The sequence below is a fragment of the Undibacterium sp. TC4M20W genome, assembly GCF_049340245.1.
Classification (GTDB): domain Bacteria; phylum Pseudomonadota; class Gammaproteobacteria; order Burkholderiales; family Burkholderiaceae_D; genus Undibacterium.
Genome location: NZ_JBMPPI010000002.1, coordinates 288358 through 403700, shown reverse-complemented (window position 1 = coordinate 403700; position 115343 = coordinate 288358). Strand labels below are relative to the sequence as shown.

The window sequence follows — 115343 nt, the reverse complement described above, 5'->3', positions numbered from 1 at the left end:
CCTTCCGCGCACCGGTACTCGGCACAGGCGTGGCAACTGGTGCAACTGCCGGTACGACTTTCTTTGAAGATGAATCTGTCCGTATCTGGCATCAGAATGACGACGTACTGGTCCTGTCACTGAAAACCAAGATGCATGTGATTGGCCCAGGCGTTATCGAAGGCATGGAAAAAGCCATCGCTGAAGCCGAGAAAAACTTCAAGGGTCTGGTCATCTGGAGTGCAGATGCGGCTGACGGCGGTGCCTTCTCTGCCGGTGCTGACTTGCAAGCCATGCTGCCTTTGTTCATGTCCGGTGGCGTGAAAGCCATTGAACCAGCGATCTCGCGCCTGCAAGATGCGCATCAGGCCTTGAAATACGCCAACATCCCTGTAGTTGCTGCCGTTTCCGGCCTGGCACTCGGTGGTGGTTGCGAATTGATGATGCACGCTGCAAAACGCGTGGCATCCATAGAGTCTTACATCGGTCTGGTAGAAGTGGGTGTAGGCCTGGTTCCTGGCGGTGGTGGTTTGAAAGAAGCAGCAGTACGTGCAGCGGCAGATGCCAAAGGCACAGATTTGCTGCAGTTCCTGAAAAACTACTTCACCAATGCAGCGACGGCCGCAGTCTCCAAATCTGCGCTGGAAGCACAGAAGATGGGCTATTTGTCTGCGGATGACGTCATCGTCTTCAACCCTTACGAATTGCTGCACGTTGCGAAAGTTGAAGCACGCGCTATGTTTGACGCCGGTTACCGCGCCCCTATGCGCAAACTGGTACCAGTCACTGGCCGCCATGGCATCGCCACAATTGCGGCACAACTGATCAATATGCGTGATGGCGGTTTCATCTCTGCACATGATTTCAAACTGGGCAAAATGATTGCTGAAGTGGTCAGCGGTGGCGACATCGATAATGGCAGCCTGGTCAGCGAACAGTGGTTGCTCGACATGGAGCGCAAAGCGTTTATGGAATTGCTGAATCATCCAAAAACACAAGAGCGCATTATGGGCATGATGCAAACTGGCAAGCCAGTCCGTAACTAATCGAGGTACATTAACATGACTAAACAACTCCAAGACGCCTATATCGTCTCTGCTACCCGTACCCCGATCGGCAAATCTGGTCGTGGCATGTTCCGTAATACCCGCCCTGATGACTTGCTGGTGCGCGTACTGCAATCTGCTTTTGCACAAGTACCCAATCTTGATCCCAAGCTGGCTGAAGATGCGATCATCGGTTGCTCTTTCCCTGAAGGCCCGCAAGGCCTGAACCTGGCGCGCATGGGCATCTTGCTGGCAGGTTTGCCTAATAGCATCGGTGGCGTCACCATCAACCGCTATTGCGCATCTGGTATCACTGCCGTTGCGATGGCGGCAGACCGCATCCGCGTTGGCCAAGCTGACGTGATGATTGCTGGTGGAGTCGAATCCATGTCCATGGTGCCTATGATGGGTAATAATCCATCGATGAACATGGATATCCTGAAAGATGAAAATGTCGGCATGGCTTACGGCATGGGTCTGACAGCAGAAAAAGTGGCCCAGCAATGGAAAGTATCCCGTGAAGCGCAAGATGCATTTGCCCTGCAATCGCACCAACGTGCCATCGCTGCGCAAAACGCTGGCTACTTTGATGCTGAGACAACTTCTGTCGATATCATCGACCGCGTGCCTAACCTGGCAACTGGCGAAATCGAACTGAAAACCCGCACCGTCAGCCGTGACGAAGGCGCACGTCCAGATACCTCCATCGAAGGCCTGGCAAAACTGAAACCCGTATTCGCCGCCAAAGGCAGCGTCACTGCAGGCAACAGCTCGCAAACTTCCGACGGTGCTGGTGCCCTGATCCTGGTCAGCGAAAAAATCCTGAGGGAATTCAACCTGACACCACTGGCCCGTTTCGCTTCCTTCGCAGTACGCGGCGTACCACCAGAAATCATGGGTATCGGTCCTAAAGAAGCTATCCCGGCAGCATGCCGTGCCGCCGGTATCACGCAAGACCAGATCGACTGGTTTGAATTGAATGAAGCCTTTGCAGCACAATCCCTGGCCGTGGTACAAGACCTGGGTCTGGATCCAGCCAAGGTCAACCCTATGGGCGGCGCGATTGCCCTGGGTCACCCACTGGGTGCGACTGGTGCGATCCGTTCTGCAACGACTATCCATGCCCTGCATCGCAACAACCTCAAATACGGCATGGTCACCATGTGCGTAGGTACAGGTATGGGCGCTGCCGGTATTTTTGAACGCATGTAAGCTGCTTGCCTGAACAAAAACAACCGCGCAGACTGTATTTTCTGCGCGGTTTTTTTTAATGAGTTGAGTTTGAAGGAGCCATGATGGAGACGGTACAAATTATCACTGCTGACGGCACGGCGCTGACAGCAAAAAAATTCACCCCCGCAAGCACAATAAAATCAGTCGTCGTCATGCCGGCGGCCATGGGTGTGAAGCAGAATTTCTACGAACCCTTTGCCGAATTTCTGGCGGAGAATGGCATTGCCGTACTGAGTTTTGATTACCGCGGCATGGGCGAATCCATCCCCGAGCAATACCGCAATTCATTACGTGGTTTTGATGCCGACATCCTGGTCTGGGCAGAGCGTGACTACAATGCCGCCCTGAAAACTGCCAAGGAATGGCAACCGGATGTACCTCTGCTCATCGTCGGTCACTCGCTCGGCGGGCAATTGCCAGGCCTGGTGCCTGACAACCATCTCATCGATGGCATGCTGACTGTAGGTTGTGGCAGCGGCTACTGGCGCGACAATTCACCTCAGCTGAAACGTTTTGTCTGGCTCATGTGGTATTTCCTCGTGCCTTTATATACCCGCATCTGGGGCTATTTCCCCGGTAAAAAAATGCGCAAGGTCGGTGACTTGCCTAAGGGTGTGATTTATCAATGGTCACGCTGGTGCCGTAGCCCAGAATATTTCGTGGAGAAAGATGGCAGCCCCATGCAAACCGGCCACCATAAAATCCACAAGCCCATACTCTGCATGAGCTTTACTGACGATGAAATGATGAGCCGCCGCAGCATAGACAGCATGCATGATTACTACAGCAATGCTAAGGTTGAACGCCGTTATATCAATCCTAAAGACGTCGATGCAAGACGCATAGGACATTTTGGCTTTTTCCGCCCACAGTTCCGCAATACACTTTGGCAGCAAGCCTTACAATGGCTGACTACTGCACCACAATCTACCTGATCAATAACAAGAGACTACAACAATGGATATACTGACCCACAAAGAAAATGGAATTTTGACGATCAACTTCAATCGTCCAGAAAAGAAAAATGCCATCACCCAGGCCATGTACCAGGCCATGGCAGATGCACTGCGCGATGCAGAAACAGACGTGGCCGTACGCGCCATCCTCATCACCGGCAAGCCAGAAATTTTTACCGCCGGTAATGACCTTGAAGATTTCATGAAAAACGCCCGCAGCCTGGCCGAGCCAGACGCCGTGCCACCCGTTTATCAATTCATGCAAGCCTTGAACGAATCAGGCAAGCCAGTAATAGCCGCCGTCTCCGGCGCCGCAGTCGGCATAGGCACCACGCTACTCATGCATTGCGACATGATTTACCTGGCAGAAAATGCCAAACTGTCGATGCCATTCACCCAGCTTGGCCTGTGCCCCGAGTTTGCCTCCAGCATGATATTCCAGCAAATCGTCGGCTATCAACGCGCCGCAGAAAAACTCATGCTGGGCGAAGCCTTCACCGCTGCAGAAGCGTTTGAAATCGGCTTCGTCAATAAAGTCTTGCCACTGGAAGCATTGCTCCCCTATGCCCAGCAACAAGCTGCCAAACTGGTCGCACTTCCAGCCGCTTCCATACGCGCCACCAAACGCCTGATGAAAGGCAACCAACCCGCTGCAATCAGCGCCAAGATGACTGAAGAAAATAAATATTTCTCGGCCATGCTGAATGCACCAGAAGCGAAAGAGGCATTCACGGCTTTCTTTCAAAAACGTAAGCCTGATTTTAGTCAGTTTAATTAAGCTTGCCGTTGAGCGCCGGGCGCACTAATTCTTGTCTTTGAACTGGAATTGACTGAAACCTGAGTTGAGATGACGTAGTGACGAAGGTCGGCTAGTAAGCCGACCAGGCTCAAGTTTTGCCTCAAAAAATTGTTATATAAGTGCGATAGCGCACAGACCTTGCGAGATTGGCCAACTAATATTATAAGATGCGTCAATATGTATTGATGTAAATCCCCAAAACGGCAGCACTTGTCGCAGGCCTTCAATTGACAGGCATGGGAAACCTATGAGGTCTTCCATGATGCACGATTTTTTAATCGCCAATCGAGCGGAACTTGAGCGACGATGCCGCGAAAAAGTTGCAAGCCGCCCTAATAGAACACCACCAAACACGCAGCAAATGGAACAAGGTGTCCCCATGTTCCTCAACCAGTTGATACGAACCCTGCAAGCTGAAAGCAAAGGGGAGGCAGCCATAGCCATGGCTGTGTCCGGCCCTTCCTCTGGTGATCCTGATCGTCATGCGGAAATTGGTGTATCTGCGGCAATTCATGGCGTAGATCTCTTGACGCTTGGTTATACGATTAATGAAGTTGTCCATAATTATGGCGATGTCTGCCAGGCGGTATCTGATCTCTCTATGGATCTTGGGCAGAAATTTGAAATCAGCGAATTCCGTACACTCAATCGTTGTCTGGATAATGGCATTGCTGATGCGGTGACTTCATTCAGTGAGCATCGCGACCTGGTCATCGCTGATGAACAAGCGTTGCAGACAAATGAACGCCTCGGTTTCTTCGCACATGAATTACGTAATCATTTGAACACGGCAATGCTTGCACTGGCTGCTATCAAGACTGGTCATGTTGGTTTGATGGGTTCTACCGGCGGCGTTCTGGACCGCAGCCTGGTTGGGCTTCGCAGGCTGATTGACCGCTCACTTGCAGAGGTCCGTATCGGACCTGGCATGACTTTGCACCGCGCTGTTTTTGGTCTTGCAAATTTTATCGGTGAGGTGAAGTATTCGGCTTCACTGGAAGCTGAAATGCTGCATTGCAGATTTCACGTTGAGCAAACTTCTTCAATACTGCTGGTTGATGTTGACAAGGACTTGCTGTTTTCGGCGCTTGGCAATTTGTTGCAGAATGCTTTTAAATTCAGTGGCAAAGATGGGCTTGTCACGCTCAGTGTTGATGCAACTGCTGAACGCATACAGATCAAGGTTCAGGACAGCGGCCCTGGTATGAGCGAAGAGGCTGCGCGCGAAATTTTCCTGCCATTCACCCAAAGTGGCGCGAACAAGAGCGGGCTGGGTTTAGGGCTATCCATTGCCAGACGTAGTGTAGAAGCAAACGGAGGCTTGCTCACAGTCGAGAGTGCGCCAGGTCATGGTTGCCTGTTCATCATAGATTTGCCGCGCCGTTCAATTCAGTCTGGTGAATATATATCTTAAAGTCGGTTTTTTTATATGAGGGAATGGCAAGCCCGCTATAAAGCAATATCGAGCCAATATTGAGCCAATAGTGAGCCAATAGTGAGCCAATACAAAGCCAGGTTAGTTGCTCATGTCCTTCTTGAGAGCATCCATTTTATCGTTAGAAAAGTAGGTTCTATGGAATATCGTATTCTTATCCTTACCAATAATTCTGGCGATGCAAAGATATTGGAGGATGCACTCAGGCACTCAAGAGATGGTCCTTTTCTTACAGAATGCCTGAGCAGGCTTGATGCGGGCTTGTTACGACTGCAAAAAGCTGACATCGATTTGATTTTGGTGGACTTGTCACTGGCTGATAGCCAGGGAATCAATACTTTTAAAGATTTATTTTCAGCTTTCCCCACTATACCAATCATGACCCTGAGTGCACAGGAAGAAGAAGCCGCTGCCATTGAAGCTGTGCAACTTGGCGCGCAAGGATATTTGTCAAAGGGTTATTTTGTCAACAGCCTGGTTCCTCAATCGTTACAAAATATTATTCTCCGCAAGAATGTAGAAAAACAGCTTTACCAGGAACAGGCACGGGCTGAAATCGTATTGAATTCAATCGGTGACGCGATCATATGCACAGATATCAATGGGCAAATTGATTTTCTCAATGGCGCCGCGGAAGAGCTCACCGGATGGGATAAGGCAGATGCACATGGACACCAGATAGAAAAAATTTTTAAAACAATTAATGGCAAAACCCGGCAAGTAGAAATCAATACTGTGGAACTTGTTTTGAAGAAAAATGAAATTGTAGATCTGCCTGCAAATACTCTACTGATACGGAAAGACGGCAGTGAAGTCCACATCGAAGATTCTGCTTCACCTATTCATGACTATGATGGCAAACTTGCTGGCGCGGTCATTGTGTTCCATGATGTCAGTGTCGCCCAGGCTGTGACTGTCAAAATGACCCACCTGGCGCAACATGATGCCCTCACTAATTTACCTAATCGCACTCTGCTCAGTGACCGTATAGCGCAGGCAATTCATCTGGCCAAGAGAAACGATACACGACTTGCTGTATTGTTTCTGGATCTCGATAATTTCAAGCATATCAACGATTCAATGGGACATGCCAGCGGTGACGTATTATTGCAATCTGTGGCCCGGCGTCTCGGTGATTGTGTCCGTAGTTCTGACACTGTTAGCAGGTATGGTGGTGATGAGTTCGTCATTCTTTTAGTCGGGGGCAAGTATGCAGAAGATGCCGCGCTGATTGCAGAAAAAATACGGACAGCATTACTTCTCCCAATTCAGCATGAGCAAAAGAATTTATATGCACAGGCAAGCATCGGTATCAGCCTTTATCCGGGAGACGGCGAGGATGCAGAAACCTTGATAAAAAACGCGGACACTGCTATGTACCGTGCGAAAACTGCAGGCAGGAATAATTACGAATTTTTCCGCAATGATATGAAGCTAGATTCAAACTAGAAAGTTATTAGCGTTTTATCAAAAGGAACCCGCGGCATGGTTCACCAGAGATAATTGAACTCAGTTCTTGATGGCATCCATTGTCATTGCCTATGCATGAAATCTGTATGCCTTTGATCAAAATTAATCTATGCTGTACAAAGGGACAGAAAATCCTTGGAATAACAGGAGTGGATATGCGGCGGCGAACATTATTGCAACTTGTATCTTTGCCAGGGCTTATGTCGTTTAATGTCATGGCGCAAGAAAGCAAGACGCTGCAAATTTCTACCCTCATCGAAAAAGATCCTGCTACGCTCATCGTTGAAAAAATTATTGACACCGCTTATCGCAAACTGGGCTGGCATTTGAATGTCCATTATTTACCAGGCGAGCGTTCCTTGCGCAGTGCAAACAACGGAGAAATGGACGGCGAGTTGTACCGTAAGCTGGGGATGGAAAGAGATTATCCTAATCTGGTTATCGTGCCGGTCCCATTATTGACTTATGAAATTGTCATTTTTACCAACGGCACTCATTTTCTTGTCAACAGTTGGGAGAGCTTGCGGCCCTATACGATAGGTTTTGTCCGGGGCATTAAAATTATCGAACAAAACACGGTAGGAATGAAGCTGGAGGCAGCACCTACTGTACGTCAGGCATTTCAAAAAATGTTGCTGGGCCGTTCAGACATAGTTGTAGCAAACCGCATATCTGGCCTTGCGGCCTTGGCTGAAATGAAACAAACCGATGTCACGATATTGACGCCGCCCCTGGCTACCTTTCCTGTCTTTCATTATCTCAACAAGAAGCATGAGGCGCTAGTGCCGGGGTTGACGGCTGTTCTGCAAAAAATGCAGAGAGACAAAACTATGGAAAATATCCAGAACGCAGTCATGGTGGAACTGCAGCGGGGCGACTAAAGTGCTGTAGCAGAAACTTTGCAGATTGATATATCTTTATCCGCTTTGCAGTTGTGTTTATTTAGGTTCTGGCAAATGGATATCCTTAAATTTCTTCCAGGCTGACCTCAGTTTCTGCTGTTGCAGCTTATCTTGGGAAAACAGGTAGCCAAGGGCAAAATTGCTGCCCGCTATATGATCAGCCTGGCGCTCAGTTATAACTTGCAGTAATTTGCCCGCAACTGCACCGTCATTGATATTACCCAGAATATCCTGCAGTGTGCTTAAAGAATTTATATATGCATTGATATCTTTTGGAAAAAATAAATTCTCAAAAAAATTGCATGGGTAACGCGCATTTTTGATGGCAATTCTAAATTGATGACTTGTACGCGGATCTGCGCCAGCTTCTGCTTTAAATAATTTCTTGCCACGCTTGAGTAAATTCTTATGCTGATGAAATAAAACTTCCTGCGCAAATGAAACTAATTTTTCAGTGGAATGTTTATTCTTCAGAGACTTATCTGTTTCAATTAATGCCGACTTTTCAAGCCACGCAGATAACGCAGACATCAGTCGCTCTGAACGACTGTTCTTCAGTGCGATATAAATTCCTTTTTGCTTTTTTTCTGCGATAAACAAAGCGGCCTGTTGCAAGCGCGATAGCTGTGCCTCTGTCGGAGCGATGACTTCGATTGCGACGAGGGTGGAGCAAGAAAATACCTGCCAATCGCGCGCCTCGCCTAATTTTTTTGAGAGGTAATCCAGCTCTGCTTGTAATTTCTCAGGAACGCTAACTGAATGATCAAAGATTTTTAATGCTGAGTGTAGACGACGCAGGCCTACATGCATTTGGCGAATACAATCAGGATCTGCCCCAGTTTTGATTGCTGCATAGTTGTCCCGGATTTGTTCAAGACAGTTTTCCAGTATTGCACGAGCGGCAGGCTCCAGTTTCATTTGACGACGCAGTTTCAATTTGTACGCCTTAACTGCAACTGTTTGCGGTCTTGGTGATGACATCTTATCCTCTCAATTCCTGGACTGACCAGGACAGTTTATTTCAGTCACGCCAGACACTAATGTCTGAAGTTCAAAAATCGTTCAAAAATCTTTTAACAACTGCGCGACAACTCCTAACCGATTAAAACTGTATTCAATCATTGCTTGCTTGATGTATATCAATGTCTTTGGCTTGCGCATGTATAAGTATGGTGCGTGCATGATTGCCAGATAGAGCCATACTTCTGGTCACAGTGCGCTTATCATGTCGCGTGGTCTGTGTGGCAGCGAACCTAACTCATTTGCATCTATGCGCTGTACCGAACAGTTAAATGTTTACGCTCTTGTAATCATGAGGTGCTTATTAAAGCTCAGGTCCCTTTATCTCGCTGCTGCGTGATCTGCTTTCCAGTAGTCATCAAGTCATTCACTCATCCACTGCATTCACCATTGAAAGATAGCTCATGAAAGCTTTTGTTTATCAGGGCCCGGGAAAAAAATCCCTTGAAAACCGGACAAAGCCAGAAATCATCGCACCGACAGATGCGATAGTAAGACTAAGCAAAACAACGATCTGTGGTACTGATTTGCATATATTAAAAGGCGATGTCGCCAGTTGCCAACCTGGACGCATCCTCGGTCATGAAGGCGTAGGAGTTATTGAATCAACAGGCGCGGCTGTCAGCAATTTTAAAGTTGGCGACCATGTGCTGATATCCTGTATCAGCGCCTGCGGGAAATGTGAATTTTGCCGGAAACAAATGTTCTCGCACTGTACTACGGGCGGCTGGATACTTGGAAACACGATAGACGGTACACAGGCTGAATTTGTCCGCATTCCATACGCCGATACCAGCCTTTATCCTATCCCAGCGGGAGCAGATGAAGAAGCACTGGTCATGCTCAGCGATATCCTGCCTACTGGATTTGAATGCGGGGTCTTGAATGGCAAAGTACAACCCGGTAGCACCATAGCCATAGTCGGTGCCGGGCCGATTGGCCTTGCTGCATTGCTGACGGCGCAGTTTTATTCTCCTGCTGAAATCATCGTACTTGATCTGGACGATAATCGTCTTGCAGTCGCCCGCAAATTTGGTGCGACAAGCACTTTCAATAGCGCCGACGGCAAGGCAGCAGAAGCCGTCATGACACTGACCCATGGTCGGGGAGTGGATACTGCTATTGAAGCCGTGGGTATTCCTGCGACCTTTGAACTTTGCGAGCAGATTATTGGCGCGGGTGGAACGATTGCCAATATCGGTGTGCATGGGACAAAAGTTGATTTACATCTGGAAAGCCTGTGGGATCGCAATATTACGATTACCACCCGCCTGGTCGATGCAGTCAGCACGCCAATGTTACTTAAATCAGTGGCATCTAAAAAAATCGACCCGCAGCTATTGATCACACATCGGTTCAGTCTCGATCATATCCTGGACGCCTATGAGACATTTTCACATGCGGCCGACACCCACGCACTGAAAGTGATTATTGAAGTTTAGGTTTTAAATTCAAAATGTAGTCCAGACATCAATAAATCTGCCAACATACCAGCTTTATCTGGCTGTTGATGTAGCAGATTTTTGTTCAAGTTTTAAGCCTATCGCACTGCGCGCAGGAAAGCCCTTCCAGTAAGTGTGGTCTGGTTTTGGCTCACCACTTTCTTGCGTACTCCATTTACCGTCACGGGCATTTTCTGTCAGATTCAGGTAGGCATCCATGCTGCTGTCATTTTTGAGATATCTGGCGAGGAAGGCAGTCAGAAAATGTTGTGAGATATTGTTCATTCTGGTGTTGTCCCAGACGGCATCTATATAACTTTCTGCGGGTATTTTCTTCAGGCCAGCGATGGCTGCCCACGATTCTTTTGGTGCTGGTATCGGGGCACCGGCGTTGTGGTTGGCATTTTCAAAAGTCAGCAAATAACGCTGGGTATTGACGCTGTTTTCATAGATATTGCGCACACCTGGTGCATAGCCTGAGACATCGTCAGCACTTCCTGCGATAAAGAATATCGGTGTGCGTATGGCGGATAAAGCTGCTGCGTCCCACAAGCCTGCATTCCAGCCCCAGGGGGCAAATGCAACTGCTGCCTTGATGCGTTTGTCCTGGGACGCCAGATAGCTGGCATTGCCTGCCTGGCGTATCGCCAGCGCCTTGTCTGGTACAAAGGCGGCATTCACACTGGCTTCAGTTAGACCCGCGCCTATGGTATTGACCACGCCATAGCCACCCATGGAATAACCAATCAGGCCAGTATTGTCGGCATTGACGAGACCGGTAAACCTGCCTGTGGCATCATGCTTATTTAGAGCTGCCATCTGCTTCAGTACAAACAACTGATCTAGTGAGCGGTTCAGCAAGGTGCTGGAAAAAGCCTTGAGATCACTGTAAGTGCTGTCGGTATGATCAATCGCCACCACGACATAACCTTTGCTGGCCAGGTTTTCTGTCAGATGGCTGAGCAGGAAACGGTTGCCGGGGTAACCGTGCGAGACGATCAGCAGCGGGTAGGGACCATGCTGCGTATCTGGGACCGCATCGCGCACTGCCTGGCCACTGAGGCTGATCTCAGTCTTGCCATCGCGCAGGTAAGTCTGGTACTTGCCACCCACCGCTTGTTGCGCTTTCAATGTGGCGGGATACCAGACCTCTACCGTCAATGGCCTGTCGTAATACACAGGCTCAGCACCAGCCTTGCTATTGATGATATCCAGCTGCCTGGGGTTACTCAGGTTTAGGCTGGTGATGCCGACTTTGTACTGGCCATACGCTGCCAGTTCTGGTGCATCTGGCCGTATCTGATCAATACGATTGTCTTGCGCACTTACCCATAATGGGGATAACAGCGTGCAGGCGGCAAAGAGTACGTACAGTTTTTTTGATGGCATCGCCGGCTTTCACAAAGAATTTTCGATAAAGAAAGATGCTGACTAAGTTGTCAGCATACTCCAGATGATAATCAGGGATGATGTCATTATCTGGTCTCTGGAAAAGCCAGGCCCAGGTTTTCACGCAAGGTATTACCCTCATAGCTGCTTCTGAATAAACCGCGCTTTTGCAATTCAGGTACCACCAGTTCAGCAAAATCATCGAAACCACCTGGTAAATAAGGCGGCATGATATTGAAGCCATCGGCAGCTTCATTTTCAAACCATAGCTGGATCTGGTCGGCGATTGTCTCAGGTGTGCCTATCAGCGTAAAGTGACCGCGGCCACCTGCGATGCGCAAATACAGTTCGCGTATGCTGAGGTTTTCACCCTGTGCCAACTGGGTCAGTAATTTTTGCCGGCTTTGCTGGCCATTGTCTGTCAAGGGCAATTCTGGCAAAGGCTCATCGAGCGGGTAGCCTGATAAATCGAAATTGCCTATCATGCGGCCCAATAACGCCAGGCCATCCTTGGGTAGCACCAGGTCTTGCAATGTCTGGAATTTTTCCTGTACTTCTTCCAGAGTTTTTCCAACTACCGGGAACAGGCCGGGCATGATCTTCAAGCTATCGGCGTCGCGGCCTGCCTGGACTACCCGGCTTTTCAAATCACGGTAAAAAGCCTGGGCAGATGCCAGATTGGGATGGGCGGTAAACACCACATCCGCAGTTTCTGCCGCCAGGTTTTTACCCGCTTCCGAGCCGCCTGCCTGCACGACGATGGGTTGCCCTTGTGGACTGCGGCTGACGTTCAGTGGGCCAGCCACCGAAAAATAATCACCCTTGTGATTCAGCGTATGCAGTTTTTCCCTGTCGAACTGTATGTCTTTCTCTTTATCGTTAACGATTGCATCGTCTTCCCAGCTATTCCACAGGCCTTGCACTACCTGATGAAACTCTCTGGCCCTGGCATAGCGCTCGCTATGTGCTACATGCTCACTGCGGCCAAAATTGGCAGCTTCGCTGGCATTGTCCGAGGTCACCAGGTTCCAGCCTGCACGGCCACCCGAAATGCGGTCTAGCGAGGCAAATTTGCGGGCGACGTGATAAGGCTCGTTATAGGTAGTGGTGGCCGTACCTATGAGGCCGATATGCTCAGTCACGGCGGCAAGTGCTGACAGCAGCGTCAATGGCTCCAGGCCACCGACGCCGCTGCTCAGGGCAACACTGTCGGCAAAGAATACAGTATCGAAGCAGGCACGCTCGGCAGTCTGCGCCAGTTTTTTGTACAGCGCAAACGGCTGGCTGCCATTGTCGGCCTGCGGATGACGCCAGGCCGCCACATGATGCCCGTTATGCAGCAGGAATGCGCCCAGTTTTAATTGACGTGTCGCCATGAGATCAGAAGTCTTTCCTGAGATTGACGCCAAAATAGCGCTGGTCATCTCGTGGTACCGCGCGCGTCACGGTATTGGTGCCATTCACCAGATTGGTCGCATAAGATTTGTCGCCCAGGTTTTTAGCGATCAAGGCCAGGCGCCAGCCATTGTCTGGGGCCGACAATGCCACGCTGGCATTCCATAAACCTACGCTTCCCTGTATGGTCGTTGTCGATTGGAACAAGTCATACTGCACCTTGCTTTGCCAGCTAAAGTCGCTTGCTACATCCACCTGCAAACCATTATTGAGCGGTATGGTGTAACTGGCGCGGGCAAAAGATTTCCACTTAGGCGAAAATGGCAAGGTCTGACCATTCAGGTTGCAGGAAGCTGCTGCGGCGGCAGGGCAATTGAACTGGTCTATGCGTGCATCGATATAGGCCAGCGATGCGCTCAGGTTCAGGCGGGGTATTGGCCTGGCTTCCACTTCCAGTTCCACACCACGGGTAGATACTTCACCTGCATTGATGAGGCGGGTGACAACGGCACCGGCGACAGTGTCATAAAAGTTGGCCTGGTAATTGGAATAGTTAGTCTGGAAAGCTGCAACATTAAAGCTGAGTTTGCGGTCCAGCAGCAAGGCTTTGATGCCTACTTCAAATGAATCTGACAGCTCTGGCTTCAAAGCCAGGGTGTCACGGCTGAGCATATTGAAAAATACGTTGTACGCAGGGCCCTTGTAGCCGCGCGATAAGGTGGCATAACTGCTGATGCTTTTGCTGATATCAAATTGCAAGCCTATGCGCCCTGAGAATGCACTTTCTGTGGTGGAACCAGCATTTGCAGTCGCTGGTTGCACGCCCGGGAAGGCAACAGTCTGGGTAGATATGCGCGCATGTTCATAGGCCACTTCATCGCGCGTCCAGCGCAGGCCAGCCAGGAGTTTCCAGTCCGGGCTGAATTTATAATTACCTTCGCCAAACAGGGAATAGCTATCCGTCTTTACGCTGTAGGGCGCATAGCCGTAATTGATGGCGCTTGGCGAGGTAGTCACGATGCGCTGATAAGTTTCTTCATCCTTGCCATGCAGGTAGTAGGCACCAGCCACATATTCAAAGGCGGCATCTTTTGATGAGGCCAGCCGCAATTCCTGTGAGAACTGGCTGTAGTGCAAAGTGCCTATATCGCGCGTGGCCGGGAAGGCCGCATTGATGCGTGTGACATCTGCACTATTGCCTATCGCAGACGTCGTGGTGCGTTGTTCATTGTCCCATTGTCTTGCCGCTGTAATCGATGTCCAGGTATAGCCCTGATTGCGCCAATCCACCTGTGCCGATAAACCTTTATTGAAATCAGTAATCGCATTTGGCAAATCATAGACAACCTGGCGATTGTCCAGGCCCGGCCTGACCGGTGAAATTGCCTGTAGCAGCGGGGCATTGGTGGATTGCAGTACTACGTAGGTCGGTGAACTGGTCGAACGAAGGTAATCTGCAATCACACTGATGTCCAGGTCATTGTTCGGTGTCAGCAGAAATTTGGCGCGCGCACCCTTGCGGTCATAGCCATTCACCTTCTTTTGCGTACTCAGGTTATCGACATTGCCTTCATAAGAACTATCCAGCGCCGTGAATGATGCACTCAATAAATTGGGAGCCAGTGTGCCGGAGATGCCGGCGCGCAGGCGTTTTTCATTGCCTTCAAAATAAGAGGCATCAATGAAACCTGTGGTTTCTTTAGATGGTTTGCGGCTGAGTATATTGAACACACCTGAAGACGCATTTTTACCAAACAGCGTGCCTTGTGGGCCGCGCAACACTTCTATGCGGTCTATATCCAGCAGGTCCAGTGTCGCCTGGCCGGGGCGGGCATATACCACGCCATCCACCACGGTAGAAACCGTAGGTTCAACACCCGGAGAAGTGGAGATGGTACCGATGCCGCGCACAAAAATCGTCGAGTCTTTATTGCCACCCTGCTGGCGAAAATTCACACTCGGCAATTCAGCAACAATGCTGTCTATGCTGTTGCGATTGGCTTGTTCCAGCAAGTCACCATTCAAGACAGAAATCGCTATTGGTACTGAGCGTAAAGAAGCTTCGCGCCTGGTTGCGGTGACGGTGACCGATGGTAGCGTTGCCTGCTCTTCAGCCGAAGGACGCGGGCTGCTTTCTTCCGCAGCAACCGTACCCATGCTCAGAGCCGCACCTGCCAGCACTATGCCCAATTGCTGATAGCGTCGCTGTTGCGATAATTTGTTTTTTGCATTGACTTTCATACGCTTTCCTTTGATTAAAACTTTTTTTGGTCACTTCGTTGGCTTAGTCGAATTGGTAATAAGCATCGAATTAAATGCAACTTTGTTCATGTAACAGCCGCTGTTAGAATCCGATGGTATCGATACCACTTATTTAGTTTCTGTGATGCCTGTGCATCTCGTCAAAGAATTAAAACAATCATCGATATGTCTTTTAAAAATATGCAGAGATGAATAAAGAAAATAAAGAAAATAAAGTACGTCAGAGTCGCGGCTCTGGCCGGGCGACTATTCATGATGTGGCGCGGGTTGCCGGGGTGGGTTCCATTACGGTGTCACGCTATTTCAAGCAGCCCGCGCTGGTGTCGGCTGCGCTCAGCGAGCGCATTGCGGTGGCAGTGAAAAGCCTGAATTATCTTCCCAACCTGGCTGCAGGCGGGCTCAAGTCTGCGCATGCGCGCATTGTTGGCATGGTTATTCCCAATATCTCGGGGCCAATTTTTGCGCATACCATACAGAGCTTTAGCGATGTACTGACTGCGCATGGCTATCAGTTGTTGCTGGCGTCGAGTTATTTTTCTGTTGAGCAGGAAGAAGCCGCAGTGCGTACTTTCCTGGGCTGGTCACCCGCTGCATTGGTGGTGACGGGGCAATACCATACCAAGGGCACTGTGCAGTTACTCAATGCCGCGAATATCCCGGTGGTAGAAACCTGGGATTACCAGCCGCGCCGCAAATACATGCAGGTGGGTTTTTCACATGAAGAGGTTGGCAAGCAGGCCGCACGTTACTTGCTCAAAAAGGGCTACAAGCGTATCGCCTTTGTACAAAACAGTGTTGCCGGTGATGAGAGTGCCATAGACAGGCGCGATGGCTATGCCAGCATCATGCGCGAAGCAGGGTTGGAACCCTGGTTCTTTTTGCCTACTGCTGCCACACCTTTTGACGCAGGCAAGCAAGCGATGGAAGCATTGGCCACGCGCAAACGCAATGCTGTCGAAGCCATCATTTTTGCCAATGACAATCTGGCAGCCTCGGCCATACTGGCCGGACAAAGAGCAGGCATACGCATGCCTGAACAATGTGCGATTGTGGGTTTTGGTGACTATGCGATGTCGTCCATGCTCTTGCCCAGCCTGACCACCATCCGTCCGCCTGCAAAAGAGATAGGTGAAATCGCTGCTCTGCGCATTTTGCAAAGCCTGGGTGAAATAGAGGCCAGTGACAAGGTGCAAAGGCTAAATCTCTTGCAATGTGAAATGCTGGAGCGCGAGAGCGCTTAGCCTGTATTCAAATGTATTTAAATTTATCAAGTCGTGAATTCGAAAGTGATGTATGAAAAAACTGTCTCTTTTTATTTTGTTCAAAATTATTTTACTAACCAGCCTGTCTGCAATGGCAGCAGACGACAAGCTGATCGCCATAGGTTTTCAAAAAGGCAGTGGCTTACTATCCATCCTGAAAGCCCAGGGCACGCTGGAAAAGACACTTGCTGCGCAAAAGTTGCAGGTAAAGTGGATAGAGTTTCCGGCAGGCCCGCAATTGCTGGAAGCCTTGAATGCAGGCAATGTTGATTTTGGTTTGACAGGTGCGCCACCACCGATATTTGCCCAGGCTGCCGGGGTGGATTTGTTGTATGTCGGTGCAGAACCTTCTTCGCCAGCATGTGAGGCTATCCTGGTGCCTAAAGAGTCACCCATCAAGACGGTTGCTGATCTCAAGGGCAAGAAGGTGGCTTTTCAAAAAGGTTCCAGTTCTAACTTATTGATACTGGCGGCCTTGCGCAAGGCTGGCCTGGGTATGCAAGACATACAGCCCATCCATCTGTCACCGGCAGATGCACGCGCTGCTTTTGTCAGTGGCAATATCGATGCTTGGATAGTCTGGGACCCTTATCTGGCGTCGGTGCAGCATAGTCTGCCTGTCAGGGTGCTGGCAGATCATCAGGGGCTGCTGCCTGCCAATAGTTTTTATGAGGCATCGCGCCGCCTGGTGGAAAAAAATCCGCAGGCATTGAATACCATTCTTGCAGAACTTGCCGCTACTGCCGTGTGGGCCAATCAGCATCCACAACAATTGGCCAGCACTATCGCTGGTCAGTTAGGCATGCCACTGGAAGTAATCACTACCTGGCAGCAGCGTAGCCGCTATGGCGTGATGCCAGTGAACGCCACCGTGGTCAGCCGCCAGCAGGAAATTGCTGACCTGTTTTATCAAAATAAACTGATACCAAAGGCTGTCAGGATCAATGATAAAGCCTGGCTCTGGGTGCCCAGGGCGGGTAACTGACGGGTAACTCACGGGTACTTGAAGTGACCGTCACATCTCAGTTCTTGCATATCCAGTTTGCCTTTGGCAAATCGGAGATGCATCAGGTGAAGAAATCTTAAAAAATGATATCCTGTGCAAGTTACCATTTATGCAGGTCTTCGCCATGCACAGCGATCAAATTGCAGCCGTTCTTAAAGAGCATAAATTTCTCAGTGCCCCAGGTCAGTTAGGTAGCCTGATTGCCTCGCGTGACTGGTCAAAAACATCACTGGGCCCAATTTCTGGCTGGCCGCAGAGCCTTAAGACAGCTGTCAGCCTGATACTGAGTTCCCCCCAGCCTATGTGGATAGGTTGGGGGGAAGATATCGCCTTTCTCTACAATGATGCCTATATCGATGTACTTAGCCTGGCCAAGCATCCACAGGCATTGGGTCTGCCGGCGGCCGAGATTTGGTCAGAAATATGGGATATTTGCGGCCCGTTGGCCAATCGTGTGTTTGCTTTGGGTGAAGCCACCAATGCAGATAGCGTGCGCTTGTTCATGAACCGTGGCGATTTTCTGGAAGAAACTTTTTTCTCTTTTTCATACAGCCCTATCCGCGATGAATCAGGCAATGTCGCTGGCCTTTTTTGCCCTAATCTTGATGTCACCGCAAAGCACTTGAATGCGCGCCGTTTGCGGACGTTGTCAGAAATGGCCGCTAGGTCCTTGCTGGAAAAAACCGTGCGTGCTGCTGCGGACAGCGTTATCGCGGTCCTGGCGGGTAATCCAGACGATATCCCGTTTGCACTGTTATACCTGAATCATCAAGCGGCAGGGCAGCAAGCAGTAGCCACGGGGCTGCAACTTTGGCAGGCAACCGGGATCGCTGTTGAAAATGTTCCTGCCATTATTGCTCCTGATTCAGAGGAGGGTGACGATGCTGCCGTTGGCAAAGTCTCCCTTTCGCTCGTGCTTGAACGCGCTGTTTCGGCCAGCATGGTCGAAGGTGCATCGCATAAGCTTGAGTTCCCTTTAGGGCAGGCTCTGCCAACTGGCCTTGCAGGACAGCCTGTACGTCAGGCATTGATATTGCCGCTGCTTGCTTCAGGTGCGACAGTCGCTGTACTGGTACTTGGTATCAGCCCCGTGCGCAAACTGGATCATGATTACCGCAGTTTCTTTGATCTGGTTGCCACGCAGTGTGGTAATGCACTTCAGAACGCCAGGGCTGCCGAGGAAGAACGCTTGCGACTGGATATGCTGGCAGAGATTGATCAGGCCAAGACACAGTTTTTCAGCAACGTCAGCCATGAATTCCGTACGCCACTGACCTTGATGCTGGCACCGCTTGAAGAAGCGCTGGAAGAAGCAGATACCTTGCCAGCAGCCCAGCGCCAGCGACTTGAACTGATGCAGCGTAATGCGGTCAGGCTGCAAAAGCTGGTGAATACCCTGCTTGAATTTTCACGGGTGCAGGCAGGCCGTGCCCAGGCTGCTTTCGAGCCTACTGATCTGGCAGCACTCACGACCGACCTTGCCAGCAGCTTTCGTTCGACGGTGGAGAGTACCGGCATGCAACTGACCGTAGACTGCGCCCCATTGCCAGCCCCGGTCTATGTCGATGTCGCGATGTGGGAAAAGATTATCCTTAATCTGCTCTCGAACGCTTTCAAATTCACTTTTGAAGGTCAGATCACAGTGAGCATGCGTGCCGCGCCGGATCAGGGCGCAGTTATCGTGACCATCGCCGACACTGGCATAGGCATCGCGGCTGAGCAATTACCCCGCTTGTTTGAACGCTTTCACCGGATACAAAGCGCCCGTTCGCGCACGCATGAAGGTTCGGGCATAGGCCTGGCACTCGTACATGACCTGGTGGCACTACAGGGTGGTGCGATTTGGGTTGATAGTGAGCCTGGTCGCGGTAGCCGCTTCCATATCAGCCTGCCTATGGGCAGCTCTCATCTTGATGCCTCACAGATACGCCAGTCGCGGCAGGGAAGCGCCAACCATGCAACTACCAGGGCTTATGTAGCTGAGGCTGCCGGCTGGATAGGTGTGCCCTTGCAGCCAGTATTACCTGAGCCAGAGGCATTGCCAGTTCCGGTATCGTCCGAGCGCGTATTAATTGTCGATGACAATACTGACATGCGTGATTATCTGAGCCGTTTGTTGAAGCCGCGCTGGCAAATTGAGGTTGTTGCCAACGGCGTAGAAGCATTGGCCGCAATAAAGCAACAGATGCCAGACCTGATTGTATCTGATGTCATGATGCCCCAACTAGATGGTTTTGGTTTGCTGGCAGCTTTGCGCTCTGACCCGGTGACACGTGAATTGCCGGTGCTGCTGCTGTCTGCCCGTGCGGGCGAAGAGGCACGTCTGGAAGGTTTGCAGGCTGGTGCCAATGATTACCTGGTCAAGCCATTCTCTGGCCGTGAATTACTGGCAAGGATAGATGCAATGTTACTGCGTCAGCGCGTGCGCACTATAGAGAAAAGCGCAACGCGGCGCATGCAGACTATTTTCAGCCAGGCACCTGTCGCCATCGCTATTTTGAGAGGGCCGCTGCATGTGTTTGAGCTGGCGAATGAACGCTACCTGGAACTGGTGGGGCACCGCAAATTGACGGGGCTGTCGATACGGCAGGCATTTCCTGAACTGGAAGGGCAGCTAATATTTGGCTTGCTGGATGAAGTCTATTCCACTGGAGTGCCCTATATGGGGCGCTCAGTACGGGTCGATCTGGTGCGCGGCAGCCCGCCGCAACAAGTTGAATGTTATTTTGATTTTGTCTATCAGCCGCTATGCGCTGAAGATGGCAGTATCGAAGGTGTCGCGGTAGTGGTATTCGAGGTCACTGAGCTGACCAGCGCCAAGCGTGCAGCAGAAATTGCCAATCTTGCCAAGGATGAATTCCTGGCCATGCTGGGTCACGAATTGCGTAACCCCCTGGCCCCCATCGTCACCGCCTTGCAATTGATGCGCCTGCGTGGTGTAGAGGCTGCCCAAAAAGAACGCGCCGTGATAGAGCGGCAAGTGCAGCATCTAGTGGCACTGGTCGATGATTTGCTGGATGTTTCGCGCGTCACCCAGGGCAAGATTGAACTACGCAAGAAAGTGATAGAACTGGGCGAGGTGGTGGCGAATGCGATAGAAACCATCAGCCCCCTGATCGAAGGCAAGCTCCATCATCTCAGCGTCGAGGTCGCCGCCAGTGGCCTGCCGGTGCAGGCAGATCCGGTAAGATTGAGGCAGGTCATCGCCAATTTGCTCAGCAATGCGGCCAAATATACCGAGCAGGGAGGCCAGTTGCATATTGCTGCACGGCGCCAGGATAATCAGGTACTGTTGACGGTCAGCGATAATGGCATAGGTATCAGCGCCAGCACCTTGCCGACTATTTTTGATTTGTTCGTGCAGGAACGTCAGGCCCTGAGCCGGTCGCAAGGCGGATTGGGGCTGGGGCTGGCGATTGCGCGCAGCATGATGGCACTCCATGGTGGCAGTGTCGAGGCGCATAGCGATGGCCTGGGCATGGGCAGCACGTTCACACTGCGTTTGCCAGCTTATGAGCAATTGGAATCAAGCGCGACCGAGGTGATATCAGGCCCGGGCGTTGAGACAGAAATCGTCAATCACAAGGGCTTGAGTATCCTGATAGTCGATGATAACGAAGATGCCGCGCGGGTATTGCAGGATATACTGGAAATGCAGGGGCACAGAGTGAAGGTCGTGTTGAACGGCCCGGCTGCCTTGCAACTGGCACCCGTATTTCAGCCAGAAGTGTGTTTGCTCGACATCGGCCTGCCTGGCATGGATGGTTATGAACTCGCTCAACGCCTGCGCCAATTACCCGGCGGCCCATCGTTACGCCTGTTTGCGGTAACTGGCTATGGCCAAAGTGAAGACCGTCGCCGTGCGGCTGAGCATGGTTTTGACGAGCACTTTGTCAAGCCGCTGGATATTGCCAAGCTTAATGCCTTGTTATAGCCGCAGTGAATGAATTTGCAACTCACTTACAACTCACTTGAAACTTATTTGCAAGTGAGTTGCAGCTAAGTTTGCTGCCGCTGCAAAGTAATAGCATTTGGAAACGCCGCCCCCTCTGCCGTATTATCGAACACGCACCAGATATGTTTGCAATGTGCCGATAATGCGGCAACGCGTAGCGACAGCTTGTCCAGATATTCTGGTTCATAACTGGAACGGTACATATGTGGGCTGCCATGCAGCCTCAAATACGCAATGGATGAAGTCAGAGGGAAATCTTCCTGCAGCACTTGATATCCTGCAATCCCGGGAGCGGCTGCCACCAGGCAGATATCATTTTCAAACAACAGATCAAATGCGGCAGCCTGGAACCAGGTGGCATGACGTGGTTCCAGCGCAAGCGGGGCATGACTGAGTTGCTTCAGCAAGCCAAAAAATCTTTGCGCGACCTGGTAATCAAAAGACAGGCTGGGAGGGAGTTGTATTAACAGGCATCCCAATTTCTCTTTGAGGTGTTCAGCTTCCATCACAAATTTCCGCAATTCCACATCGCAATTTTTTAAACGCAGAATATGCGTGACGGCTTTTGGTAGCTTGACTGAAAAGCGAAATTCATCAGGAACACTGGCGCGCCAGCGCGCATAGGTAGCAGCTTGATGCGGGCGGTAAAAAGAAGAGTTGATCTCAACACCACCCAGGGATTGTGCATAGCGTTGCAAATGAGTTAGCGCAGGCCCTTTAGTCTTTGATGCACTCAACTCATCCTCCAGATGGAGCAATGACGGGAATTGTGCCACTAATTCTGCATTGATCTGCCCAGGCACATTCCAGCCTGCACAGGCACAAATAAGCCGGGATGCAATTGCCTGTTTCATGGGGGTAAGCAAGAGAGCTAAAATTAAATCTTAATATGTTGCTCCCACTTTACATACCAGCTTTATCTGAAAATGATGTAAGAGAAAATGAGGTGCGTGGTAACCCTGAGATCTGCCCGCATACAGACGTAAAAAAACCGCAGTGATAGTGGTTCCTGCTTTACCACTATCACCACGGCTTCTTCAAACTCTCAGTAAATTATTAATGCTTACTGCAAATTACGCATGCGTGCACGCATGGGTTTGAGTACGGCCAGCGCCATGATGGCGGCCAGGGCATTTAAGCCTGCGGCTATATAAAACACTTCGTGCCAGCCTTTATAGGCCTCTACAACATACACAGACAGTGGCACCAGCAAGGATGCCGTACCCTTGGCGGTGTATAGCAGACCGGCATTGGTTGCAGCGAATTTACTGCCAAAGGTGTCACCACAAGTGGACGGGAAGAGGCTATAGATTTCACCCCAGCCAAAAAATACCAGACCAGTCAGCAAGACGAAAAGGACAGGGTCCTTACCAAAGATGCTCAATGCGAAGATACCTACTGCTTCCATCGCAAAAGCGATAAACATGGTGTTTTCACGACCGATATTGTCAGATACCCAGCCAAAGAAAGGGCGGGTGATGCCGTTGAAAATACGGTCCAGTGAAAGAGCAAAGGTCAGGGCAGGCAAGGTGAAGCCTATCAGCGATACCGGAATTTCAGCAATTTTGAAATCCTTGGCAATAGGGGCCAGTTGCGCAGTGGCGACCAGGCCGCCAGCAGCCATCATGACAAACATCAGATACATGACCCAGAACACCGGTGTCTTGATCATTTGCTTCCAGGTGAAATCTACTTTGGTCTGGCTGACACGTGCTGCTGGTGCTGCGGTAGTCGGAGCAGTCTTTGGTGTGCTCAACAAGAAGGACAGCAAGAATACCACCAGGCCCTGGCCCAGGCCAAAATACAGGAAGGCTGATTCATAGCCGGTGTTTTTGATCATGGCTGAAATTGGGATGATGGTCAGCGCCGATCCCATGCCAAATCCGGCGGCGGTCAGGCCTGCTGCCAGCCCGCGGCGGTCAGGGAACCATTTGAGCGCATTGCCCACGCAGGTGCCATATACCGCACCTGCGCCAATACCGCCGATTGCTGCAGCGAGATACAGTATCGTCAGGGAATCCGCATAGGAGTTCATGATCCAGGCCACGCCTATCAGCAAACCACCGACCATCACGACAGGGCGGGGACCGAATTTATCAACCAGATAGCCTTCTACCGGCACCAGCCAGGTTTCGGTCAGAACAAAGATGAAGAAGGCAACCTGTATGGCTTTGCGGCCCCAATGGTATTTTTGATCAAGGGGATCGACAAACAAGGTCCAGCCGTATTGCAGATTGGCGATCATCGCCATGCATATGATGCCTAGCAATAATTGCAGCCAGCGGTACTGCGAGGCGGTTGCTACCAGAGGAAGTTCTGGCTTGAGGGATATTTCCGGAGTCATGCGCCTGTCCTTTAATCAAAATCTGAGAGGTGAATAGAAGCAATGCTGGGTCATACTGGAGGTACAGAATCATATGCAAAAAATTTTGTCGAATTTGCTAGCCGATTCGACTAGACTATCATAAGGCATTTAAAGCTATTTAACAAAAATACCTTTAGCATATGCTTATTTGTTAAGAAGTTAAATCTGCTGCAACATCCTTAGATATTCAAACTATCTTTATCGATATGACACATTGGTTACGCTTTGAACATGAAAATCAGTCTGGCTTTGGTAGCCTTGAAGCTGGCATCATCACTGTTTGCGAAGGAGATTTATTCACGAACCCCATACCCACAGGACAGACACTGGCACTGAGTGAAGTGCGCCTGCTCACGCCCAGTCAGGCTTCAAAAATGATAGGCCTGTGGAATAATTACCACGAGCTGGCAGGCAAGCTGGGCCAGGCCATTCCTGCCGAACCTTTGTACTTCATCAAGACTTCCAATTCCTACCTGCCGCACGATGGCATCATCAAACGTCCACCCGCATATGAAGGCAAAATCCTGTACGAAGGCGAGCTGGGCATCGTCATCGGCAAGACCTGTAGCAATGTCAGCGAAGACGAGGCTGCTGCCAGCATTTTCGGCTACACCTGTGTCAACGATGTGACAGCGTTAGAATTATTGCAACGTGATGCCAGCTTCGCTCAATGGTGCAGGGCAAAGAGCTGCGACAGCTTTGGCGTGTTCGGGCCTGTGATCGCTACCGGGCTGGACGCACAAACTTTGACGGTCAAGACATTGTTAAACGGCAAGGAGCGGCAAAATTATTCCTGCCGCGATATGATCTTTAATCCGGCACAGATCGTCAGCATGATTTCACGCGAGATGACATTGTTTGCGGGCGATGTCATTGCCTGCGGTACTTCGACAGGCGCAGGCCCCATGCGTAGCGGCCAGGTGGTAGAAATTGTGATAGATGGCATAGGCAGTTTGCGGAACAGTTTTGACAGTCTTGAGGATAAAAATATATGAAGATAGCGGTAGTGGGTGCAGGTGCAATTGGCGGCTACCTGGCAGTAAAACTTGCGCAGGCCGGGCATGAAGTCAGCGTCGTGATACGCGGTGCCAACTTGCAGGCCGTGCGTGAAAACGGCATGAAACTGATCATGGATGATGGCAGCGAACATGTGGCAAACATCTTCGCTTCTGACCGTATTGCTGATTTGCCGGTACAGGATGTCGTCATCCTTGGCATGAAGGCGCATCAGGTTGCGGCAGTGGCTGCCGACATACCTGCCTTGCTGGGGCCAGAATCCATCGTCGTGACAGCGCAGAATGGTGTGCCCTGGTGGTATTTCCAAAAACATGGCGGTGACTATGAAGGGCGCAGGGTAGAAGCGGTTGATCCTGGTGGTGTGGTTACTGCTCACATAGACATCAACAAAGTCATAGGCTGCATCATTTACCCCGCTTGTGAAATCATTGCGCCGGGTGTCATCAAGCACATAGAAGGTAACCGTTTTTCACTCGGTGAGATTGATGGCAGCGATACGCCACGCATACGCGAGCTGGCGGATGCCTTGCGCCAGGCGGGTTTCAAGACGCCGATCTCGTCTGACATCCGTTCAGAAATCTGGCTCAAGCTCTGGGGTAACCTGAGCTTCAACCCTATCAGTGCATTGACGCATGCGACACTGGTAGATATCTGCGAATTTGCACCTGTACGTGAACTGGTCGCCCGCATGATGCGGGAAGGCCAGGCGATAGGCGAAAAGCTGGGCGTGAATTTCAAAGTCAGCATAGACAAGCGTATCGCCGGTGCTGCTGCTGTCGGCAAACACAAGACTTCCATGTTGCAGGATATTGAAGCTGGCCGCCCCATAGAACTTGAGGCGTTGGTGGGTACTGTCATAGAAATGGGCAGGATCACTGATACGCCTACGCCGAATATAGAAGCAGTGTATGCATTGACTGCACTGCTGGCACGTACGGTGCAAGAACAAAATGGCAAACTGCGTATTCAGTAGTAATTGAGCAGTAGTAATTACGCAGTAAACAGAAGAAGTAAGCGACTGAACTGTACTGCATCACAGGATTTACTTTTTATCATAGAAAGCAATCATGCAAAGATTTTCTACACTCGTCGAATTGCTTGCCGTCGGCGCTGACGATGCCATCGCATTGCAGGCACCTGGTGCCAAACCCCTGACTTACCATGGCCTGCGCGCCAACCAACAAAAGACCCTGGCTGCCCTGAACAGCTTTGGCATAGGCCGCCAGGACAGGGTTGCCATTGTTTTGCCAAATGGTCCGGAAATGGCCAGCGCCTTTGTCAGCATCGCGGCCGCTGCTACTGCCGCTCCGCTGAATCCTGTCTATCGTGCGGATGAATTTGAATTCTACCTGTCTGACCTGCACGCCAAAGCGCTGGTGGTGGAGAAGGGCAGTACTTCACCTGCGCTGGCTATCGCCGACAAGCTGAAGATACAAGTCCTGGAATTGACACCCAGTGACGAGGGCACAGGGGCATTTACGCTGACCCAGGTCAACCCTCAGCCTGCCAGTGCATCCTTTACTCCTGGCCCCGCTGCGCCTGAAGACATAGGCCTGATACTGCATACCTCAGGCACTACCTCACGCCCCAAGATCGTGCCACTGTCGAACATCAACATCTGCGCCTCTGGCTGCAATGTGCGCGACAACCTGCAATTAACTGCGGCTGACCGTGGTCTCAATATCATGCCGCTGTTTCATATCCACGGTCTGATCGCGGGTTTGCTGGCACCCTTGTCCGCTGGCAGCAGTATCTTTTGCACACCAGGTTTTAATGCCCTGAAATTCTTTGGCTGGATGACAGAGGCCAAGCCTACCTGGTACACCGCCGTACCAACCATGCACCAAACCATCGTTGCGCGGGCAGCACAAAATCATGAGGTGATTGCGGCGAATCCCTTGCGCTTCATACGCTCATCATCATCGTCGATGCCGCCGCAAGTTATCAGCGAGCTTGAAGCTGCTTTCAAAACCCCTTTGATTGAAGCCTATGGCATGACCGAGGCAGCACACCAGATGGCCAGTAACCCATTGCCACCCGCCAGGCGCATACCCGGTTCAGTCGGCATTGCCGCTGGCCCTGAAGTCGCGATCATGGATACAGAAGGCAATTTGCTGGAACGTGGCCTGACAGGTGAAATCGTTATCCGTGGCCCGAATGTGACGGCAGGCTATGAAAATAATCCCAAAGCCAATGCAGAAGCCTATACCAATGGCTGGTTCCGTACTGGTGATCAGGGCATCATGGATGTGGATGGCTATCTCAGCATCACTGGCCGCCTTAAAGAAATCATCAGCCGCGGCGGTGAGAAAATTTCTCCGCGTGAAGTGGATGAAATCCTCATGGATCATCCTGCGGTACAACAGGTCGTCACCTTTGGCATCCCCCATGAAAAACTGGGTGAAGAAGTTGGTGCTGCCGTGGTGCTGCGTGAAGGCACAAGCGCCACAGAAAAAGAATTGCGCGAATTCGCAGCTGTGCGCCTGGCGGATTTCAAGATACCGCGCAAGATTTTATTTCTGGAAGAAATACCCAAAGGTGCGACCGGAAAATTACAGCGCATAGGTCTGGCGGCCAAGCTGGGTCTGTAAAACAGTTCATATCCGTATCATGCAAAAGGGACGCAGATTTGATCTGCGCCCCTTTTTTTAACCTGCAAATTTTACAGACTCAAGCGTTTGGTTGCTTCTGTCATGAGTGCATTATCCCAGGGTACAAAGCCCTTCATGTTGATACCTTTAAGTGCAGTTTTGCCAGCTTCAGTTTCACTAAGTTTGAGCAAGAGATTCTGTACCTTGTCACGCTGTTCGGTACTGAGCTTGCGGGATACCAGGAATTGCTTGATAGGTACAGGCTTTGTTTCACCTACCACACGGCCACCTTTGGCAACCCAGTCTTTGATGACTGTACCAGAGGCTGTTACGCCAGCTTCAACAAAGCCATTCTCCACCATGAAGGGCACAGCATCCTGGAAACGGGTAGCGCTAAAACGTGAGGCCGGGTCACGAAAGCCCAGTTCAGTCAGGTTGGCGGTGAACATGACAGTTGTGATGGATTCCAGTGATGGAACCCCAATTTTTTTGTCGCGCAGGTCAGCAATGGTTTTTACCGCAGAATCCTTTTTGACGAATACGCGGGCACGGTAGTCGGTGTAGTCCTTGGCACTGGCCAGCCCTACATATTTGCCACTCTTGACTGCACGCAAGCCTATGTGTGCAGGATGAATAAAGACCAGATCATAGCGCTCGGCGTCGAGCCCGGCTTCGAAGTTACTGTATCTGTCTACCGCCTGTACCTTGACCGGATGCTTGAGTTCTTTTTCCAGTAAATCGACCAGAGGTTTGTAGCGTTCAGCAATAGGGCTGCCATCTTGGTAGGTGACACCTTCATTGACCGCAAATACCCACTCCTGGGCACTGCTGGCCTGTGCTGCGAGCGTGAGTGATGCAAAGATAAGAGCGCGTAGGGAAAACATGGAGGATATCCAAAATAATGATTAGAAGAAAGAAATTGTAAGTATTTTAATGGATTTTACTAAACACGCAACTTTTTCTGGAATTTCACCAGAAGATTGAAGACTACCGATATGCTCTCAAACATATGAATTGGCGAGTATTTGAGTGTGGACAAGACGGAGTGATGTTCTCAATGCTGCTCTCAGGTTTTCGGTTACAGGTATTATTTTGCTTACAGGTATTAATCAGCGGCTTACAGGTTGGATATTGGTCTTGTCTGATTGGTCTTGCCTGAATTCATCCTGCATATTGCTGTCAGACAGCTTGAAGTGGCGATACGGTATCCTGCAATGAAAAAGATGCCAGTGTGTCGTTGTGAAATGGGTAATATGATGCAAGGGCTTTATCGAATGTCAGCATAGTCACGCCAGCTTGTGTCTGCCAAGTCAGTTGCTGCCTTGCAAATAAACCCGACAAAATTAATATCACTCAGGAGAATAAGATGCCCCATCAAAGCTCAGATGATTTCAAGCCAGAAGTATTGCAACTGTTTGACCAGTATGTTCATGGACAAATCGACAGGCGTGGGTTTTTGCAGTCGGCCAGTAAGTTTGCCGTTGGTGCGGTAACGGCAGAAGTATTGTTGCAGCAGTTAAGTCCTAATTTTGCCCAAGCACAACAAGTGCCCAAGACGGATGCGCGCATACAGGCGCGCTATGTTGAATATCCATCGCCACAGGGTTATGGCACTTTGCGCGGTTATCTGGTCACGCCAGCAGATGCGAAAGGCAAATTGCCTACGGTGCTGGTCGTGCATGAAAACCGCGGCTTGAACCCGCACATAGAAGACATCGCTCGCCGTCTGGCACTGGAAGGCTTTATCGCCTTTGCGCCAGATGCTTTGGCACCATTGGGTGGTTACCCCGGTGATGAAGAAAAAGCCCGCGAACTCTTCCCCAAACTTGATCAGACCAAGACCCGCGCTGACTTCCTGGAAGCAGCAGCGATCTTGAAAAAACTGCCAGAAGGGAATGGCAAGGTTGGTGTCGTTGGTTTTTGCTATGGCGGTAGTATTTCCAATTTCCTCGCGACCAGAATTCCCGATCTTGCTGCTGCTGTCCCTTTCTATGGCGGACAACCAACAGAGGAGGATGCCGCTAAAATTAAAGCCCCTCTACTCATCCATTACGCCGGAGTCGATGAACGCGTCAACGCCGGATGGCCAAAGTATGAGGCCGCACTGAACAAGGCTGGCGTCAAATACCAGGCTTTCGTTTATGCCGGTGCCCAACATGGCTTTAATAATGATACGACGCCTCGTTATGACCAGGCTGCAGCAACACTGGCATGGCAGCGCACTCTTGATTTTCTTAAGACCAATTTAAGAGCCTGACGTATCATTTTTGCCAGCGACCACCGATATTTTTCAACAAGATATTAGTGGCTGCAAGCTGGCGGTTGCGTATTGACAGCAAATTGGATTCACTGGACAAGGCAGCATTCTGTGAGGTGACTACATTCAGGTAACTGACTGTACCTGCCTTGTATTGCTCCTGCGTGATTTCAAGGTTGCGCTGGGCTGCCTGCAAGGCTTCTGTCTGTAATTGCAACTCTGCATCCAGCTGTTCCAGCACGACCAGATTGTCTTCCACTTCCTGTAATGAAGTCAGTACCGTCTGGCGATATGTGGAGGCGGCGATATCTGCCGCTGCACGTGCCTGGTCACTGGCCAGCTGGCGTGCACCACCATCAAAAATAGACAGCAATATCGAAGGACCCAAAGACCAGACCAGGTTAGGCGCATCGATTAATTTACTCAGGGAAGAACTGCGGTAACCCGCATTGGCCGACAAGCTGATGTCAGGGAAGAAAGCTGCATCCTTAATGCCTATCTGGGCATAGGCAGCCACCAGCTTGCGTTCAGCTGCTGCTATATCTGGCCTGCGTTCCAGCAAGGTGGCCGGGATCAGCACTGGCACGGCTGGCGCTGCTGGCAAGGTGGCGGTATTGTTGATATTCAGTGCTGCTGGTGTTACGCCCAGCAGCACGGCAATCGCATGTTCGAGTTGGGCTCTTTGTGCTACGGCGTCTTTCAATTGCACCTGACCGGTTGTTACTTGTATTTTGGCTTGCAAGACGTCGCTTTGCCCTGCGACGCCAGACTGATACCTGGCTTCGGTCAATTCCAGGCTGCGCTGATTTGAGGCGGTAGTTCTTTGCAATATGGCTTGCTGGGCCTCGGCAACGCGCATGGCGAAATAGGTTTGTGCCAGCGTTGCATGGGCGGACAGGCGCGCCGCGTCATAGTCATCACGGCTGGCTTGCAGGTTGGCGTTGGCTACATCAGTGGCTTTGGACAACCTGCCCCATAGATCAATTTCCCACGATGTATCGACAGCGAGCGAATAACTATTGCTGGTAGTGCGGCCATTCTGGCCTGAACCAGGATTGCCGCTGCGTGTGCCGCCCGCGTTCAGTGACACTGTTGGCCACAATGCAGACTGGCTGGCTTTGAGCACGGCCTTGGCATTGGCGATCTGGGCGGCGGCTGACTTCAGGTTTTCATTGCCTAGCAATAGCTTTTGTTGCAGATCATTGAGCACGGGGTCATTGAACATTTCCCACCAGGACTCTGGCACTGCAGCTTCAGCACCGGCGCGTGTCGCCCGGGCTGATTTCCAGTAACTGGCTTCCTTGAATTCTGCGGTCAGTGGAACAGTGGCCGGTGGCGGTGCTTTGGTCTGTGCGCAGGCAGATAGCAGCAAGATCAGAGTCAGCACACTCAGACGCGCGGCAGACAGGCGTGGAAAAGCGGAACTTGTAAAAGATGCGGGACGCAAGTCAATATTTTTTTTCATAATCGCTCTCATGCAATATCCAAAGCGCCTGCGCTCGCTATTGCTTTTACTGGTTTTTTCTTGCGGCGTAATCTGTCCATGCAGACAAACACGACAGGCGTGGTATATAGGGTCAGCAACTGGCTCAACAACAAGCCACCGACGATAGCTATGCCCAGCGGCTGGCGTAATTCAGCACCATCACCTGTGCCCAGTGCCAGTGGCACGGCACCAAAGATCGCTGCCAGGGTAGTCATCAGGATAGGGCGCAGGCGCAGCAGGCTGGCGCGGTAAATTGCCGCACCGGCAGTCACACTGCTGCCACGGCTGTTGGCTTCATGTTGCGCAGAAATCGCAAAATCGATCATCATGATGGCGTTCTTCTTGACGATGCCTATCAGCAGCACCACACCGATCAGGGCTATGATGGAAAAATCAGTCTTGAACAACATCAGCGCCAGCAAGGCACCGATGCCTGCCGAGGGAAGAGTTGAGAGTATCGTCAGTGGATGGATGAGGCTTTCATACAGCATGCCCAGCACCAGGTAGATAGTGATAATGGCGGCCAGCACCAGCAGCGGCTGGCTGCTCAGGGAGGACTGGAAAGCCTGCGCCGTACCCTGGAAGCTGCCATGTACGGATATCGGTACCCCCAGTTTGGCGATGGTGTCATTGATTGCATCGACCGCCTGCGACAAGGCGACATCCGGTGCCAGGTTGAAGCTGATGGTGCTGGCCGGCGAGCCACTCTGGTGGTTCACAGCCAGAGGCGTATTGGTGGTCTCCACCTTTGCCACGCTGGCCAGAGGTATGCGCACACCCTTGGAGGTAGTGACATACAGGCTTTTCAAACTCTCAGGGCTTTGCAGATAGGCCGGTGCCAGTTCCATCACTACACGGTATTGATTCAGTGGGTTATAGATGACACCGATCTGGCGCTGCCCAAAGGCATCGTTGAGTGTGCTGTCGATAGCGCTGACTGTCAACCCCAGCCTGGCCACGGCATCGCGGTCTATCACCAGCGAAGTCTGTATGCCCTTGTCCTGCTGGTCACTGTTCAGATCAGCCAGTTCAGGCAATTGCGACAAGGCCTTACGTATGCGTGGCTCCCAGGTGCGCAAATCAGTCAGGTCATCTGCCTGCAAGGCATATTGCCAGGCGGCGTTACTTTGCCGGCCACCGATGCGTATATCCTGTACCGGTGACAAAAAAAGATTGGCCCCTGGCAGATGCGCAAGCTTGCCACGCAGACGGTTGATGACCTGGTCTACACTCTCTTCACGCTCAGTCCTGGGCTTGAGTGAGATAAACATGTTCGCGCTATTGCGCTGGCCGCCACCGGTAAAGCCGGTGGCATTGGCGACTGCAGGGTCGGCCAGCACTATCTTGCTGAAAGCATTCAGTTTTTCCTGCATGGAGGTGAAAGAGCTGGCCTGGTCAGCCTGTACGCCACCCATCATCAAGCCGGTATCCTGTTGCGGGAAAAATCCCTTGGAGATCGTTATGTACAGCGACACATTCAGCGCAATCACGCCTGCCAGCACCAGTAACGTCAATGGCTGATGCCGCAAAGTCCAGCGCAGGCTACGGCGGTAACCACGCATCAGGCCGCGTTGGAAGCGGGAAAGTGCGCGTGAGAATCTACCCGGTGCCTTGGCTTTTTCCACAGGCCGCAACAATGCCGCTGCCATCATGGGTGTGGTGGTCAGCGATACCAGCATGGACACCAGGATAGACACTGACAACACCACCGCAAACTCACGGAACAAGCGCCCGACTATGCCACCCATCGCCAGGATGGGGATGAAGGCCGCAATCAATGACAGACTGATGGAGACGACTGTAAAGCCAATTTCGCGCGCACCCTGCAATGCTGCCTCCATCGGTGTCTTGCCGCGTTCTATATGCCGCGAAATATTTTCCAGCACGACGATCGCATCATCCACCACAAAGCCGGTAGCCACGGTCATCGCCATGAGCGAGAGATTATCTATACTGTAGCCGAGCAAATACATGACACCAAAAGTGCCAGCCAGTGAAACCGGCACCGCCACCGCAGGCAGTAGGGCAGCGCGGAAATTGCGCAAGAACGCGAATACCACCACGATGACCAGGCCAAAGGCAATCGCCAGTGTACGCTGCACTTCAGTGATGGATGCGCGTATGGTCGGCGTCCTGTCCATGACGACATTCACATCGATGGCCGGTGCAATGGAGGCGCGCAATTGTGGTAACAGGGCGCGGATTGTATCGACAGTCTTGATGATGTTGGCACCAGGTGCCTTGTTCAGTATCAGCAAGATCGCGGGTGTGCCGTTCGCCATACCGTAATTGCGTACATCCTGTACGCTATCAACCACTTCAGCAACGTCACGCAGGCGTAGTGCGGCGCCATTGGCATAGCTGATGATCAGCGGTGCATATTGTTCGGCTTTATAAGACTGGTCATTTGCGCTTAGCTGCCAGTAATGCTGCTGGTCTTCGACTGAACCCTTGGGGCGGTTGGCATTGCTGGCAACGACGGTGGCGCGTACATTTTCCAGTGAAATACCATTCGCTGCCAGTTTGTTGGGATCCACCTCTATGCGCACCGCAGGCAATGCACCACCACCTATGGTGACCTGGCCTATGCCATCGACCTGGGACAGGCGCTGTGCCAGCACGGTGGAGGCAGCGTCATACATCTGGCCGCGTGTCAGCGTTGTTGATGTCAGCGCAATGATCATCACCGGCGCATCAGCAGGGTTGACTTTGCGGTAAGTCGGGTTGCTCGGCATGCCTGACGGCAGCATGGCGCGCGCCGCATTGATACCTGCCTGTACATCCCGCGCTGCGCCATCAATATCCCGGCTCATGTCGAACTGCAGGGTAATGCGCGAACTTCCCAATGATGAAGATGAGGTAATTTCATTGACCCCGGCAATGCTGCCCAGCGCACGTTCCAGCGGTGTGGCAACGGTGGCTGCCATGGTATCCGGGCTGGCACCCGGCAATGAGGCATTGACCGAGATGGTAGGAAACTCAACCTGCGGCAAGGGCGCGATAGGCAGCAAAAAGTACGCGATGATACCCGCCAGCGCCACACCCAGGGTAATGAGTGCAGTGCCAACCGGACGTTCTATGAAGGGGCGGGAAAGATTCATCTGCTCACGCCGCAGTTTCTGTTGCAGTTTCTGAACCTGGCTTGCGGGCAAACCTGCTGGCCAGCGCCGTGAAGCCAAGATAAATCACCGGCGTCGTGAACAGCGTCAGCAACTGGCTGACGATCAGGCCACCGACCATGACCACACCCAGAGGATGACGCAATTCACTGCCCACGCCCGAACCCAGCATCAGTGGCAAAGCACCCAGCAAGGCTGCCATGGTGGTCATCAGGATGGGGCGGAAGCGCAGCAGGCAAGCCTTGTGGATGGCTTCACGCGGATTCAGGCCTTCTTCACGCTGCGCATACAAGGCAAAATCGATCATCATGATGGCATTCTTCTTGACGATACCGATCAGCAGCACGATACCGATGATGGCGATGATACCCAGGTCCAGCCTGAATGCCAGCAAGGCCAGCAAGGCTCCCAGACCTGCCGACGGCAAGGTAGAAAGTATGGTCAGCGGATGTATATAGCTTTCATACAAGACACCCAGCACGATATACATGGTGACTATCGCTGCCAGTATCAGCAACAGGGTGCTGGATAGCGATGCCTGGAAAGCCAGCGCCGCACCCTGGAAGCTGGTTTCTACACTGACTGGCAAATGCAAGGCGGCTTCTTCTGCTTTTATCGCATTGACTGCATCACCCAATGCCGCACCCTGGGCGAGGTTGAATGAAATAGTCGCTGCAGGGAATTGCGCTGCATGGTTGACTGCCAGTGGCGCTATCCTCTCCACCACTCTGGCGACGGAAGACAGTGGCACCTGTACGCCGTTCGTACCCGGTACATACAGGTTATTCAGCGCATCCATCCCCACTTTATATTGCGGTGCCACTTCCAGCACCACGCGGTACTGGTTACTTTGGGTGAAAATCGTCGAGATCAGGCGCTGGCCAAAGGCGTTGTACAGCGAGTTATCTATCGCTGCGACACTGACGCCAAAGCGGCCTGCGGCATCTCTGTCTATATCCACATAGGCTTGCAGGCCCAGCTCTTGCTGGTCACTGGCGACATCGGCCAGTTGTGGCAACTTGCGCAAACGTTCGAGCAAGGCGGATGTCGAGCGCGACAGTTCAGCAATATCGGGCGAGCTCAGCATGAACTGGTACTGCGTCTTGGCTATCCTGTCTTCTATGGTCAGATCCTGCACTGCCTGCATATAGATGGCGATGCCTGGTACCTTGCGCGTCAGCTCAGCCAGGCGTCTTGCGATCTGGGTAGCAGAGATCACGCGTACATTCAGCGGCTTCAGCACGATCAGCATGCGGCCTGCATTCAGGGTGGCGTTTGCACCATCCACGCCGATGAAAGAAGATACGCTTTCCACCGCCGGATCAGTCAAAATCACGCTGGTCAGCGCTTGCTGGTGTTCTGCCATGGCGGCAAACGAAGTGGATTGCGCTGCCTCGGTAATTGCCTGTATCTGACCAGTATCCTGGACAGGGAAGAAACCCTTGGGGACAAAGATGTACAGCAAACCAGTCAAAGCCAGCGTCGCTACAAACACCAGCATGGTGGTTTTTTGCCTGTCCAATACCCAGGTCAGCATGCGACCATAGCCTGCAATGGTCTGGTCAAACATGCGGCCCACTGCACGCTTGACCGGGCCAAAGTCTTCTTCTTTTTCATGATGTAAAAGACGGGCGCACATCATTGGTGTCAGGGTCAGGGACACAAAGGCAGAGATCAATATCGACACAGCCAGGGTAATCGCAAATTCATGGAACAGGCGACCGACCACATCGCCCATGAATAACAGCGGTATCAATACCGCAATCAGGGAAACGGTGAGGGAAATGATGGTGAAACCGATTTGCTGCGATCCCTTCAGCGCTGCTGCCATCGGGGTTTCACCTTCTTCTACATAACGGGCGATATTTTCTATCATGACTATCGCATCATCAACCACAAAGCCCGTTGATATGACCAGCGCCATCAGCGTCAGGTTATTGAGTGAAAACCCTACCATATACATGACACCAAAGGTGCCGACCAGCGACAAAGGTACGGCAACACTGGGGATGATGGTCGCAGGCACACTACGCAAGAACACAAAGATCACGAATACCACCAGGCCTATGGCCAGCAGCAATTCGATTTCCACATCATCGACAGAAGCGCGTATGGTAGTAGTTCTGTCGCTCAGTACCCGCACATCGACAGAACCGGGCATGGCAGCCTGCAGACTGGGCAGCAAGGCTTTCACACGATCTACTGTCTGTATCACATTCGCGCCAGGCTGGCGCTGTACATTGAGAATAACAGCCGGGGCCTTGTTAGCCCAGGCTGCCAGACGCATGTTCTCCGCATCATCGACCATCGTGGCAACATCACGCAGGCGTATCGGATTACCGTTCTTGTACGCGAAGATCAGGTTGGCATATTCTGCCGCGCTTTTCATCTGGTCATTGGCATCGATGGTCGAGGCGCGCAGGGGGCCATCAAAACTGCCCTTGGCCTGATTGACGTTGGCGCTGCCTATGGCAGTGCGTAAATCATCCAGCGAGAGACCAAGATTGGCCAGCGCCGTTGGGTTGGCCTGTATCCTGACAGCTGGCCTGCGCCCACCGGCAATACTGACCAGGCCGACGCCACGTACCTGCGAGATTTTTTGCGCCAGACGGCTCTCGACCAGATCATGTATGCGTATCACTGGCAGGGTGGTCGATGAGACGGCGATCGTCAATACCGGTGCATCAGCAGGGTTGACCTTGCTATATACCGGGGGCATAGGCAAATCACTGGGCAGCAGATTGCTGCCAGCATTGATGGCAGCCTGTACTTCTTGCTCGGCTACATCCAGTGACAGGCTCAACTCGAACCGCAGGGTGATCACAGAGGCACCACCAGAACTGGTCGACGACATTTGTGCCAGGCCCGGCATTTGTCCAAACTGGCGTTCCAGCGGCGCGGTGACTGACGAGGTCATCACATCCGGGCTGGCACCGGGATAAAGCGTGGTCACCTGTATGGTGGGGTAATCAACTTCTGGCAAGGCCGCGATAGGTAACAGGCGGTAAGCCAGTAAACCGGCCAGCAAAATCGCCAGCATCATCAGCGAAGTTGCGACCGGTCTTTCAATAAACAGACGTGAGGGGTTCAGGGTAGCCATGATGTAATGAGCTGTGCGCCCTTATTTCCTGGTTTCTGCTGCGGAGGCAGGGGCGGGGGCTGATGCCGCTGCTGGCGCTGAAGCAGGCGCCGGTGCCGACGCAGAACCGGAAGCGCCGCCTCCCTTGCGTCGTTTGCCACCGCCACCGCGAGGTTCATCACCACCGCCAGGTCTGGCCGAAGCAGCTATAACTTCAACCTTGCCACCATCACGCAAACGGTCTGCACCATCGGTCACCAACTGGTCACCTGGCCTGAGTTCAGCCTTGACGGCCACCCAGTCACCATCGGTCGCCAACGTAGTGACAGGCTTCAGTGTAACCACACCGCCTTCACCGACGACATACACAAAATTGCCGACCGTGCCGCGCTGTACCGATGCAACTGGCACCGCCAGCGCGTCTTTCATGGTATCGAGTTGCAAGCGCACATTCACGAACTGATTGGGGAACAGACCATTGTCCTTGTTCGGGAACAGAGCCTTGACCTTGATTGTGCCTGTCGTCAAATCTATGCTGTTATCGGTATTGGCGACACTGCCTTCTGCCAGGATATTTTTTTGCTCCCTGTCCCATGCTTCTACCCGCAAAGGTACATCGTTCTTCATTTGCTGGCGCAATTTATCGAGGCGTACATCGGGGATGGCAAATACGATGGCAACCGGCTGGGTTTGCGTGATTGATACCAGGCCATTGGTGTCCGAGCTATGCACGATATTGCCCAGGTCAGCCTGCTTCAAACCAGCCAGGCCAGAGATAGGGGCAGTCACACGGGTATAACTCAACTGCAGTTTGGCATTATCTACTGAGGCTTGGTCAGACAGGATGGTGCCGTGCAGTTGCTGCACCAGCGCTTCTTGCGTATCCATTTGCTGCTTGGGGGCTGCCTGTTTTTCGACCAGGTCTTTATAACGCTGATAATCGAGCTCGGCATTTTTTAACTGTGCCTGGTCACGCGCCAGGGTACCCTGTGCCAGTGACAAGGCAATCTGAAAAGGCTTGGGGTCTATCTGTGCCAACAACTGCCCGGCCTGCACAGCCTGGCCTTCCTTGAAATAAATCGCCTTGAGTTCGCCATCTGCCTTGGTGCGCACAACAGCGGTATTGGCGGCAGCAATATTGCCTATCGCCGTGACGATGAGGCGTATGTCGCGCTTTTGCGCAGGTACGACGGACACCGGCTGCACTTTATTGCCTGCATCACGTCCACCGCCTCGCTTCCCTGAATTCCCTGAAGGGCCATTGCCTGCATCTGCTGGTGCGCTGGCATCAGTGCGGTGGTAATACCACCAGCCACCTGCTGCGACAGCGATTACGACCAATACGGCAGCTGCCGATTTCCAATTGACGATTCTTGATGTCATCTTCATGCCTTTACACTGTCGGTACTGAAACGAATAGCAAATTAATTGGTATCCAGGTGTATCTTGCAGAGAACTTTACGCGCTTTGTTACCGATGAAAAAAGTGATAGCCTGAGCTGCGCAGTTTATTCCATGAGAGTGATAGTGCAGAACAAGCGCTTGCAGCATTAGCAATATTGCAGGAACGGTGAGGCCATCTCAATAATTGCCTATACGTACAGCAATGTCAACGATAGTCTGGCCCGGGGGATTTATACAAAGTCACATACAATCCCACAAGAAACTGAACAGCGCGTCACCCGCAAATCTTGATCATTCTCTCAAGAAACAAGTTCTAGTTGAAACTATACTATCGGAAAACAGGGATTCAATTCAAGGTGGAATTCAATTCGTTACGAAAGTGAGAGAATACGTTACTTGCAAGGGCATGCATTAGGTTAATAATATTTTCATACACGAGATAATCGTTTGCTTATTATCAGTTTTAAGGATGCATGCTTGGAAAACACTATATTTTCAGAATTGAAGTTTTGGCTCATGATGATAGCTTCGGTGGTCATGCCTTTTGGCATCTACAGCTACCTGATTTTAAAAAAAGCCATCTCCAAAAAAACCACCCTGATTTTTGGTTTTGCCCTGGTTGTCATTGCTGGCATGGACGTTTATTTTCTGAAGGTACTCTCAGCCGCAGCCAAACTGTCTCCCTCACTTGCGGACGACACGATATTTGTCTCGGAGATTTCACTGGCCCTGTATCTCGTGCCTGCCATGTTCGGTGGCATCGGGGTCAATATCATTTCACATGTACTTATCAAGCATCTGGATGAGGCGAACCAGCGCTTTAAAAAAGAACATCCTGATTCCTGAGCTTTGTGAATGTTGAAGGGCCTCAATTTGCAATGCAATGCAGCCCCTCCATGAAAGGCTGCATAGCAGTTGAACGCAGTGCTTATTTAAACGCTTTGACGAGCGCCTCAAACTTCGTCCCCAGCGATTTGTCATGTGCCGTAATCGGCGGTACTTCGCGATTTACACCCAGCAACTGATATACCGCCATCTGGGCGGCACGCACTGAATATTCCACAGTAAAGACCACATCATCCGGTACTTCGACAAACTGGCTGATGAAAGCAAAGTTTTTTGTACCCGGTGGCACAGGCAAAGGCCGGTCGCCAACTGAACGTGGCATGAACATACTGGTGATGTAAGGCATGCGGCAAGGGATGCAATTGGCATTGTCAAACACTTCGGCATCAAAGCGCAGGTGACCCAGCAATTCCTCAAGAATTTCTGCGCCGCTGCATTCGCTCATGGGTTTCGCCACAAAGTCACCGATGCGGTCAGGGTAGAGTGCATAACCCCAGAATACCTGGATACCAGCGGGCTGGTTGATGAAATGCGGCTGATGCGCCAGCACGATAGACATCAGCCAGTTGGAATCCTTGAAGGTCACCAGCCCGCCGGTGCCAGCTTCATTGCCGCTGAATTTTTGCATCAAGTCAAAGAAACGCGGATCCTTGAGCGTGACCGTGAACGATTCCCACCAGGACTGGGCGATGCAGGTATTAAAGGCGGCCGGGTTGCCCATGCCTGGTCTTTCAGCTGCAAGCTGTTCCCACAGGCGCCAGCCGCAACTATCCATCTTGCTGCGCTTTTCCGGCGCACTGCTCATGGAGCCCAGGCTGGACGCATCGGTCATGGAACCGTTTTGCAGGAAAACCAGATCACCATCAGCAACCGTGATGCTTTCTGTCACGCCGTCACGCAGGCATTCCAGGCCAGTAACCTGGAACTGCTCATTGATCACAGTGTGCGTCAGTTTTTGCACCTCGCAATTCGTGATGAACTGCACGCCATTTTGTTTCAACCAGGTTTGCAGAGGCAATACCAGCGAATCATATTGGTTGTAGATAGTGCGCTTGACACCCGCCAGTGTCTCTATGCGCGAAAATTCCATCATGAACCTGTGCAGATAGCGTTTGAACTCAACAGCGCTGTGCCATGGCTGGAAGGCAAACGTAGTCGCCCACATGAACCAGAATTCAGTTTCAAAGAAAGAGAGAGACAGCCAGTCAGTGATAGTGCTGTTGCCCATCTCTGCTTCATCGGCCTGGCTCAGCTTGAGCAGTTCCATACGGTCTTGCATGGAGAAACCCATGGACGATACTGGCACCTTGGCGCGGCGCTTATCTACCAACCTGGCCTTGGAGTTGGATTTGTAATGCTCGTTGAACTCTACCGTTTCTTCAAATACCGATCTTCCCGGATTATGTAGTGAGGGAATGGATTTGAACAAATCCCAGGTGCATTCATAATTGTCGGTCGTCAGCATGCGGCCACCGCGCAGTGAATATCCTTGATCTGGGCTGCCAGCGCCGTCAAGGCTGCCGCCGAGCAGGGAAGTGGCTTCAAGGATGGAGATGTTGTCGCCCTTGATTTTTCCGTCACGTATCATGAATGCGGCCGCCGCCAGGGAACCGATGCCGCCACCGATCAGATATGCTTTTTTGTTGATAGTCATAATTTCCTTAAACTGTATTGATGTGTTTCGTTTTGATTTATTTAGATGCGTGTCGATATATGTTGGTGTATAGCGATGTATTGCCATGCTGACACGCAAGCAGGCACATGTTTTGCGCTATGACAAACAAAGACAAACAAAGTAGACAAACATGCTGGGCAAATCTGGTGAGGGGACAAGCGCTAGCCTGCCCATGACGACAGTAGATGTGCCGTAACAAGTTTTAAGCTTGCCTCAACATTTGCAGACAGTGATTTGTCAGATCAATTCATAGCCAGACCTACATGGATGTGCAACTATCCGCGCAAGTGCGGCAAGCTTTTGCACACTCGCTCATCATGCCGTCGGCATCGCTATGCGCTTCGCAAAATGTGGCGCAAGACAGGCAAATTTCTGCGCATTCACGGGCCAGGTGCATGTGGTGTGGAGAACGGCGTGCCATGAAATCTGCATGCACCAGGCAAATCTGGGCGCAGTCCAGCAGGCTGACCAGGTGCAATACTTCGCTATGATTGCTGTCGCCATGCATGACATGGGCGGCAGCGGTGGTACAGACGCGATGGCATGCCAGACAGTTAGCCAGGCATTGTTCCATTTTCTCATTGAGGGGCGCGAGTTTCATGTTGATTCTCCTGAATGACTGAGTGAGGTCAAGTTAACAAAGGCACGAAGCCAGGGACATGAGAATTTATACGCCGCATTGCCGAAAATGAATGTGCGCTGACGTACATGGCGAGACGTGACCGTGCTTTATAGAATGACTCCCCTAAGAAATCCTTCACGGAAACTGCTTAAAAGAAACTGCAAAGTGTATGTGTGGCAGCGTACAGAACTGGTTTATAAAAAATGGGATGCTATGATTCATGGTGCCCCGGTATGGATATGTCGTTCATGCTGGCTCTCTTGCTAAGTCTGAGTGGCGGGATTGAACCATCCGCCACAGCTTTGTTCAGATTTCAACCTTGGAGAAATAAATGAAACAACAATTAAAATTCATCATCGGTGTGTCAAGCTTGTTACTGGTTGCTCATGCGAGTGCACAAATCGTGTTCTATGAAGGCGAGGGCTTCCGTGGCCGTACCTTTAGCGTCAACGGTCAGCAAAACAATTTCCGCAATAGCGGTTTTAATGACCTGGCATCATCTGTGGTTGTCAATGGTGGCCGTTGGGAAGTCTGTGACGATGCCAATTTCGGTGGCCGTTGCATGATCCTCAGTAAAGGTAGCTACGACACCCTGTCAGGCATGGGCATGAACAACCGCATATCTTCAGTTCGTCCTGTCAGTGGCAGGGGACGTTATGATAATGAGATGCAGGCACCGTTGAGCTCGCCAAATTATGATTACCGCCGTCGTCCAAACGAAGGTGTGTATGACGCACCCGTGACATCTGTACGTGCAGTGGTAGGTCCGCCAAATGAGCGTTGCTGGGTAGAACGTCAGCAAGTTCAATCTGAACGTAGTGAACCAAATGTTGGTGGTGCGATTGCTGGCGCACTGATCGGTGGTATTTTGGGCCATCAAGTCGGTGGCGGTACTGGCCGTGACCTGGCAACTGCAGGTGGTGCTGTGGCTGGTGGCGCACTGGGTGCCAATGCAGGCCGTAATAATGGCGGCACTTACGAACGCGACGTTCGCCGTTGCCAGACAACAGCCAACACAACACCACAATACTGGGATGTGACTTATAACTACCGTGGTGTAGATCATCATGTGCAAATGAGCTATGCTCCAGGTCCTACCATTGCAGTAAACCGCAATGGCGAACCAAGGCAATAAGTAGTTTTGCAGTAGATTAATTAAGTAATTTTAATTAAGGAAAGCCAGATACTGTAAAGTATCTGGCTTTTTTCTTGTCTGCGATGATGAATTCCATAAGTAGCTCTATCTGCATTCATTAGTACATTAGCGCTTAAAAATCATTGCTCTGAATCAGCGACTGTCATTTCGTTGCTTGCTGTTCGATCATTGCGTCAATGATCGTAGGCCCTTGCTCTGTAGGAGCGGCTTCAGCCGCGAATCCTCAATACCGCCCCAGATGTTCGCGGCTAAAGCCGCTCCTACGGAGTCGGGCAAGTTTTGAAATGACTGCGGACACTCAATTAGCGAGGCCGCAGGATTTAAGGGAAGCTTGCGCACTGCTCATAAAAAACCCGCCATTGCTGTTGCGATGGCGGGTTTTCAATTTGATGATCAGCTCTGGAATAAGCAAATTACTGATTGAGTAATTCTTCTCAAGACGTTATCAGATCATTGCTGAACCGGCTTTACATAATTAAGCTCGACAGTATGTTCACGCTGATCATCCAGCAGAGGTATCAACAAATCTCCCATGGCGACTTCATCGATAAACAGCAGGCTTTGTCCGTAAGCGACATCCCTGAGTTTGACCGTGATCAGGTAGGTGCTGCTCAGATGCTGATAACGCAGGCTGAAGTTGGTCCATCCTTCCGGGACGCAGGGCGTCAGGCTCAGGTGCTTGCCTTCACGTTTTAATCCCAGCAAAGATTCCATCATGAAAGTATACATCCAGCCAGCTGATCCTGTGTACCAGCTCCAGCCACCACGGCCAGTATGCGGTGCTACTGCATACACGTCGGCACAGATGACATAAGGTTCCACCTTGTAGCGGGCAACCGACTCTGGCGAATTGCCATGGTGGATAGGATTGATCATGTCAAATGCTTCCCAAGCACGGGCTGCATCTCCCATTTTTGCAAATGCCATGCCGGTCCAGATTGCTGCATGGGTATATTGCCCGCCGTTTTCACGTACACCAGGCACATAACCACGAATATAGCCGGGGTTTTGTCCCGAGCAATCAAAGGCAGGATCCAGCAACTGTATGATCTGCTTGTCGCGCCGCATCAGGCGTTTATCCAGAGACTGCATGGCCTGGTGCGCCCTTTGCGGATTTGTTGCCCCGGACAATATCGCCCAGCTTTGCGAGATCGAGTCTATCTGGCATTCTGCATTTTGTGCCGAACCCAGTGCACCGCCATCATCAAAATAGGCGCGTCTGTACCAGGCGCCATCCCAGGCATTGTCGTCAATGTTTTTTGCTAGCTGACGTGCCTGCTCAAGACAGCGGCTGGAGAATTCATTGTCATTGCGAGCCAGTGCAATCGCAGAGAATTTTGTCAGCACCTGATGCAGGAAGAAAGCCAGCCAGACGCTTTCCCCCTTGCCCAGATGACCGACTTTATCCATGCCATCATTCCAGTCACAGGAACCAATCAGAGGCAAGCCATGACTGCCAAAGCGCAAGCCATTTTCTATGGCCTTGACGCAATGCTGATACAGACTGCCAGTGTGTGGTGACCTGCCAGGCAAGTCGTAATAGGAATCTTCTTCCTGGTTGACTAGACGGCCTTCGAGATAGTGCAACTCTTCATCCAGAATCCCAATGTCACCGCTGCTGTTGACATAACGCGCCACTGCCAGAGGCAGCCACAGATAGTCATCAGAACAATGCGTACGCACACCACGGCCTATCGGTGGATGCCACCAGTGCTGTACATCACCCTCGACGAATTGATGGGCAGCCGACAACAGCAATTGTTCGCGTGCCAGCGTTTGCCGGGTGTGTACCAGTGCCATACTGTCCTGCAACTGATCACGGAAGCCAAATGCACCGCCAGATTGATAGTAACCGCTACGTGCCCACAGACGGCAGGCGATGGTTTGATACAGCAACCAGCCGTTGGCAAGCAGGTTCAATTCCTGGTCAGGCGTATTCACCTGTACTACACCCAGAGTATCGCGCCAGTAATCATGCACTTTATTGAGTGCCTGTTCTGCCGCCGCAATACCACGGTGTTGCTGTATGAATTGCGTGACATTGGTGTGATCGGTCATGACCGTACCCAGCACAAATACCAGTCGTTTTTCCTGCCCGGGGCTTAATTCAAATTCCTGCTGGATTGCTGCACATGGGTCAAGACCGGCCCCGGTTTTGCCAGACAATCTTTGTCTTTCCAGCGCCGCCGGTTTTTGCAGGCTGCCATTGCGGCCTATAAATTCATTACGGTCACCAGTTACACTGCGGTTGCCGCCATCCAGGTCAAAAAATGCCCTGCGGCCCGGGAACTCGGTATTGTAGGGGTTGCGTGCCAGCACACAGCCGCTGGCCGGATCAATTTCTGTTGCGATATGCATCAGTGATTTAGGACGCAGATCACCCAGCACCCATTCCACATAACCTGTGGCGGACAATTTCCTTTGTTCTTCAGAGACATTGGTGACGCGCAGTATGGAATATTTGGCCGCCGTGTCCATGGAGACAAAGACCGTCAATTCGCTTCGTATGCCCTGTTCCTCATGAGTGAACACGCTATAGCCGAAACCATGGCGGGTGACATAGTCACCGCTGCCGCGGCAGGGCAGGGCAGTAGGTGACCAGTAGGCACCGGTATCTTCATCGCGAATGTAGAAAGCTTCACCACTGCTGTCGCTGACAGGATCATTATTCCAGGGCGTCAGGCGGAATTCATGGGCATTTTCACCCCAGGTGTAAGCTTGCCCACTTTCAGAAATGACTGTGCCAAATTGTGGATTCGCCAGTACGTTGACCCATGGTGCAGGTGTGACTTGACCCTCCCGCGTGGTGATGACGTATTCACGGCCATTCTCAGAAAAACCACCTATGCCATTAAAGCTTTGCAGTTTTTCTGGCAGGTTTCCGTTATTCCTGTTATCGCCTGACTTGTTGGTCAGAGACTGATATCCAGATTGTGAATACACTTGGCGCGAAGGCAAGAGCTTGGGCACGCGCAAATCCAGTACATCACGCCGGCTCAGTTGCTCCATCAGGCTGCCGCGGTGATCATTCAGTATCACCCTGGCAACTGCCTGGAACAGGATTTTGTCTTCGACTGAAATCTGTTCCGCCATGCGGACAAAGATACCACCCGGCCTTTCTATGGCGTGGGTACCAATGACAGACGAAATCATGCCCATGATCTGTTCCTGCAAGGCCTGGCGGTAAGTGGCATGGTCTTCATTCCAGATTACCAGATCCACAGCCAGCCCTTTGGAACGCCAGTAGGCGTGGGCCTGCACCAGTTGGCGCACCAGCTCTATATGCTCTTGCTGGTTGATCTGCAACAGCACGATAGGCAAATCACCAGAAATGGCATAGCCCCATAAGCCCGACTGACCGCGGTGGTTGCGGCTCAACACACTCGCATCGGCACGCAGCAAAGGGTTCATGTAGATGACGGAGTTTGCCATGCGGCCATACAGCTGTGCATCGGCTTCGCTGATATTCAACTGACGCAAGACAATCTGGCTATGTGTCCATGACAGGCCTATGACGCGGTCTGCCAGATGCTGATCCTGGTATTTATCGATCAGCGCCAGGCACAGGTCACGGTTTTCTGCGACGCCAGTGACAACATCAAAGGTGGCAATCTGTTCTGGTTCTAGCGTAATTTGATAGCGTATGGCAACTACTGGATCAAGTACCGAGCCTTGGCTGTCTGACAGACGCTCTACGCGCATGGCTGCAGGTGCTTCCAGCGTATTGCCTCGGCCTATGAATTGCGCCCTGTCAGTTTCATAAGAGACATTATCTGCCGTAGCACCATGCAGTGATATCAGGTGGAACATGCTTGGTATTTTCTCGTCCATGGAACGAGGGCGGCGGGTACAGACTATCGCATGCTGGTCATGCAGGATTTCAGTCTGTACAAACAGTTTGCTGAAGGCCGGGTGCATGGCATCTGCCGCTGCAGGCGCGAGCACGACTTCTGCATAGCTGGTGAAGTCTATTGTGCGGCGATGGCGCGAACGGTTGGTAATGCGGGTACGGCGCAATTCGATATCATCTTCAGGCGAAACGACGATTTCGGTATGCATATCGAGATTATTGTCACTGCGGCGGAATTCTGCCCGGCCCTCAGAGAAAATCACTTCATAGCTGGCAGAAGGCACCAGGCAAGGCTGAAATGCAGTGGACCAATATTTGCCGTTGCTGGTGTCGCGCACATAACAGAAAGTACCCCAGTGGTCGCGGGTGCTGTCTTCATTCCAACGGGTGATGGCAAGATCGTTCCAGCGGCTATAACTGCCGCCAACACTGCTGATCATGACATGGTAACGGCCATTCGACAGCAACTGCACTTCCGGCGTGCGGGTATTGACATGGTGCAGTACCCGCAAAGGTGTTTCCTGTCCGGCGCTGGCGCTGCGTATGTCTGCCAGCTCTGTCGTGTTGGAATACACGGCGGTGGCCTTGGGCACGCGCTCATGCAGCAGCGACATGGTGGCCTGGAACAGGGGGTCGGATTCAAAGCGTTTTTGCAAAGGCTTGTCGAGCAACAGGTAAGCCAGAGACAAAAAGCCCATGCCCTGGTGATGAACCATGAATGAACGTATCAAGGCATGTGTCTGTCCACGAGGCAGGCGTGAAGGCGTATAGTCTATCGCCTCAAAGAAGCCATAGACACCTTCAAAGCCCAGTGAAGCCAGCTGCTCGAGATTGCTGCAGGCTTTCTCGGGTTCTACCATCAATGCCATCATCGACGCATATGGTGCAATGACGAGATCATCACCCAGCCCGCGTTTAAAACCCAGGCCAGGTACACCAAAGGCGCGGTATTGATAATTCAATTGCGCATCAAAAGTGTTATAGCCTGATTCAGAAATACCCCAGGGCACATTACGTTGTTCACCATATTCTATCTGGCGCTGCACGACCGAACGGTAAGTCTGCTCCAGCAAGGTATTCTGGAAGTTCGGCATGACCAGCAAAGGCATCAGATACTCAAACATCGAGCCGCTCCAGGACAACAGGATAGGCTCTCCACCTGCAATCGTCAGTTGGCGGCCCAGTGCAAACCAGCTCTCTTGTGGAATCTGGCCTTGCGCAATAGCCACAAAGGTGGCCAGGCGTGCTTCAGATGCCAGCAAATCATAGCAGGCAACATCGCGCCGGCGTTCATTGACGTTATAGCCTATGGTCAGCAAGTGAGTGTTGGCATCGTACAGGAACTCATATTCCATCCTGGCAAATTCGCCAGTTTGCTGCACCAGTTGTCCGATTTGCTGTATGCGGTCTGTGGCGCGTTTGCTGGCCGTTGTCAGCATTGCTGCCAAAGTAGGATTTTTGTTTCCCGCCAGATTGGGCTGATCGAGCGACAAGCTGTCGTCCCTTGGTGAGTTATGTGAATAACCCAATTGCGCCAATATTTTTAAAGTTGGAATCGCATCAAGCTGTGGAAAAGCTTGCAGCCAACTACCCGGCTCTGGCAGTGTCAGCCAAGGTGCCAGATAGACCAGCTCATCGAGTTGTGCATGGGTTTGTCTGCTTAGCGCACTTGCCCACACATGCGATTGATTATCAGCCACCACGGTCTGACTGGCCAGATAACTGTCAGCATGATATGTCAGGCGTTTCAGGCAGTCATAAATGACGATCAGTGAAGTTGGTGCGCTCAGGCACAGCACATCAAGATCAGTTTTAAACTCTGCCAGCCTGCCTGCGGCGTGCTCACCAACGGTGTTGCGCAATATAAGGTAAGTATCGTGCAAGCCGCCAAACAAACGCGGCTGGCAGATTGGCGCATCTGTCAAACCTGCCAGGCCAGGGCGCAGGGTCAGCAAATGACCGGCCAGGTTGCCGCTATCTACTGTTGAAATATACAGGGGTTGCAGCGGTTGTAGCGTCTTGGTGTCGTACCAGTTATAGAAATGATCCTGGTGACGTTCCATCTTGCTCAGGCTGGCAAACGTATCTTGCGTACGCTGCAATAGCTGACCTGCAGGGATGTAGCCAAAATCATAGGCCACCAGATTGGCCAGCAGCGACAAACCTATATTGGTTGGTGAAGTGCGGTGAGCCGTTACGCTGACAGGCTGGAACTGTACATTGTCAGGTGGCAGCCAGTTGTCTTCGGGCCCGACATAGGTTTCAAAAAACAGCCAGGTTTTTCGTGCGGTCGCCTGCAAAAACTCTGTTTGTTCCGTGCTTAATTGAGACACGCGCTGCTGCTTTTCACGGCTCATCAGATAAGCAATGACGGGCGAGATAAGCCACAGCAACAAGATCGGTGCTGCTGCACGCAAGGCAACTGGATTGACATAGTCCAGGAAGAAAAATACGGCAACAGAAAATACCGGCGCTATCCACATGCTGCGGATATTATTCCATACAGTATTCTTGAACTGATGATTGCTGATGGTAGAAGGGTTCCATTCCAGCAAACGCCTATGCGAAATCAATACACGCCATTGCGTACGCAAAATGGCATCGAGATTGATCCAGGCTTCGTAGGGCAGAAATACCAAACTCAGTGAGGCATGAATAAAATGCTGGGTACTGGAACGCAGCAATGACAGCAGATGCTGACGGAAGAAAACATCGTCAGGCTTTTGGGTCAGGTTAAATACGAATCCACTGGCAGCAGGTATCAGTAAAAAACCAAGGGCTGCCGCCGACCATAACCAGGCATGCGGCAAACCGCTCCAGGCGATAACGAGGAAGGCGACAAGCGCCAGCGGCACCAAGCTGCGCCTTAGGTTGTCGAACAGCTTCCAGTGCGATAGTGAAGACAAGGAATTGGCGCGCTTGATGGGTTTGCCAGTAACTTCATCCTTGGGGCCTGGTACTTTGGGTAATAACCAGGACGCGATCTGCCAGTCACCCCGTATCCAGCGATGGCGACGACGTATATCAGCCAGATAGCTTGATGGATATTCTTCATACAACTGCACATCACTCAGCAGGCCTGCACGGGCATAGCAGCCTTCCAGCAAATCATGGCTGAGGATGCGGTTTTCTGGCATGCGATCTTTGAGGGCATGCTCAAATACATCGATATCGTAGATGCCCTTGCCTATGAATGAGCCTTCATCAAAGACATCTTGATACACATCTGACACGCTGCGTGTATAAGGGTCAATACCAGCTTCACCACCACACAGCAATTCATAATAAGAAGCGTCGCTGGCGGGCAGGCTGACTGCGACACGCGGTTGCAGAATTCCATAACCGTCTGTAACCCTGTGCAGCTTGTCATCATAATAGGCACGGTTCAGCGGGTGGGCCATGGTTGCCACGAATTTACGCGCCGCATCGCGTGGTAATTCCGTATCCGTATCCAGGGTAATCACATACTTCATGTTCTCCAGACCAGCGGTATTGCCAATGATACGCATGAAAGCATCAGCGCCCGTGCCGCGCAAGTAGCTGTTCAGCGCGGCGAGTTTGCCTCGCTTGCGCTCATACGCCATCCAAATTTTCTCTTGTGCATTCCAGACCCGTGGCCTGTGCATGATGATGAAGTGGTCGCCATCTGGACGCGGATATTTCGTGTTAAGTGCCTCTGTGATATTGCTGATATGGTCCAGCAGCCCTTCATCTGTTTCCAGGGTCTCAGTCGCTGCATCAGGAAAATCAGTCAACAGGCAAAAACGCAGATTGGCATCGCTATTGGCGAGAAAGCGTACTTCCATGGCTTCTGACAAAGCATCAATATTCTGCACATTGAACAGCATCGTTGGCACTACTACCAGGGTACTTGCTTCCAGCGGTATGCCTTTGGAAAAATCCATGCGTGGCAAAGGCCGTGGCAGAGCAACAAAGGTAGCCAGCCAATTAACCATGGACAGCGCAAATTGGCTGCTGGCAATCAGGCTGGCAGCGATGAAGCCAGCCAGCAAGTAGGGATTGACATCAGCATACCTGACCTGTTTCAGCAGCAAGCCGGTGGTCGCCAGGCTGATGATGACTATGCTGCCCAGATAAATACTCAGGGCAGAATCACGGATAGCGTGTTTGATCGATTCCGGTAAGGCATGTTGCATTGCCGTAGAGCGCTCAAGTTCAACCCGGCCTTTACCGATCAGGAAATAACCTATATGGGCACTGCGTGCATCCTGACCATATTTGTTGGCTGCCTCCCGGGCGAAACGCAAGGCATTGTGGGCGACATCGGCTTCTGAAAAACCGCTGCCTTTGGCAATTTTCTCTACCGCATGGCGGTAAAGATCGCGTGTGGAAAAATCCATACGAGTATAGATGGCTGCGGGATCTTCACGCAGGCAACGATCTACCACGCTCATGCTTTCGACAAAATCACGCCAGTCCATGGACGTCAACAAACGCAAGCTGCCTATGCTGTTGCTGATGGAAATCTGGTCAGCCGCCTGATGTTGCGAATCCAGGTGTACCAGATGTTCTATGGTGTCGCCGGTTTCTGCCAGGCGTTGCGACAACCAGTTCAAAGGCAGGGCAAGAGCTGGACCCTGACCTTGCAGCCTGCGCATCATTTCGGCAACGAAAGAGCTGTCCAAAGGCGGTTTTGAACGTGACATGTCGGCCACCAGCAAGATCAGATTGCTGGGGTCTTTCTCGGCAGTCTCAGTCATTTCCTCTGCCCATTTGGCAGCGAGGTTGCGGTTATTGTGGGTGGTTGTCAGATTGGTGGCCACCCGGCGCAAATTTTCTATCAATGCCAGACGCAGCATGATGGGAATGGCCCACAGTTCACCGAGTTTTAATACCGATACCAATTGATAGGCGCTGATGAAGCGGCTCAGGTTTTCAGGGTCTACCCTGCCGTCGCCATGCGAAATGGTTTCCAGCGCAATGTCATACACGCGAGGGCGCCCGGCTGAATTGCCGCGCAACAGACGTGGCAACTCCTTGCTGTAATTCTTGGGTAAATGACGTTTTGCCGTGCGTATCTGTTCTTCAATCAGATAGTAATTATCCAGCAGCCATGCAGCGGCAGGGGTGACGGGTCTGCCTTCCTTGATGGCTTCTGTCAGCAAGGTACATGCATTCATGATCACATCCTGATTATCAGCCAGACGGGCCAGGAGTTGATCTTGCCCAAAAACAGTGCTGAGCTTATGGCTGTTTGCCAGTATGCGGCCATGCTGTTCCATTTGCAGGGCACTGTACAAATCGGCACGCAAGGGTAATTCGGCCCCGGACTGGGAGACATAAGTCTGCAAGCGCAACTGACCATGTTTCCAGACGTTTTTAAGCTGATGGAGGCTGGACGACAGCATATCTTTAGCTGATTTCAAATCGCACACTTCTTTCTTTTATTGGGATTTGCCAGTGACCGTAGTGATTGGTCATCCTTTGCCACACCCCTGGTCAGCTTTTGCATATGAACTGCGCCAGAACGCAAAAACGGATTCAAATGATCCAGATAATTCAGATGAGCAGGGCGGCGATAACTTGATAGTAAAACAAGCGCCGCACTATGTAAGTTCGCTAGCGTACATACATACCAAGCTATCGATTCTCTATCCTTTCTCAGGTGTGATTTGACAAAGATTTGACAGTGTGCGGCAGCGAACAGACCCCGTTTGACTGCGGGCGGTATAAAGACGGCGAAGATCACAATAAATGTGACTTAAATGGGGTTTGCAAGAGCACGGATACTTATCTACTGGAGAATAAAAATGAACAAAAACTTGAAAACTGGTCTTTTGGCAGTATGCAGCGCAAGCATGGTCGTGATGATGGGTTGCGCTAGCAGCATGAAAACACCGGCGACGGCAGAAGTAGCCGTGTCTAAAGAAGCCGTTGATAACGCTGCAAGTGCAGGCGCCAGTGAATTCGCGCCGGCAGAGATGACTTCTGCCCGCCAAAAAATGGCATTGGCAAATAAAGCCATGCAAGACAAAGACTATAAGCTCGCCAGTGACCTGGCAACTCAGGCGCAGGCCGATGCAAAGCTGGCACAAGCCAAGGCTAACTCTGCAAAAGCAGAGAAAGCTGCCAACGCGCTGCAAGACGATATCCGCGTCTTGCGCGAAGAGCTGCAACGCGCAAACAATAAGCAATAAAAACACGCAATAAAACAAGCAATAAAAATCAGCAAAAAATAAGCAAATACAAATTATCAGCAAGGCTTTCCAAGATTCCTGGAACTTGCCATTACATTTTTAAGGACACATCATGAACAAGAAAATATTCGCCCCCATCATTTTGATGACCGCCATGCTGCTCTCCGCTTGCAGCACCGCACCAAAAACCACCAGCATGCTGGATCAGGCGCGCATGGATTATCAGGCCGCACAAAATAATCCCAATGTGCTGACCTTGGCACCTCTGGAAATGCGCCAGGCTGACATCGCCATGAACGAAGCCAACAGGGCCGCCAAAGAAAATGAAAGCACAGATAAAATTGACCGCCTGGCCTATATCGCAAAACAAAAAATAGGCGTGGCTCAGGAACTGACCAAACAGAAACAGGCAGAGGCTGCCGTTGCTGATGCTGCCAAAGCGCGTGACCAGATCCGTCTGGAGCAACGTACCAACGAGGCTGACAGAGCAAAAATGCAAGCTGACCAGGCCAAGGCACAAGCTGACCAGGCCCGTCTGGCTGCACAAATAGCCCAGGGTGAAGCCAGCGAAGCCCAGCGCAAGGCGCAGGAAGAACAGGCCAAGGCACTGGAAATGCAAAACCGCAATGCCGCCCTGGAATCACAACTCGCTGAATTGCAAACCAAAGTGACTGTGCGCGGCATCATCATCACGCTGGGTGACGTATTGTTTGGTGTAGACCAAGCTAAATTGACCCCTGATGGTATGCGTACTGTGCAAAAACTCGCCACAGTCTTGCAAAACAATCCGCAAAGAACTGTACTGATTGAAGGTTTTACCGACAATACCGGTAGCCAGGCTCACAATCAGGATTTGTCTGAACGCCGTGCTGCTGCTGTGCGTAGCGCATTGGTGTTGATGGGTGTATCCCGTGACCGCGTGCTGACCAAAGGTTATGGCGAAAGCTATCCAGCAGTAGAAAATGACACTGCACAAAACCGTCAATTGAACCGCCGCGTTGAAATCGTTTTGTCTGATGCCAACGGCAATATTGGTCAACGCTAATTACCCGAGGCTCAATATAGAGTCTAAAAAGAGAAAGGAATAATGATGAGCTATTTATCTAATCGATTACATCCTCGATACAAAAAATTTATCCTGCCGGTTTTATCTGCCTCTTTGCTGGTACTGGCGGGTTGCAATAAAGGCCCTGATACTGCCGGATCAAATGCCTCTACTACCATAGGTGTCGAGATTGATGATTCTGTCATTACCACCAAAGTCAAAACGGCGCTGATGTCTGATGATATCGTCAAAGGCGCCGACGTAAAAATTGAAACTCGCAAGGGCGAAGTTTTACTGAGTGGCTTTGCTGATAATCAGGCACAGATTGACCACAGTGTTGCTGTGGCTTTAGCCGTGCAGGGCGTCAAAAAGGTCGATAACAAACTCGTTTTGAAGCAGGGCACGCAAACCGTTGGCAACAAGATAGATGACAGCGTTATTACTGCAGGTATCAAAACAGCCATGCTGCAGGATGCACAGATGAAAAGTATGGACGTCGCCGTAGTTACCCGCAAAGGTGAAGTGCAACTGAGTGGTTTTGTCGATAGTGAATTGCAGGCAACGCATGCCATTGAAGTGGCAAAAAGCGTCTCTGGTGTGCAAAGCGTGATCAACAACCTGAAAGTTAAAAACTAGTCAGTCCTTTGACATGTTTTTATCGCTTCACACTTCCCCGCATTCTTCATCGGTGTGGGGAAGTTTTACTTTATCCATGTGAGAAAAATATCATGACAAATGAATTGAACGAAAAGCCTGTACCCGTTAAACCTGAACCAGAAGAGAATAAGAAAGACATCAACAAGAAGGAAGATGATCTGGATGAAGCGCTGGATGAAAGTTTCCCAGCCAGTGACCCAGTGGCAGTTTCAATCACCCCGCAGAAAGTGGCAAAGATACCTGAATCTGACAAGAAAAAATAATGTTTTTCGCTGTGTGGCAAGATGTAAATTAATTTTCTGAATTTCTCCTGCACCATAAAAAACAGGTGCGCGCTTTTATCAAGCGCACACCTGTTTTATTTCTATCGTTGCAATGAGTCAGCTGTCAGGGAACCGATATCAAGAATCAACACTCTGCGCAATTACAGCCAGTATTCAAACCGCCTGGCCAGCCATTCCTTTAGTTTGTTCATTTGTGGGCGCTGTTGCCAGGTTTCCAGGGTGACCTCAGTTGATAAACGCAAGTCTTCCTTGAAGGCATTTTCCATCGCTATTGCAAATTCAGTATCGATGACGACGACATTCACTTCTTTATTATGCAAAAAACTACGCGTATCTATATTGGTGGAGCCTACTGTTGACCAGACCTGGTCGATCACAGCGGTTTTGGCATGCAGCACCGAGACATTCAATTGATACACTTTGATCCCGCCTGCCAGCATGTCATTGTAGAAGGACTGACCCGCATGGAACACCAGGCCGCTGTCAGTCACGCCAGGCATGATGATCTTGACATCGACACCGCGCTTGGCGGCGGCAATCAATGCTTTTAATATCTGTGCGTCTGGCACGAAATAGGCGGACGTGATGTGGATACTGTCCTTTGCTTCCTGTATCGCCAGCAAATAGGCCTTGTAGATAGCCGGGTTGCTGTCAGGTTCACTGGCAAGTACACGCACCATCTTGTTGCCCTGGTTTTTCAAGGCAGGGAAATACAATTTGTCTGCCGGTGATTTATCATCGACACTGAGCCAGGTATCAAGAAATATCCACTGCAAGGCCGCAACCGCTGGGCCGGTCACCTGGATATGGGTGTCACGCCAGCCCACTTTATCAGGGTTTTGCGATTTGGAGCGAAATAGCGAGCTATTCGCATAAGTGGCACTGATGTTGACACCGCCTGTGAAAGCGACTTCGCCATCGACGATCAGGATTTTCCTGTGATCGCGCCGGTTCGGTGACCATGGGCCTTGCAACTTGGTGGGGTTGATGGGGTTGAACGCCAGCAGTTGTATGCCAGCGGCTTTCATGTCATCGAAGAATTTTTGCGGCGTACCTATAGTGCCTACGCTGTCATAGATAATATTCACCTGCACACCGGCCTGCTGCTTTTCTATCAGCAGTTTGGCAAATTCCAGGCCAAGCTCATCCTGGTCAAAGATATAGGTTTCCAGATTGATGTGGTCTTTCGCTTGCCGTATCGCTGCCATCATGGCTGCCATGGTTTGCGGGCCGTCAAATAACAAAGTAACCTGGTTGCCAGCAATCAGCGGGCTACCGGTGACGGCTTCTTCCAATGCGGCCAAAGCCTGCATGTTCGCCAGCCCGGTACCAGAATTTTTCCAGCGTTGCCGCATCAGTGCCTGGGCCCTGGAGGTGCTTAACTCACCTTTGGCATTGTTGATCGTCGGTTTGGCTGAGGCAGTTTTTTGTGGCTGGTCAAGCGCAGGCTCCAGATAATTGATCTCTGGCAGTGTACTGCAGGCATTGAACATGAGAACGGTGGCAATGCTTGCAGTACTTGTTGCCAGAACGCGTCTGGCCTTACGCTTGACTTTCATATGCGGTCCTTACTGCTCTGGCAAGATTGAAGCATGATATGGGTTTGCTGAAGTGCAAATGCTCAGACGCTCAGATTCTCAAATGAGCGTAGCCGGAGAGGTTTTGCTTTTCCTTCCCCGGCTATCTATGATTGCTTTTGAGTGCGCATGAGCTCGCTGCTGTTAGCGGGCACGTATGCCCGATTTCCTGTAAGCATCGGCCATATCTTGTTGCATGGTCGCCTTGGCTTCACGCACGCAAGCACTTTGCTGGCTGCGTTCTGCGCGCCTGCATTCAGCGACTGACAATTGATAGACGGCCTCTGCTTCTTTTTTCAGAGTTTTGAAATAAGCTATAGGCGTCATTTCTTCCTGGAACCAGCGCTCAGGATCACCACGTTGGGAGATCGCTGTTGCATCAGTATCGGCAGCAAGTGCTGGACTCAGCATTGCACCACTGATCAGTGCAAAAAGTATGCCTTTCATCAGCTGTTGTTTATTGGTTTTCATGATGACTCCTTTGAAATGAAAATAAGTTTTATAAATTTATAAATAATTTACAAGCAATTTACAAACGGCCAGTCAGAAGCAATATAACGAGAATAAGCACGATAAGCCCGGTAGTACCACTGGGCCAATAACCCCAGGAACGGCTATGGGGCCAGGTAGGAAGCGCGCCAACCAGGGCGAGGATAAGTATGACTAATAGTATGGTGATCATTTGGCAGCCTCTTATTGTTAGTAAAGTTATTGTTTGTAATTATTAGTAGAACCAAGTCCGCATCCGCGACCTAAAAAAAATATTTACAGCACCATCTGCAGTAATCAGGACTGATCCATGTGTGATGTGGACACAAGATCGGTTTCCAGTTGTTCGAATTTTGTGCTGCTAATGCACCATTCCAGCAAAAACCCCATGACCGCGCCCACCGCCGAGCCCAGTGCGCCACCCGCAAGCGCTGCTGTCGCAGGATCAGTGACCAGAACATGCAGGCCAGGAACAAAAAACGGAGAAATCATGACAGCAAGTGCTGCATTGATCATGCCCAGTACAAAGCCGACTGCGATACCTATACTGGTGCCAGTGCTAATACGCGCTTCCCCTGTTTTCTTTTTGAAGTCACTACGTCTTGCATACAGGTGTTCTGGCAGTGGAGGCGTGAATTGACCTCCAGTGTTTTTCATATTCAGTGCTTGAGTGTCATTGATCGTGATCATGATGTCTGTTTCCCTGGTAATTGGCAGCTCATGTTAAGAGTCACAAGAAAGGTTTCATCTGTGTGGCATGATCAATGTACACCTACCTTCTTATGACTTCTGTGCGCTGGCACACTCTGAAAAAAATTCCTGCAGAAATGCATCTTCATGAGAAATAAATATTTCTTTAGTAATGTTCGATACCGAACAGAAATGTGAACCTGTTGATATCACAATCAGGCATCGGACTTTTCCGACGTTGCAATTGTTGATGGCAGATAGCTCATCTGCTGCATATTTGAAATTCACACTTAAAAGGAAAATATTATGAATAAGAAATTTGCCCTGATGCTGGCTTGTACCGCCACCCTGACTAGCGCTGCCTGTTTTGCTGCAGACCAAAAATCCGCAAACTACACAGCGGCCAAAGAAGCTGCCAGTACCGAGTACAAAGTGGCGAAAGCTAAATGTGATGCCATAACCGGCAATCCTAAAGATGTTTGCCTGGCCGAGGCAAAGGCAGCCCGTGTTCACACCGAAGCAAATGCCAAGGCAGAATATAAAAATACGGTAGCTGCGCAAACCAGCGCCAGAAAAGATATCGCTGATGCTGACTACGATGTAGAAAAAGCCAAATGCGGTAGCATGACTGGCAATGACAAGGACGTTTGTATCAAACAAGCCAAGTCGAATAAAGTAGCCGCCGTGTCAAATGCCAAGGCTGACAAAAAAGTCGTCGATGCCCGCGTCGATGCAAATGAAGACAAAGTCAATGCTGAATACAAAGTCGCCGCAGAAAAATGCGACGCTTTGTCTGGTCAAGGCAAAGACAACTGCGTTGCTGCAGCAAAATCGAAATACGGTAAGTAAGTCCGTTTCAACACAAAGCCGGCTGGTGCGCGCCGCGTACCAGCCGGCTTTGTGCTCATTTGAAGTAAACCCTGAAAGTAGAAAATGAAAATCGCTCAACGCATGATGACTATGGTATTTGTCGGCTCCTTGTTGGTAATCGCTGGCTGCGCTTCCACATCCACGAAAGAGGGGACTGGAGAATATGTTGATGACTCTGTCATTACAACCAAGGTCAAGGCAGAAATTTTCAATGAGCCTACATTGAAATCCATGGAAATCAATGTAGAAACATTCAAAGGCACTGTGCAGCTCAGCGGCTTCGTGACTTCGACTGCCAATATTGAGAAAGCCGTATCCATAGCGCGTAATGTGAAAGGCGTGCGTTCTGTGAAAAATGACATGCGCTTGAAATAAGTTTCTTCTTCCGCATGAAAAAACGCTGTCAATGAAAATTGACAGCGTTTTTTTATTTGCCAGGATAAAAATAAACCGGGAACCATGGCTCCCGGTTTATTACCTGCTTGTTACTTGCTTGCTACTTGCGGTTTTATTTGACGCGCTGTTCAACCGTAAATTGCTCAATCTCTACGCGGCGGTTCGGTTCCAGACAAGCGATCAGGTCTGTACGTTTTTTGTTATTGCAAACAACGACGGGGTTGCTTTCACCTTTGCCTACAGCATTCAGCCTTTGTGGCGCAACGCCTTTGTCGTTCAAATACGTCTTCACGGAATTCGCACGTTTCTCGGACAGGTTCAAATTATATTTTGCTGAACCTATACGGTCTGCATAACCGGTAATGACAACCTGGTTGATTTGCGGATTGGCATTCAGCGCAGAGGCGATGTCATCCAGTTTAGGTTGCGGCAAGTTCAGAGTGGCACTATCAAAGGCAAATAATTCTGTCGCAGACAAGGTGAACTTTTGATAGACCGGTGCGGGCGGAGGAACTGGTGCTGGTGGAGCTTGTACAACTACTGGCTCAGGTGCTGGCGCTGGTGGCGGTGTATAGCTGGCAGTTCGTACTGCGGCCTTCGGTTTGTCAAAGGCATAGTTGAGGCCAAATGAGAGATGGGAATTGCTGGCCTGGCTGAATCCAAAATCATTATTGTGCAGGTAGCCATGCACTTTGCGCCATTCTACCTGTGCAGACCATTGGTCATTCAGCGAAAACTGGGCACCGAGACCTGCGCTGGCTGCCGGGGCTGTGCTGTCACCTGCCTTCAGACCACCATTGCTTCTGTCGCGGTTTGCAGCGATACCAACGACCAGATAAGGGCGGAATGCCTGACGCGAAAACAGATACAGCACATCAACGCCCAAGGCATTTTGTTGATAGCGTCTGCCATTGTCAGTTGCGCGCGTGTAGTTGGTATTGATTTGCGCATCCCAGTTTTCTGACAGTGGCTTACCGAGGCGCACACCAACGCCATAGCCGCGGTTACCCGCGCCAAAGGTTTCATCTGTTTCTGCTGCATGGATGCTGCCACCGATATACCAGGATGGATTGTAGTCTTCAGCCATGGCGATGTTTGCGCAAAACAGGCAGACCAGGGCGGCAGGGATAGCTTTCAGATTATTCATAAATATTTCTTTCAAAGTTGGGTGAAAACGAAAATTTGTTTGTTAAGCCGGGATGTCACAATGATTTTTCATGCATATGAAGCACATATGAAGCGCATATCACGTGAATAAATCCTGCATGCCAGACTAAGGTGCTGTTGCTTTTACATCGGTGCGGTGCCGCACAAATGTCGTTTTTTTGACTTATGAAGAAATAGAGCTGACGCGTTGTCGCCTGTTATGCATCAGCAAGATGCATGCAACAGGTCTATTCAGCGGAATTGAGGACGGGGAAGTGAAACCAAGGAGTAAAACCGGGGAGAGTGATAGCCGTACTTTATGCGTGACGGCTATCAATGATGATGACTGGGTGGTGCAGAGATTCTGTGAAACGACGAAAGGTGAATGACGAAGGACAGAACGGGGCCATGCATTGTCCTTACTGTTTCACACCCTCATTCTTCATTGCTTCCAGCTTGTCGTAACCTACCGCTGCCGAAGCAGTCTTGATGGTCGCCATATCGACATTGTCGCCATGGGCTTCTACCATAAAGCGACCAGCGATCAGCAGGCTGTATTCGCCCGATGGGCCGTCCTTCTGGAATCTCTCATGGGTAGGGCGGCCATTGACCTTGCCCATCTTTTCATAGCCAGTATCGGTTTCCTTGTCCTGCTCTATCATGCCCCAGGCAAACATGGTGCCAAATATCTTGCTGCCACCGGTATCAGTGATCGTCATTCTGATCTGATGATTGTTTTCATCACCGTAGCGTGCTTCTGCCTTGGAGACTTTAAATTCACCCATAGCAGATTTTTCACCTTCCAGGCTGTTGCGCTTCAAATTGCCTATGGTTTCAGGGAACAGGGCTTTCAGTTTGTCCTTATCGACGACTTCTGCCTGGCTGCCGGCACCCAGTGCCACACCTATGGCCTCAGTTGCGGCTTTCATTTCAGCCTGAGGGTCGCCAGATTTTTTAGCGGCTTCCATCTTCTTGTTGGCCTCTTCCATTTTCTGACCCATTTTTTCGAGCTCACCCAGCGCACCGCTGGTTGCAACAGAGGTGTGTGAGGCCTGCATATTGGCTGCCCCATACATCGCGCTGCCACCAACTGCGCCAATGACCATGTTAAACACGACCATTAATACGATGGAGCATACGATAGACACGGCAGTGTAGGGCCCGGCCTTGTCCTGGGGAGCTTTCATCAGCACAGGAAGACCTAGATACATCAGGTAAATGCCGTAGGCGCCAGCGAACAAACTGAGCAAGCTCAGTGCTGGCAACAGCGAAAGTACGCCCGCCAGCCATGCAGGAGTGAAAGAATACGCTGCTACCTTCAATGCTTGTGCGGGATTTTTTTCCGCGCCGAATTGGGGTGCCAGGGCATCAATGATCAGCGATATCAGATAAACACCGACCAGGGCAAATACAAAGCTCATCACCATCGCTGTAATGCCGGCGAGGATGGGCAGCTTCATACTACCCAGCAAGGGGACGCTGAATCCGATAATACTCATGCCGATAAAACTGCAAACAGCAGGGATGGCAGCCAGAGGGGCGACGTAGTTCTTGAAGATGTCTGCCGTGCTGGTGGTTTCAGCAGCGATGACGGGCCATTCTGTTTTTGGCGTCAAGGTGATGTTTTTCGCGCGTTCTACGAGATTCATGGGTTTTTCCTTTAATAAAGGGCAGGGCCGGTATCTGCGACCCAAAACAGGAAAACTGAAGAAAACAGGCTACTTATCTTTTCATTAAGCGACAAAGTTTATTACAGTTTTTTGCAAGTAGGACAAAATAAAGCGCTTTTCTGCTGTTTTCCATACAATGAATCTCAGGACTTGCTAGCTGTCATCACTTTCCGGCATGGACAGGAACTGTATCCCCGTTTTATTGACCAACTCCTTATAGCTTATGGGTTTGCTGGCATGTGCCTCGTCTGTATTTTCTACCCAATAGGCCCAGGCGCGACCAGTTGCGGGGTCATAAACAAGTTTGAACAGATATCTGGGCACCCAAATCTTATTGTTTCCAATTGTCGCTGGTCGCGAGTCGTAAACCGGCCCAGTAATCACATATACGTCACCTGATGCCCGCAACACATACTGGCGCGTGGTTTTTTCTATGGCGGCCCAGGTCTTGCGGTTGTTCACTGGCGCTTGCGGCACCATATTCGCCAGCGAAAAGCTTTGCGCCATCGCGGTGCTGTCTGCCATGTCGGCAGCCGGTGCCATATGTCCACGGTCATAGCCAGAACCCTTGTAGTCATCCAGTTCAGCCCTTTCTGCGCGGGGTAGTCTGGCATCGGCATAGAACTGGTCACTGCGCTCGTTTTCCCTGGCTTTGTAGATGATCTGGCGATTCAGTCTTTCTGCTACATAGATGGGAGTATGGCTCTTGCCAGAATGCATGACTGCAAATGCCGAGAAACACAGGGCGCGCGGTCGCATGTCGGTAGTAGCGCGCATGGCCGGTATATGGCCTTTGGCAAAGAACTGGCGGCAAGCGGAGAAATCACCCGTACTCTGCGTTGGAAAATGGAGAGAGTTGAAAAAAGGATGGTCAAAAAAAGAAAGATCAACAAAGGAAAGGCTGACCAGTGCAAAGAAGAGCAAAGGACTAAGTTTGGCGAGTTTTTTTAACATGTATATGCAAGCTGATGCCGGATGCGGGCTATCCTGAGGTGAGCCAAATCAATTACTTCTTATTTAAGCGCCCCAAGCCTGGGGCGGTTGACACGATGAAATACTGCATGGAAGTACAGCATTATGGGAAAGGGCAGGATTCTATCTGATTTTCCTCAGAGTATCTTGCAGGAAGAAAAATACTTGTATTTTTGAGTAGAAATAACTGGTAACAAATTGAGACTACTTTGACAATAAAATACTTGCTTATTTGAGACGTTTGGCAGACTATCGCGCTGGTTGAAAATTGGATATAGCACCGATGTTTTCCCCCGTATTATTCACTACCGCCAGAAATAGACTGCTCAAGCTTGATGCACGCTGGGTCTTTTGCGGCCTGCTTTTGCTTGAGTCACTGCTGTATTGCCTTGACGAGTTCACCGGGCCGTATAGTTTTTATGCGCCGTTTTATATTTTTCCGGTAGCGATGAGTGCTGCTTTGTTATCGCGGCGTATGACGGTTTTTTTGGTGGTATTGTCCAGCCTGGCAAGAGCCCAGGTTTTTAGCCAGGTGTTTCAGTCCGGTAGCCTGATGCTGCTGGCATTCGATATTGCCCAGAGTATTTTGCTGTATGGTTTGATTGCGGTGCTGGTGATTACCGTCAATAGCATGCATCAGCGCTTGCTGAAATATGCCCAATACTTGCGTGCAAACATCAGGCTCATGCGTCAGCAAAGACGTCACAGAGCCAGCATACGCCGCGCTTTACCAGATGATGCTGATGGCATCGTACACCTGGCCGTGAATGGGGCGCAGAACGGTGATTTGTCCGAAGATATTTCGAATGCAGTCTTGCAACGCACCTTGGCTACTGCCTTCCGCCAAGGCATCGTTGAGGGCCAGACCGTCAGACATATCTGGGCTGGCGGCCAGCAAAAAGTGCCGGTTGAATTTTGGGTGTCCATCATCAATGGCCGCATGGCTGGTTTCTTCATGCTGTACGGTGTCGATGGCCAGCAAGGGTCAGAGCGTGAGTTGCATGCCATGGTGGTCGCAGATGAATACCGTGGCCTGGGCATAGGTGGTGCCATGACCGATTTCTTTTGCATGCATTTTAAAAACCGTCGCCTGTTCGCCGCCTGCAAGACAGGGTCAAACATGATGAAGATGCTGAGCCGCAGGGGCTTCAGCCAGTTTTGTGCGGCAGAAAACGGTTACGTCATCATAGAGCGGCATAACTGAAACTTGCTTCGGTCATCCATTCTTATGCAGGGCATCCCACTGCAAGCCAAACTTGTTGAGATATTTTTTGAGCCTGTCTGCATCATTCGGGTTGGCTTTATTGCTGCGTGAAGCGGCAAACAATTTACGGCCAGCTTCCGACATGTTTTTAGAGCGCACACAGATTGCCAGCACGGCCTGCAATTGCACCGCATCGAATAAATCCAGCTGCGCGACCTGTTCTGCATCCAGGTAGTCATGCAAATCCAGCTCATGACTCCAACTATCGCCTTCATGTGCATGTGACCACAGGCGTTGCAGGCGCTTGATTTCTTCACCTGCATTCTGGTCATTGATGCGCCCGGCATCGGCCAGCGTTGCCATGCGTGTGACTGACGCTGACAAATCACGAAAATTGCCAGCCCACACCGCTTGGGCAGATGTGGCAAATTCCATATAGCTGTCTTTCGCTTCTTTATTGAAGCGCACCATCTGCCCGTTCTCGGCACTGTATTGCGACAGCAGGTAATCGATATTTGGCGCAATGTCTTCAACCCGGCCACTCAGGCCAGGCAATTCATATGACCATAGATTGATACGCGCATACAAGTCTTCGCGAAAGCGGCCTGCCGCCACTTCTTTGCCCAGATCGCGGTTGGTACCCGCCACCAGCTGGAAATCGCTTTGCACTTCATGGTCGCCACCCACCGGGAAGAAACGTTTTTCTTCCACCGCCTTGAGTAGCATGGCTTGCTCATCCAGGCCCAGCTCACCAATTTCATCAAGAAACAGCAAGCCCTTGTGTGCTGTCCTCAGCAAACCGGGACGGTCAGACATGGCACCAGTGAACGAACCCTTGATATGGCCAAACAGGGTAGAGCCTGCTCCATCACCACGCAGGGTAGCGCAGTTAACTTCGACAAACTTGCCCTCCAGCCTGTGCCTGGCTTTTTTCAATTCAAATATACGCCTTGCCAGGAAAGACTTGCCCGCACCAGTCGGCCCCATCAACAGGATGGCTGCCTTGGACTTGATGGCGACCCGTTCTATCTCATCGATCATGGTATTAAAGCGCGCATTGCGAGTGGCAATGCCAGATTTCAGAAATGCTACACCTTCTTCCTGCTCACGGCTAAAGCGCTGTGCAATCTGGTCATAGCGCGACAGATCCAGGTCAATGATGGTCATCTCACCAAAATTGGCCTTGGTCTGCCGCCGTGGCGGTGAAGTCTGCAAGAGCTTGCCGGGCAGGTAATTGGCTTCTGTCATCAGGAACAGGCAAATCTGTGCGACGTGGGTGCCTGTGGTGATGTGCACCCAGTATTCTTCTTTGTCGGTATCGAAAGGGTAGGACCTGGCAAAGTCAAACAGGCAGCCATACACGTCTTCAAAATCCCAGGGATCTTTTATTTCCAGCTGATGTGAACGTACTTTGGTCTCTGGCGAAGTATCAGCGATGTCCTTTTCCAATTGCGCGAGCAAGGGCTCATGGTGGCCGCTATGCAGCAAATCAATACGGTCAATGACGATGTCTTCATGCTGAGTTAGCGCAACCGTAGGACGCCATTTTTCCCAGCGACCACTGCCACGGCCACTATCGAGTTGTGTGCCTATAAAACCGATGACGACTTTTTTCTTCTTCATTATTTGGATAAATATTTATCTATTTGGATAATTATATAGGAAATGTACTCAGGGAGTTGATCTTGTGAATTTCCGCTTATTTCTTTATTTTTCTATTTAAATCAATAGCTTAAGCAGATATTTGGCACTATGACACAGACCTGGCACGCCCATTGCAATAGATGGAGTGTAGGGCATGCAGGCATGAAGGGAGTGCCACCACCGAAAACGATTGATGAAGGGTGGGCTGGATAAAACCAGATGCAGTCTAAGTATTGTCATGAGCAAGGTTGCAGATGCAGGTTGCCGCTCCCCGTAAGGGTGTCAACTGGCGCGCGTTTCCAATCATGGCAATAGCCAGGAGTAATGCCTTGGTTGCTGTATTTTGCGGGTTCGAATCCCGTCGTGTCCACCAGATCAGAAAAATCTGAAAGAGTTTAATAAAAAGAAAAAAGGAAATGAAATGGTTAACACACAATTGTTCCAGAGTTTAAAAAACTCACTGACAAATAAATTTTTGCCAGTTACAGCAACTGATGCAACAGATACAGCAAATTTTTCCGGCGCTGCAGCCTACAAGTTCACCGCCGAACACAAGCTGGCACAATACGCAGCCACTGGTTGTCTGAACGCGACTTACTACGCCAGTGCAGAAGCACAACTGACAACAGTGCTGGATTTGACTAAAGAGGTGACCCCTCTGTTTGTAGCGCAAACAGCGATCTACTGCCGTGAGCGTGGCTACATGAAAGACATGCCAGCTTTGCTGGTAGCAGCACTGACGATGCGTAATGCAGTCGAGTTACCACGTACTTTCAAGCGAGTAATGAACAACGGCAAGATGTTGCGTAACTTCGTGCAGATTGTGCGTTCAGGTGCGATAGGCCGTAAGTCTCTGGGTTCACGTCCTAAAAAACTGGTACAGGCATGGCTGAATACTGCCAGCGAAAAAGAATTGCTGGCAGCAGCGGTGGGTACTACGCCATCACTGGCCGATGTTGTGAAAATGGTGCATCCAAAACCTGTCGAAGCATGGCGTGAAGCCTTCTTTGCCTGGTTGATAGGCAAGCCATACAAGGCAGAAGCTTTACCACCAGTCGTAGCAGCGTTTGAAGCCTTCAAGAAAGACCGCAGCCTGGCTTTGCCGGATGTACCTTTCCAGATGCTGACAGCGATGGACTTGACGACAGAAGACTGGGCGCAGATCGCCCGTCAGGCTGGCTGGCAGATGTTGCGTATGAACTTGAATACCTTTGGACGTCATGGTGTATATGCCTTGCCAGGTATGGTCGATTTGATTGCCGCTAAATTGAGTAATGCAGAGGCAATTGCCAAAGCCAAGGTGTTTCCTTACCAGTTGATGGCGGCTTACAAGGCAGCGAATGAAGAAGTACCGTTGCCGATCAAGAATGCGCTGCAAGATGCGATGGAAATCGCCTTGAGCAATGTGCCAGAAATATTTGGCAAGGTCGTGGTATGCGCTGACGTGTCTGGTTCCATGTCATCTGCAGTCACAGGTTACCGTGGCTCTGCAACGACAGCAGTACGTTGCATAGACATCGCGGCCCTGGTCGCTGCAGCAATGCTGCGCAAGAATCCATCGACCCTGGTCTTGCCGTTTGAAGAACAGGTCGTGAAATGTGATTTGAACCCACGTGACAGCGTGATGACCAATGCGCAAAAGCTGGCAGCGATAGGTGGCGGTGGCACCAACTGCAGTGCACCACTGGTGCAGTTGAACAAGAACAAGGCGCAAGCTGACCTGGTGATCTTTGTCTCTGACAATGAATCATGGATGGATGCAAGCCGTGGCCGTTCTACTGCCACCATGGCCGAATGGAATGTGTTTAAGCAACGCAATCCACAAGCCAAACTGGTGTGCATAGACATTGCGCCTTATGGCACGACACAGGCGGCGGAAAGAGACGATATTTTGAATGTAGGTGGTTTTTCTGACGCTGTATTTAAAATCATCGCTGCGTTTGCTGCTGGTCAGTTAAGTGCAGAGCACTGGGTAGGTGAAGTAAAAGCAATTGATATTTAGAGAACCGCTGGCGGGGCAAATGCAGTCGATGTGTAGTAAATGTGTAGTAAATGCTTCGCCAGTCCAGGTAGTAAAAGTTTTTGAACGCAGCATGAATGCAAATGTGATTACACCTCTAACTGTAAAATCACCTTTAAACCTTGTCATGCCGTGCTTCAAAAACCATGTGAGTGTGGTCTTGAGTTTGAAATGCAGTACGAATGCGCGGGCGATTACATCCAAAAAAATCGCAAGCAGACCTTGTCGTACAGTATTTCTCAATACCGCAATCAGATGTCGCAGTACAGGTTTTGAATATGGCATGAATGCTGACGTGATTACATTTGAAACGTAATATCACCCTCTATTTTTGTCATGCCGTATTCAATAAATATCATTGTCGTTGTGTTTTGAATGCCATATGAATGCTTGTGTGACTACATGGGGTGTTCACATAAATCATTTGTCATATGGTGGTTCAGAATGTTGTAAAAGGTTTGAACTGGGCTGGAATGCCGATGTGACTACATCTTGCCAAGATATCGTCGCCTCAAATACTTGTCTTGCCAAGGTTCAATCAGGTTTTACCCGAATGCCATCAGGATTACATAGTTTATATTGGTGCGACTCCAATCTGTTTCATTTCACGAGAGTGAAGCAGAAATCCTGGTAACACTTGTCGGGGTTTTATTTTTAAAGTATGGACGTGATGAAAAGCGGAAAACAAAGACGGGCAGAAATCATGGAAAAGCGGCGCGCCCGCATACCTGTGAAAGAAAGTTTTGATGTCTATGCGATGCCTGCACCCGTTGGAGCAGTCATGGCTAATTGTGAGGCATTAAGTCACAATAAAAATGCTATTTTCTTGCCCTTGTTTTATGTGGACTACGCCTTCAACTGCCGTGATTGCGTATGCGCACAGATATGGACAGGCAAGCAGCAAAAGTGGTGGTACGAGATTATGCAAGGCAATATCAATAGTGTAGCTATTCGATGTCGCCCTTGTCGCAAGAAAGAGCGGCAAAGAAATAAGCTGGTCAGGGACTCACATTTGAGTGGTCTGGCAGCAAAGCACAAACACTAAAGTTTCCAGGCGAATGCCAGTGAACATTCAACGGTCCTAAGGTGGTTAACAGATGCATGGAGATACATTCACGGTCTGGTGTAGCCTGGGTACTGACCCTGACAAGAGTCTCCCGGCCGTCCGTTTCACAAACCCTTGTCGCCGCAAGCAATCGGAAATGAAAGAGTTTGTGCAGTAAGTAAAAGTTTAGGCGAATGCTGGTGAAATTACATCACTTTTAATGAGGCTGTCGCGGGTTCGAAGCCCGTCACGAAATCTCGGTTTCGTGTAGCTCAGTTGGTAGAGCACCTGTGGGTAACCACATGCATTTCACCGAATATTGTCGCCACCCTGAATTTGAAAAAAAGAGAAAAATATGAAACACGAAGATTATGATGTAGTGCAGTACAAAGATGGTCGTCCTATCAAAATGTGGACCAAAGGTGTTCCTGTTGAAGAAGAAGCCAAGCAGCAATTGGCGAATACTTCCCGTTTGCCTTTCATCTACAAACATATTGCCGTGATGCCAGACGTGCATCTGGGTAAAGGTTCTACCATCGGTAGCGTGATACCTACTCTGGGTGCGGTGATCCCAGCGGCGGTTGGTGTGGATATCGGTTGCGGGATGATGGCCGCCAAGACCACCTTGTTCGCCCACGATTTGCCAGATAACCTGGGCCCTTTGCGTACTGCCATAGAAAAAGCCATACCGCATGGTATGTCGCCTAAGACGCGTAGTTTCAAAGGCCGCGATAAGGGATCATGGGAAAATCCGCCGCCAGCCGTAGATGCTGCCTGGGCGCAATTGAAAGATGGTTTTGATGAAATCTGTTTGAAAACTCGCCGCTTGAAAAACACCAATAACTACCTTCATTTGGGAACTTTGGGTAGTGGTAACCACTTCGTTGAAGTGTGCCTGGATGAAGCCAATGCGGTATGGTTAATGTTGCATTCCGGTTCACGTGGTGTAGGTAATGCGATCGGTAGCCATTTCATAGAACTGGCCAAACAGGATATGCGTACCCATTTTATTAACTTGCCTGATCAGGACTTGTCTTATCTGCCAGAAGGAACCGAGCATTACAAGGACTACATTCAAGCCGTGGGTTGGGCGCAGAAATTTGCCCTTTTGAACCGTGAAGTGATGATGCAGAATTTGATCGCAGCTGTGCGTACCGTGATCAGCAAACCGTTTGAGACACATATTGAAGCGGTAAACTGCCACCATAACTATGTACAGAAAGAACATCACTTCGGTAAGGATGTATTGGTAACCCGTAAAGGCGCTGTATCTGCGCGCGCCGGGGAGTTGGGGATTATCCCTGGTTCCATGGGAGCGAAAAGCTTCATCGTGCGTGGTAAAGGAAATGAAGAAAGCTTCCATAGCTGCAGCCACGGCGCAGGCCGTACCATGAGCCGTACCGCAGCCAAGAAACTGTATACCGTCGCCGATCAGATCGCCGCAACCGAAGGTGTGGAATGCCGTAAAGATGCCAACGTGATTGATGAAATCCCTATGGCATATAAAGACATCGACGCTGTGATGCTGGCACAGACTGCACTGGTAGATGTGGTGCATGTATTGAAGCAGGTGGTTTGCGTTAAGGGCTGATTTACGTAAGACCATTAACCACAGAGGCACAGAGAAAGGAAAGACTGCTTGCACGCAGTCTTCGTTACGCATGCGTGCGGCATGCCGCACGAATTCCCTGCTACACCACAGAGAAGAGCAAGAAAAAACCAATGGAATGAAGATTCGCTCAAACTAGAAAAAGTTGAATTTCCTCATGTTTTTCTCTGTGTCTCTGTGCCTCTGTGTTGAGAGGTCTTGAACTTGATTTTAATAAAATAATGAATAATAAAATGATAGAGCTGGATGGCTCTTTGGGTGAGGGTGGTGGGCAGATATTGCGTACGTCTTTGAGCTTGTCCATGATTACTGGTCAGCCGTTTCGTATCATCAATATCCGTGCTGGCCGTGCCAAGCCGGGTTTGTTGCGTCAGCATCTGGTGGCAGTACAGTCTGCTGCGGCTGTCAGCGGTGCGCAGGTGGCTGGGGCTGAACTGGGTTCGACCACGCTGGAATTTATTCCATCGGGCATCTATGGTGGCACTTACCAGTTCGCTATCGGCAGTGCAGGTAGTTGTACCCTGGTGTTGCAGACACTGATACCGGCTTTGTTGTACGCAGACAAGCCATCGACCGTCAAGATCACTGGTGGCACGCACAACGACATGGCGCCACCTGCACAGTTTTTGCAAAAGGCTTATGGCCGGGTATTGCAGCAAATGGGCGCAGATGTCAGCTTTGAATTGAAGCGCTATGGTTTCGTCCCTGCCGGTGGTGGTGAAATCATCGCCCAGGTACAACCATGCAAGCAGTTGAAGAAAATCGACCTGCTGGAACGCGGCGAAAGAACCAAAGGCTATGCCGAAAGCTTTGTCGCTGGTGTGCCTGTCGATGTCGCCAAACGCGAGCTTGAATGCGTAGGCGCTGGCATGGGCTGGACTGCCGATCAATTGCTGGTGCGTGGCCTTAGCAATGACCAGGGGCCCGGCAATGTGCTGCTGATTACGCTGGAACATGAACAGATTACCGAAGTATTTTGCGGGTTTGGTGAGAAAGCGGTCAAGGCAGAAAATGTCGCAAAACGCACTGTGCAGGAGTTGCGTGAGTATGTCGCATCCGGTGCAGCATTGGGCGAACACCTTGCAGATCAGGTCATGTTGCCCTTTGCGCTGGCGGGTGGTGGTAGTTTTACCTCCAGCGTGATATCGCAGCATGCCAAAACCAATGCTGATGTGATCGCCAGGTTTTTGCCAGTCAGCACAGAATTCAAGCCACAGGATAAGCGCTTTATCGGCACGATGAAGCGCAATTAAAAAAGGAGAGCGAGATGAAACTTGCAGAAGCCTTGTTATTACGAGGTGATTTACAGAAAAAACTGGCATCCATGCGTGAACGCATAGTGCGCAATGGCCTGGTACAGGAAGGCAATACGCCGCAGGAAGATCCTGAAGCCTTATTGCTGGAAGCCTATGGCGTAACCACAGAGCTGGAAAAACTCGTACTGGCGATTAATGCGGCGAACATGACGAACAAATTGCCAGATGGCCGTAGCCTGACAGCCGCTATTGCCGAACGCGATAGCTTGATACAGCGTCATGCCTTGCTGCAGGCAGCCATAGGATCGACAAATAAAGAACCTGATCGCTATAGCGCACGCGAAATAAAATGGGTGTCCGTATTTGATGTAAAAAAATTGCAGAAGCAGTCCGAAGACCTGGCCAAAAAATTGCGTGAATTGAATGCAAAAATCCAGGAAAGTAACTGGCAGGTGGTATTGTAACTAAGCTTGTAAATCAGCTTGTAAAGTTTTCGGAACATAGGGCGAGCGTGGAACCCCGGCCCGATGACAGGGGGTGGAAAATATACTGGGATCGCTGACCGAGCGCGATGGGCAGCGCCAACAAATGACAACTCAGCCCATCACATCGCACTGTTGAAATTGCATACTGCAAACTTGACTACCACACGCTGACTATGTTCCAACCCGTTTAAAAAATTCACTCAGTCATTCGCGTTTTTTGCGCGATGTTTTTTGTGGATTTTTCGTCGATAAAAATAATTTTTGTTGACACAGTAATTTATTCTCGTGCAGAATCGAGTTTCTTCGATATGCAGCATTTTTAAAATTCGCAGCAATTCGATTTTTCCGACTTTTTCATCAACACCCAATTCAAGAAAGGAACGGCCATGCCACGGAATACGGCTAGCAAGAATAATCAATACTTTTAGCCCCGTGCACGACGCTCGGGGTTAAGGCAAATCGCCAACCCGAGCCGGTCGTTTTTTTGAAAACCCCGGTGAGGAAACTCGTCGGGGTTTTTTACTTTTCGAGCCGCTGATTTTTTGTTGGAACGTCAGAACTTGCATAGCCTTGTGCCATGCAGGCAGGGATGGTGTTCACCAAAAAAACGCAGAGTGCTATTGACGAAGAAAAGCAGCCAGATATTTCTCATGCCAGCAGCACAATTTGCTGTTGTGACGTGAGCAACTCGCTGAAAAAACACCGGCATTACAAGAAGGAAAATTGTATGCCTATAGCTCAAAGTTTGCACAAGGCCAGAGTGCCTGTGTATATATTTACCGATGATGTTGATCACACTGCGATACAGCAGTTGCTCAATATCGCCAGTTTAAACATCGTTCATCCCCACGTTGCTGCCATGCCCGATGTGCATGCGGGTGTGGGGGCTACGGTAGGCAGTGTGATACCTACCCGTGCAGCCATCATCCCTGGTGCTGTGGGTGTGGATATCGGTTGTGGCATGAATGCCGTGCGCACGACTTTGACTGCCAGCCAGTTGCCAGACAATCTGGCGAAACTGCGTAGTGCCCTGGAAGCCGAGATACCTGTCGGTTTTCGCCAGCACGCCTGGAACCGGATGCGCGGGTCTGCCCTGGTCAGGGTGGGCAAGCCCTTGAATGACAGGCTCGACAAGATCGTTGCCAAGCACAAGAGCATCATGCGCATGCTGCCGAAGTTTTATCAGACCTGGATATGCCAGTTGGGCACGCTGGGTGGTGGCAATCACTTCATTGAAGTGTGTATCGATGAAGAACAGCGCGTATGGATCATGCTGCATTCCGGTTCACGCGGCGTGGGCAATGTCATAGGCAAGCACTTTATCTGGGCGGCACGGAAAGAAATGTGGCGTCACCAGATACATTTGCCTGACAAGGACTTGTCTTATTTTACCGAAGGCTCGGAATTGTTTGATGACTATATTGAAGCGGTGCAGTGGGCGCAGGATTATGCGCTGGCCAACCGTAGCGAGATGATGCGCAGGGCACTAGCTGTGCTGGAAAAAGAAGTAACCAGCTTCAAGCTTGACGGCGAAGCCATTAATTGCCATCACAATTATGTGTCGCAAGAAACGCATAATAATGAAAACCTGTTCATTACCCGCAAGGGAGCAATTTCTGCCCGTATGGGTGAGATGGGTATTATTCCTGGCAGCATGGGGGCGCGTAGTTATATCGTCAGGGGTAAGGGCAATCCTGAATCATTCTGTTCCTGCTCTCACGGTGCAGGGCGTCGGATGAGCCGGGGTGAGGCCAGGGAGACGTTTGATGCTGATGATCTGGCAGCACAGACTCAGGGTATAGAATGTCGCAAGGACAAGGGAGTGGTCGATGAAATTCCGGCAGCCTATAAGGATATCGATGCAGTCATGGCGCATCAGCATGATCTGGTTGAAGTTGTGCATACCTTGCGCCAAGTCGTTTGTATAAAAGGATAGAGGCTAAGAGATGAAAATCACGGTCAAATTACCCAAACCGCGTAACCCGCTGGCTGTGCTGGTCAAACAGCGCAATGCCGGTGTCCATGGCGCACTCAATCCCAAGCGTACTGAGCGCAGGCAAGAGAAGCAACGCCTGCAACAACTCAAGGGCGGGCGGCTGAAGGATGAGGAGTAAGCACCTTATTTGTGTTAACTTGTTTTAATCCAGGCGCTCATTTGGCAACAAATGGGCGTTTTTTTATTTCCCGGGCTTGAAATGCTTTGCTGCCAGTAGCGGGTGCTGGATAGAATTGCTGCATTAAAATAAAACTGCGCCTGGTCGCAGACGGGGGATACACCATGATGCGGCAAAACCGGCTACAAGCCATAGACCTCTTGCGCGGTCTGGTCATCGTGCTGATGGCACTGGATCATACCCGCGACTTTTTTGCGGTTACCCCATTTGATCCACTGGATTTGCAACAAGGTTCGCCAGGCTGGTTCTGGACGCGTTGGATTACCCATTTATGTGCGCCCATCTTTGTGACACTGGCTGGCATGTCGGCCTTCTTGCGGGCGCAGCAGCGTGATAAAAAAGATATGACGCGCTATTTGCTGAGCCGTGGTGCCCTGCTAGTTTTGCTGGAATGTACCTGGGTCAGCTTCAGCTGGCAATTTGGTTTTAATGTGTTCATCTTGCAGGTGATATGGGCGATAGGCATGGCGATGATGGCACTGGCCTTGCTGATCTGGTTGCCACGCTGGGCGATTGCTCTGGTCGCTGCTGCCCTGATACTGCCGCACAATCTGCTAGATGGCATGCATGCCAAAGGCAGCCATGTCTTGTTCATGGCCTGGCATCAGGGTGGTTTTTATCCGCTGACTGACAAACTGGGTATCGTCTTTGCCTACCCGCTCATGCCCTGGATAGGTTTGATGGCTGCCGGTTATGCACTGGGGTCGTTGATGTTGTGGGAGGCGGACAAGCGCCAACGTTTCCTGTTCTCAGCAGCGGCTATTCTTTTGGTGAGTTTTGTGATTTTGCGCAGTGGTAATTATTATGGTGACCCTGATTTTTGGTCTGCACAAGGCAAGGGCTGGTTCTATGACTTCATGTCTTTCATGAAGGTGCATAAATATCCACCTTCCCTGCTTTACCTGTGCATCACGCTCAGCTTAGGCCTGGGCACGCTGGCCTTGATGGATAAGTATGTGAAAAAACCTTTGCCATTGCTGATGCTGTTTGGCAAAACACCCATGTTCTTTTATCTGGTGCACATCGCGCTCATCCATGCGCTGGGGTGGATTTATATGCAGCTACGTTATGGGCAGATCGTAGATTTTCGCAAACCGGAGGCGACACCGGAATATGAAGCTTCACTCTTGGTTTGTTACCTGGCTTGGCTGTTTGCCTTGGCTGTGATGTGGGGGCTGACGAAGTTATGGCTGACACGCCGGGCTGCAGGCAGATTGCAGGCGACCGCTTAGCTTGTCTGATTTCACCGCTATCCCTCGCAGGGGATAGCGGCGTTTGTTCAACTGAATGGCTATATTTATTTACCTGAATCCTGCGCCGCCTTTCGCAGAGTTTCCAGCGTCGCACCCGGCGTGATCAGGTTACCGTCATAGCGCAGTTCTATCAAGGCTGGCAGATTGTTCTGACGGCTATGCTCGAGTGCTCTTTCCAATGCCGGGGCAAATTCTGCCGTGGTATTGACGACTTCACCACTGCCACCAAAAGCGCGTGCCAGGGCGGCAAAGTCAGGGTTATGCAATTCCGTGCCGGAGACGCGTGCCGGGAATTCTTTTTCCTGGTGCATGCGTATCGTGCCGTACATGCCGTTATTGAAGACGATGATGACCACGCCGGCCTTGTATTGCACCGCAGTTGCCAGTTCCTGACCATTCATCAGGTATTCGCCATCACCAGCAAAGGTGATGACTGTGCGTTGCGGGTCTATGATCTTGGCGGCAACGCCAGAAGGTACGCTATAACCCATGGCGCCAGAGGTCGGCGCCAGTTGCGTGCGCATGCCACCGTAAGGGAAGTAGCGGTGCGCCCAGGTCGCGTAATTGCCAGCCCCATTGGTGATGATGGTGTCTTTGGGCGCAAGGCGCTTGATGTCCTGTACTACTTGCCACAGATTTAGCGGGGCATTTTCTTTGGCGAAAATTGCAGGCTCGGTTTGCCAGGCCAGCAAGTCTGCGCGTGCTTCGCTGACTGTTGCCTTCCACTTGGTGGCGGCATCCAGGCCGGCCATCTCGGCCAGGGCTTCGGCAATTTCTTTCATGCCGCTGTTGATCATCAGGTCAGCTTGATAAACGCGGCCCAGTTCCAGCGCATCACTATGAATATGTACCAGTTTTTGTTTTGGCACTGGCGCTTCCAGCACGCTATACCCGCTGGTGGTCATTTCACCCAGGCGCGGGCCTATGGCGATAATCAGGTCGGCATCTTTCAGTCTTTGTGCCAGCTTGGGGTTGATGCCTATGCCTACATCGCCTATATAGTTGGGGTGGGCATTGTCGATCAAATCCTGGAAACGGAAGGCGCAAGCCACAGGCAAGTGATTGCTGGTGGCAAATTCACTGATGTGCTGGCATGCCGCCTTGTCCCAGCCGCTGCCACCGAGCAACAGCACAGGGCGTTGCGACACAGTCAGCATATTGCGCAGTTGTGCCAGTTGCTGTGGCGAGGCGGATGCCTGCACCGGCGTGTAATGACGGGTATCTGCTACTTCTGCCACCTGGGCCAGCATGTCTTCTGGCAATGCCAGTACGACAGGGCCGGGACGGCCACTGGTGGCGACCTGGAAGGCGCGGGCGATGTATTCAGGCACGCGGTCGGCTCGGTCTATCTGGGCTACCCATTTCGCCATCTGGCCAAACATGCGGCGGTAATCTATCTCCTGAAAAGCCTCGCGTTCTACAAAATCATTGCCTACCTGGCCGATGAACAAAATCATTGGCGTGGAATCCTGATAAGCCGTATGCACGCCGATAGAGGCATTGGTCGCACCCGGCCCGCGGGTGACAAAGCAGATGCCGGGTTTGCCGGTCATCTTGCCATAAGCGTCGGCCATGAAGGCCGCGCCGCCTTCCTGGCGGTTGATGATGAAACGTATAGGGCTGTCATGCAGGGCATCCAGCACTGGCAAATAACTCTCGCCAGGTACACCAAAGATGGTATCGACACCGTGGACCTGCAGGGCATCCACAATCAACTGGCCGCCAGAACGTGATTTCAGCATGATATAGACAATGATAAAAAGTAAAAGCAGTACGCTACCAGAAAGCCTGCTTAATTTGCATCATATTTGAGGGTTAGGGACTGAATTATCGCTGAGTGGGGTGCGAGTAAGGTACAATAGCGCCCGAAGCAGGCCAGACAATCGCTGGTTGCCTTGAGTAATCAAGGTGACGGGAGGAAGGTCCGGACTCCATAGAGCAGGGTGACGGCTAACGGCCGTACGTTGAAAGCCAGGGCGCAAGTCTTGGTATAAGACGAGGAATAGGGCCACAGAGACGAGCGTATTAAGTTACGGTGAAACGCGGTAACCTCCACCCGGAGCAATTTCAAATAGGCACGCGTTGATGTTGCTCGCGGAGCGTGCGGGTAGAAAGCTTGAGCGGCGGAGCAATCCGTCGCCTAGAGGAATGATTGTCATAGCAGACGGCAGCAATGTCTATGCCGTAACAAAATCCGGCCTATCGGCCTGCTTCATTTATTTTTTATTTTCCATCAGGCAAGTAGCTTGCCGCCTTCATCATGCGCCGCAGTCTGTTCAAGATTGTCGCCATCAAGCATCATTCCTTGCAAGCAAGTCATTGTTCTCAAAATAGCAGTGGTACACTGGTGCAATAAGTTCTACTAGTTCTACTGACGCTGTATCTACAAAATTGCAAAACGCATGGAGACTGGCGGTCTAAAGAAAGAACGCGATGTGCCCATACTGGCATTCGCCATTTGCATCTGCCTGATTGCCGTCGCAATCATAGGGCAGAGCTGGTGGTCTATAGCCCAGGATAAGGCGCTGACCATCAATGCAGCGCAGGAGCATAATTTCCTGGCTGTGCGCATGCTTGAAGAGCATGTCAGCGAAGTCATGCGTGGTGCTATGCGGGTGACGACGGTGGCCAGTGAAGAAATCCTGTCAGAAACCAGGGTATCGACAAGCGAATCCCGGCAACTGCAACAAATCCTGGCCATGCAGAGGCAGGAATCTGAATCCATCCATGCACTCTCCGTATTTGATGCACAAGGAATATGGCTGGCATCCAGCCAGATGGGCGCTGCTGTACCTGAAAAAGTCGAAGAGCAGCGCCATATAAAATTCTTGCTTGAACATCCCGAAGACAGCAAGGTGGTATTGGGTGACGCTTATCAATTGCCGCAGAGCGGTCAGTGGATTCTGCCTCTTATTAAAAACTTCTTTGACAAGAGCGGCAAGCGTGCTGGTCTGATACAGGTCGATATACAGCTGCGCTATCTCTATGATTTTTATGAGCGTATTGCCCTGGGCAGTGGTGCCAGCATCGTTCTCTACGATGAGTCTGGCAGAAAGCTGGCCGCCGCAGGGCTCAAAGACCGTGATTATTCCAGGCCGGTGCTGAATAATTTTACCCGCGACAAGTCGCCGGAAGGTGCCTTGCGGGATATAGATGAAGAAGGCAAGGCCTGGCTCGTCAGTTATAGAAAGATCAGCGATTTCCCTTTGATACTGGTGTATGCGCGCGAAAGCAGCGTCATCCTGACGGACTGGAATACCAGGGTCACGCAAAAGATCATGGTCACGGCGATAACGGCGGGCTTCATTTTTCTGCTGGCATTGCTGCTGTTATGGCAGATACGTCATCTGCGCGACTCCAGAAACCGCCTGGAAGCCAGCGAGAGCCGTTACCGGCTGATTTATCAGGGCGCGCAGGATGCCATCCTGCTCATCAGCCGTGACTATATCTATGTTGATTGCAACCCGGCTGCCGTTGCCTTCTTTGGTGTCAATACCCAGGAAGAAGTCATAGGGCGCAAGGTTGGCAGTTTCTCACCCAGCGTCCAGTCCGTGGCCGGTTACGTCAGCCAGGACAAGGATGTACTGGTCGCCACTCTGATAGATCAGGCTTTTAACGGTGTGCCGCAGCGCTTTGAATGGGTGACCGTCAGGAATGATCAGATACAGCACACAGAAATTTCATTGAGCCGGGTTGAAGTTGATGGCGAAATGCTCTTGTTTTGCGTAGAACGCGATATCAATGCGCGCAAATATAGCGAATTACTGATCGCGGGACAAAACCGCCTGTTGAAACTCATAGGCGGCGAAGAAGAACTGACGTCGATACTCGAAGCAGTCAGTCAGTTTGTTGAAAAACTATGCCCTCACTGGCGCTGCGGCATACAACTACTGGCTGACGACAGGCGTAGCTTTGCCCATGCGACCGGCAGCCGTTTTCCGGAAGTCTTGCTGGCGCAGATACCTGGCATGACACTAAGCCATGGCAGCGGTATCTGGTCTGAAAGCGCATTGACCAGCGAAGCTGTCTGGCTGCGTGAATTTTTGCAGGCACCTGCCATGCAGTTCGTCAATGGTGTGGAAACCCTGGTTGAATTTTCTTCTTGTGCCGCCTGGCCCATCTTTGGCAAGAATGGCCAGTTGCTCGGCAGTTTCAGCCTGTTCTCGTATAGCCGTGAACCCCTGAGCGAAAAAGACCTGGGCCTGGTCAGAGTGACAGTGGATATTGCCGGTATTGCCATAGAGGGCCGCCGTTCAGAAAAGAAAATTATGCAGCTCGCCCATTATGATGAGCTGACGGGTTTGCCTAACCGCTTTCTGTACAACCAGCATCTGGCCCGTTCACTGGCGATTGCTGAGCGTAACCGCAGCCAACTGGCCGTGCTATTCCTTGACCTGGACCGTTTTAAGAACATCAATGACACCTTTGGTCATGATGAAGGCGACAATGTCTTGCGTACCATTGCACACAGTTTCAGGCAGTGCCTGCGCGAATCCGACATCATTGCCCGCATAGGCGGGGATGAATTCATCCTCCTGATCGACCAGTTCAGCGAGGCGCGTGACCTTGGTGATGTGGCTGACAAGCTCTTGTATGCTGCTGCCCAGCCTTTCGAGATAGATGGACAGGAATGCCAGCTCAGCGCCAGCATAGGCATAGCGACCTTCCCAACTGACGGCAGAGATGCCCAGACCCTGCTCAAAAATGCCGATATTGCCATGTACAAGGCAAAAAACAAGGGCAAGGACAATTACCAGTTCTATGCCTCGGAAATGAATACCCACACCGTGGAGAGGCTGGCCTTTGAGGCACGCCTGCGCAAGGCACTGGAAAGGCGTGAGTTTGTCGTCTATTACCAGCCCAAGCTCGATGTTAAAACCGAGCGCATCGTCGGTGCCGAAGCACTGGTGCGCTGGAACCATCCAGAGCGTGGAATATTGTCTCCCGTCGAATTCATCAGCCTCGCAGAAGAAGCTGGACTGATCTCCCGCCTTGGCATGCTGGTACTGGATATTGCCTGCCGCGATATTCTAAGTTTCCGCAATGTTGATAAGGATTTTGGCCGGGTGGCCATCAACCTGTCTGGCGCACAGTTCAATGATGCCCATATGCTAGAAGAGGTCAAAAGCGTGGTCGATTTCTGGCGCGTGCCTTCCAACTCCATTGAGTTTGAAATTACAGAAAGCATGGTCATGCATAACCGCGAGCAGGCGATCCTGCTCATGGATGGCCTCAAGGAAGCCGGGTTTACCCTGTCCATAGACGATTTTGGCACGGGTTACTCGTCCCTTGCTTACCTCAAGCGCTTCCCGGTTGATAGCGTCAAGGTCGATCGCTCCTTCATCAAGGACATCCCTGACGACCCGAATGATACCGCCATTGTGCTGGCCATCGTCGCAATGGCCCATACCCTGGGCATCAAGGTGATTGCCGAGGGCGTAGATTCAGCCATACAGCTGGAAACCTTGCGTGACTGCAAATGTGATGAATTCCAGGGTTTCTATTTCAGCAAGGCCGTGCCAGACAAGGAATTTTTGCAATTATTGCAGCGGCAAAGAAGGGAAACTTAATAGCTATATATCGTCATGCCAACAACCAGGCATGCAGGGCAGAATTAACTCACTAATTCATCTGCGTTTGGCGTGAAAACCTGCCCATGCGGGCCAGTTTTCAGCGATAATCTGCTCCCTTGTTCATCTTCCCTGGTTCATCAACGTTTATAAATTGTCACTTCAGCGGCTAAAAAGCGGCGATCTCCTCTTTCCTGCAGGCATTTTCCCTAAGTCTTCCATCCCAAAACGCAACAGTCAGGGATAAACACATGGTTATATGTAAGGCGCTACTTTCACTATGTAGTGTAAGTGCCTAATTTATCAGGATAAATTGTAAAGATTCGTCAGCGCTTCACCTCAACTGTTGACGCTAAGTCATTGACTTCATTAGAAATTTTCCCAATTTACCCCCCAAATACGCTTGACCACGCTCAAGTCATCCTCTAAAGTGGGCAATAGTGTGAAAAAGTGTAATTTTGTGGCATAGAATTCCTAATTTCGCTTACATTCCATCCGTGGCCAGACATACAGATTTTCAGGAAAAAAGGTAATAGCGTGTTTCAGGGGGCGTCCTCACTCAATCTCGATGCAAAAGGCAGGATGTCTATCCCCGCCCGGCACCGTGACGCGCTCAATGTTCAATGCGAAGGCCGGATTACCCTGACCCGTCACCCGGATGGTTGTCTCTTGCTGTTCCCGCGTCCTACCTGGGAATCCCATCGTGAACAAATCGCTGCCTGGCCCATACAAGCACGCGACTGGAAACGTATTTTTCTTGGCAATGCCTTTGATGTCGATATGGATGGTGCTGGCCGTATTCTGGTTGCACCTGAGCTGCGTAGTGCTGTTGGTATGCAGCGCGATGTCATGCTGCTCGGCATGGGTAGCCATTTTGAGATTTGGGATGCTGCCAAGCTGGCAGAAAACGAAGCGAAAGCCATTGCTGGCGGCGCTCCTGATGTATTAAACAATTTTTCTTTCTGATCGCGGGCAATGAGTATTCAGCAAGCGGCAGATTTTACGCACCAGACAGTGCTGTTGCATGAGGCTGTAGATGCGCTCGGCATCGCAGGCGAACGTAGCAGCGGTATTTATGTCGATGGCACCTTTGGTCGTGGTGGGCATAGCAGCCTGCTTTTGTCGCAACTGGGCAGCAATGGCCGCCTGATTGCTTTTGACAAAGATACCCAGGCAATTGCCAGTGCAAAAGAAATTCAGGACCCGCGTTTCCATATCGTGCATGACAGTTTTGCAGCCATAGCTGAGGCTTTGCCTGAGCTTGGCGTCAGCAAGGTCGATGGCATTCTGATGGACCTGGGCATCTCATCGCCACAAGTGGATGATGCCAGCCGGGGTTTCAGCTTCAGGTCAGATGGACCGCTTGACATGCGCATGGATACCACACGTGGCATTTCCGCAGCCGAATGGCTGGCGACTGCCGAAGAGCAACAAATTACGGAGGTTATAAAAAATTATGGGGAAGAACGGTTTGCTTTTCAGATTGCAAAGGCGATTGTTGCTCGCAGGAAGACAGACGCCATTCGTGGAACACGACAGCTCGCAGAAATCGTCGCACACGCCGTCAAAACTCGCGAGAAGGGTAAAGACCCGGCAACTCGCACCTTTCAGGCTATACGGATTTTCATCAATAAGGAGCTTGAAGATCTCGAAATAGGCCTGGCCGCAGCGTATGAGGCATTGGCGCCGTATGGCCGGATGTCGGTCATCAGCTTTCACTCCCTCGAAGACCGTATCGTGAAGCAGTTTTTTGCTTCCAAGGTCAAGGTAGAGCAGCCTGACCGTCGTCTGCCCATACGCCATATCGATTTGCCAAAGCCGCAAATGCGCCTGCTGAACCGTATCAAGCCTACCGAAGCCGAGGTCAGCGCCAATCCGCGTGCGCGTTCGGCAATTTTGCGGGTGGCAGAGCGTTTGCCTGAGGGGGATGCATGAGCACTCGCCTCAATATTGTGCTGGCAGTGGCCTTGATTGCCTCCGCCTTGTCGCTGATTAACTCCCAGTATCAGGCACGCCGTCTGTTTATCGAGCTGGAGCGCGAACAAAGTTTAAGCAAGCAATATGAATTGCAATGGACGCAACTGAAACTCGACCAATCCACTTTTGGCAAACACGCCCGCATAGAAACAACGGCGGTCCGTGAATTGGATATGGTGGCAGTCACACCTGAACGCACGCAGTACCTTAAAGCAGTGGAGGCAAAATGAGCAGACCAGCAAGTACAGCCCGTACCGCCGCTGCACGCGGCGTCGCCTTTTCTTCCAGCCCCGTGCTGGATGTGAAGCTGCCTGCCTGGCGTTCGCGTTTTGTACTGTTTTTGCTGTTCGCCGCTTTTATTGCCCTGATTGCCAAAGCCCTTTACCTGCAAGGATTTACCAAAGATTTCTTGCAGAAAGAAGGTGCCAATCGCTACGCCCGCACGCTGGAGTTGCCGGCGACCCGCGGCAAAATCACTGACCGCAACGGGCAAGTGCTGGCTTCGTCCGTACCTGTCAAAGCCATCTGGGCTATTCCTGACGATGTGCTGGAAGCACCTAAAGAAAAAATACAGCAACTGGCTAAATTGCTCGACATGACTGAGGCTGAATTGCGCAAGAAGCTTGATTCTGACCGTCAGTTTGTCTATCTGAAGCGCCAGGTTGAGCCTGCAATATCAGACAAGATAGTGGCTCTCGCCATACCTGGTATAGAAACCCGCAAAGAATACAAACGCTTTTATCCAGAAGGTGAAGTCATGGCCCATGTGGTTGGCTTCACCAATGTTGAAGATATAGGACAAGAAGGTATAGAGCTGGCATCGGAAAAAAACCTGGCGGGTAAGACCGGGAGTCGCCGTGTCATCAAAGACAGACTGGGCCATATCGTTGAAGATATACAGGCCGTGCGCGAACCGCATGATGGCAAGGATCTGACGCTGTCGATAGACAGCAAGATTCAATACATTGCGTTTACACACCTGAAGGAAGCACTGGAAAAACACAAGGCCAAGGCTGGCGGTGCGGTAGTGCTGGATGTGCAGACTGGCGAAGTGCTGGCACTGGTGAACTTGCCTACTTACAACCCGAATGATCGTTCTGCGCTGACTGGTGCGCAATTACGCAACCGTGTCATGACCGATACTTTTGAGCCAGGTTCGACCATGAAGCCAGTGACCGTTGCCCTGGCGCTGGAAACTGGCAGAGTCACACCGGATACCGTTTTTCAGACGGCACCTGGAGTCATGGCTATCGGCCCTGCACTGATACATGATGCGCATAAACAGGGCTCCCTGACGGTTGCGCAAGTCATACAAAAATCCTCGAATATCGGCACGGCGAAAATGGCCTTGCAGATGCGTCCGCAAGAGATGTGGGAAATGTTCACCACCCTGGGTTTTGGTCAGCAACCCAAATTCGGTTTCCCCGGCGCAGTTGCAGGGCGTTTGCGTAATTACAAAAACTGGCGCCCTATTGAGCAGGCTACCATGAGCTATGGCCATGGTATTTCCGTATCGCTGATACAGATGGCACGTTCTTATATGATTTTTGCCAGGAATGGCGACATGATCCCGCTGACTTTCCAAAAATCGGATGAAATGCCGCATGGTTCACGCGTGATTTCTGAAAAGACGTCAAAACAAGTACGCCAGATGATGGAAACAGTGACCGAGCCTGGTGGTACTGCCCCACAGGCGCGCATTGCTGGTTACCGTGTCGCCGGCAAGACAGGTACTGCCCACAAGCTTGAGGGTGGCCGTTACGTGAATAAATACCTGCTTGATTTTATTGGTTTTGCGCCAGTTTCAAATCCGCGTGTGATTGTTGCGGTGATGGTAGATGAACCAACTGCTGGCGGACACTTTGCAGGCCCTGTTGCCGCTCCGGTGTTTGCAGCGATTATGGCGAATGTCTTGCGCTCACTGAATGTGCAGCCAGACTCTTCCGTCACCAGCATTATTCCTGAAGAAGGTGTACAGGAAAGCATGTAATGACACAGAAAAATACAATGACAATAGCAATACTGGACTGGCTGAAGCAGCATGCGCCGAATGCGCAACTGCGTTCAGATTCCCGCTCCATACAAACAGGGGATGTCTTCTTCGCCTTGCGCACCCATCTTACTGATGGCCGTGCGCACATCGCCCATGCAATTGCCAATGGCGCAGTTGCAGTGGTGTATGAAGCAAATGAGTTTAACTGGGATGATGCTCTTAACATCCCGCATCTGCCGGTAGATAACTTGCAAGACGTAGCTGGTCATGTCGCTCATGCCTGGTACGGCCAGCCTGATGATGGCTGGTTCAATGTGGCCGTTACCGGCACCAATGGCAAGACTTCCTGCACACAATGGATAGCCAAAGCGCTGTCACTGAGTGGTACACCTGCGGCTGTCATCGGTACCTTGGGCATAGGCCAGTACCGCAATGGCATGCTGGGACAACTGGCAGAGACTGGTTACACCACGCCAGACGCGATAGGCTTGCAGCAAAAATTGGCAGACTTGCAGCGCGACGGTGCGCAGGCGCTGGCGATAGAAGCTTCTTCCATAGGCCTGGACCAGGGCCGCTTGAACGGCCTGCATTTTGATGTTGCCGTGCTGACCAATCTGACGCGTGATCATCTTGATTATCATGGCGATATGCAGGGCTATGCTGCTGCCAAGACAAAGCTGTTTGACTGGCAAGGCCTGGGTACCGCTGTCATCAACCTCGACGATGCTTATGGCCTGGAACTGGTCAAGCATCTGCAAGTCAGTCAGCCAGCTACCAAGCTACTCGGCTACAGCCTGGAAAAAGAACTGGTATCAGGCATAGATGCACTGGTCGCCAGTAATCTGAAAACCAGCCACGCAGGCATCAGCTTTCATCTTGAATCACCATTTGGTGCGGCACAAGTCAAGACCCAGCTCATAGGCAAGTTCAATGTCAGCAATATCCTGGCGGTACTCGCCGTGTTGCTGAGCAAGGGTATCGCCCTGAACAAGGCCGTGGGTATCATAGAAAAACTCACACCTGTTCCTGGCCGCATGCAATTGCTAGGCACTGCCGGACATGTCATGGTCGTCATTGATTATGCACATACGCCAGATGCGCTGGAAAAAACCCTGGAAGCCTTGCAGCAGGTTGCGCAAGAAAGAGCCGGGGCCTTGTGGTGCGTGTTTGGTTGCGGCGGTGACCGTGATCCGGGCAAGCGTCCACAAATGGGCAAGATTGCTGAACTGGCGCAACATGTGGTTGTCACCAGTGATAATCCGCGCAGTGAAAATCCATCGCAGATCATAGAAGACATTCTCAAAGGCATGACCGGTACGCCGCAAGTCATTGAGGACCGCGCGAATGCGATTTTGTATGCGATCAAGCATGCTGATCATCATGATGTGGTTTTGCTGGCGGGCAAAGGACATGAAACCTATCAGGACATCAATGGCAAGAAATGGCCATTCTCTGATGAAGAGCATGCCGCACTCTCACTCGCTACCGTGGCAACCAGCGGTAATATGAAGAGGAGTAGCTGATGGAATTTACTCTTCAGGAATTGCAGGTTGCCTTGCCTGCGGCGAAACTGACAGGTGATGCCGGTGTCATCACTCGCATCACTGGTCTGACTACTGACAGCCGTAAAGCTGGCGCTGGCGATCTGTTCGTTGCCTTGCGAGGTGAAAACTTTGATGCCCATGATTTCTTGCCGCAAGTTGCGGCTGCCGGCGCAGCAGCAGTGATTGCCGAACGCCTGCCAACAGATTTCGGTTTGCCTGCATTGCAGGTAGCAGACAGCAAACTCGCGCTGGTAAAAGTAGGGCGCTTCTGGCGTCAAAAATTTGAGCTGCCCGTCATTGGCGTGACAGGCAGCAATGGCAAGACCACCGTCAAGGAAATGATTTCTTCTATCCTGGCGGCAGCCTTTGGTGCAGATGGCCGTCTGGCGACTGCAGGTAATTTGAATAATGAAATCGGCGTGCCGCTGACCATCATGCAATTGCATGCGGGACATAAGGCAGCCGTCATAGAAATGGGCATGAATCATCCCGATGAAATCGCCTTGCTGGCATCTGCCGCCATGCCTACCGTGGCCCTGGTGAATAATGCCCAGCGCGAACACCAGGAATTCATGCAAAACGTGGAAGCCGTGGCGCGCGAAAACGGCGTGGCGATACAGTGCCTGCCAGATGATGGCGTGGCTGTATTCCCTGCCAATGCTACTTACACAGACTTATGGCGATCCTTTGCGTCTGAACGCGGCCAGCGTAAAACCCTGACTTTTGGCCTGACGCCTGATGCTGATGTGCACGCCACTTACCTGCCCAGCGTGTTTGGTAGTGACCTGCAAATCAACCTGGCAGGCCAGGTACTTTCAGTACGTCTGAATGCGGCAGGTCAGCACAATGTCTTGAATGCACTCGCCGCTGCAGCTTGCTGCCATGCGACAGGCGTCAGCAAAGAAGCTATTGTTGCGGGTCTCGAAAACTTCTCACCCGTGAATGGTCGCCTGCAACGCAAGCAAGCACATTGCGGTGCAACCGTGATTGATGACAGCTATAACGCCAATCCTGATTCTGTACGTGCTGCGATCGATGTGCTGGCACAAATTGGTGGCGACACTGCGCTGGTGCTTGGTGATATGGGCGAAGTTGGTGAAAACGGCGCGCAATTCCATCATGAAATTGGTGAATATGCGCAGCAGCGTGGCATCAAAAAACTGTTCTTGCTGGGCGAACTGGTTGCCCATGCTGCACAAGCTTATGGCGCGGGTGCACAGCATTTCGCCAGCGTAGAAAACCTGTGCCAGAACCTTGATGCGCAAACTGCGGCTGACACTATCGTGCTCGTCAAAGGTTCACGTTTCATGAAAATGGAACGAGTCGTCACCCATTTACTGGCAGCAGACGATAAAGAAAAAAATACATTACAACAAAAAATAATAGGGAATCACTAGTATGTTGCTCTGGTTGGCTGAATTGTTAAAGCAGGATATAGGCTGGCTGCGCGTCTTTGGGTTTATTACCTTTCGCGCAGTATTTGCCACGATGACGGCCATCTCCATCGGTATTTTTGCTGGTCCAGCGGTTATCCGTATGTTGACCAGGCTCAAGGTAGGCCAGGCCGTGCGCAGCTATGGCATGGAAACACATCTCGTCAAATCCGGCACGCCAACCATGGGTGGTGTACTGGTCTTGATTTCGATTGGTATCTCCACTTTGTTGTGGGGCGATTTGAGTAACCGTTTTATTTGGGTTGTGATGATAGTCACTCTTGGATATGGCGCAGTAGGCTGGGTTGATGATTATCGCAAGGTGGTGCATAAAGACCCTGAAGGCATGCGCTCCAGGGAAAAATATTTCTGGCAATCGCTGATCGGTCTGATCGCTGCTTTTTATCTGGCATTTTCGGTATCGGCACCAAGTAATTCCAAAGTGCTGGAATTGTTTATCGCCTGGGTACAGTCCGGCTTCAATATGGATTTGCCACCGAAGGCAGATTTGATCGTGCCTTTCTTTAAGACTGTTAGCTATCCCCTCGGTGTCTGGGGTTTTATTGCGTTAACCTACTGTGTCATCGTTGGTACCAGCAATGCGGTGAATTTTACGGATGGTCTGGATGGCTTGGCCATCATGCCTACCATCATGGTCGGTTCTGCCCTGGGCCTGTTTGCTTACCTGACAGGTAATGTGGGTTACTCCAAGTACCTGCTGATACCACATATACCTGGCGCTGGTGAGTTGCTGATTTTCTGTGGTGCGATGGCGGGTGCGGGCCTGGCTTTTCTCTGGTTCAATGCACACCCTGCGCAAGTCTTCATGGGTGACGTCGGTGCACTCGCTTTGGGTGGTGCGCTTGGTACGGTGGCTGTCATTGTCAGGCAAGAAATTGTGTTGTTCATCATGGGCGGTATTTTTGTAGCAGAGACTTTGTCCGTCATGCTGCAAGTCAGTTATTTCAAATACACCAAAAGAAAATATGGCGAAGGTCGCCGCCTGTTGTTGATGGCACCTCTGCATCATCATTTTGAGAAAAAAGGCTGGAAAGAAACCCAGGTTGTCGTACGTTTCTGGATCATCACCATGTTGTTGGTGCTGATAGGTTTGTCTTCACTGAAGTTGCGTTAAATAAGTTACGTTAAAAGATAGATATAGAGTTTATGGATTTTTCAGGTAAACATGTACTGGTTCTGGGCCTGGGTGAAACCGGGCTGGCGATGGCGCAATGGCTGCTGCGCGCTGGTGCGCGCCTGCGTGTTGCCGACACTCGTGAAGCGCCGGACAGATTGCCGCAATTGCAGGCTTTGTCAGATCAGGTGGAATTTATTGGAGGTGCTTTCCCCCCAGCCTTGCTGGACGATGTTGAGTTGATGGCAGTCAGCCCTGGCTTGTCACCTCTGCGCGAATTGCAGGAACTGTTACCAGTAGCTGCTGAAAAAAATATCCCGGTCTGGGGCGAGATAGAGTTGTTTGCACAGGCACTGCAGGCATTGAAAACCGAGCGCGAATACCAGCCTAAAGTCATCGCCATCACTGGCACCAATGGCAAAACCACCGTCACCAGCTTGGTTGGTTTGCTGGTAGAACGTGCCGGTTTGACAGTTAAAGTTGCAGGCAATATCAGCCCGGCGGTACTCGATGTATTGCGTGAGTGCCTGGAGCAAAACAGTCTGCCGCAAGTCTGGGTGCTGGAATTGTCCAGCTTCCAGTTGCATACCACGCACAGCCTGCAAGCCGATGTGGCAACGGTTTTGAATATTACCCAGGATCATCTCGACTGGCATGGCAGCCTGCAGGCGTATTGTGCTGATAAGGCAAAGATTTTTGGTGAGCAGACTTTACAAGTCCTGAACCGTGATGATGCACTCGTCATGTCCATGGCTAAGCCGCTTGGTAATGCTGTCAGCTTTGGTATTGATGCACCCAAGCACCTGGCGGACATGGGCTTGTTGAATGAACATGGCATGGGCTGGCTGGTAGTGGCCAATCCGGCAGAAGATGCACCTGTTGTCACAAATAGCCGTCGCAAGAAAAAAGAAGTAGAGGAAATGCCGGTCATCATCAGCCGCCTGATGCCTACAGATGCCTTGCAAATCCGTGGTCAACATAATGCGGCAAATGCCCTGGCTGCCCTGGCTTTGTGCCGTGGCATAGGTTTGTCATTTGCACCATTACTTCATGGTTTGCGTGATTACAAAGGTGAGCCGCACAGGGTAGAGCAGGTTGCCAATGTAGCCGGCGTTGATTATATCGACGACAGCAAAGGCACCAATGTCGGTGCCACGGTCGCTGCGTTGAAAGGCCTGGGTCAACAATCCGACGCATTGCATAAACGGATTATTTTGATTGCCGGTGGCGAAGGCAAGGGTCAGGATTTCTCTCCTCTGGCTGATCCGGTCGAGCGTTATACCAAGGCCGTCATCCTGATAGGCAAAGCCAAAGAAGAATTGCAACAGGTATTGGCAGTGACGGGGGTGGCCGTGCATGACGTCGCAACGCTGGAAATGGCAGTGCAGGCTGCGGCTGAAATGGCTGCAGATGGCGACATCGTTTTGCTGTCACCAGCTTGCGCCAGTCTGGACATGTTCCGCAATTATGCGCATCGCGCTGCAGTGTTTGTCGATGCCGTGCGTGAAATCGCACTGGCACGCGGGGAGGTTTGCTGATGCGTCAGCTTTTGCTCCCGTTGCAAAGGTGGTCTCCGTTTGGCGCGCCGCCAGCGAGTACCAATCTGGTCAGCAGGTCCAAGATGATGGACTATGACCAGCCTTTGGTGTGGGTGACAATTATCCTGATGCTGTTCGGCATGGTCATGGTGTATTCGGCTTCGATCTCTTTGCCTGATTCACCCAAGTATGCCAATTACAAGAATTCGCATTTTCTGGTACGCCAGGCATTGTTTGTCGCGCTATCTTTGATTGCGGGTGCGCTGGTGTTCCGTATCCCGATTGCGACCTGGCAAAAATATGCGCCTTATTTATTTGTAGCGACCCTGGTATTGCTGGTGGCTGTGTTGATACCTGGTTTGGGTAAAGGCGTGAACGGTGCCAAGCGCTGGTTGTCTTTCAAGGTATTGAATTTGCAGCCATCTGAATTGATGAAGTTGTTCATGGTCTTGTATGCCGCCGACTATACCGTGCGCAAACAGGAATACATGCACAAACTGACCAAGGGTTTTGTGCCCATGCTGGCAGCGGTTGGTATCGTTGGTTTGTTGTTACTGTTGGAACCTGATCTGGGCGCTTTTGGCGTTATTGTTTGTATCGCCATGGGTATCCTGTTTTTGGGTGGCATCAACGGCGTATGGTTCGGTGGCATTGCCGCTACCCTGATTGGTATCTTTACCGCGGTTATTCTGGCATCCCCATGGCGGCGTGAACGTATTTTTGCTTACCTTAGCCCGTTTGAAGAAGATCATGCACTTGGCAAGGCTTATCAACTGACACATTCCCTGATCGCCTTTGGCCGTGGGGAATTGTTTGGTGTGGGCCTCGGTGCCAGTGTGCAAAAACTGCATTATCTGCCAGAAGCGCATACAGATTTTTTACTCGCTGTCATCGGAGAAGAGCTGGGATTCGTTGGTGTCATGGCGGTGGTACTTTTATTTTACTGGTTGCTGAAACGCGCTTTTGAAATCGGCAGGCAAGCGATAGCGCTGGATCAAACTTTTGCTGGTTTGCTGGCCAAGGGTATCGGTATCTGGATAGGTGTGCAGACGTTTATTAATATGGGTGTGAACCTGGGCTTGTTGCCTACCAAGGGGTTGACCCTGCCTTTGATGAGTTATGGTGGTTCTGGTGTCATGATTAATTGTGTAGGTCTGGCGATTTTGTTGCGTGTCGATTATGAAAACCGCGTCTTGATGCGTGGAGGCCGTGCATGAGCCAGTCCATACAAAAAATGCCAAAAAAATTGCTGATTATGGCAGCGGGCACAGGTGGACATATCTTCCCTGGCCTGGCGATAGCCGACATCATGCGCGAACGCGGCTGGCAAGTTAGCTGGCTGGGCACGCAAATTGGTATGGAAGGACAGATAGTCCCCAAACACAATATCGCCATGGACAATATTGATTTCTCTGGCTTGCGTGGCAAGGGTTTATCGCATACGGTCAGCGGTGCTTTCAAGCTGGTCAAGAGTTTCTTTAGCTGCTTTAGCATCATTGGTCGCCGCCAGCCAGATGTGGTCTTGGGCATGGGTGGTTATGTGACCGTGCCTGGTGGCATCATGGCTGCCTTACGCGGTAAGCCAGTTGTGCTCATGAATGCGGATGCTGCCTTGCTGTTGTCGAATAAGGCTTTGCGTCCTTTCGCCAGTAAATTATTGTTTGGTCTGCCATCTGCAACGGTGACTGCGGATAACAAAACTACTGTCATCGGCAACCCTATACGTAAAGAAATTTGCGAATTGCCTGTACCAGCAACACGTTACGCAAATCGCACAGGCCCTTTGCGCATACTGGTGGTCGGTGGCAGTCTGGGTGCCAAAGTATTGAATGATGCTGTACCACAGGCAGTCGCCTTGTTGCCAGAAGGCCAGCGCCCTGTGATTACGCATCAGTCTGGCAAGCAACATATAGAAGCTTTGCGCCAGAGTTATGCGCAGGCAGGTGTGCAGGCAGAAGTACTGGATTTTATCGAAGACATGCCGCGTCGTTATGCAGAGGCTGATCTGGTCATTTGCCGTGCCGGTGCGATTACTGTGTCTGAACTGACTGCTGCTGGCGTGGCCAGCATACTCGTGCCTTTCATGGCGTCGAGTACTTCACACCAAAAAGAAAATGCCATCTGGATGGCAGGGCAAAAAGCCGCCATCCATTTGCCACAAACTGAATTAAGCCCAGCCTTGCTGGCAGAGAAATTAAAAGTACTGGACAGAGCGCAATGCCTGGCGATGGCTGAAACAGCCTACGCCCTGGGGCAGCGCGAAGCCAGTGCCAACATCGCCCATATTCTGGAAGCATTAGCATGAAACACAAAGTCAAACACATCCATTTTGTAGGCATAGGCGGCTCGGGCATGAGCGGTATCGCCGAAGTTTTGTTGAATCTCGGTTACACCATTTCCGGTTCTGATCTTGGCAGCAACGCGGCATCAAAACGGCTGGCGCAACTTGGTGCCAATGTCGTACAAGGTCATGCGGCAGAAAATATTGCCGGCGCAGATGCCGTCGTAACATCGACCGCAGTCAAGGGTGACAACCCTGAAGTTATCGCTGCCCGCGCCAAACATATTCCCATCGTGCCACGCGCAATGATGCTGGCAGAACTCATGCGCTTGAAAAGTGGAATCGCGATTGCCGGTACCCATGGCAAGACCACGACAACCAGCCTGGTTGCCAGTGTCCTGGCGCAAGGTGGCCTGGATCCGACTTTCGTCATTGGCGGTTTGCTTAATAGTGCCGGTGCCAATGCCAAACTGGGTAGTGGCGATTTCATCGTGGCAGAAGCCGATGAATCCGATGCTTCTTTCCTCAATCTCTTGCCGGTTATCGAAGTCATCACCAATATCGATGCTGACCATATGGAAACCTATGGCCATGACTTCGCCCGCTTGAAACAGGCTTTCATCGAATTTACCCAGCGCCTGCCATTCTATGGTGTTGCCGTTTTGTGCCTGGATGATGCGAATGTGCGTGAAATCATGCCTTTTGTATCCAAGCCCATCGTCACTTACGGTTTTCATGCGGATGCTGATGTACGCGCAGTAGATGCTACAGCCGCCAATGGCAAGATGCATTTCACAGTAGTGCAAGATGGCTATGAGAATATGCAGGTCAGCCTGAACCAGCCTGGCATGCACAATGTACAAAACGCCTGCGCCGCGATAGCAATAGCGCGTGAAGTCGGTGTCAGTGATGAAGCAACGCAGAAAGCGCTGAGCGAATTCAACGGCGTAGGCCGTCGTTTTACCCGCTACGGCGAAATCGCTTTGGCCAATGGTGGCACTTTTGCACTGGTCGATGACTATGGTCATCACCCGGTGGAAATGGCAGCGACTCTGGCGGCAGCACGTGGGGCTTATCCAGGCCGCAGGCTGGTGCTGGCTTTCCAGCCGCACCGTTATACCCGTACCCGTGATCTGTTTGAAGACTTCGTCCGTGTGATTTCTGATGCAGATGCAGTGGTGCTGGCAGAAGTCTATGCAGCAGGTGAGGCACCGATACTGGCGGCAGATGGCCGTTCCCTGTCCCGCGCCCTGCGCGTCATGGGCAAGGTAGAGCCGGTATTTGTAGAAGATATTTTGGAAATGCCCGACAGTATTTTGCGGGTATTGAAAGACGGCGATGTAGTCATCGTCATGGGGGCAGGTTCCATCAATGCTGTGCCGGCAAAACTGGCGCAGTCAGTGTAAATGTAGAAAACAAGTGATCAGATCATCATGAGCGAATTGAATTTGAAATCTCTGGGCAAAGTAGGCGTGCTGTTTGGCGGGCGTTCGGCTGAACGTGAAATCTCTCTGATGTCCGGTACTGGCGTACTGCAAGCCTTGAAAAGCAAAGGCATAGATGCCCATGGCTTTGACACGGCAGAACGCAGCATTGCCGAACTGGCCGCAGAAAAATTTGACCGCGTTTTCATTGCCCTGCATGGTCGCTATGGTGAAGACGGCAGCTTGCAAGGTGTGCTGGAGCAATTGAATATTCCTTACACCGGTAGCGGCGTGATGGCATCCGCAATCGCCATGGACAAGATTTTTACCAAACGCATCTGGCAAACCTATGGCCTGAGCACTCCTGCTTATGCTGTGTTGACAGGTCAGACTGAATTACGCCGTGTGCCGGATGAACTGGGTTTGCCATTGATCATCAAGCCGCCACATGAGGGTTCTACAATAGGTATTACCAAGGTAGTTGGTTATTCAGATATGCAGGAGGCCTATGCTTTGGCGGCCCAGTTTGATGAAGTCGTGCTGGCAGAAGAATTTGTCGAAGGCCGTGAACTGACAGTGGCGATTCTTGGTAAGGGCGAGCAGGCGTATGCCTTGCCGATTACAGAAATCGTGGCACCTGATGGTAACTACGATTACCAGAACAAGTATTTTACTGACGATACGCAATACATCTGCCCGGCAGTGCTGGAGCAGGATCTGACGGATGCCATCCGCAAGATGGCTGTCGATGCTTATCGCGCACTGGATTGCGAAGGCTGGGCCAGGGTTGATGTCTTGTTGCGCAAGTCGGATAACAAACCGTTTTTGCTGGAGATTAATACTTCCCCAGGCATGACCGGACATTCGCTGGTACCGATGGCAGCCAAGGCAGTAGGCATCAGTTATGAAGATTTGTGTGTGGAAATTTTGAAGACGGCAAGTTTGAAAATTAAATCTGAACAAAAAAAATAAACGGTAAGAGTAAAAAATGTGGCATGACAGCAAGCTGATGAACAATACCGCGAATGCCCTGTTTGGGCTGGTGCTGTTCATCCTGGTGTTGTCAGGCGTTTGGTGGGTAATACAAAGACCGTTTTTTACTTTGCGTGTGATACGGGTAGAAGCCAGCAGTGCAAGCGGCGACACTGATTTGCGGCATGTGAACACATTGACGATCAGGAACACTGCTTTACCAAAGATCAGGGGTAATTTTTTCACTGCAAACCTGGACGCAGTAAGGACATCTTTCGAAGCAGTGCCGTGGGTACGCAAGGCCAGCGTACAAAGAGAATGGCCGAACAAACTCATCGTCACTCTGGAAGAACATGTGGCGCTGGGTACCTGGGGTGAAAATGGGCAGTTGATTTCTGCCAAGGGGGATGTGTTCACGGCCAACCTGGCCGAGGCCGAGGATGATGCAGATCTGGTAGCCCTGAGTGGGCCAGAGGGTAGTGAAAAAGAAGTGCTGGCGCAGTATATGGAATTTAAAAACTGGTTTGCCAGGATCAGTCTGGCACCGGATGAAGTGAATTACTCCAGTCGTTATGCCTGGAGTCTGAAGTTGAATAATGGCATGCAAGTGCAGTTGGGCAGGGTGCAGGATGCGACAACGCTTAAGAGCAGGGTGGATAAACTGATGACAGTCTATCCACAGCTGCTGGCCAGTTTGCAGGACAGTATTGAAAGTGTGGACATGCGTTATCCGAATGGCCTGGCGCTCAAATCGAGTCACAGTAATCTCGGATCAAAAAAGCAAACAAAAGCAAGTGGAAAGACATGACAAAAGACGCTAAAAATCTGATCGTTGGTCTCGATATCGGCACCTCAAAAATTGTGGCGGTCGTGGCGGAAGTCATGCCTGACGGCAGGCATGAAGTCATCGGCCTGGGCCAGCATGAATCCAAGGGGCTGAAAAAAGGCGTTGTCGTCAATATCGAGGCGACCGTCGAATCCATACAGCGCGCTTTGGAAGAAGCCGAGTTGATGGCTGACTGCAAGATACGCAATGTGTACACCGGGATCGCCGGTAGCCATATCCGCAGCTTTAATTCCAGCGGCATGGTGGCGATCAAGGATAAAGAAGTCACCGCAGCTGACGTTTCGCGCGTGATAGAAACTGCCAAGGCTGTCAATATTCCGACTGACCAGCAATTGCTGCATACCTTGCCGCAAGAATTTATCGTCGATAGCCAGGACGATGTGCGCGAACCGATAGGCATGAGCGGCATACGTCTCGAAGTCAAAGTGCATATCGTTACCGGTGCTGTGTCGGCGGTGCAGAACATCGTCAAGTGTGTGCGCCGTTGCGGCCTCGAAGTATCTGACCTGATCCTGCAACCGATGGCGTCAGCAGAAGCAGTGCTGACCAAGGATGAAAAAGAGCTGGGTGTGGTACTCATCGATATCGGTGGTGGCACGACTGACGTGGCGGTATTCAGCGAAGGTGCGATACGCCATACTGCCGTGATACCGATTGCCGGCGACCAGATCACCAATGATATCGCCATGGCCTTGCGTACGCCGACCTCGGAAGCAGAAGAAATCAAGGTGCGTTTTGGTGTCGCCAAGCAGGTATTGGCTGACCCGTCCGACACGCTGGAAGTGCCCGGCCTGGGTGACCGTGGCCCGCGTTCTTTATCACGCCAGGCTTTAGCCGCAGTGATAGAGCCGCGTGTAGAAGAATTGTTTGCGCTGGTGCACCAGGTGGTGCGTGAATCCGGTTATGAAGATGTACTGTCATCCGGCATCGTTTTGACAGGTGGATCTGCCGCCATGCCGGGCATGGTCGAGATGGCAGAAGACATCTTTTTGAAGCCGACCAGATTAGGTATGCCGGCTTACAGCGGGCAGTTGGCAGATGTCGTGCGCAGCCTGCGTTATGCCACAGTTTTGGGGTTGTTGTTGGAAGCGAAGAAGCAGTATTTGCGCGGTCATCTGGTCACTCGGCAAGAAGGTTCAGCCAAAGCGGTCTGGCAACGCATGAAAGAGTGGTTTTTAGGGAATTTTTAGCTTGTATTTTGTATCTAAATTAGTGTAGTCATTTTATAATAGTTCGATATACAGTTATTAGTCGCTAGTCGTCACACCCCGGTGATGCCTAGCGACTGATAACTGCCTACCTGGAGGAGTCATGATGGAGTTCGATATGGTTGATAACGCCACACAAGGCACCGTAATCAAGGTTGTCGGCGTAGGTGGCGCAGGCGGCAATGCGGTTCAGCACATGATCAACAAAGGCGTGTCCGGCGTTGAGTTCATAGCAGCAAACACAGATGCGCAAGCACTGTTGCAGTCTAAAGCAAACAATGTGATACAGATCGGTGAAACTGGTCTGGGCGCAGGCATGAAACCGGAAGTCGGCCGCAAGCTGGCTGAAGATTCCCGTGCTCGCATCGAAGACGCATTGCGCGGCGCGCACATGGTATTTATCGCTGCAGGTATGGGTGGCGGTACTGGTACTGGTGCTGCTCCCGTAGTTGCGCAAGTCGCCAAGGAATTGGGTGCACTGACCGTGGCAGTGGTTTCCAAACCATTTTCTTACGAAGGTCAGAAGTGCATGGATATCGCCGACGAAGGTCTGGAAGCTTTGTCTCAGCACGTCGATTCCCTCATCATTATTCTCAACGAAAAACTCGAAGAGATTTATGAAGACGACAGCATGATCGAATGGCTGCAACATGCAGATGATGTCTTGAACAATGCCGTAGCCGGTATTGCCGAGATCATCAATGTGCCTGGCCATATCAACGTCGACTTCAATGACGTGAAAACCATCATGGGCGAACAAGGCAAGGCCATGATGGGTACCGCAACTGCTTCCGGCGTTGATCGCGCACGCATCGCCGCCGAACAGGCAGTTGCATCACCACTGCTGGACGGTATCGATTTGTCCGGTGCCCGCGGTGTGTTGGTGAATGTTACAGCCAGCCGTGGTCTTAAAGGTAAAGAGATCAAGGAAGTCATGTCCACTGTGCGTGCTTTCGCTGCACCGGACGCATCGATCGCACAAGGTATCGCTTATGACGACAACATGGGTGACGACATCCGTGTAACGGTAGTTGCAACTGGCCTTGGCCGTGGCAAGAAAAATATCCAGCTGGTGCAAACACCTATGCTGCGTACCGGTACTCACAATGAAACCGTGATGGCCAGCCCTGTCATGACATCTGCCACTATCAGCACTGGTTCTGTAACAGGTTCCGCAGGTTTTGATGGCTTGAGCAAACCTGCAGTATGGCGCCGTGAATCTGCGTCAGAAACAGTACGTGCCCTGGAAAAAAATGGCATGGAAACTTACGATATCCCAGCTTTCCTGCGCAAACAGGCTGACTGATTTATCTGGTTTTTCTGCAGAACGCCAGCTTCTAAGGAGGCTGGCGTTTTTTATTTGGCAGATCGAAAAGCTAGACCAAAAAGCTCACCACAGAGACACAGAGGCACAGAGAAAGGCAAGAGAAATGCTGTGTTTGGTTAGGTATCAGACTTATAGCAAAGATTCTATTTATGGTGAAGACAATACTTAAAAAAACTATTGGTTCGGCGTAGCGCGATATCAAGCACTTATTTCGATTGTTTTTCCTCTTGCTCTTCTCTGTGGTGTAGCAGGGACTTCGCGCTGCATGCCGCGCGCCTGCGTAACGAAGTCTGCTTGCAAGCAGACTTTCCTCCCTCGGTGCCTCAGTGTTGAGAGGTCTTAAGCCTTATCCTTTTAACTTCTGCAAGAAAATTCTAGCTCAGGCATACTTGCGTCCTTCACTGTCGGTGTTGATATGGCTCAAACTTCCTGCTTTTGGCGGAGGCGGCATACAGCAAGGCAATGAATATCCGAATACTTATCTAGGGAGTACATAAAATGACAATCAAGATTGGCGATACCCTGCCTGAAGGCAGCCTGGCAGAATTTATTGAAGTGGAATCAGAAGGATGTTCACTCGGACCAAATACCTTCAAAGTCGCGGACCTGACCAAAGGTAAAACCATTGCTATTTTTGGCCTGCCTGGCGCATATACGCCAACTTGCTCAGCCAAGCATGTGCCTGGCTATGTTGCACTGGCAGCAGATTTGAAAGCCAAGGGCGTTGATGAAATCTGGTGTATCTCCGTCAATGACGCATTCGTCATGGGCGCATGGGGCCGCGATCAAAAATCCACAGGCATCGTACGCATGATGGCTGACGGCAATGCAGATTTCAGCAAAGCGCTGGGCCTGGATGCAGATTTCAGCAAATTCGGTATGGGCACACGTTCCCAGCGTTATTCCCTGCTGGCAGTAGATGGTGTCGTCAAGCAATTGAATATCGAAGAAGGCGGCAAGTTTGAAGTGTCGAACGCAGAAACTCTGCTGGCACAATTGGGCTAATCAGGTTTTCTGATTTGCATCAAGAAAGGCGCTGAGTGCTCACTGAATGCACTGAGCGCCTTTTTTATTGCATACATGTCTGCTTTAGTCTAATGACTTGCACATGATGTGTGACTGCACGCCATAACCCTGGGCAGCATAAAAATCCATGGCATTGCGGTTGAAGTCAAAAACCTCCAGCCTGATTTCCACTGCACCATGTTCACGCGCCCAACTCGTCGCGCCATCCATCAATAATTTTCCTATCCCCAATTTTTGATGTGCATCAGAAACCACGATCGTGCCTACACGGCAGATACGGCGACGGTACAAGAAGGGGATCGTCGTGTTTTCATGCCAGCTCATGGTAATGAAGCCCAGGACGTGATCAGTGTCGCAAGCCAGTAAGGCACAACCAGCGGGGTTTTCAAACGTGCTATGCCAGAACTGGCGGTCTAGTTCGCGATTTGTTTTTTGTACGAAGACCTTAGGGGCAGCGGCGTGGTGCTGGACGTTGATCTGGTCGCTGAGATCACACATGGCATCCAGATCAGTGGCTACAGCGCGGCGGATTTGAATTGTTGTTTTTGTATTCATTTTTAAAATGTGAAACGGCTAATTTTCCTCGCTCCTGCATGGGAAATTGCCTGAAACGCTATAATAGCGCGATGTTAAAGCAAAGAACCATCAAACAAGTCGTGAAAACCGTTGGTGTCGGCCTGCATTCCGGTACCAAGGTTGAACTCGTCATGCGCCCGGCACCAGTTGATACCGGCATTATTTTCACGCGTACAGATTTGAATCCACCCGTAGTTTTGCCTGCCCAGGCTTTGGCCGTGGGCGATACCCGCATGGCTTCGACCTTGTCGAATGAGCATGGCAAGGTATCGACGGTGGAACATTTGCTGTCGGCCTGCGCAGGCCTGGGCATTGATAATCTGTACATTGATGTCAGCGCAGAAGAAATCCCCATCATGGATGGTTCAGCATCATCTTTCGTGTATTTATTGCAGCAGGCTGGCATGCAGGAGCAAGACGCAGCCAAGAAATTTATCCGTGTTTTGAAGCCAGTAGAAATCCGCGAAGGTACCGGCAAGTCCGAGAAATGGGCCAGGCTGGAGCCTTTTAATGGTTTCAAGCTGCATTTCTTTATTGAGTTCAATCACCCGGCAGTTGATGGCACGGTTCAAACGGCGGTAGTTGATTTTGCCAGCGCTACCTTTGTGCAAGATGTCGCCAGGGCGCGAACCTTTGGTTTCATGCAGGATGTGGAGATGCTCAGGGGTATAGGCCTGGCACGTGGAGGCTCCATGGAAAACGCGATTGTCATGGACGAATACCGCATCCTGAATTCAGATGGCCTGCGTTTTGATGATGAATTTGTCCGTCACAAGATACTGGATGCGATTGGCGATTTATACCTGATCGGCCATCCCTTCCTGGCCAGTTATACGGCGCACAAGTCTGGTCATGGCTTGAACAATCAATTATTGCGCGCCTTGCTGGCCCAGCCTGATGCCTATGAAATTGTCAGTTTTGATGATCTGGGCACGGCACCTCCAACTTATGCCACACAAGTAGATAGGGAGTGGGCGCTCGCTTAAAGCTTCGGCTTTGAGCTCATTGGCAGCCTGCTGAAATCAGCTTCCAGAGCGGTGGCGTTGTATCAGGCGGCTAAGTGCTGCCCGCAAATCTGCATTTTGCGGCGTGTCTTCGAGCGCATGTTCCAACTGTCCAAATGCCTGTAAAGCTTTGCCTGAAAATGCTATTTGCTTAACGGCAACAGGCTTCTCAACGACGCGCCTGACTTGTACTTTAATGCGGATTGCGTTAATCTGCCATCCCCGTTCTTGCAAAAATGCTTGCAGTTTCGGGCATTGCTGTTTCAATTTGGTCGCCAGTGCGGCATTCGGCGCGGAAAGCGTCAACTGTCCTTCCGTTACTTGCATAACCTCACAAGAGGCAAATATCGGCGGCAGTATCAGCCCACAGTCTTTTTGCAGCTTCAGATTGCGCTGCACTGTGGGCAGTAGTTGTGAGATTTTCTCGTTGCTGCGCAAAAAGTCAGCGGCTTCGCTGGCACCAGGCACTTTGCGACCGCGTTTAATGTTAACCGGATAGGTAGGGCGTGAGAATGTTGACATGCGCACTACCTTACCACAAACATGACAGGCCAGCTCTCACAAGGAGCGCCAGGCCATCCATCGTTTTCAGAGGAGCATATTGATGCAAATCATTTTGATGCACTCCCGTTTTACCCAGGCAAAGTCTGTGACTTTGTCTTCCCGCCACGTGGTTCTTGGTTTATTTGCATTTCTGCTTGTCATTACTTTCTGTGCCGCTTTGATGGCTGCCATGACTCTTAAACTGGCCAGCGCCGATTTGCCGCTCTTGCGTGACTTAGTACCAGTGACTGCAACGAGTAATGATACTGGCAATAAAGACAAGTTCATGAAAGAAAACCTGGCTGCGATGGCAGCCAAGCTGGGTGAAATGCAGGCACAACTAATACGTCTGGACGCACTTGGTGAGCGGGTACAGGGCCTGGCAGGCGTCAAGCCAGAAGAATTCAATTTCAAGGAAATGCCGGGTCGTGGTGGCCCTGAAGTCTCTACCCAGCCAGCGCAAGAATTGAACTTGGCCGAGTTCCAAGCGGCTCTCGCAGCCATGTCCGTGGACATAGAACACCGTTCGGATTATATGAATGTGGTGGAAACCAAGCTCATGGGCTTCAAGGTGCAATCCAAGCTCTTACCAACCATACAACCCGTTAATGTTGCTTATAATGCATCTGGTTTTGGTTGGAGGCTTGACCCCTTTTCTGGCCGCAGTGCCTTTCATGAGGGTATAGATTTCTCGGGACCTACCGGTACCCACATCGTTGCAGCAGCTGGCGGCGTCGTGGTGGCGGCAGAATATCATCCACAATTTGGCAATATGGTGGAAATTGATCATGGTGGCGAGATCATGACCCGTTATGCCCATTCTTCCAAAATTCATGTCAAGCTGGGTGATATCGTCAAGCGTGGGCAACACATCGCGGACATTGGTTCAACTGGCCGCTCAACCGGTGCGCATTTGCATTTTGAGGTACATGTCAAAGGCGTGCCACAAAATCCCCATAAATTCTTGTCTGCAGGGGCTAATCAAGCCAATCTTGCTGCCGTGAACCAGAAATAACTTGAGTTTGCCGATTCAGTCACCAATTGCAATCTCATGTCTGGGAATAGTTTGCCGGATGCGCGCCCAATAGTTGCTAAATAATCCATTTTGTTGCCTGAAAGGCAGGGAAATTGAGCAATTACTGGTGAATCGGGTGTCACATGGTAAAATCACAGGTTATCCTAATGTTGTTGTCAAATTAAGCACTATTTCAACAATTTTTTTAAGAATTTAACTTTCCGTTCATAGCATGTCATTCCTGACCAAGATATTCGGCAGCCGCAATCAGCGGCTTTTGAAGCAATACCAAAAGACGGTGCGTGAGATCAACGCATTGGAACCCAAGCTGGAAGCCTTGTCAGACGAGGCTTTGCAAGCCAAGACTGCAGAGTTCAAAGCACGTGTTGCGAACGGAGAGACACTTGATGCCATCCTCCCGGAAGCCTTCGCAGTCTGTCGCGAGGCCAGCAAACGCGTCCTGAAAATGCGTCACTTTGACGTGCAGATGATAGGCGGCATGGTTTTGCACTACGGCAAAATCGCTGAAATGGGCACCGGTGAGGGTAAAACCCTGATGGCGACCCTGCCAATTTACCTGAATGCTTTGTCAGGCAAGGGCGTGCACGTTGTTACCGTCAATGATTACCTGGCGCAGCGCGATGCCGAATGGATGGGCCAATTGTATGGCTGGCTGGGGCTGAGTACAGGTATCAACCTGTCGCAACTTGATCACGATGCCAAACAGGCAGCCTATGGCTCTGACATCACTTATGGTACAAATAACGAATATGGTTTCGATTATCTGCGCGATAACATGGTCTATGATGTCAAAGACCGTGTACAGCGCAGCCTGAATTTTGCAGTTGTCGATGAAGTCGATTCCATCCTCATCGATGAAGCCCGTACGCCATTGATCATTTCTGGCCAGGCTGAAAATCATACCGAGCTTTACTACAAGATCAATGAAGTACCTAAGCTGCTGACCCTGCAAGTCGGTGAAGAAACACCGGACGGCAAGGGTAAGATAGAAGTGCCAGGTGACTACACCAAAGATGAAAAAGCCCATCAGGTCTTGCTGACTGAAGCTGGTCATGACAAGGTAGAGCGCATCCTCACGCAAATGGGTTTGCTGCCTGAAGGTGCATCTGTATATGATGCTGCCAACATCACTCTGATCCATCATTTGTATGCTGCTTTGCGCGCACACGCCCTGTATTTCAAGGATCAGCACTATGTAGTGCAGAACGATGAAATCGTCATCGTCGATGAATTCACTGGCCGTATGATGACGGGCCGCCGCTGGTCTGATGGCCTGCACCAGGCTGTTGAAGCCAAAGAAGGTGTACGCATCCAGAACGAAAACCAGACACTGGCATCGATCACTTTCCAGAATTACTTCCGTATGTACACCAAACTGTCAGGCATGACAGGTACGGCAGATACAGAGGCTTATGAATTCCAGGAAATCTACGGTCTCGAAACCGTGGTTATTCCACCTAACCGTCCTTCGCAACGCAAGGACAGGCAAGATCAGGTCTATAAGTCTGCACAAGAAAAATACAACGCCATGCTGGTTGATATCCAGGATTGCTATGAACGTGGCCAACCAGTACTGGTAGGTACGACCTCGATTGAAAACTCTGAACTTCTGTCTGGCATACTGGAAAAAGCAGGCTTGCCACACAATGTACTGAACGCCAAGCAGCATGCCCGTGAAGCGGAAATCATTGCTCAGGCCGGTCGTCCAAAAGCCATCACCATCGCTACCAATATGGCGGGCCGTGGTACGGATATCGTGCTCGGTGGCAATGTCGCCAAGCAAGTGCAAATGATAGAAGCGAATGCAACTTTGTCTGATGCAGACAAAGAGACGCAATCGCAAAAACTGCGCGATGAATGGCAATCCCTGCATGAGACTGTGGTCAATGCGGGCGGCTTGCACATCGTTGGTACTGAACGTCACGAATCCCGTCGCGTGGATAATCAATTGCGCGGTCGTTCTGGCCGTCAGGGCGATCCGGGTTCTTCCCGTTTCTATCTGTCGCTTGACGATACGCTGCTGCGTATTTTTGCTGGTGACCGCGTCCGCGCGATCATGGACAGGCTGAAAATGCCGGAAGGCGAGCCTATAGAAGCAGGTATCGTTTCCCGCTCTATAGAATCGGCACAACGCAAGGTCGAGGCACGTAACTTTGATATCCGCAAGCAATTGCTGGAATACGATGACGTCGCCAATGATCAGCGTAAAGTCATTTACCAGCAGCGTAATGAATTGCTGGAAGCGCAGGACATGGCAGAGCTGATCTCCTCCCTGCGTCATGGCATGTTTGAAGACATCGTACGTGAATTTGTACCGGCAGAATCCGTCGAAGAACAGTGGAATATCCCAGGTCTTGAAGCAGCATTGCGTGATGAATGGGCGCTGGATCTGCCGCTGTCGCAAATGCTCAAGGACGACGCCAATATCACGGACGAAGACATTCTGGAGCGTGTGCAAAAAGCTGCCAATGATGTTTATGAAGCCAAGATATCCATCGTCGGCAAAGAATCTTTTGCCGGTTTCGAGCGCAATGTCATGCTGCAAAGCATAGATACGCACTGGCGTGAACATCTGGCTGCGCTGGACCATTTGCGCCAGGGTATCCATTTGCGCGGTTATGCACAGAAAAATCCTAAACAGGAATACAAGCGCGAAGCATTTGAACTGTTTGGTCAGATGCTCGAAGCGATCAAAAACGAAGTGGTCAGGACTGTGGTCACTGTACGTATACAATCCCGTGAAGAGATTGATGCAGCAGAAGAAAGACTGGCACAGTCACAGATTGAAAACGTCCATTACCAGCACGCTGATTTTGATGCAGATGCAACGCCTGAAGAAATGCTGGCGCCGGTTGCTGATTTTGGTACGGATCAGCCAGAAATCAATTACGCCCTGAAGGTAGGCCGTAATGACCCTTGCCCTTGCGGCAGTGGCAAGAAGTTCAAACAATGTCATGGCAAGCTTGCCTGATTATTGAGTAGTACAAAAACAAAAGGCGACCATTGGTCGCCTTTTGTTTTTTTGTCATCCGGCATTAATGCAGTAATTCCGTTATACGTCGCGCCCTTACTTGACGCAAGTAAAACCCAGAGTTAAAGTGAACGGGCGTGCTTATTTGAGCATCCATTCTATATTCTGGAATTGCAAGCTGTGATGACCAGACCTGAGGGGACTTATGGACTTGAACTTTAACGATGCAGAGCTGGGTTTTCGTCAACTGGTCCGTCATTTTCTGCAAAATTCATTACCTCAGGCCATTAGCCATAAAGTGCATCATGGCATAGCACTGGAAAAAAGCGATTACCAGCAATGGCAAAAGATATTGCACACTCAGGGCTGGGGAGCCTCCTCCTGGCCTGCTGTGCATGGTGGCACTGGCTGGTCTGCTGTGCAGCGCTATATATTTGAAGAAGAATGCGCCGCTGCCGGTGCGCCCCGCCTGCCGCCTTTTGGCATCAAGATGGTGGCACCCGTCATCATGGAATTTGGCTCGCCTGAGCAACAGCAGAGATTTTTGCCGAATATACTCTCCGCCGATGAATGGTGGTGCCAGGGATATTCAGAACCGGGCTCCGGTTCTGACCTTGCTTCCGTCAAGGCCACGGCGGAACGCAGGCGTGACAGCGAAGGTGAATACTACGTAGTCAATGGTCAAAAGACCTGGACCACGCTGGCGCATTATGCCGACTGGATATTTTGCCTGGTCCGTACAGACCGTGAAGCCAAGGCACAGCGCGGTATTTCATTTTTGCTCATCGATATGAAATCCCCCGGCGTCACTGTCAGGCCCATCATCACCATGGACGGCGCACATGAAGTCAATGAAGTCTGGTTTGATGACGTCAAAGTGCCGGTTGCTAACCTGGTCGGTGAAGAAAACAAGGGCTGGACTTATGCCAAGTTTTTGCTGGGACATGAGCGTACCAATATTGCGGGCATAGGCATTGCCAAGCGCGAGCTGGCCAGACTGAAAAGAGTGGCAGCACGTGAATTCAAGAATGGCAAGCCGCTCATGGAAGATGCTGCCTTTGCTGCGCGCGTAGCACAGGTGGAGATAGATCTGATGGCGCTGGAAATGACCAATCTGCGCGTCTTGTCAGCAGAAGAGCAAAGCCATGCACCACGGCCGGAAGCATCGATACTGAAGATCAAGGGTACAGAAATCCAGCAGACTATCTCTGAATTGCTGGTGCAGGCGGTAGGAGAGCAGGCCTTGCCCCTGCGTGACCGTCAGGACACCAGCGAGCTGGCCAGCCCACTCGCCATCAATTACCTGAACATGCGCAAGCTATCCATCTATGGTGGTTCAAATGAAATACAAAAAAATATCATTGCCCAAATGATCATGGGGCTCTGAGGGGCTTTGCTGTTGCGCGTGAAATTTCCTCAGCGCAAACATGCTTCGCAGTGCAACAAAATGCCCTACAATGTCGGCTTGATTTCAACGCAAGGAAAAACCATGGCCGTTAATTCCCCCATCCCTGTGGCTGCAGATTTGAAACCGGTAGCCGGCATACGCCTCGGTTATGCCGAGGCTGGCATACGCAAGCCCAATCGCAAAGACGTACTGGTCATGGAACTGGCCCCTACGGCAACCGTCTCCGGGGTATTTACGACCAACCGCTTTTGCGCAGCCCCCGTGCAGGTCTGCAAAGCCCATCTGGAAGGCCTGCACATGGCATCCAGCCCTATCCGTGCGCTGGTGGTGAACACGGGTAATGCGAATGCCGGTACCGGCGATGCTGGCCTGGCTGCTGCGAATGCAACTTGCGCTGCCCTGGCAGAATTGCTGGGTTGTGAAGCCTCTCAAATCCTGCCATTTTCTACTGGCGTGATCCTCGAACAATTGCCAGTAGACAGGCTGGTCGCCGGTTTGCCTGCAGCCATCGCCAACCTGACAGCGGACAACTGGTTTAATGCCGCTACTGCCATCATGACTACCGATACCCAGCCCAAGGCGGCATCGGCGACGGTGGAAATCAATGGCAAAACCGTGACCATGACAGGCATCAGCAAAGGTGCGGGCATGATCAAGCCAAATATGGCGACCATGCTGGGCTATCTGGCGATAGATGCCAAGGTTGCGCAAAATGTGCTGGATCACATGGTTAAGCAAGCGGCTGACAAATCCTTTAATTGCATCACCATCGATGGTGATACTTCCACCAATGATTCCTTCATGCTCATCGCTACTGGCGCGGGTGAAGTTGAAGTCAATGATGTCGAGACACCAGAATATGTAGCACTGGCAGAAGCCGTGACTGCGCTGTCGCAAAAACTCGCCCACATGATTATCCGTGATGGCGAAGGCGCGACCAAGTTCATGACGATTGCAGTGGAAGAGGGCCGTGATGTAGAAGAATGCCGCAAGATCGCTTATTCGATCGCCCATTCTCCATTGGTAAAAACCGCTTTCTTTGCTTCTGACCCTAACCTGGGTCGCATTCTGGCAGCCATTGGTTATGCCGGTGTGAATGACCTGGACGTGGGCAAGCTCAACCTGTATCTGGATGATGTCTGGGTCGCCAAGAATGGTGGCCGCAATCCTGACTACCGCGAAGAAGATGGCCAGCGCATCATGAAGCAGAGCGAAATCACCATACGCGTCAAACTCGCGCGTGGCGATGCGGCAGCGACAGTTTGGACGTGCGATTTGTCGCATGACTATGTCTCCATCAACGCCGACTATCGCTCCTGATCTGGACAGACAATGACGCAGCTTGATCAATTTCTCTTGCGTGCCGAGCATTTGCTGAGCAGGCTGGAAAACATATTGCCTGCCAGCACGCCAGCACCTGACTGGAATCTGGGCTTTGCCTATCGTTGGAGAGTGCGTGGTGGGCGTGGTGGCCAGGGTTATTTACAAGTCGTGCGTCATGCTTCGACCATAGCGCTGGATGACTTGCGCAATGTCGCTGCACAAAAAGCCCAGATAGAACAAAACACCAGGCAATTTGTGCATGGCAAACCAGCCAATAATGTCTTGCTGACTGGTGCACGTGGCACAGGTAAATCATCGCTGATCAAGGCTTGTCTGAACCAGTTTTCTGACCAGGGTTTGCGCTTGATCGAAGTGGATAAAGCCGACCTGGCTGACTTGCCGGACATCGTCGATTTGATCGCCGAGCGCCCAGAGCGTTTCATCGTCTTTTGTGATGACCTGTCCTTTGAAGAAGGCGAGGCTGGTTACAAGGCCTTGAAGGTGGCACTGGATGGCAGTATTTCTGCCCAGTCCGATAATGTACTGATCTACGCCACTTCAAACCGCCGCCATCTCTTGCCTGAGAAAATGTCAGACAATGCCAGCTATAAATATAGCGATGATGGTGACCTTCATCCGGGTGAAACGGTAGAAGAAAAAATCTCCTTGTCCGAACGCTTTGGCCTCTGGGTATCTTTCTATCCTTTCAAACAGGATGATTATCTTGACATCGTCGCTTACTGGCTGGGCAGTATGGGTTGTACCTCTACCCAGATAGAAGAAGCACGCGGCGATGCCCTGCGCTGGGCTTTGCAACGCGGTTCACGTTCTGGCCGCGTGGCCTGGCAATTTGCCCGCGACTATGCTGGCAAACTGGCGGAGTCTTGAGATGAGCGCAAAACCTGTAGATGTCGCTGTTGGCATCCTGATGAAAGCCAATGGCGATGTCTTGCTGGGACAACGTCCCGCTGGCAAACCGTATGAAGGCTATTGGGAATTCCCGGGTGGCAAAGTGGAGCCTGATGAATCCATACTCGACGCCCTCAAGCGTGAGTTTGTCGAGGAGCTGGGCATACAAGTGTTGACCGCTGAACCCTGGTGCGGTGTTGAGCATATCTATCCACATGCCCATGTCAGACTGCATTTCTATATCAGCCGTGAATGGCAGGGCGAGCCGCAAAGCCTGGAAGGACAAGCCTTTGCCTGGCAGGGCAGCGTGGAACTGACGCCCTTACTGCCTGCCACCATACCCCTGCTGGAATGGCTGGATGCCTTGCGGCACGAAGAACAGAGCCTGGCAGGTTGATCCAGCCGCTGTTTTCGGCATCCAGTTAAATCAAATCATTCCGCCTGACCCGCAGGCTCATCACTCAGGCCTGCATGCCATGGCAGAAATTGCTGCTTTCTTTGGCGTGCACTATGTCACGGTGAGCAGGGCGGTGCGGGCGTTTGAGAAAAAAACTGACTTGTCGAACGAGCTGTATTGGGGTTGTGTATTAAGTCTGCGAGTGCAAACGATTTAAGAATGTCGTAAGGTAAGGGCTGACCATATATCCTGCTCGCATAAGCTGGATGTTTCCCAACTCTGACCACGATGATTTGATACAAAAGGTCGCTACATTTTACGCGTAATGGTACGGGGGGGGGCGAATCCGGTAGCCACAGATCTGCCCGTCACTTGAACGCAACGCTGTACTGAGATGCTTCTGGAGTAGCTGTGCTACTTGGGCGAAATCCAGCTTTATATTTCGCTGGATCCACATGGGTGAAGCTATGATTCACGCAGCCACACGTTGAAGCAAAAGGCACGATGGCATTTTGAAACAAGCGTGTGATGGCATGCTAAATCTTATCGCGGTGTGTTGCGAGTATGTTGTTCGACTGCTTGACTGCCGGGAGGCTAATGAGTGACCCCATATCCATTTTTGCGACTCATGTACAAGGATAATAAAGCAGGTCAAAGAAATGTTCCCTAATGTGAATGTTCAAGTTCAAAGTGGGCCAGGTGAGAGAAACCCAATTTTTAGAAAAGGAGCATCTAAGTGTTTAGTTACTTAAAGTGGTTAGATGGATCAGGGCTTGTTCTTGATGAAACTGATATTGTAGGGGTTGCCAAGGAAGAAATACTTGAAATTGAACGTGAGTTCAACGTACCTCTACCCGGAGCATATAAAGATTTTTTGCAACAATGTGGGCGAAAAGCTGGATTGTTTGCAAGAGATATAAATATGTTTTATCCGGATATTCTTGGAATAAGGGAATGCTATGAAGGTGTTAAAGAGGAATATGGTATTCCATTTGAAGTGCCCAAAGATGCCTTTATTTTTTATGCGTACCAAGGGGGCTTCTTCCACTACTTTATATGTGATGGTAACGAAGATCCTGAAATTTATTCAGTTAACGATGGGCAGATTGATGCTCATTTTGTGATCGGTAGTTTCTCTACTTTTATAAAAGAAGCAATTTTAAGTTATCAAAAAGCCTTTTATGATTCACCTAGCTTGGATTGGATAAATTGAGAAATATTTTGGTCACTTAAATCCAGTTCCTTGAAGACTACTGAGTGAGTTTCCCCTTTCTGAAACATGTTCGCCGGCCAGTTCTTTTAATTCGGTCGTATAAGTTTTTTTTGGGGTTTCTGTTCATCATTTGTCGTTCCAAAGTTACGTTTATTTTACGCCACCATTGAGGAACTAAATTTCGACGGAACCTCAGTTAAGAAGTTCAACTCACATGGTCTATCAGTAAGCGTCATTGTATGAAGCTCACCGTATGAAATTTTTCTTTTAAAAATTCCCCATTGATGACCAGGGAGTCTGCATCGTTCTTGTAGATATCGGTGGCGATTTTGCCGAGCTGGGTTTCTAGCAGATGCAATTGTTCCAGCAGCAGCTGTTTGCAGGTCTTGCCGTTTTCTATGACATGCATAGTGGCAAAGGCGGTCGGCAGGTGCAAATAATTCTTGATGGTTTGTGGCAGATCGCGGTTGACTGCGTTGATCAGCAGGCTCACATAATTCATCGCTACTTCACCAGAAAAAATCTTGGGTGCCAGGTCTTGCAAGATACTCTGTATCCTGTGCAGACCATCGACGGCCTCATGCGGCAGGCGTGATTTTGATTCGCGTATCAGTGCATCGACGCTGTCTGTCAGGCTGCTTTGCGAGCTTTCGCTCTGCAGTTGCAATTCCAGTTCCTTGTCTGCCGGTATGGCCAGCCAGGCGACAGTGTACAGGGCTGCGACGATGGGGAACCACCAGTCTGCGATGATGCCGGTAAAAAACATGCCCAGCCCTAGCAGGGCCAGGCAGCAGCCAAGTAGATTCTGTGTACTGTACAAGAACAACAGAGCGCGCATTTTGAACGTCAGGGGCTGCATTATTGGTATCCGCGTATTTCTTTGAAGATGGATTGCAAACTCGCCTTGCGGCTGTCAAACATTCTGCCGCCAGACAAGTCCGAGAGTTTTTTCAATTCATCTGGCGCTGCTTCACCAAACAGCACGGTGAAAATCTTGATGCCTTTTTCATTGTCCGGCAGAGCCTTATACCAGCCTTCAAACTCATTGTAGTTGATGCCATTATTATTGATGCCATCCGTCATGACGATGATGGAATAAAAACGTGCAGGGTCGGCACGCTTGCGCTCCACCGCCTTGGCATAGGCTTCTCTGGTCGCAGAAAAAATGGCGGTACCACCATTGGCGCGCAGGCTTTGCACATGTGAAGACAGGGCGGACAGTGTTGCCTGATTATCTTTTTCTGCGTTACCCATCTCGAACAATTCTGCATTGCCTACCTCATTGCTGAAGGGCAGTATCAGTATGCGTTCACGGTTGCGGAAGCGGGCAAAGCGGCCGCTGATGCTGGCGTCTGCACCCGAGAGGCCCTGCATTGCAGTTTTCAAATCCGTGATGCGTGCACCCTGCATGGAGCCGCTGGTATCGAGCACAAAGGTGCTGTCAGTTGGCAGGCGCAGGTGATTGTCGAACGCACTCAATATCGCATCGACGACATTCAATTTTGCCGGGAAAGAAAGTTCTACCAGGGCCTGTTTGGGAAGGTCACTGACCACCACATCGGGGTTGACTGGCCGCCGCAGGGTGGTGCTGTACATGGCTTGTTGAAACTCTAGGCCACGCAGGTAGGCGACCACCTTGTCATAGGCTTCGCGTTTGGCAGGGTTGATCAGCATGATGGGATAATCTGCCGTAACGATGCCATCCTGAGGATAAACCAGCACCAGCTTTTCTTTCAGCGCCGCATCGCGGTTCATGCTCTGTAATGTAGAAGCATAATTGATAATGCCATCTACCTTGTCCTGCTCGCGCACATAGGCATCGGCCAGCCAGCCCGAGCTGCCTGCAGTCAAGCGCTGTGCCTGAAAAAAAGCCGTCAGGCTTTTGGCATTGATATCTTTTTCTTCGAGTGCGTCACCCTGACCAGACAAGGCTGCTGCCAGGCCCAGCAAGCCTGAGAAACCGGTATTCGATGAAGACGGGCTGGTCATGCCAAAGGTGAACTTGCCTTTTTTTGCCGCTTCGGCAATGTCTTTCCACGTGACGGCGGGGTTGTCTTTCCAGCCCAGTGCGGTGGCCTTGCTGTCTTTTAAACCCAGTACGACCGGCGTCAGCATGGTTCTTTCCGACGCCAATATGCGTGCCTTGGCAGCGGGCAAGAGCATCGCGTACTTGTTGCTGGCCAGCCAGGCCAGATCCACCTGTTCACCTGACTGTAATTTTTCAACTGCTTCCAGCGTACCGGTATATTGCAGACGCAAGCTGATGCCGGTTGCCTTGGTGATGGCGGGCAGCAGCGGCTCTATGTCCTTGAGTTCGGACCCTGCCATCACAGTCAGGCTGCTGGCGGGGGTGTTGTCCGCCGGTGCCGGCACCGCTTTATTACTCTTGCCGTCTTTGCAGGCTGCCAGGCCCAGCGTCACGACCAGCAACAGGCTGACGAGTTTATACATGGATTTCATCGCTGATCTCTAGAGTTTGACAGGGCCATCTGGTGCTGCCAATGCTGCTGACGTCATGGCGCTACGCGCCTGCTCCGCGCGGGTCTTGTCCATGTACTGTTCAGTGCGGGCGATCTGCTCTTTGAGCATGGTGTTATTCTTGCCCATGCTGTCTATTGCCTGCGAACGGAAATTATCCATCGCATCCATGGCCTTGAAGGTGTTGTCGAACATCTCCTGGATTTTCTGTATGCCTATCAGAGGATTGGCGGCAAATTCGCCGGTCTTTTCCACATGCCTGCCCAACTGTCTTGAGGTCTCGGTGACCAGATCGCCTATGGTGTCGCTGACGCCAGTCAGCATTTCCATGACCTGCATCTGGTTGCCGGTGGCGCGTGCTACCGTCTGTGCTGTTGCCATGGCGGACATGCCAGTTGTGGCAACGCGGTTGCAGCCGTTGACCATTTCACGTGCTGTTTTCTTCAGCAAATCCATGGACAGGTAGCCGTTGACGTTGACCGCCATCTGCGTTTGCATATCCTGCAGGTTCTGGCGCGCGTAAAACAGTACTTCCTGTTCCAGTGCCTTTGCCCGCAGGGGATCACTCGCCTTGATTGTCTCTACATGGTTGGCGACGTGTTTGTCGAGCTGTTCGGCAAAATAGATCGCGCCCTTGAGTTTTTGCATGGCTTCCCAGAGCTTGGTTTTGACGAGTTCAATTTCCGTGGCATCACGCTGCATGTCATCACGCGCTGCATAAATCTGTGTCATCAGGGTTTGCAATTGCGAACCGGCGGTCTGGAACTTGCGGAAGTAAGCTTGCAGCTTGTTACCGAAAGGGATGATGCCGAGTATCTTGTTTTGCGTCAGCAAATCGCCTTGCTTGCCAGGATTTAAGTCATCGAGCATGACGCGCATGTCTTGCAGGGATTTGAAGGCGGCAGTATCTTCTATGCCAACAAAATTGCGGTCCATGAAGCGGCCTGTCATCAGTGCCGATGCATTCGAAATTTCTTCCCTGCCCAGGCGGAAGGCAGAATCCAGTTTGCTTTGAAAGCCGCTGCTTTGTACATCTTCTTTCAGGATGCTGTCTATATAGGCGTTGACCTGTATGTCTATCCTCTCTTGTACTTCAGCCTTCAGCGGCACCATGTCCGGTGCTTTTTTTTCTGCCACCGGTGTCAATACTTCTGGCGGTGTCAGGATCAGGGTAGTTTCTTGTGTGGTGGTATCAGTCATTTGTATGTCCTGTTTAATGTAGCTTGCCAAGAGAGGCGCATTACTGAAATTTCTTTTCTATGTTCTGGATCATGCGCTCCAGGATTTCGAAGCTGGGCGGATCAATGACATCCACCAGCGAGTTCGGTGCCTGCAGGTTTTTACTCTTCAGAAACGCGGCAAAATGCTCGGGCGTTGCCGTACGGTAGCCGTATTCAGCTGCCAGTTTCTGCAATTCAGGATCGGTGGCCAGGGCTTCACCAAGGCGACGGCCATTTTCATTGAAGGGCACGACGATGTGCTTGGTATAGATAGTGGGCTGAGGGTAGAGCAAGACCATGTCGGCATTCGGTTTTGGCCGTTTGGACTG

87 protein-coding genes and 1 other RNA gene (2 of these 88 only partly in view) are annotated in these 115343 nt (G+C 51.0%); 59 read left to right on the top strand and 29 right to left on the bottom strand.

The genetic code is table 11. The features are described 5' to 3' along the window. The 7 genes from ACO0LL_RS04250 to ACO0LL_RS04220 form a co-directional block, all read left to right on the top strand. Nucleotides 1-1025, top strand: the 3' end of a protein-coding gene (locus ACO0LL_RS04250; protein WP_422949637.1) for a 3-hydroxyacyl-CoA dehydrogenase/enoyl-CoA hydratase family protein. 1363 nt of this gene lie to the left of the window's left edge; only the last 1025 of its 2388 coding nucleotides appear in the window; the start codon falls outside the window, past its left edge; the stop codon is at nucleotides 1023-1025. 15 nt (nucleotides 1026-1040) lie between these two features. Then, complete coding sequence (locus ACO0LL_RS04245) at nucleotides 1041-2237, top strand: acetyl-CoA C-acyltransferase (RefSeq protein ID WP_422949636.1); 1197 nt, start codon at nucleotides 1041-1043, stop codon at nucleotides 2235-2237. Nucleotides 2238-2320: 83 nt separating this feature from the next. Beyond that, on the top strand, nucleotides 2321-3193 hold the full coding sequence (locus tag ACO0LL_RS04240; protein ID WP_422949635.1) for an alpha/beta fold hydrolase: 873 nt from the start codon (nucleotides 2321-2323) through the stop codon (nucleotides 3191-3193). 22 nt (nucleotides 3194-3215) lie between these two features. Beyond that, entirely contained in the window at nucleotides 3216-3992 is a 777-nt protein-coding gene (locus ACO0LL_RS04235) for an enoyl-CoA hydratase (protein ID WP_422949634.1), read from the top strand. Nucleotides 3993-4272: 280 nt separating this feature from the next. Then, nucleotides 4273-5427 (top strand): sensor histidine kinase, encoded by a 1155-nt coding sequence (locus ACO0LL_RS04230; RefSeq protein WP_422949633.1) that lies wholly within the window; start codon nucleotides 4273-4275, stop codon nucleotides 5425-5427. Between the two features lie 81 nt (nucleotides 5428-5508). After that, nucleotides 5509-6897 carry a diguanylate cyclase domain-containing protein gene (locus ACO0LL_RS04225; protein ID WP_422949632.1) on the top strand — a complete coding sequence of 463 codons (1389 nt, stop codon included), beginning with the start codon at nucleotides 5509-5511 and terminating at the stop codon, nucleotides 6895-6897. 107 nt (nucleotides 6898-7004) lie between these two features. Further along, nucleotides 7005-7799 carry a substrate-binding periplasmic protein gene (locus tag ACO0LL_RS04220; RefSeq protein ID WP_422949631.1) on the top strand — a complete coding sequence of 265 codons (795 nt, stop codon included), beginning with the start codon at nucleotides 7005-7007 and terminating at the stop codon, nucleotides 7797-7799. Between the two features lie 57 nt (nucleotides 7800-7856). Here the strand turns inward: ACO0LL_RS04220 and ACO0LL_RS04215 are convergent, their stop codons facing one another. Beyond that, complete coding sequence (locus ACO0LL_RS04215) at nucleotides 7857-8801, bottom strand: CHAD domain-containing protein (protein WP_422949630.1); 945 nt, start codon at nucleotides 8799-8801, stop codon at nucleotides 7857-7859. Between the two features lie 443 nt (nucleotides 8802-9244). Between ACO0LL_RS04215 and ACO0LL_RS04210 the strand changes: the two genes are divergently transcribed. Then, nucleotides 9245-10282, top strand: a complete 1038-nt coding sequence (locus tag ACO0LL_RS04210) for a zinc-dependent alcohol dehydrogenase family protein (RefSeq protein ID WP_422949629.1) — start codon at nucleotides 9245-9247, stop codon at nucleotides 10280-10282. Between the two features lie 54 nt (nucleotides 10283-10336). On the opposite strand, the gene ACO0LL_RS04205 is transcribed toward ACO0LL_RS04210, so the two are convergent. The 3 genes from ACO0LL_RS04205 to ACO0LL_RS04195 form a co-directional block, all read right to left on the bottom strand. Next, nucleotides 10337-11671 carry an alpha/beta hydrolase family protein gene (locus ACO0LL_RS04205; RefSeq protein WP_422949628.1) on the bottom strand — a complete coding sequence of 445 codons (1335 nt, stop codon included), beginning with the start codon at nucleotides 11669-11671 and terminating at the stop codon, nucleotides 10337-10339. An 86-nt stretch (nucleotides 11672-11757) separates the two neighbouring features. Then, nucleotides 11758-13047: an LLM class flavin-dependent oxidoreductase gene (locus ACO0LL_RS04200; protein WP_422949627.1), complete on the bottom strand. Its 1290-nt coding sequence runs from the start codon at nucleotides 13045-13047 to the stop codon at nucleotides 11758-11760. A gap of 4 nt (nucleotides 13048-13051) precedes the next feature. Continuing rightward, nucleotides 13052-15307 (bottom strand): TonB-dependent receptor, encoded by a 2256-nt coding sequence (locus ACO0LL_RS04195; protein WP_422949626.1) that lies wholly within the window; start codon nucleotides 15305-15307, stop codon nucleotides 13052-13054. A 209-nt stretch (nucleotides 15308-15516) separates the two neighbouring features. Between ACO0LL_RS04195 and ACO0LL_RS04190 the strand changes: the two genes are divergently transcribed. The 3 genes from ACO0LL_RS04190 to ACO0LL_RS04180 all read left to right on the top strand — a co-directional run bounded on the left by ACO0LL_RS04190 (nucleotide 15517) and on the right by ACO0LL_RS04180 (nucleotide 21530). Next, the gene (locus ACO0LL_RS04190; protein ID WP_422949625.1) at nucleotides 15517-16569 is read left to right on the top strand and encodes a LacI family DNA-binding transcriptional regulator; all 1053 of its coding nucleotides are present in this window, start codon (nucleotides 15517-15519) and stop codon (nucleotides 16567-16569) included. Between the two features lie 52 nt (nucleotides 16570-16621). After that, nucleotides 16622-17575, top strand: coding sequence for a sulfonate ABC transporter substrate-binding protein (locus tag ACO0LL_RS04185; RefSeq protein ID WP_422949624.1), 954 nt, complete (start codon nucleotides 16622-16624; stop codon nucleotides 17573-17575). Between the two features lie 145 nt (nucleotides 17576-17720). Then, nucleotides 17721-21530: an ATP-binding protein gene (locus tag ACO0LL_RS04180; RefSeq protein ID WP_422949623.1), complete on the top strand. Its 3810-nt coding sequence runs from the start codon at nucleotides 17721-17723 to the stop codon at nucleotides 21528-21530. 65 nt (nucleotides 21531-21595) lie between these two features. On the opposite strand, the gene ACO0LL_RS04175 is transcribed toward ACO0LL_RS04180, so the two are convergent. Then, a complete protein-coding gene (locus tag ACO0LL_RS04175; protein ID WP_422949622.1) occupies nucleotides 21596-22405 on the bottom strand; it encodes a DUF72 domain-containing protein in 810 nt (269 codons plus the stop codon). A 209-nt stretch (nucleotides 22406-22614) separates the two neighbouring features. Continuing rightward, nucleotides 22615-23895: an oxalate/formate MFS antiporter gene (gene oxlT / locus ACO0LL_RS04170; protein WP_422949621.1), complete on the bottom strand. Its 1281-nt coding sequence runs from the start codon at nucleotides 23893-23895 to the stop codon at nucleotides 22615-22617. A gap of 227 nt (nucleotides 23896-24122) precedes the next feature. Here oxlT and ACO0LL_RS04165 point away from each other — a divergent pair, with 227 nt between their 5' ends. From ACO0LL_RS04165 to ACO0LL_RS04155, 3 genes are all read left to right on the top strand, one after another. After that, nucleotides 24123-24911 carry a fumarylacetoacetate hydrolase family protein gene (locus tag ACO0LL_RS04165; protein WP_422949620.1) on the top strand — a complete coding sequence of 263 codons (789 nt, stop codon included), beginning with the start codon at nucleotides 24123-24125 and terminating at the stop codon, nucleotides 24909-24911. Beyond that, nucleotides 24908-25906 (top strand): 2-dehydropantoate 2-reductase, encoded by a 999-nt coding sequence (locus ACO0LL_RS04160; RefSeq protein ID WP_422949619.1) that lies wholly within the window; start codon nucleotides 24908-24910, stop codon nucleotides 25904-25906. The genes ACO0LL_RS04165 and ACO0LL_RS04160 overlap by 4 nt, the downstream gene beginning before the upstream one ends. Nucleotides 25907-26000: 94 nt before the next feature. Further along, a complete protein-coding gene (locus ACO0LL_RS04155) occupies nucleotides 26001-27524 on the top strand; it encodes an acyl--CoA ligase (protein ID WP_422949618.1) in 1524 nt (507 codons plus the stop codon). Nucleotides 27525-27595: 71 nt separating this feature from the next. Here the strand turns inward: ACO0LL_RS04155 and ACO0LL_RS04150 are convergent, their stop codons facing one another. Continuing rightward, nucleotides 27596-28408, bottom strand: coding sequence for a phosphate/phosphite/phosphonate ABC transporter substrate-binding protein (locus ACO0LL_RS04150; RefSeq protein ID WP_422949616.1), 813 nt, complete (start codon nucleotides 28406-28408; stop codon nucleotides 27596-27598). 482 nt (nucleotides 28409-28890) lie between these two features. Here ACO0LL_RS04150 and ACO0LL_RS04145 point away from each other — a divergent pair, with 482 nt between their 5' ends. Beyond that, nucleotides 28891-29781, top strand: coding sequence for a dienelactone hydrolase family protein (locus ACO0LL_RS04145; protein ID WP_422949615.1), 891 nt, complete (start codon nucleotides 28891-28893; stop codon nucleotides 29779-29781). Between the two features lie 4 nt (nucleotides 29782-29785). Here the strand turns inward: ACO0LL_RS04145 and ACO0LL_RS04140 are convergent, their stop codons facing one another. Genes ACO0LL_RS04140 through ACO0LL_RS04125 form a run of 4 tightly spaced genes read right to left on the bottom strand, consistent with a single transcriptional unit; the run spans nucleotide 29786 to nucleotide 38848 of the window. After that, nucleotides 29786-31246: an efflux transporter outer membrane subunit gene (locus ACO0LL_RS04140; protein ID WP_422949614.1), complete on the bottom strand. Its 1461-nt coding sequence runs from the start codon at nucleotides 31244-31246 to the stop codon at nucleotides 29786-29788. A gap of 8 nt (nucleotides 31247-31254) precedes the next feature. Continuing rightward, nucleotides 31255-34368, bottom strand: a complete 3114-nt coding sequence (locus tag ACO0LL_RS04135; protein WP_422949613.1) for a multidrug efflux RND transporter permease subunit — start codon at nucleotides 34366-34368, stop codon at nucleotides 31255-31257. Nucleotides 34369-34372: 4 nt separating this feature from the next. Beyond that, on the bottom strand, nucleotides 34373-37477 hold the full coding sequence (locus ACO0LL_RS04130) for an MdtB/MuxB family multidrug efflux RND transporter permease subunit (RefSeq protein WP_422949687.1): 3105 nt from the start codon (nucleotides 37475-37477) through the stop codon (nucleotides 34373-34375). A gap of 30 nt (nucleotides 37478-37507) precedes the next feature. Continuing rightward, on the bottom strand, nucleotides 37508-38848 hold the full coding sequence (locus tag ACO0LL_RS04125) for an MdtA/MuxA family multidrug efflux RND transporter periplasmic adaptor subunit (RefSeq protein WP_422949612.1): 1341 nt from the start codon (nucleotides 38846-38848) through the stop codon (nucleotides 37508-37510). A 536-nt stretch (nucleotides 38849-39384) separates the two neighbouring features. Here ACO0LL_RS04125 and ACO0LL_RS04120 point away from each other — a divergent pair. Then, the gene (locus ACO0LL_RS04120) at nucleotides 39385-39714 is read left to right on the top strand and encodes a hypothetical protein (protein ID WP_422949611.1); all 330 of its coding nucleotides are present in this window, start codon (nucleotides 39385-39387) and stop codon (nucleotides 39712-39714) included. Between the two features lie 82 nt (nucleotides 39715-39796). Here ACO0LL_RS04120 and ACO0LL_RS04115 read toward each other — a convergent pair whose 3' ends face one another. After that, nucleotides 39797-41368, bottom strand: a complete 1572-nt coding sequence (locus ACO0LL_RS04115; protein ID WP_422949610.1) for an oleate hydratase — start codon at nucleotides 41366-41368, stop codon at nucleotides 39797-39799. 280 nt (nucleotides 41369-41648) lie between these two features. Next, nucleotides 41649-41990 (bottom strand): four-helix bundle copper-binding protein, encoded by a 342-nt coding sequence (locus ACO0LL_RS04110; protein ID WP_422949609.1) that lies wholly within the window; start codon nucleotides 41988-41990, stop codon nucleotides 41649-41651. Nucleotides 41991-42342: 352 nt separating this feature from the next. Here ACO0LL_RS04110 and ACO0LL_RS04105 point away from each other — a divergent pair, with 352 nt between their 5' ends. Continuing rightward, complete coding sequence (locus ACO0LL_RS04105; RefSeq protein ID WP_422949608.1) at nucleotides 42343-43146, top strand: beta/gamma crystallin-related protein; 804 nt, start codon at nucleotides 42343-42345, stop codon at nucleotides 43144-43146. 471 nt (nucleotides 43147-43617) lie between these two features. On the opposite strand, the gene ACO0LL_RS04100 is transcribed toward ACO0LL_RS04105, so the two are convergent. After that, a complete protein-coding gene (locus tag ACO0LL_RS04100) occupies nucleotides 43618-52404 on the bottom strand; it encodes a GH36-type glycosyl hydrolase domain-containing protein (protein WP_422949607.1) in 8787 nt (2928 codons plus the stop codon). A 384-nt stretch (nucleotides 52405-52788) separates the two neighbouring features. Between ACO0LL_RS04100 and ACO0LL_RS04095 the strand changes: the two genes are divergently transcribed. From ACO0LL_RS04095 to ACO0LL_RS04080, 4 genes are all read left to right on the top strand, one after another. Then, nucleotides 52789-53175, top strand: coding sequence for a DUF4398 domain-containing protein (locus ACO0LL_RS04095; protein WP_422949606.1), 387 nt, complete (start codon nucleotides 52789-52791; stop codon nucleotides 53173-53175). 112 nt (nucleotides 53176-53287) lie between these two features. After that, complete coding sequence (locus ACO0LL_RS04090; protein WP_422949605.1) at nucleotides 53288-54220, top strand: OmpA family protein; 933 nt, start codon at nucleotides 53288-53290, stop codon at nucleotides 54218-54220. A gap of 45 nt (nucleotides 54221-54265) precedes the next feature. Further along, nucleotides 54266-54856: a BON domain-containing protein gene (locus tag ACO0LL_RS04085; RefSeq protein ID WP_422949604.1), complete on the top strand. Its 591-nt coding sequence runs from the start codon at nucleotides 54266-54268 to the stop codon at nucleotides 54854-54856. 92 nt (nucleotides 54857-54948) lie between these two features. Then, nucleotides 54949-55140, top strand: a complete 192-nt coding sequence (locus ACO0LL_RS04080; protein WP_422949603.1) for a hypothetical protein — start codon at nucleotides 54949-54951, stop codon at nucleotides 55138-55140. A 161-nt stretch (nucleotides 55141-55301) separates the two neighbouring features. Here the strand turns inward: ACO0LL_RS04080 and cls are convergent, their stop codons facing one another. From cls to ACO0LL_RS04060, 4 genes are all read right to left on the bottom strand, one after another. Then, nucleotides 55302-56720 carry a cardiolipin synthase gene (gene cls / locus ACO0LL_RS04075; RefSeq protein WP_422949602.1) on the bottom strand — a complete coding sequence of 473 codons (1419 nt, stop codon included), beginning with the start codon at nucleotides 56718-56720 and terminating at the stop codon, nucleotides 55302-55304. Between the two features lie 162 nt (nucleotides 56721-56882). Beyond that, nucleotides 56883-57209, bottom strand: a complete 327-nt coding sequence (locus tag ACO0LL_RS04070; protein WP_422949601.1) for a hypothetical protein — start codon at nucleotides 57207-57209, stop codon at nucleotides 56883-56885. A gap of 58 nt (nucleotides 57210-57267) precedes the next feature. Further along, a complete protein-coding gene (locus tag ACO0LL_RS04065) occupies nucleotides 57268-57420 on the bottom strand; it encodes a DUF3309 family protein (protein ID WP_422949600.1) in 153 nt (50 codons plus the stop codon). Between the two features lie 104 nt (nucleotides 57421-57524). Further along, nucleotides 57525-57917, bottom strand: coding sequence for a hypothetical protein (locus ACO0LL_RS04060; protein ID WP_422949599.1), 393 nt, complete (start codon nucleotides 57915-57917; stop codon nucleotides 57525-57527). Between the two features lie 306 nt (nucleotides 57918-58223). Between ACO0LL_RS04060 and ACO0LL_RS04055 the strand changes: the two genes are divergently transcribed. Both ACO0LL_RS04055 and ACO0LL_RS04050 read left to right on the top strand, forming a co-directional pair. Beyond that, nucleotides 58224-58766 carry a hypothetical protein gene (locus ACO0LL_RS04055; RefSeq protein WP_422949598.1) on the top strand — a complete coding sequence of 181 codons (543 nt, stop codon included), beginning with the start codon at nucleotides 58224-58226 and terminating at the stop codon, nucleotides 58764-58766. 84 nt (nucleotides 58767-58850) lie between these two features. Next, nucleotides 58851-59162 carry a BON domain-containing protein gene (locus ACO0LL_RS04050; RefSeq protein WP_422949597.1) on the top strand — a complete coding sequence of 104 codons (312 nt, stop codon included), beginning with the start codon at nucleotides 58851-58853 and terminating at the stop codon, nucleotides 59160-59162. A gap of 133 nt (nucleotides 59163-59295) precedes the next feature. On the opposite strand, the gene ACO0LL_RS04045 is transcribed toward ACO0LL_RS04050, so the two are convergent. The 3 genes from ACO0LL_RS04045 to ACO0LL_RS04035 form a co-directional block, all read right to left on the bottom strand. Continuing rightward, nucleotides 59296-60330, bottom strand: coding sequence for an OmpA family protein (locus ACO0LL_RS04045; protein WP_422949596.1), 1035 nt, complete (start codon nucleotides 60328-60330; stop codon nucleotides 59296-59298). Between the two features lie 418 nt (nucleotides 60331-60748). After that, nucleotides 60749-61978 (bottom strand): Yip1 family protein, encoded by a 1230-nt coding sequence (locus ACO0LL_RS04040; protein WP_422949595.1) that lies wholly within the window; start codon nucleotides 61976-61978, stop codon nucleotides 60749-60751. A 174-nt stretch (nucleotides 61979-62152) separates the two neighbouring features. Continuing rightward, on the bottom strand, nucleotides 62153-62953 hold the full coding sequence (locus tag ACO0LL_RS04035) for a DNA/RNA non-specific endonuclease (protein WP_422949594.1): 801 nt from the start codon (nucleotides 62951-62953) through the stop codon (nucleotides 62153-62155). Nucleotides 62954-63254: 301 nt separating this feature from the next. On the opposite strand from ACO0LL_RS04035, the gene ACO0LL_RS04030 reads away from it, so the two are divergent. Next, nucleotides 63255-64175, top strand: a complete 921-nt coding sequence (locus ACO0LL_RS04030; RefSeq protein ID WP_422949593.1) for a GNAT family N-acetyltransferase — start codon at nucleotides 63255-63257, stop codon at nucleotides 64173-64175. A 12-nt stretch (nucleotides 64176-64187) separates the two neighbouring features. Here the strand turns inward: ACO0LL_RS04030 and rtcR are convergent, their stop codons facing one another. Continuing rightward, on the bottom strand, nucleotides 64188-65798 hold the full coding sequence (gene rtcR, locus ACO0LL_RS04025) for an RNA repair transcriptional activator RtcR (protein ID WP_422949592.1): 1611 nt from the start codon (nucleotides 65796-65798) through the stop codon (nucleotides 64188-64190). Between the two features lie 442 nt (nucleotides 65799-66240). Here rtcR and ACO0LL_RS04020 point away from each other — a divergent pair, with 442 nt between their 5' ends. The 8 genes from ACO0LL_RS04020 (at nucleotide 66241) to ACO0LL_RS03985 (ending at nucleotide 75640) form a co-directional block, all read left to right on the top strand. Next, nucleotides 66241-67821 (top strand): vWA domain-containing protein, encoded by a 1581-nt coding sequence (locus ACO0LL_RS04020; protein WP_422949591.1) that lies wholly within the window; start codon nucleotides 66241-66243, stop codon nucleotides 67819-67821. A gap of 688 nt (nucleotides 67822-68509) precedes the next feature. Beyond that, nucleotides 68510-68884, top strand: a complete 375-nt coding sequence (locus tag ACO0LL_RS04015) for a zinc-ribbon domain containing protein (RefSeq protein ID WP_422949590.1) — start codon at nucleotides 68510-68512, stop codon at nucleotides 68882-68884. 355 nt (nucleotides 68885-69239) lie between these two features. Then, nucleotides 69240-70475, top strand: coding sequence for an RtcB family protein (locus ACO0LL_RS04010; protein WP_422949589.1), 1236 nt, complete (start codon nucleotides 69240-69242; stop codon nucleotides 70473-70475). 239 nt (nucleotides 70476-70714) lie between these two features. Further along, nucleotides 70715-71746, top strand: coding sequence for an RNA 3'-terminal phosphate cyclase (gene rtcA / locus ACO0LL_RS04005; protein ID WP_422949588.1), 1032 nt, complete (start codon nucleotides 70715-70717; stop codon nucleotides 71744-71746). Nucleotides 71747-71760: 14 nt separating this feature from the next. After that, complete coding sequence (locus ACO0LL_RS04000) at nucleotides 71761-72213, top strand: DIP1984 family protein (protein WP_422949587.1); 453 nt, start codon at nucleotides 71761-71763, stop codon at nucleotides 72211-72213. A gap of 748 nt (nucleotides 72214-72961) precedes the next feature. Further along, complete coding sequence (locus ACO0LL_RS03995; RefSeq protein WP_422949586.1) at nucleotides 72962-74170, top strand: RtcB family protein; 1209 nt, start codon at nucleotides 72962-72964, stop codon at nucleotides 74168-74170. A 10-nt stretch (nucleotides 74171-74180) separates the two neighbouring features. After that, a complete protein-coding gene (locus tag ACO0LL_RS03990; RefSeq protein WP_422949585.1) occupies nucleotides 74181-74348 on the top strand; it encodes a hypothetical protein in 168 nt (55 codons plus the stop codon). A gap of 164 nt (nucleotides 74349-74512) precedes the next feature. After that, nucleotides 74513-75640: a DUF1624 domain-containing protein gene (locus ACO0LL_RS03985; RefSeq protein ID WP_422949584.1), complete on the top strand. Its 1128-nt coding sequence runs from the start codon at nucleotides 74513-74515 to the stop codon at nucleotides 75638-75640. Between the two features lie 65 nt (nucleotides 75641-75705). Here the strand turns inward: ACO0LL_RS03985 and ACO0LL_RS03980 are convergent, their stop codons facing one another. Then, the gene (locus ACO0LL_RS03980; RefSeq protein ID WP_422949583.1) at nucleotides 75706-77403 is read right to left on the bottom strand and encodes a thiamine pyrophosphate-binding protein; all 1698 of its coding nucleotides are present in this window, start codon (nucleotides 77401-77403) and stop codon (nucleotides 75706-75708) included. A 125-nt stretch (nucleotides 77404-77528) separates the two neighbouring features. Here ACO0LL_RS03980 and rnpB point away from each other — a divergent pair. The 18 genes from rnpB (at nucleotide 77529) to ACO0LL_RS03890 (ending at nucleotide 99915) form a co-directional block, all read left to right on the top strand. Further along, an RNA gene (rnpB, locus tag ACO0LL_RS03975) (RNase P RNA component class A) lies at nucleotides 77529-77879 on the top strand. A 184-nt stretch (nucleotides 77880-78063) separates the two neighbouring features. Further along, nucleotides 78064-81231, top strand: a complete 3168-nt coding sequence (locus tag ACO0LL_RS03970) for a bifunctional diguanylate cyclase/phosphodiesterase (RefSeq protein WP_422949582.1) — start codon at nucleotides 78064-78066, stop codon at nucleotides 81229-81231. Nucleotides 81232-81768: 537 nt separating this feature from the next. Continuing rightward, nucleotides 81769-82197: a division/cell wall cluster transcriptional repressor MraZ gene (mraZ, locus tag ACO0LL_RS03965; RefSeq protein WP_162039857.1), complete on the top strand. Its 429-nt coding sequence runs from the start codon at nucleotides 81769-81771 to the stop codon at nucleotides 82195-82197. Nucleotides 82198-82206: 9 nt separating this feature from the next. Beyond that, the gene (rsmH, locus tag ACO0LL_RS03960) at nucleotides 82207-83166 is read left to right on the top strand and encodes a 16S rRNA (cytosine(1402)-N(4))-methyltransferase RsmH (protein ID WP_422949581.1); all 960 of its coding nucleotides are present in this window, start codon (nucleotides 82207-82209) and stop codon (nucleotides 83164-83166) included. Beyond that, nucleotides 83163-83438: a cell division protein FtsL gene (ftsL, locus tag ACO0LL_RS03955; protein ID WP_422949580.1), complete on the top strand. Its 276-nt coding sequence runs from the start codon at nucleotides 83163-83165 to the stop codon at nucleotides 83436-83438. The genes rsmH and ftsL overlap by 4 nt, the downstream gene beginning before the upstream one ends. Further along, entirely contained in the window at nucleotides 83435-85198 is a 1764-nt protein-coding gene (locus ACO0LL_RS03950; RefSeq protein ID WP_422949579.1) for a peptidoglycan D,D-transpeptidase FtsI family protein, read from the top strand. The genes ftsL and ACO0LL_RS03950 overlap by 4 nt, the downstream gene beginning before the upstream one ends. Before the next feature lie 17 nt (nucleotides 85199-85215). After that, complete coding sequence (locus ACO0LL_RS03945; RefSeq protein ID WP_422949578.1) at nucleotides 85216-86724, top strand: UDP-N-acetylmuramoyl-L-alanyl-D-glutamate--2,6-diaminopimelate ligase; 1509 nt, start codon at nucleotides 85216-85218, stop codon at nucleotides 86722-86724. Then, a complete protein-coding gene (locus ACO0LL_RS03940; RefSeq protein WP_422949577.1) occupies nucleotides 86724-88142 on the top strand; it encodes a UDP-N-acetylmuramoyl-tripeptide--D-alanyl-D-alanine ligase in 1419 nt (472 codons plus the stop codon). Before ACO0LL_RS03945 ends, ACO0LL_RS03940 begins: the two co-directional genes overlap by 1 nt. A gap of 1 nt (nucleotide 88143) precedes the next feature. Then, entirely contained in the window at nucleotides 88144-89313 is a 1170-nt protein-coding gene (gene mraY, locus ACO0LL_RS03935; RefSeq protein ID WP_422949576.1) for a phospho-N-acetylmuramoyl-pentapeptide-transferase, read from the top strand. A 32-nt stretch (nucleotides 89314-89345) separates the two neighbouring features. Next, nucleotides 89346-90851 (top strand): UDP-N-acetylmuramoyl-L-alanine--D-glutamate ligase, encoded by a 1506-nt coding sequence (gene murD, locus ACO0LL_RS03930; RefSeq protein ID WP_422949575.1) that lies wholly within the window; start codon nucleotides 89346-89348, stop codon nucleotides 90849-90851. 83 nt (nucleotides 90852-90934) lie between these two features. Then, on the top strand, nucleotides 90935-92068 hold the full coding sequence (gene ftsW, locus ACO0LL_RS03925) for a putative lipid II flippase FtsW (protein WP_422949686.1): 1134 nt from the start codon (nucleotides 90935-90937) through the stop codon (nucleotides 92066-92068). After that, a complete protein-coding gene (gene murG / locus ACO0LL_RS03920; RefSeq protein ID WP_422949574.1) occupies nucleotides 92065-93156 on the top strand; it encodes an undecaprenyldiphospho-muramoylpentapeptide beta-N-acetylglucosaminyltransferase in 1092 nt (363 codons plus the stop codon). The genes ftsW and murG overlap by 4 nt, the downstream gene beginning before the upstream one ends. Then, complete coding sequence (murC, locus tag ACO0LL_RS03915; protein ID WP_422949573.1) at nucleotides 93153-94538, top strand: UDP-N-acetylmuramate--L-alanine ligase; 1386 nt, start codon at nucleotides 93153-93155, stop codon at nucleotides 94536-94538. Before murG ends, murC begins: the two co-directional genes overlap by 4 nt. A 27-nt stretch (nucleotides 94539-94565) precedes the next feature. Beyond that, the gene (locus ACO0LL_RS03910; RefSeq protein WP_422949572.1) at nucleotides 94566-95528 is read left to right on the top strand and encodes a D-alanine--D-alanine ligase; all 963 of its coding nucleotides are present in this window, start codon (nucleotides 94566-94568) and stop codon (nucleotides 95526-95528) included. A gap of 16 nt (nucleotides 95529-95544) precedes the next feature. Next, nucleotides 95545-96336 carry a cell division protein FtsQ/DivIB gene (locus ACO0LL_RS03905; protein WP_422949571.1) on the top strand — a complete coding sequence of 264 codons (792 nt, stop codon included), beginning with the start codon at nucleotides 95545-95547 and terminating at the stop codon, nucleotides 96334-96336. Then, nucleotides 96333-97565, top strand: coding sequence for a cell division protein FtsA (gene ftsA / locus ACO0LL_RS03900; protein ID WP_110255262.1), 1233 nt, complete (start codon nucleotides 96333-96335; stop codon nucleotides 97563-97565). Before ACO0LL_RS03905 ends, ftsA begins: the two co-directional genes overlap by 4 nt. Before the next feature lie 124 nt (nucleotides 97566-97689). Continuing rightward, complete coding sequence (gene ftsZ, locus ACO0LL_RS03895; RefSeq protein WP_422949570.1) at nucleotides 97690-98889, top strand: cell division protein FtsZ; 1200 nt, start codon at nucleotides 97690-97692, stop codon at nucleotides 98887-98889. A 519-nt stretch (nucleotides 98890-99408) separates the two neighbouring features. Further along, nucleotides 99409-99915 (top strand): peroxiredoxin, encoded by a 507-nt coding sequence (locus ACO0LL_RS03890; protein WP_110255260.1) that lies wholly within the window; start codon nucleotides 99409-99411, stop codon nucleotides 99913-99915. A gap of 84 nt (nucleotides 99916-99999) precedes the next feature. Here ACO0LL_RS03890 and ACO0LL_RS03885 read toward each other — a convergent pair whose 3' ends face one another. Then, nucleotides 100000-100491, bottom strand: coding sequence for a GNAT family N-acetyltransferase (locus tag ACO0LL_RS03885; protein WP_422949569.1), 492 nt, complete (start codon nucleotides 100489-100491; stop codon nucleotides 100000-100002). Between the two features lie 71 nt (nucleotides 100492-100562). Between ACO0LL_RS03885 and lpxC the strand changes: the two genes are divergently transcribed. Beyond that, the gene (gene lpxC, locus ACO0LL_RS03880; RefSeq protein ID WP_422949568.1) at nucleotides 100563-101498 is read left to right on the top strand and encodes a UDP-3-O-acyl-N-acetylglucosamine deacetylase; all 936 of its coding nucleotides are present in this window, start codon (nucleotides 100563-100565) and stop codon (nucleotides 101496-101498) included. Between the two features lie 36 nt (nucleotides 101499-101534). Here the strand turns inward: lpxC and ACO0LL_RS03875 are convergent, their stop codons facing one another. After that, nucleotides 101535-101915: a DciA family protein gene (locus ACO0LL_RS03875; protein WP_422949567.1), complete on the bottom strand. Its 381-nt coding sequence runs from the start codon at nucleotides 101913-101915 to the stop codon at nucleotides 101535-101537. A 205-nt stretch (nucleotides 101916-102120) separates the two neighbouring features. Here ACO0LL_RS03875 and ACO0LL_RS03870 point away from each other — a divergent pair, with 205 nt between their 5' ends. The 8 genes from ACO0LL_RS03870 to ACO0LL_RS03835 all read left to right on the top strand — a co-directional run bounded on the left by ACO0LL_RS03870 (nucleotide 102121) and on the right by ACO0LL_RS03835 (nucleotide 111316). Continuing rightward, complete coding sequence (locus ACO0LL_RS03870; protein ID WP_422949566.1) at nucleotides 102121-103074, top strand: M23 family metallopeptidase; 954 nt, start codon at nucleotides 102121-102123, stop codon at nucleotides 103072-103074. A gap of 232 nt (nucleotides 103075-103306) precedes the next feature. After that, a complete protein-coding gene (secA, locus tag ACO0LL_RS03865; RefSeq protein ID WP_422949565.1) occupies nucleotides 103307-106066 on the top strand; it encodes a preprotein translocase subunit SecA in 2760 nt (919 codons plus the stop codon). A gap of 205 nt (nucleotides 106067-106271) precedes the next feature. Beyond that, complete coding sequence (locus tag ACO0LL_RS03860; RefSeq protein WP_422949564.1) at nucleotides 106272-107453, top strand: acyl-CoA dehydrogenase family protein; 1182 nt, start codon at nucleotides 106272-106274, stop codon at nucleotides 107451-107453. Between the two features lie 102 nt (nucleotides 107454-107555). Further along, complete coding sequence (gene argJ, locus ACO0LL_RS03855; RefSeq protein ID WP_422949563.1) at nucleotides 107556-108794, top strand: bifunctional glutamate N-acetyltransferase/amino-acid acetyltransferase ArgJ; 1239 nt, start codon at nucleotides 107556-107558, stop codon at nucleotides 108792-108794. A gap of 12 nt (nucleotides 108795-108806) precedes the next feature. Further along, on the top strand, nucleotides 108807-109685 hold the full coding sequence (locus ACO0LL_RS03850; RefSeq protein WP_422949562.1) for an ATP-binding protein: 879 nt from the start codon (nucleotides 108807-108809) through the stop codon (nucleotides 109683-109685). A 1-nt stretch (nucleotide 109686) separates the two neighbouring features. Further along, nucleotides 109687-110103, top strand: a complete 417-nt coding sequence (locus ACO0LL_RS03845; protein WP_422949561.1) for an NUDIX domain-containing protein — start codon at nucleotides 109687-109689, stop codon at nucleotides 110101-110103. Then, nucleotides 110066-110320, top strand: coding sequence for a helix-turn-helix domain-containing protein (locus tag ACO0LL_RS03840; protein ID WP_422949690.1), 255 nt, complete (start codon nucleotides 110066-110068; stop codon nucleotides 110318-110320). Before ACO0LL_RS03845 ends, ACO0LL_RS03840 begins: the two co-directional genes overlap by 38 nt. 519 nt (nucleotides 110321-110839) lie before the next feature. After that, on the top strand, nucleotides 110840-111316 hold the full coding sequence (locus ACO0LL_RS03835; RefSeq protein ID WP_422949560.1) for an SMI1/KNR4 family protein: 477 nt from the start codon (nucleotides 110840-110842) through the stop codon (nucleotides 111314-111316). 232 nt (nucleotides 111317-111548) lie between these two features. Here the strand turns inward: ACO0LL_RS03835 and ACO0LL_RS03830 are convergent, their stop codons facing one another. The 4 genes in view from ACO0LL_RS03830 to ACO0LL_RS03815 are tightly spaced (at most 40 nt apart) and all read right to left on the bottom strand, a layout consistent with a single transcriptional unit that may run on beyond the window. Beyond that, nucleotides 111549-112175: a hypothetical protein gene (locus ACO0LL_RS03830; RefSeq protein WP_422949559.1), complete on the bottom strand. Its 627-nt coding sequence runs from the start codon at nucleotides 112173-112175 to the stop codon at nucleotides 111549-111551. Further along, nucleotides 112175-113767, bottom strand: a complete 1593-nt coding sequence (locus ACO0LL_RS03825) for a substrate-binding domain-containing protein (protein WP_422949558.1) — start codon at nucleotides 113765-113767, stop codon at nucleotides 112175-112177. Before ACO0LL_RS03825 ends, ACO0LL_RS03830 begins: the two co-directional genes overlap by 1 nt. An 18-nt stretch (nucleotides 113768-113785) precedes the next feature. Further along, on the bottom strand, nucleotides 113786-114994 hold the full coding sequence (locus ACO0LL_RS03820; protein WP_422949557.1) for a toxic anion resistance protein: 1209 nt from the start codon (nucleotides 114992-114994) through the stop codon (nucleotides 113786-113788). A gap of 40 nt (nucleotides 114995-115034) precedes the next feature. Continuing rightward, nucleotides 115035-115343, bottom strand: the final stretch of a protein-coding gene (locus ACO0LL_RS03815) for a hypothetical protein (RefSeq protein ID WP_422949556.1). 798 nt of this gene lie beyond the right edge of the window; the window shows 309 of its 1107 coding nt (coding positions 799-1107); the start codon falls outside the window, past its right edge — the gene reads right to left on this strand; its stop codon occupies nucleotides 115035-115037.

Coding starts and splice junctions, on each gene's coding strand:
- ACO0LL_RS04105 (WP_422949608.1), top strand. CDS start 42,343: ATGAAACAACAATTAAAATTCATCATCGGTGTGTCAAGCTTGTTACTG.
- ACO0LL_RS04090 (WP_422949605.1), top strand. CDS start 53,288: ATGAACAAGAAAATATTCGCCCCCATCATTTTGATGACCGCCATGCTG.
- ACO0LL_RS03910 (WP_422949572.1), top strand. CDS start 94,566: ATGAGCGAATTGAATTTGAAATCTCTGGGCAAAGTAGGCGTGCTGTTT.
- ACO0LL_RS03905 (WP_422949571.1), top strand. CDS start 95,545: ATGTGGCATGACAGCAAGCTGATGAACAATACCGCGAATGCCCTGTTT.
- ACO0LL_RS04135 (WP_422949613.1), bottom strand. CDS start 34,368: ATGAATCTTTCCCGCCCCTTCATAGAACGTCCGGTTGGCACTGCACTC.
- ACO0LL_RS04140 (WP_422949614.1), bottom strand. CDS start 31,246: ATGAAAAAAAATATTGACTTGCGTCCCGCATCTTTTACAAGTTCCGCT.
- rtcA (WP_422949588.1), top strand. CDS start 70,715: ATGAATAATAAAATGATAGAGCTGGATGGCTCTTTGGGTGAGGGTGGT.
- ACO0LL_RS04240 (WP_422949635.1), top strand. CDS start 2,321: ATGGAGACGGTACAAATTATCACTGCTGACGGCACGGCGCTGACAGCA.
- ACO0LL_RS03995 (WP_422949586.1), top strand. CDS start 72,962: ATGCCTATAGCTCAAAGTTTGCACAAGGCCAGAGTGCCTGTGTATATA.
- ACO0LL_RS04045 (WP_422949596.1), bottom strand. CDS start 60,330: ATGAATAATCTGAAAGCTATCCCTGCCGCCCTGGTCTGCCTGTTTTGC.
- ACO0LL_RS04065 (WP_422949600.1), bottom strand. CDS start 57,420: ATGATCACCATACTATTAGTCATACTTATCCTCGCCCTGGTTGGCGCG.
- ACO0LL_RS04020 (WP_422949591.1), top strand. CDS start 66,241: ATGGTTAACACACAATTGTTCCAGAGTTTAAAAAACTCACTGACAAAT.
- ACO0LL_RS04150 (WP_422949616.1), bottom strand. CDS start 28,408: ATGTTTTCCCTACGCGCTCTTATCTTTGCATCACTCACGCTCGCAGCA.
- ACO0LL_RS03850 (WP_422949562.1), top strand. CDS start 108,807: ATGACGCAGCTTGATCAATTTCTCTTGCGTGCCGAGCATTTGCTGAGC.
- ACO0LL_RS04160 (WP_422949619.1), top strand. CDS start 24,908: ATGAAGATAGCGGTAGTGGGTGCAGGTGCAATTGGCGGCTACCTGGCA.
- lpxC (WP_422949568.1), top strand. CDS start 100,563: ATGTTAAAGCAAAGAACCATCAAACAAGTCGTGAAAACCGTTGGTGTC.
- ACO0LL_RS04070 (WP_422949601.1), bottom strand. CDS start 57,209: ATGAAAACCAATAAACAACAGCTGATGAAAGGCATACTTTTTGCACTG.
- ACO0LL_RS04145 (WP_422949615.1), top strand. CDS start 28,891: ATGCCCCATCAAAGCTCAGATGATTTCAAGCCAGAAGTATTGCAACTG.
- ACO0LL_RS04010 (WP_422949589.1), top strand. CDS start 69,240: ATGAAACACGAAGATTATGATGTAGTGCAGTACAAAGATGGTCGTCCT.
- ACO0LL_RS04205 (WP_422949628.1), bottom strand. CDS start 11,671: ATGCCATCAAAAAAACTGTACGTACTCTTTGCCGCCTGCACGCTGTTA.
- ftsW (WP_422949686.1), top strand. CDS start 90,935: ATGATGGACTATGACCAGCCTTTGGTGTGGGTGACAATTATCCTGATG.
- ACO0LL_RS04085 (WP_422949604.1), top strand. CDS start 54,266: ATGAGCTATTTATCTAATCGATTACATCCTCGATACAAAAAATTTATC.
- ACO0LL_RS03825 (WP_422949558.1), bottom strand. CDS start 113,767: ATGTATAAACTCGTCAGCCTGTTGCTGGTCGTGACGCTGGGCCTGGCA.
- murG (WP_422949574.1), top strand. CDS start 92,065: ATGAGCCAGTCCATACAAAAAATGCCAAAAAAATTGCTGATTATGGCA.
- ACO0LL_RS03860 (WP_422949564.1), top strand. CDS start 106,272: ATGGACTTGAACTTTAACGATGCAGAGCTGGGTTTTCGTCAACTGGTC.
- ACO0LL_RS03830 (WP_422949559.1), bottom strand. CDS start 112,175: ATGCAGCCCCTGACGTTCAAAATGCGCGCTCTGTTGTTCTTGTACAGT.
- ACO0LL_RS04095 (WP_422949606.1), top strand. CDS start 52,789: ATGAACAAAAACTTGAAAACTGGTCTTTTGGCAGTATGCAGCGCAAGC.
- ACO0LL_RS04230 (WP_422949633.1), top strand. CDS start 4,273: ATGATGCACGATTTTTTAATCGCCAATCGAGCGGAACTTGAGCGACGA.
- ACO0LL_RS03985 (WP_422949584.1), top strand. CDS start 74,513: ATGATGCGGCAAAACCGGCTACAAGCCATAGACCTCTTGCGCGGTCTG.
- ACO0LL_RS03950 (WP_422949579.1), top strand. CDS start 83,435: ATGAGCAGACCAGCAAGTACAGCCCGTACCGCCGCTGCACGCGGCGTC.
- oxlT (WP_422949621.1), bottom strand. CDS start 23,895: ATGACTCCGGAAATATCCCTCAAGCCAGAACTTCCTCTGGTAGCAACC.
- ACO0LL_RS04115 (WP_422949610.1), bottom strand. CDS start 41,368: ATGACTATCAACAAAAAAGCATATCTGATCGGTGGCGGCATCGGTTCC.
- ACO0LL_RS04035 (WP_422949594.1), bottom strand. CDS start 62,953: ATGTTAAAAAAACTCGCCAAACTTAGTCCTTTGCTCTTCTTTGCACTG.
- ACO0LL_RS04210 (WP_422949629.1), top strand. CDS start 9,245: ATGAAAGCTTTTGTTTATCAGGGCCCGGGAAAAAAATCCCTTGAAAAC.
- ACO0LL_RS04195 (WP_422949626.1), bottom strand. CDS start 15,307: ATGAAAGTCAATGCAAAAAACAAATTATCGCAACAGCGACGCTATCAG.
- murD (WP_422949575.1), top strand. CDS start 89,346: ATGGATTTTTCAGGTAAACATGTACTGGTTCTGGGCCTGGGTGAAACC.
- ACO0LL_RS03870 (WP_422949566.1), top strand. CDS start 102,121: ATGCAAATCATTTTGATGCACTCCCGTTTTACCCAGGCAAAGTCTGTG.
- ACO0LL_RS03945 (WP_422949578.1), top strand. CDS start 85,216: ATGACAATAGCAATACTGGACTGGCTGAAGCAGCATGCGCCGAATGCG.
- ftsL (WP_422949580.1), top strand. CDS start 83,163: ATGAGCACTCGCCTCAATATTGTGCTGGCAGTGGCCTTGATTGCCTCC.
- ACO0LL_RS04245 (WP_422949636.1), top strand. CDS start 1,041: ATGACTAAACAACTCCAAGACGCCTATATCGTCTCTGCTACCCGTACC.
- mraY (WP_422949576.1), top strand. CDS start 88,144: ATGTTGCTCTGGTTGGCTGAATTGTTAAAGCAGGATATAGGCTGGCTG.
- ACO0LL_RS03890 (WP_110255260.1), top strand. CDS start 99,409: ATGACAATCAAGATTGGCGATACCCTGCCTGAAGGCAGCCTGGCAGAA.
- ACO0LL_RS04030 (WP_422949593.1), top strand. CDS start 63,255: ATGTTTTCCCCCGTATTATTCACTACCGCCAGAAATAGACTGCTCAAG.
- ACO0LL_RS04175 (WP_422949622.1), bottom strand. CDS start 22,405: ATGAAACAGGCAATTGCATCCCGGCTTATTTGTGCCTGTGCAGGCTGG.
- ACO0LL_RS04110 (WP_422949609.1), bottom strand. CDS start 41,990: ATGAAACTCGCGCCCCTCAATGAGAAAATGGAACAATGCCTGGCTAAC.
- ACO0LL_RS04185 (WP_422949624.1), top strand. CDS start 16,622: ATGAAAAAACTGTCTCTTTTTATTTTGTTCAAAATTATTTTACTAACC.
- ACO0LL_RS03940 (WP_422949577.1), top strand. CDS start 86,724: ATGGAATTTACTCTTCAGGAATTGCAGGTTGCCTTGCCTGCGGCGAAA.
- ACO0LL_RS04155 (WP_422949618.1), top strand. CDS start 26,001: ATGCAAAGATTTTCTACACTCGTCGAATTGCTTGCCGTCGGCGCTGAC.
- ACO0LL_RS04060 (WP_422949599.1), bottom strand. CDS start 57,917: ATGATCACGATCAATGACACTCAAGCACTGAATATGAAAAACACTGGA.
- ACO0LL_RS04015 (WP_422949590.1), top strand. CDS start 68,510: ATGAAAAGCGGAAAACAAAGACGGGCAGAAATCATGGAAAAGCGGCGC.
- murC (WP_422949573.1), top strand. CDS start 93,153: ATGAAACACAAAGTCAAACACATCCATTTTGTAGGCATAGGCGGCTCG.
- argJ (WP_422949563.1), top strand. CDS start 107,556: ATGGCCGTTAATTCCCCCATCCCTGTGGCTGCAGATTTGAAACCGGTA.
- ACO0LL_RS04040 (WP_422949595.1), bottom strand. CDS start 61,978: ATGAATCTCGTAGAACGCGCGAAAAACATCACCTTGACGCCAAAAACA.
- ACO0LL_RS04190 (WP_422949625.1), top strand. CDS start 15,517: ATGAATAAAGAAAATAAAGAAAATAAAGTACGTCAGAGTCGCGGCTCT.
- ACO0LL_RS04220 (WP_422949631.1), top strand. CDS start 7,005: ATGCCTTTGATCAAAATTAATCTATGCTGTACAAAGGGACAGAAAATC.
- ftsA (WP_110255262.1), top strand. CDS start 96,333: ATGACAAAAGACGCTAAAAATCTGATCGTTGGTCTCGATATCGGCACC.
- secA (WP_422949565.1), top strand. CDS start 103,307: ATGTCATTCCTGACCAAGATATTCGGCAGCCGCAATCAGCGGCTTTTG.
- ACO0LL_RS04235 (WP_422949634.1), top strand. CDS start 3,216: ATGGATATACTGACCCACAAAGAAAATGGAATTTTGACGATCAACTTC.
- rsmH (WP_422949581.1), top strand. CDS start 82,207: ATGAGTATTCAGCAAGCGGCAGATTTTACGCACCAGACAGTGCTGTTG.
- ACO0LL_RS03820 (WP_422949557.1), bottom strand. CDS start 114,994: ATGACTGATACCACCACACAAGAAACTACCCTGATCCTGACACCGCCA.
- ACO0LL_RS04125 (WP_422949612.1), bottom strand. CDS start 38,848: ATGACATCAAGAATCGTCAATTGGAAATCGGCAGCTGCCGTATTGGTC.
- ACO0LL_RS03840 (WP_422949690.1), top strand. CDS start 110,066: ATGCCTTGCGGCACGAAGAACAGAGCCTGGCAGGTTGATCCAGCCGCT.
- ACO0LL_RS03885 (WP_422949569.1), bottom strand. CDS start 100,491: ATGAATACAAAAACAACAATTCAAATCCGCCGCGCTGTAGCCACTGAT.
- ACO0LL_RS04000 (WP_422949587.1), top strand. CDS start 71,761: ATGAAACTTGCAGAAGCCTTGTTATTACGAGGTGATTTACAGAAAAAA.
- ACO0LL_RS04165 (WP_422949620.1), top strand. CDS start 24,123: ATGACACATTGGTTACGCTTTGAACATGAAAATCAGTCTGGCTTTGGT.
- ftsZ (WP_422949570.1), top strand. CDS start 97,690: ATGGAGTTCGATATGGTTGATAACGCCACACAAGGCACCGTAATCAAG.
- cls (WP_422949602.1), bottom strand. CDS start 56,720: ATGAAAGTCAAGCGTAAGGCCAGACGCGTTCTGGCAACAAGTACTGCA.
- ACO0LL_RS04055 (WP_422949598.1), top strand. CDS start 58,224: ATGAATAAGAAATTTGCCCTGATGCTGGCTTGTACCGCCACCCTGACT.
- ACO0LL_RS04050 (WP_422949597.1), top strand. CDS start 58,851: ATGAAAATCGCTCAACGCATGATGACTATGGTATTTGTCGGCTCCTTG.
- ACO0LL_RS04200 (WP_422949627.1), bottom strand. CDS start 13,047: ATGGCGACACGTCAATTAAAACTGGGCGCATTCCTGCTGCATAACGGG.
- ACO0LL_RS03970 (WP_422949582.1), top strand. CDS start 78,064: ATGGAGACTGGCGGTCTAAAGAAAGAACGCGATGTGCCCATACTGGCA.
- ACO0LL_RS03845 (WP_422949561.1), top strand. CDS start 109,687: ATGAGCGCAAAACCTGTAGATGTCGCTGTTGGCATCCTGATGAAAGCC.
- ACO0LL_RS03980 (WP_422949583.1), bottom strand. CDS start 77,403: ATGCTGAAATCACGTTCTGGCGGCCAGTTGATTGTGGATGCCCTGCAG.
- ACO0LL_RS03990 (WP_422949585.1), top strand. CDS start 74,181: ATGAAAATCACGGTCAAATTACCCAAACCGCGTAACCCGCTGGCTGTG.
- ACO0LL_RS04180 (WP_422949623.1), top strand. CDS start 17,721: ATGCACAGCGATCAAATTGCAGCCGTTCTTAAAGAGCATAAATTTCTC.
- ACO0LL_RS04080 (WP_422949603.1), top strand. CDS start 54,949: ATGACAAATGAATTGAACGAAAAGCCTGTACCCGTTAAACCTGAACCA.
- ACO0LL_RS04215 (WP_422949630.1), bottom strand. CDS start 8,801: ATGTCATCACCAAGACCGCAAACAGTTGCAGTTAAGGCGTACAAATTG.
- rtcR (WP_422949592.1), bottom strand. CDS start 65,798: ATGAAGAAGAAAAAAGTCGTCATCGGTTTTATAGGCACACAACTCGAT.
- ACO0LL_RS04120 (WP_422949611.1), top strand. CDS start 39,385: ATGATGATAGCTTCGGTGGTCATGCCTTTTGGCATCTACAGCTACCTG.